The 115,343-nt window shown below is 35.6% G+C and carries 102 protein-coding genes and 1 pseudogene (2 of these 103 running past the window's edge); 53 read left to right on the forward strand and 50 right to left on the reverse strand.

All coding sequences use genetic code 11. From position 1 onward, the window contains the following. The 11 genes from DDD_RS01620 to DDD_RS01670 all read right to left on the reverse strand — a co-directional run. Positions 1-690, reverse strand: partial view of an acetylxylan esterase gene (locus DDD_RS01620; protein ID WP_015360973.1) — the 5' portion only. Its footprint begins 594 nt before the window's first position; the window shows 690 of its 1,284 coding nt (coding positions 1-690); it begins with the start codon at positions 688-690; its stop codon lies beyond the left edge, outside the window. 2 nt (positions 691-692) lie between these two features. After that, entirely contained in the window at positions 693-1,508 is an 816-nt protein-coding gene (locus DDD_RS01625) for a hypothetical protein (RefSeq protein WP_015360974.1), read from the reverse strand. 1 nt (position 1,509) lies between these two features. Beyond that, the gene (locus DDD_RS01630; RefSeq protein ID WP_015360975.1) at positions 1,510-3,054 is read right to left on the reverse strand and encodes a lamin tail domain-containing protein; all 1,545 of its coding nucleotides are present in this window, start codon (positions 3,052-3,054) and stop codon (positions 1,510-1,512) included. A 17-nt stretch (positions 3,055-3,071) separates the two neighbouring features. Further along, a complete protein-coding gene (locus DDD_RS01635) occupies positions 3,072-6,905 on the reverse strand; it encodes a lamin tail domain-containing protein (RefSeq protein WP_083892362.1) in 3,834 nt (1,277 codons plus the stop codon). Between the two features lie 46 nt (positions 6,906-6,951). After that, positions 6,952-8,391, reverse strand: coding sequence for an IPT/TIG domain-containing protein (locus tag DDD_RS01640; RefSeq protein ID WP_146250752.1), 1,440 nt, complete (start codon positions 8,389-8,391; stop codon positions 6,952-6,954). An 18-nt stretch (positions 8,392-8,409) separates the two neighbouring features. After that, the gene (locus DDD_RS01645) at positions 8,410-10,803 is read right to left on the reverse strand and encodes a polysaccharide lyase 6 family protein (protein WP_041566843.1); all 2,394 of its coding nucleotides are present in this window, start codon (positions 10,801-10,803) and stop codon (positions 8,410-8,412) included. Further along, complete coding sequence (locus DDD_RS01650) at positions 10,803-12,290, reverse strand: RagB/SusD family nutrient uptake outer membrane protein (protein ID WP_015360979.1); 1,488 nt, start codon at positions 12,288-12,290, stop codon at positions 10,803-10,805. Before DDD_RS01650 ends, DDD_RS01645 begins: the two co-directional genes overlap by 1 nt. Positions 12,291-12,301: 11 nt before the next feature. Then, positions 12,302-15,448 (reverse strand): SusC/RagA family TonB-linked outer membrane protein, encoded by a 3,147-nt coding sequence (locus DDD_RS01655; protein WP_015360980.1) that lies wholly within the window; start codon positions 15,446-15,448, stop codon positions 12,302-12,304. Positions 15,449-15,618: 170 nt separating this feature from the next. Continuing rightward, positions 15,619-16,263 carry a FadR/GntR family transcriptional regulator gene (locus DDD_RS01660; protein WP_201764101.1) on the reverse strand — a complete coding sequence of 215 codons (645 nt, stop codon included), beginning with the start codon at positions 16,261-16,263 and terminating at the stop codon, positions 15,619-15,621. 221 nt (positions 16,264-16,484) lie between these two features. Continuing rightward, positions 16,485-17,138, reverse strand: coding sequence for a beta/alpha barrel domain-containing protein (locus DDD_RS01665; protein ID WP_015360982.1), 654 nt, complete (start codon positions 17,136-17,138; stop codon positions 16,485-16,487). After that, positions 17,138-18,133, reverse strand: coding sequence for a sugar kinase (locus DDD_RS01670; protein ID WP_015360983.1), 996 nt, complete (start codon positions 18,131-18,133; stop codon positions 17,138-17,140). Before DDD_RS01670 ends, DDD_RS01665 begins: the two co-directional genes overlap by 1 nt. A gap of 491 nt (positions 18,134-18,624) precedes the next feature. On the opposite strand from DDD_RS01670, the gene DDD_RS01675 reads away from it, so the two are divergent. Together DDD_RS01675 and DDD_RS01680 are read left to right on the forward strand one after the other, a co-directional pair. Next, positions 18,625-19,413 carry a hypothetical protein gene (locus tag DDD_RS01675; RefSeq protein WP_146250753.1) on the forward strand — a complete coding sequence of 263 codons (789 nt, stop codon included), beginning with the start codon at positions 18,625-18,627 and terminating at the stop codon, positions 19,411-19,413. A 303-nt stretch (positions 19,414-19,716) separates the two neighbouring features. Further along, positions 19,717-21,219 carry a hypothetical protein gene (locus DDD_RS01680; protein ID WP_015360985.1) on the forward strand — a complete coding sequence of 501 codons (1,503 nt, stop codon included), beginning with the start codon at positions 19,717-19,719 and terminating at the stop codon, positions 21,217-21,219. A gap of 147 nt (positions 21,220-21,366) precedes the next feature. On the opposite strand, the gene DDD_RS01685 is transcribed toward DDD_RS01680, so the two are convergent. Continuing rightward, positions 21,367-22,533, reverse strand: a complete 1,167-nt coding sequence (locus tag DDD_RS01685; protein ID WP_015360986.1) for a cysteine desulfurase family protein — start codon at positions 22,531-22,533, stop codon at positions 21,367-21,369. A gap of 73 nt (positions 22,534-22,606) precedes the next feature. Between DDD_RS01685 and DDD_RS01690 the strand changes: the two genes are divergently transcribed. Further along, complete coding sequence (locus DDD_RS01690; RefSeq protein WP_146250754.1) at positions 22,607-23,599, forward strand: hypothetical protein; 993 nt, start codon at positions 22,607-22,609, stop codon at positions 23,597-23,599. Here the strand turns inward: DDD_RS01690 and DDD_RS01695 are convergent. Beyond that, complete coding sequence (locus DDD_RS01695) at positions 23,559-24,098, reverse strand: Smr/MutS family protein (RefSeq protein WP_015360988.1); 540 nt, start codon at positions 24,096-24,098, stop codon at positions 23,559-23,561. The two genes, DDD_RS01690 and DDD_RS01695, sit on opposite strands and share 41 nt — an antisense overlap. Further along, positions 24,099-24,305 (reverse strand): hypothetical protein, encoded by a 207-nt coding sequence (locus DDD_RS01700; RefSeq protein WP_015360989.1) that lies wholly within the window; start codon positions 24,303-24,305, stop codon positions 24,099-24,101. Positions 24,306-24,410: 105 nt separating this feature from the next. Here DDD_RS01700 and DDD_RS01705 point away from each other — a divergent pair, with 105 nt between their 5' ends. The 4 genes from DDD_RS01705 (at position 24,411) to DDD_RS01720 (ending at position 27,562) form a co-directional block, all read left to right on the forward strand. Continuing rightward, positions 24,411-26,456 (forward strand): T9SS type A sorting domain-containing protein, encoded by a 2,046-nt coding sequence (locus tag DDD_RS01705; protein ID WP_015360990.1) that lies wholly within the window; start codon positions 24,411-24,413, stop codon positions 26,454-26,456. A gap of 43 nt (positions 26,457-26,499) precedes the next feature. After that, complete coding sequence (locus tag DDD_RS01710) at positions 26,500-26,754, forward strand: DUF2752 domain-containing protein (protein WP_158441672.1); 255 nt, start codon at positions 26,500-26,502, stop codon at positions 26,752-26,754. Positions 26,755-26,816: 62 nt separating this feature from the next. Then, positions 26,817-27,176 (forward strand): CCC motif membrane protein, encoded by a 360-nt coding sequence (locus DDD_RS01715; protein WP_015360992.1) that lies wholly within the window; start codon positions 26,817-26,819, stop codon positions 27,174-27,176. Positions 27,177-27,202: 26 nt separating this feature from the next. Beyond that, positions 27,203-27,562, forward strand: a complete 360-nt coding sequence (locus tag DDD_RS01720; protein ID WP_015360993.1) for a CCC motif membrane protein — start codon at positions 27,203-27,205, stop codon at positions 27,560-27,562. A gap of 155 nt (positions 27,563-27,717) precedes the next feature. On the opposite strand, the gene DDD_RS01725 is transcribed toward DDD_RS01720, so the two are convergent. The 3 genes from DDD_RS01725 to rocD form a co-directional block, all read right to left on the reverse strand. Then, positions 27,718-28,095, reverse strand: coding sequence for a DUF2752 domain-containing protein (locus tag DDD_RS01725; RefSeq protein ID WP_015360994.1), 378 nt, complete (start codon positions 28,093-28,095; stop codon positions 27,718-27,720). Beyond that, positions 28,096-28,392 carry a CD225/dispanin family protein gene (locus DDD_RS01730; RefSeq protein ID WP_015360995.1) on the reverse strand — a complete coding sequence of 99 codons (297 nt, stop codon included), beginning with the start codon at positions 28,390-28,392 and terminating at the stop codon, positions 28,096-28,098. Between the two features lie 78 nt (positions 28,393-28,470). Beyond that, positions 28,471-29,766, reverse strand: coding sequence for an ornithine--oxo-acid transaminase (rocD, locus tag DDD_RS01735; RefSeq protein ID WP_015360996.1), 1,296 nt, complete (start codon positions 29,764-29,766; stop codon positions 28,471-28,473). A gap of 137 nt (positions 29,767-29,903) precedes the next feature. Here rocD and rlmD point away from each other — a divergent pair, with 137 nt between their 5' ends. From rlmD to DDD_RS01755, 4 genes are read left to right on the forward strand one after another with little or no spacing between them, the layout of a single operon-like run. Next, complete coding sequence (rlmD, locus tag DDD_RS01740; RefSeq protein WP_015360997.1) at positions 29,904-31,322, forward strand: 23S rRNA (uracil(1939)-C(5))-methyltransferase RlmD; 1,419 nt, start codon at positions 29,904-29,906, stop codon at positions 31,320-31,322. Between the two features lie 2 nt (positions 31,323-31,324). Next, positions 31,325-32,812: a TlpA family protein disulfide reductase gene (locus tag DDD_RS01745; protein WP_015360998.1), complete on the forward strand. Its 1,488-nt coding sequence runs from the start codon at positions 31,325-31,327 to the stop codon at positions 32,810-32,812. Positions 32,813-32,815: 3 nt separating this feature from the next. Beyond that, positions 32,816-33,328: a DUF6452 family protein gene (locus DDD_RS01750; RefSeq protein ID WP_015360999.1), complete on the forward strand. Its 513-nt coding sequence runs from the start codon at positions 32,816-32,818 to the stop codon at positions 33,326-33,328. Then, a complete protein-coding gene (locus DDD_RS01755; protein ID WP_015361000.1) occupies positions 33,309-34,004 on the forward strand; it encodes a DUF6048 family protein in 696 nt (231 codons plus the stop codon). Before DDD_RS01750 ends, DDD_RS01755 begins: the two co-directional genes overlap by 20 nt. A gap of 380 nt (positions 34,005-34,384) precedes the next feature. Here the strand turns inward: DDD_RS01755 and DDD_RS01760 are convergent, their stop codons facing one another. From DDD_RS01760 to ruvX, 5 genes are all read right to left on the reverse strand, one after another. Continuing rightward, positions 34,385-34,783, reverse strand: a complete 399-nt coding sequence (locus DDD_RS01760) for a DUF5606 family protein (RefSeq protein ID WP_041567285.1) — start codon at positions 34,781-34,783, stop codon at positions 34,385-34,387. A 235-nt stretch (positions 34,784-35,018) separates the two neighbouring features. Then, on the reverse strand, positions 35,019-36,572 hold the full coding sequence (locus DDD_RS01765; protein WP_015361002.1) for a T9SS type A sorting domain-containing protein: 1,554 nt from the start codon (positions 36,570-36,572) through the stop codon (positions 35,019-35,021). 190 nt (positions 36,573-36,762) lie between these two features. Further along, positions 36,763-37,356, reverse strand: coding sequence for a peptide deformylase (def, locus tag DDD_RS01770; protein ID WP_015361003.1), 594 nt, complete (start codon positions 37,354-37,356; stop codon positions 36,763-36,765). Between the two features lie 120 nt (positions 37,357-37,476). Beyond that, entirely contained in the window at positions 37,477-37,839 is a 363-nt protein-coding gene (locus DDD_RS01775; RefSeq protein WP_015361004.1) for a four helix bundle protein, read from the reverse strand. 109 nt (positions 37,840-37,948) lie between these two features. Continuing rightward, positions 37,949-38,362 carry a Holliday junction resolvase RuvX gene (gene ruvX / locus DDD_RS01780; RefSeq protein ID WP_015361005.1) on the reverse strand — a complete coding sequence of 138 codons (414 nt, stop codon included), beginning with the start codon at positions 38,360-38,362 and terminating at the stop codon, positions 37,949-37,951. Positions 38,363-38,461: 99 nt separating this feature from the next. Here ruvX and DDD_RS01785 point away from each other — a divergent pair, with 99 nt between their 5' ends. Beyond that, the gene (locus DDD_RS01785) at positions 38,462-39,277 is read left to right on the forward strand and encodes a 2,3,4,5-tetrahydropyridine-2,6-dicarboxylate N-succinyltransferase (protein WP_015361006.1); all 816 of its coding nucleotides are present in this window, start codon (positions 38,462-38,464) and stop codon (positions 39,275-39,277) included. Further along, positions 39,277-40,341: a glycosyltransferase family 9 protein gene (locus DDD_RS01790; RefSeq protein WP_041566845.1), complete on the forward strand. Its 1,065-nt coding sequence runs from the start codon at positions 39,277-39,279 to the stop codon at positions 40,339-40,341. Before DDD_RS01785 ends, DDD_RS01790 begins: the two co-directional genes overlap by 1 nt. Here the strand turns inward: DDD_RS01790 and DDD_RS01795 are convergent. Continuing rightward, complete coding sequence (locus DDD_RS01795; RefSeq protein WP_015361008.1) at positions 40,338-41,174, reverse strand: glycosyltransferase family 2 protein; 837 nt, start codon at positions 41,172-41,174, stop codon at positions 40,338-40,340. The genes DDD_RS01790 and DDD_RS01795 overlap by 4 nt on opposite strands. 287 nt (positions 41,175-41,461) lie before the next feature. Here DDD_RS01795 and DDD_RS01800 point away from each other — a divergent pair, with 287 nt between their 5' ends. After that, positions 41,462-42,226 carry a glycosyltransferase family 2 protein gene (locus tag DDD_RS01800; RefSeq protein ID WP_015361009.1) on the forward strand — a complete coding sequence of 255 codons (765 nt, stop codon included), beginning with the start codon at positions 41,462-41,464 and terminating at the stop codon, positions 42,224-42,226. Here DDD_RS01800 and DDD_RS01805 read toward each other — a convergent pair. Genes DDD_RS01805 through DDD_RS01820 form a run of 4 tightly spaced genes read right to left on the reverse strand, consistent with a single transcriptional unit; the run spans position 42,223 to position 45,867 of the window. Continuing rightward, positions 42,223-43,059 (reverse strand): glycosyl transferase, encoded by an 837-nt coding sequence (locus DDD_RS01805; RefSeq protein WP_041566846.1) that lies wholly within the window; start codon positions 43,057-43,059, stop codon positions 42,223-42,225. The genes DDD_RS01800 and DDD_RS01805 overlap by 4 nt on opposite strands. Then, positions 43,056-43,814, reverse strand: coding sequence for a lipopolysaccharide kinase InaA family protein (locus DDD_RS01810; protein ID WP_015361011.1), 759 nt, complete (start codon positions 43,812-43,814; stop codon positions 43,056-43,058). The genes DDD_RS01805 and DDD_RS01810 overlap by 4 nt, the downstream gene beginning before the upstream one ends. 56 nt (positions 43,815-43,870) lie before the next feature. Next, positions 43,871-44,800, reverse strand: a complete 930-nt coding sequence (locus tag DDD_RS01815; RefSeq protein ID WP_015361012.1) for a glycosyltransferase family 2 protein — start codon at positions 44,798-44,800, stop codon at positions 43,871-43,873. Positions 44,801-44,802: 2 nt separating this feature from the next. Then, positions 44,803-45,867: a glycosyltransferase family 4 protein gene (locus DDD_RS01820; RefSeq protein ID WP_015361013.1), complete on the reverse strand. Its 1,065-nt coding sequence runs from the start codon at positions 45,865-45,867 to the stop codon at positions 44,803-44,805. 87 nt (positions 45,868-45,954) lie between these two features. Between DDD_RS01820 and DDD_RS01825 the strand changes: the two genes are divergently transcribed. The 14 genes from DDD_RS01825 to DDD_RS01890 all read left to right on the forward strand — a co-directional run bounded on the left by DDD_RS01825 (position 45,955) and on the right by DDD_RS01890 (position 65,955). Beyond that, positions 45,955-46,602: an L-threonylcarbamoyladenylate synthase gene (locus DDD_RS01825; RefSeq protein WP_111474623.1), complete on the forward strand. Its 648-nt coding sequence runs from the start codon at positions 45,955-45,957 to the stop codon at positions 46,600-46,602. Positions 46,603-46,604: 2 nt separating this feature from the next. Next, positions 46,605-48,032, forward strand: coding sequence for a CCA tRNA nucleotidyltransferase (locus tag DDD_RS01830; RefSeq protein ID WP_015361015.1), 1,428 nt, complete (start codon positions 46,605-46,607; stop codon positions 48,030-48,032). A 65-nt stretch (positions 48,033-48,097) separates the two neighbouring features. Beyond that, on the forward strand, positions 48,098-48,523 hold the full coding sequence (locus DDD_RS01835; protein WP_015361016.1) for a hypothetical protein: 426 nt from the start codon (positions 48,098-48,100) through the stop codon (positions 48,521-48,523). A 195-nt stretch (positions 48,524-48,718) separates the two neighbouring features. Beyond that, the gene (locus DDD_RS01840) at positions 48,719-51,595 is read left to right on the forward strand and encodes a sensor histidine kinase (RefSeq protein WP_041566847.1); all 2,877 of its coding nucleotides are present in this window, start codon (positions 48,719-48,721) and stop codon (positions 51,593-51,595) included. 1 nt (position 51,596) lies between these two features. Then, positions 51,597-52,349, forward strand: a complete 753-nt coding sequence (locus DDD_RS01845) for a LytR/AlgR family response regulator transcription factor (protein ID WP_015361018.1) — start codon at positions 51,597-51,599, stop codon at positions 52,347-52,349. A gap of 161 nt (positions 52,350-52,510) precedes the next feature. Beyond that, a complete protein-coding gene (locus DDD_RS01850) occupies positions 52,511-55,372 on the forward strand; it encodes a LamG-like jellyroll fold domain-containing protein (protein WP_015361019.1) in 2,862 nt (953 codons plus the stop codon). A gap of 208 nt (positions 55,373-55,580) precedes the next feature. After that, a complete protein-coding gene (locus DDD_RS01855; protein WP_146250755.1) occupies positions 55,581-58,529 on the forward strand; it encodes a sensor histidine kinase in 2,949 nt (982 codons plus the stop codon). Further along, positions 58,510-59,259 (forward strand): LytR/AlgR family response regulator transcription factor, encoded by a 750-nt coding sequence (locus DDD_RS01860; protein ID WP_015361021.1) that lies wholly within the window; start codon positions 58,510-58,512, stop codon positions 59,257-59,259. The genes DDD_RS01855 and DDD_RS01860 overlap by 20 nt, the downstream gene beginning before the upstream one ends. 404 nt (positions 59,260-59,663) lie before the next feature. After that, positions 59,664-61,856: a T9SS type A sorting domain-containing protein gene (locus DDD_RS01865; RefSeq protein ID WP_083892364.1), complete on the forward strand. Its 2,193-nt coding sequence runs from the start codon at positions 59,664-59,666 to the stop codon at positions 61,854-61,856. A gap of 150 nt (positions 61,857-62,006) precedes the next feature. Then, positions 62,007-62,450, forward strand: a complete 444-nt coding sequence (locus DDD_RS01870) for a hypothetical protein (protein ID WP_015361023.1) — start codon at positions 62,007-62,009, stop codon at positions 62,448-62,450. Positions 62,451-62,565: 115 nt separating this feature from the next. After that, positions 62,566-63,798: a peptidase T gene (pepT, locus tag DDD_RS01875; RefSeq protein WP_015361025.1), complete on the forward strand. Its 1,233-nt coding sequence runs from the start codon at positions 62,566-62,568 to the stop codon at positions 63,796-63,798. 2 nt (positions 63,799-63,800) lie between these two features. Then, a complete protein-coding gene (locus DDD_RS01880) occupies positions 63,801-64,766 on the forward strand; it encodes an energy transducer TonB (RefSeq protein ID WP_015361026.1) in 966 nt (321 codons plus the stop codon). 84 nt (positions 64,767-64,850) lie between these two features. After that, entirely contained in the window at positions 64,851-65,462 is a 612-nt protein-coding gene (locus DDD_RS01885; RefSeq protein ID WP_015361027.1) for a YdeI/OmpD-associated family protein, read from the forward strand. A 1-nt stretch (position 65,463) separates the two neighbouring features. Beyond that, entirely contained in the window at positions 65,464-65,955 is a 492-nt protein-coding gene (locus DDD_RS01890; protein WP_015361028.1) for an SRPBCC family protein, read from the forward strand. A gap of 74 nt (positions 65,956-66,029) precedes the next feature. Here DDD_RS01890 and yajC read toward each other — a convergent pair whose 3' ends face one another. From yajC to DDD_RS01910, 4 genes are all read right to left on the reverse strand, one after another. Next, on the reverse strand, positions 66,030-66,332 hold the full coding sequence (gene yajC / locus DDD_RS01895; protein ID WP_015361029.1) for a preprotein translocase subunit YajC: 303 nt from the start codon (positions 66,330-66,332) through the stop codon (positions 66,030-66,032). A gap of 12 nt (positions 66,333-66,344) precedes the next feature. Then, positions 66,345-66,818: a DUF1573 domain-containing protein gene (locus tag DDD_RS01900; RefSeq protein ID WP_015361030.1), complete on the reverse strand. Its 474-nt coding sequence runs from the start codon at positions 66,816-66,818 to the stop codon at positions 66,345-66,347. Between the two features lie 82 nt (positions 66,819-66,900). Next, a complete protein-coding gene (locus DDD_RS01905; RefSeq protein ID WP_015361031.1) occupies positions 66,901-67,836 on the reverse strand; it encodes a transcription antitermination protein NusB in 936 nt (311 codons plus the stop codon). 128 nt (positions 67,837-67,964) lie between these two features. After that, complete coding sequence (locus DDD_RS01910) at positions 67,965-69,071, reverse strand: Glu/Leu/Phe/Val family dehydrogenase (protein WP_015361033.1); 1,107 nt, start codon at positions 69,069-69,071, stop codon at positions 67,965-67,967. Positions 69,072-69,206: 135 nt separating this feature from the next. Here DDD_RS01910 and DDD_RS01915 point away from each other — a divergent pair, with 135 nt between their 5' ends. The 5 genes from DDD_RS01915 (at position 69,207) to DDD_RS01935 (ending at position 75,292) form a co-directional block, all read left to right on the forward strand. Next, positions 69,207-70,958, forward strand: coding sequence for an ABC transporter ATP-binding protein (locus DDD_RS01915; RefSeq protein WP_015361034.1), 1,752 nt, complete (start codon positions 69,207-69,209; stop codon positions 70,956-70,958). 24 nt (positions 70,959-70,982) lie between these two features. After that, entirely contained in the window at positions 70,983-71,627 is a 645-nt protein-coding gene (locus DDD_RS01920) for a Uma2 family endonuclease (protein ID WP_015361035.1), read from the forward strand. Between the two features lie 89 nt (positions 71,628-71,716). Further along, positions 71,717-72,103, forward strand: coding sequence for a PUR family DNA/RNA-binding protein (locus DDD_RS01925; protein ID WP_015361036.1), 387 nt, complete (start codon positions 71,717-71,719; stop codon positions 72,101-72,103). A gap of 77 nt (positions 72,104-72,180) precedes the next feature. Next, positions 72,181-74,688: a M14 family metallopeptidase gene (locus DDD_RS01930; RefSeq protein ID WP_015361037.1), complete on the forward strand. Its 2,508-nt coding sequence runs from the start codon at positions 72,181-72,183 to the stop codon at positions 74,686-74,688. A 103-nt stretch (positions 74,689-74,791) separates the two neighbouring features. After that, a complete protein-coding gene (locus DDD_RS01935) occupies positions 74,792-75,292 on the forward strand; it encodes a hypothetical protein (RefSeq protein ID WP_015361038.1) in 501 nt (166 codons plus the stop codon). A gap of 57 nt (positions 75,293-75,349) precedes the next feature. Here DDD_RS01935 and DDD_RS01940 read toward each other — a convergent pair whose 3' ends face one another. Next, a complete protein-coding gene (locus tag DDD_RS01940) occupies positions 75,350-75,682 on the reverse strand; it encodes a tRNA-binding protein (RefSeq protein ID WP_015361039.1) in 333 nt (110 codons plus the stop codon). Continuing rightward, on the reverse strand, positions 75,682-75,981 hold the full coding sequence (locus DDD_RS01945; RefSeq protein WP_015361040.1) for a hypothetical protein: 300 nt from the start codon (positions 75,979-75,981) through the stop codon (positions 75,682-75,684). The genes DDD_RS01940 and DDD_RS01945 overlap by 1 nt, the downstream gene beginning before the upstream one ends. A gap of 215 nt (positions 75,982-76,196) precedes the next feature. Between DDD_RS01945 and DDD_RS01950 the strand changes: the two genes are divergently transcribed. The 3 genes from DDD_RS01950 (at position 76,197) to DDD_RS01960 (ending at position 78,233) form a co-directional block, all read left to right on the forward strand. Next, positions 76,197-76,751 carry a thioredoxin family protein gene (locus DDD_RS01950; RefSeq protein ID WP_015361041.1) on the forward strand — a complete coding sequence of 185 codons (555 nt, stop codon included), beginning with the start codon at positions 76,197-76,199 and terminating at the stop codon, positions 76,749-76,751. 68 nt (positions 76,752-76,819) lie between these two features. Continuing rightward, a complete protein-coding gene (gene lgt, locus DDD_RS01955; protein WP_015361042.1) occupies positions 76,820-77,767 on the forward strand; it encodes a prolipoprotein diacylglyceryl transferase in 948 nt (315 codons plus the stop codon). Further along, positions 77,760-78,233: a DUF192 domain-containing protein gene (locus DDD_RS01960; RefSeq protein WP_015361043.1), complete on the forward strand. Its 474-nt coding sequence runs from the start codon at positions 77,760-77,762 to the stop codon at positions 78,231-78,233. The genes lgt and DDD_RS01960 overlap by 8 nt, the downstream gene beginning before the upstream one ends. Positions 78,234-78,528: 295 nt before the next feature. On the opposite strand, the gene DDD_RS01965 is transcribed toward DDD_RS01960, so the two are convergent. The 5 genes from DDD_RS01965 to gyrB form a co-directional block, all read right to left on the reverse strand. Next, positions 78,529-81,204: a T9SS type B sorting domain-containing protein gene (locus DDD_RS01965; RefSeq protein WP_015361044.1), complete on the reverse strand. Its 2,676-nt coding sequence runs from the start codon at positions 81,202-81,204 to the stop codon at positions 78,529-78,531. A 207-nt stretch (positions 81,205-81,411) separates the two neighbouring features. Then, positions 81,412-84,480 carry a protein translocase subunit SecDF gene (gene secDF / locus DDD_RS01970; protein ID WP_015361045.1) on the reverse strand — a complete coding sequence of 1,023 codons (3,069 nt, stop codon included), beginning with the start codon at positions 84,478-84,480 and terminating at the stop codon, positions 81,412-81,414. Positions 84,481-84,647: 167 nt separating this feature from the next. Next, positions 84,648-85,250, reverse strand: a complete 603-nt coding sequence (locus tag DDD_RS01975; RefSeq protein WP_015361046.1) for a hypothetical protein — start codon at positions 85,248-85,250, stop codon at positions 84,648-84,650. A 245-nt stretch (positions 85,251-85,495) separates the two neighbouring features. After that, entirely contained in the window at positions 85,496-86,416 is a 921-nt protein-coding gene (gene mdh / locus DDD_RS01980; RefSeq protein ID WP_015361047.1) for a malate dehydrogenase, read from the reverse strand. A 278-nt stretch (positions 86,417-86,694) separates the two neighbouring features. Then, positions 86,695-88,632, reverse strand: coding sequence for a DNA topoisomerase (ATP-hydrolyzing) subunit B (gene gyrB, locus DDD_RS01985; RefSeq protein WP_015361048.1), 1,938 nt, complete (start codon positions 88,630-88,632; stop codon positions 86,695-86,697). A gap of 170 nt (positions 88,633-88,802) precedes the next feature. Here gyrB and DDD_RS01990 point away from each other — a divergent pair, with 170 nt between their 5' ends. Continuing rightward, positions 88,803-89,351 (forward strand): DUF2911 domain-containing protein, encoded by a 549-nt coding sequence (locus tag DDD_RS01990; RefSeq protein ID WP_015361049.1) that lies wholly within the window; start codon positions 88,803-88,805, stop codon positions 89,349-89,351. Between the two features lie 146 nt (positions 89,352-89,497). Here DDD_RS01990 and DDD_RS01995 read toward each other — a convergent pair whose 3' ends face one another. Further along, positions 89,498-90,130 carry a 7-carboxy-7-deazaguanine synthase QueE gene (locus tag DDD_RS01995; RefSeq protein WP_041566850.1) on the reverse strand — a complete coding sequence of 211 codons (633 nt, stop codon included), beginning with the start codon at positions 90,128-90,130 and terminating at the stop codon, positions 89,498-89,500. Between the two features lie 132 nt (positions 90,131-90,262). Here DDD_RS01995 and DDD_RS02000 point away from each other — a divergent pair, with 132 nt between their 5' ends. From DDD_RS02000 to DDD_RS02040, 9 genes are all read left to right on the forward strand, one after another. Next, positions 90,263-91,780, forward strand: a complete 1,518-nt coding sequence (locus tag DDD_RS02000) for a helicase HerA-like domain-containing protein (RefSeq protein WP_015361051.1) — start codon at positions 90,263-90,265, stop codon at positions 91,778-91,780. Between the two features lie 190 nt (positions 91,781-91,970). Then, positions 91,971-92,492, forward strand: coding sequence for a hypothetical protein (locus tag DDD_RS02005; RefSeq protein ID WP_041566851.1), 522 nt, complete (start codon positions 91,971-91,973; stop codon positions 92,490-92,492). Between the two features lie 66 nt (positions 92,493-92,558). After that, a complete protein-coding gene (locus DDD_RS02010) occupies positions 92,559-93,107 on the forward strand; it encodes a hypothetical protein (RefSeq protein ID WP_015361053.1) in 549 nt (182 codons plus the stop codon). 11 nt (positions 93,108-93,118) lie between these two features. Next, positions 93,119-93,961, forward strand: a complete 843-nt coding sequence (locus DDD_RS02015; protein ID WP_041566852.1) for an alpha/beta fold hydrolase — start codon at positions 93,119-93,121, stop codon at positions 93,959-93,961. 56 nt (positions 93,962-94,017) lie between these two features. After that, a complete protein-coding gene (locus DDD_RS02020) occupies positions 94,018-94,257 on the forward strand; it encodes a DUF7218 family protein (protein ID WP_015361055.1) in 240 nt (79 codons plus the stop codon). 3 nt (positions 94,258-94,260) lie between these two features. Next, on the forward strand, positions 94,261-95,283 hold the full coding sequence (locus DDD_RS02025) for an AI-2E family transporter (protein WP_041566853.1): 1,023 nt from the start codon (positions 94,261-94,263) through the stop codon (positions 95,281-95,283). A 61-nt stretch (positions 95,284-95,344) separates the two neighbouring features. Then, positions 95,345-95,887: a ClpP family protease gene (locus tag DDD_RS02030; protein ID WP_015361057.1), complete on the forward strand. Its 543-nt coding sequence runs from the start codon at positions 95,345-95,347 to the stop codon at positions 95,885-95,887. A gap of 73 nt (positions 95,888-95,960) precedes the next feature. Then, positions 95,961-96,179 (forward strand): hypothetical protein, encoded by a 219-nt coding sequence (locus tag DDD_RS02035; RefSeq protein WP_041566854.1) that lies wholly within the window; start codon positions 95,961-95,963, stop codon positions 96,177-96,179. Beyond that, positions 96,176-96,592 carry a VOC family protein gene (locus tag DDD_RS02040; RefSeq protein WP_015361059.1) on the forward strand — a complete coding sequence of 139 codons (417 nt, stop codon included), beginning with the start codon at positions 96,176-96,178 and terminating at the stop codon, positions 96,590-96,592. The genes DDD_RS02035 and DDD_RS02040 overlap by 4 nt, the downstream gene beginning before the upstream one ends. Before the next feature lie 28 nt (positions 96,593-96,620). On the opposite strand, the gene DDD_RS02045 is transcribed toward DDD_RS02040, so the two are convergent. The 3 genes from DDD_RS02045 to DDD_RS02055 are packed head-to-tail and all read right to left on the reverse strand — an operon-like array spanning position 96,621 to position 99,408. Further along, the gene (locus tag DDD_RS02045; protein ID WP_041566855.1) at positions 96,621-97,817 is read right to left on the reverse strand and encodes a T9SS type A sorting domain-containing protein; all 1,197 of its coding nucleotides are present in this window, start codon (positions 97,815-97,817) and stop codon (positions 96,621-96,623) included. Positions 97,818-97,835: 18 nt separating this feature from the next. After that, the gene (locus DDD_RS02050) at positions 97,836-99,056 is read right to left on the reverse strand and encodes a T9SS type A sorting domain-containing protein (RefSeq protein WP_041566856.1); all 1,221 of its coding nucleotides are present in this window, start codon (positions 99,054-99,056) and stop codon (positions 97,836-97,838) included. Then, a complete protein-coding gene (locus DDD_RS02055; RefSeq protein WP_015361062.1) occupies positions 99,046-99,408 on the reverse strand; it encodes a DUF4907 domain-containing protein in 363 nt (120 codons plus the stop codon). The genes DDD_RS02050 and DDD_RS02055 overlap by 11 nt, the downstream gene beginning before the upstream one ends. 59 nt (positions 99,409-99,467) lie before the next feature. Here DDD_RS02055 and DDD_RS02060 point away from each other — a divergent pair. Next, positions 99,468-99,617: pseudogene (locus tag DDD_RS02060) on the forward strand (extradiol ring-cleavage dioxygenase); the annotation flags it as partial. Beyond that, positions 99,614-100,027 carry a YkvA family protein gene (locus tag DDD_RS02065; RefSeq protein ID WP_015361064.1) on the forward strand — a complete coding sequence of 138 codons (414 nt, stop codon included), beginning with the start codon at positions 99,614-99,616 and terminating at the stop codon, positions 100,025-100,027. The pseudogene DDD_RS02060 and the gene DDD_RS02065, both read left to right, overlap by 4 nt. A gap of 36 nt (positions 100,028-100,063) precedes the next feature. Here DDD_RS02065 and DDD_RS02070 read toward each other — a convergent pair whose 3' ends face one another. The 4 genes from DDD_RS02070 to DDD_RS02085 all read right to left on the reverse strand — a co-directional run bounded on the left by DDD_RS02070 (position 100,064) and on the right by DDD_RS02085 (position 107,317). Further along, on the reverse strand, positions 100,064-100,645 hold the full coding sequence (locus DDD_RS02070) for a hypothetical protein (protein WP_015361065.1): 582 nt from the start codon (positions 100,643-100,645) through the stop codon (positions 100,064-100,066). Between the two features lie 49 nt (positions 100,646-100,694). Then, on the reverse strand, positions 100,695-102,335 hold the full coding sequence (locus DDD_RS02075; RefSeq protein ID WP_015361066.1) for an amidohydrolase: 1,641 nt from the start codon (positions 102,333-102,335) through the stop codon (positions 100,695-100,697). A 217-nt stretch (positions 102,336-102,552) separates the two neighbouring features. Further along, entirely contained in the window at positions 102,553-104,289 is a 1,737-nt protein-coding gene (locus DDD_RS02080) for a TonB-dependent receptor (protein ID WP_015361068.1), read from the reverse strand. Positions 104,290-104,296: 7 nt separating this feature from the next. Further along, positions 104,297-107,317 carry a tetratricopeptide repeat protein gene (locus DDD_RS02085; RefSeq protein WP_041566857.1) on the reverse strand — a complete coding sequence of 1,007 codons (3,021 nt, stop codon included), beginning with the start codon at positions 107,315-107,317 and terminating at the stop codon, positions 104,297-104,299. Between the two features lie 124 nt (positions 107,318-107,441). On the opposite strand from DDD_RS02085, the gene DDD_RS02090 reads away from it, so the two are divergent. Genes DDD_RS02090 through DDD_RS02100 form a run of 3 tightly spaced genes read left to right on the forward strand, consistent with a single transcriptional unit; the run spans position 107,442 to position 110,177 of the window. Beyond that, positions 107,442-108,125 carry a cell division ATP-binding protein FtsE gene (locus tag DDD_RS02090; RefSeq protein ID WP_015361070.1) on the forward strand — a complete coding sequence of 228 codons (684 nt, stop codon included), beginning with the start codon at positions 107,442-107,444 and terminating at the stop codon, positions 108,123-108,125. Between the two features lie 8 nt (positions 108,126-108,133). Next, positions 108,134-109,243, forward strand: a complete 1,110-nt coding sequence (locus DDD_RS02095) for a glycosyltransferase (RefSeq protein WP_146250756.1) — start codon at positions 108,134-108,136, stop codon at positions 109,241-109,243. Between the two features lie 13 nt (positions 109,244-109,256). Continuing rightward, on the forward strand, positions 109,257-110,177 hold the full coding sequence (locus tag DDD_RS02100; RefSeq protein WP_262491816.1) for a glycosyltransferase family A protein: 921 nt from the start codon (positions 109,257-109,259) through the stop codon (positions 110,175-110,177). On the opposite strand, the gene DDD_RS02105 is transcribed toward DDD_RS02100, so the two are convergent. Together DDD_RS02105 and DDD_RS17185 are read right to left on the reverse strand one after the other, a co-directional pair. Beyond that, positions 110,154-110,555: a sugar 3,4-ketoisomerase gene (locus tag DDD_RS02105; protein ID WP_015361073.1), complete on the reverse strand. Its 402-nt coding sequence runs from the start codon at positions 110,553-110,555 to the stop codon at positions 110,154-110,156. The two genes, DDD_RS02100 and DDD_RS02105, sit on opposite strands and share 24 nt — an antisense overlap. Before the next feature lie 14 nt (positions 110,556-110,569). Further along, positions 110,570-111,391: a glycosyltransferase family 2 protein gene (locus DDD_RS17185; RefSeq protein ID WP_015361074.1), complete on the reverse strand. Its 822-nt coding sequence runs from the start codon at positions 111,389-111,391 to the stop codon at positions 110,570-110,572. 31 nt (positions 111,392-111,422) lie between these two features. On the opposite strand from DDD_RS17185, the gene DDD_RS02115 reads away from it, so the two are divergent. Both DDD_RS02115 and DDD_RS02120 read left to right on the forward strand, forming a co-directional pair. Next, positions 111,423-112,568, forward strand: a complete 1,146-nt coding sequence (locus DDD_RS02115; RefSeq protein ID WP_015361075.1) for a glycosyltransferase — start codon at positions 111,423-111,425, stop codon at positions 112,566-112,568. Positions 112,569-112,611: 43 nt separating this feature from the next. Next, positions 112,612-113,583 (forward strand): Fic family protein, encoded by a 972-nt coding sequence (locus tag DDD_RS02120; RefSeq protein WP_015361076.1) that lies wholly within the window; start codon positions 112,612-112,614, stop codon positions 113,581-113,583. Positions 113,584-113,701: 118 nt separating this feature from the next. Here the strand turns inward: DDD_RS02120 and DDD_RS02125 are convergent, their stop codons facing one another. Both DDD_RS02125 and DDD_RS02130 read right to left on the reverse strand, forming a co-directional pair. Next, positions 113,702-113,989: a hypothetical protein gene (locus DDD_RS02125; RefSeq protein WP_015361077.1), complete on the reverse strand. Its 288-nt coding sequence runs from the start codon at positions 113,987-113,989 to the stop codon at positions 113,702-113,704. 492 nt (positions 113,990-114,481) lie between these two features. Beyond that, positions 114,482-115,343, reverse strand: partial view of a dihydrolipoamide acetyltransferase family protein gene (locus DDD_RS02130; protein ID WP_015361078.1) — the 3' portion only. 476 nt of this gene lie beyond the right edge of the window; the window shows 862 of its 1,338 coding nt (coding positions 477-1,338); its start codon lies beyond the right edge, outside the window — the gene reads right to left on this strand; the stop codon is at positions 114,482-114,484.

Consider the following 115,343-nt stretch of genomic DNA (forward strand, 5'->3'; position numbering starts at 1 on the left):
TACTGGTATACCATGAATTCCTATTTGTAGAGAGATAACATCGTCACTTTTATCAGTTCCATAATAAGGTCGTACTCCAGCTCCAGGAACATGAAGAACAGCTGGAAAAGTTCCTTCTTTTTTAGGAACCATCAAAATGCCATAAATAAAAGCCTTTTTACCATGATTGAATCTAATGTGATATGCTAGATTTTTATCAGTGTCCTGTTCTGGTAACCGAGTCATTTGCGGATTGAGATCTATTTTACGAGCATCTCTTATCGCTTTGTTCCAAAAAGAGTCAAAGTCTTCAGGCATTTTTGTAAAAGTCTGAATTTGATCTACATCTATTCCTGCAGTTGCAGTATTAGAAAATGTTTTACCATTATCTTCAAAGTCTACAGTCAATCTTACAAAACCTGGTTCATTCAAGGCTATACCTTCAATTATTCCATAACCAGAAATCAATCCTTCAGTTTTACTGATTTCAGGTTCCATCTGTTCTTGAGCGATCGTGTATTTGATTTTGGCATTTTTTACAAGCTTACCGTATTTAAAAATAGACACCTCAAAATCTGCTCGTTCTCCTACTTGATATTGATATGACTCACTAACTGGCGCGACTAGAATACGTATCAATTCATCTCGTTGAGATTGCGATACGGCAGATACAGAGCAAATAAAAATTAGAAAAAACAGGTAACTTTTCATATTTATGGCTTCAATTCAGTAATACTAAAGTCGGCAAATTTCACCGATTCATCTCTCAATTGCTCTTTATGTTTCAAACTTCTATAAAGTCCCCATTTAGGTCGCATGAACTTTGCATTAGTCTTCCACATTCTTAAATCTCCTTTATAGGAAAGTAGATTTTTGTTGTCTCGCTTTCGCGAAAGCGTAACATCTATACTTCCTTCTTCTCCATAAACTATGGTTTCTTGTACTTCAATCCACTCACCTAAAAATGGTTCTAAGTTAGTCGTTGCAACATCTTCTTGAGTTAAAAAAGTGGAATGACGAATAGAAAAAGTCTTTTCATCTCTTTTATCTCTCAAAGTATAGGTTATGGTGGGCATTTTATCCTCTGGTCCACCTACAGCTTTTATTTGATGAATATGTGTGAATCCAGCACTTGCTTTAAAATTCTTGTCTAGTTTAAAAAGCCATTTATAAATATGAGTTTCTCCTTCAACTCCAAGAGTTTCTTCTGGCGACTGACCGTAAGTTTTGATCTCTGTGCGCTGTTTGTCAAATCTTTGACAGCGATCAGAATCCATATCTACATGTCCATGAAAAAGAAATACATCCTTATCTAATTCTTTATCAAACTCTTGAGTAATATGTTTTCCAAAGCTGGGATGACTACAGTCACTAACTTCTATAACGTCATAACCAGGAGCAAGAACGCTGTTTATTAACTCATAGGTATCTTTGGACGCGTCTGCATGTAGGACTATTGTAGTATCAACAGCCCTATCCTGCTTAAATAGCAATGATAGGGCTGCAATACATATAAATATTTGTTTCATATTATTTCATAAGAAACTGTATGGTTTCAGTTCCTTGAGCTGCATTTATTTTAACAAAATAGGTGCCAGTCTTCAATGAAGCTACATTTACTATTTCTGAAAACTGAGAGACGTTCATAACTTTCTGTCCAGTTACATTATAGATAGTAAGACTATCCCACTGACCATTATCCATAGTTATAGAAATTTCTCCTTGCGATGGATTAGGGAAAAGTTTGATTGTTCCTAATGTTTCAGATACAACACTCAAAGTATTTCTAGATCCTGGAGTACCTAATTGACTTGCACTTCCAAAAGTTGCAGTTGCCGCATTCCAAGCAGAAGAAAGATCATTTGCATTAGCGTCAAAAGTATTAGATTCAATACTACCACCACCTGAGAATCCCATCATAGGAAAACCTATAGGCATTGTACCATAGCCATAATCATATTCTACACGATCGATCTCAGTTCCTGTACCACTTACTAAAAAGACACCGTCTATTTCATTATCATTAGGCGTTCCATCATCAAAAGATGATTCATTGTTAAATCTTGGAAACTGACTTCCCATTCCTGGAGTAGGTGTTCCACCAGGAGGAGAATCAAATCCATAAGTATAAGCTACCGAAGGTATTCCACCATTTAATGTTGCATCACCATTAGCCGCAAGCACAGCGTATCCATTTGCTGGCACGATAGTACTTGTAGTGATTTCATGAGCACGCCCGCTAGAAGAAGAATCTCCTATGGTCCATCCCATCATATCGATAGGTGCGCTAGTTGTATTATAAACCTCAACGTATTCTCTCTCGTCTTCTGATCCATTAGGATCGATCATAATTTCAGTAATAACTATATCACCAGGTCCTAAAGCCGCGGTTCCACCTGAATTATTATTAGCCGTTCCTGGTGTACCTACTAACATGTCTGTTCCATACATAGCTGTACTTGGAGACCAGTTTGCGGCAATATCATTAGAAGCGCTGTCTAAAGTAGCTGCATCTAATTGATAAGTTACATCTTGTGCTGCACCCATTGCTGGCCAGTCGTTCAAAGTGCCACCATTACCATCTGAATATCCAAACCCATAAAGTATTTGATCTATAACAGTTCCTGTTCCTGTTTCTAAACGTATTCCATCATCATTTGTAGAACCATTTGCGTAGGTGCTTTCATTGTTCCAAGTAGGGTAATTTGTTCCCATACCTGGTGTTGCAGGTCCACCTATAGGGCTATCATAACCGTATTCATATATGGCATTTGTAATACCACCGTTAAGCGTTGCATCATCATTGGAAACTAGTACTGCATAATCATTTGCAGGAACTAATACTGGTGTGGTAGAAACTATTACATGTGCACGACCACTACTGGACTCGTCGTTGATGACCCAACCATTGATATCAATATCGGCACCAGTTGTATTATAAACTTCAAACCATTCTCTTTCTCTTTCGTTACCGTTAGGGTCAATGAATATTTCTGAGACAATAATATCTCCTGGATTCTGTGCAAAAGCAAATACTCCTAGAAGTAATGCTATGATGGGTAATTTTGTTTTCATAATATTATTTATAAAGGTTAATTAATCATTAATTTCAATGAGGTTGCATCATTTGCACTGCTTATCTTGACAATGTACATTCCAGATTTCCAGCCGCTAGTATCAAAACTATTTAGAGTAGTATTCAATTCTTTAATCATGATACGTTGTCCTAGTGCGTTAAATACCTGAATGGATAATTCTGGCACTGAAGCACTGATTAATACTTCTCCTCCTTTTGAAGGATTAGGAAACATCTTTACCTGATTAGCAAAATTTTCTTCTAGAGATAAAACTGCATTTTCAAATTCTAAGGAAAATCTTCCTTGTAGATCACTACCGTTTCCAGAGCTAACAGAAAATGTTACCTCGTTTATCGAAGATGTAGTTAAAGCAGTTGATGTATTTAAAAAATTATCGACCATATAAACGTTGTACCCAGCAAACCCAGTTACATCAATTTTAAAGGTATAGTTTTGATCTCCATAGTTTCTTATACCTAGTGGTATAATGGTTCCATCTTGTACTTGTGATATAGATTGAACTCCATACTCTCTTGAGTTAGTTCCGATTATAGCCAGTGTTTCATCTAGATTAGTAGGCTTTAAAAAGTCATTATCATCATTTAAATCTGAAAATGTAGGGTCTACTTTTAACATCACTGCATCAGTTGCAGAGCTATTGGCTAAATATGAAGGTGTATCAAAAAGTGTTATCACTACCTGATCTGTAAAATTATTATTCACGCTAAATACAGAGCTGGAACTTAAGTTTGAAGAGGTTCCTTTGTCGCTTTCGCGAAAGCGAATAATCATATCATTACCGGCACCATTTGCACCAGAATTGGCAACTAAAAATGCCGCTTGACCTGGTTGTATAAATTCTGAATTAGGACTAGATGGTAAGGAAGTAGCTGTTCCACCACTTGCAAAACCACTCACTGCGGTATATGCTCCTCTTCCGGACATTCCTCCTAAACTGGGATCCCAGTAATAAATGACATTGTTATTTACATTATCAGAATTTGCAAGTACAGACTCCATATCGACAGCAGCTTGAAATGGATTACCTATAAACACAAAGTCTCCTGACTCTACATCATAATTACTATCTGGCAAACTCCCTTGATTCAAGGTACCTGTTGTTGTCAATGTAGTCGCATTTGCTTGTAAAGCACTTGTCAGTCGAGCAGGATCTCTGTCACCTCTAACAAAAACACGATAAGCATTTAATGGAGATAATACATCTCCTGTTTGATTAGTGCTGGCGATAGCATTCCAAGTTTGACTGGTAGCATTTGAATACGTAAATGCCGAAGTCGCTCCAGATACTGTGCGGTCAAAACCTGTCGCCATATCTACTCCAGGAGCACCTGCGGTTCCTGTTATATGAATACCTTGACCTGCGACATTTGCACCTGAAGCTTGCCAATTGTTATAAATACTTGTAGTTGTTGTCACCGGTGATGATAAAAATCTATAAACTCTTCCATCTACTGATGTTGCTACTGGTATGTAGCGCTCTACGCTGTAATCTCCCGTAACATTTAAAGCGACAGGTAATTCATTTACTACGGCTGTTCCTGAAGACGTATTTTTAAATGTAAAAGTACCTGAGTTATTAAGATTACCATTGCTAAGGTTCAACTCATTAAATAAATTAAAGGTTGCGCTATTATTTACATCACTTGAGTTATCTATATCTAAAGTCCCAACATTTACAACTCCGGTACCAGATATCGTTTGTGCTGCGTTGCCATTTAATAAAAGTGTAGCACCGTTAGCTTCTATATTACCGTTTACAAGCATATTTTTCTTTACTGACATCACAATGCCAGCACTTATCGATAAGCTACCGTTAGATTCTACGGTTACACTTTGGGAAGCTGTAGTAGAGGAAACTGAAGCTACTCCGCTAAGTACAACAAGGTCTGCGGTATCGTTAGTGTTTCCATTTACATCATTAAAAGGTGCTAGCCAGCCGTTATTATAAGTATAAACTCTATTGAAATCATTTGCTGCTGCAGGAGTACCTTCATCATCTCCATAAGTACTTATTCCTGCACTCCATGCTTCAGCATTATCATTTGCCGTAGCATTAAAAAATGAGAAGCCTAATTCTTGACTAGCTCCACCACTAGTTCCTGCGGCAGGAAAACCTATACCGTCTGTTTCATAATCATATTCCACCCTATCGATTTCTAATCCAGCAGCAGTTTGTAATGCAACTCCATCTCTATCTGGCGAACCAAATGAAGACTCATTATTAAATCTAGGGAAACTCGTACCTACACCGTAGGAATATAAAACAGCTGGTAAACCTCCATTATCTGCAGTCACGGAGTTAGTAGCAAGTATGGCATAAGAATTTGCCGGGACAATTGCAGCACTAGCAATAACATGATTACGACCACTAGAAGATACATCTATGATGGTCCAATTTTGCATATTTATCGAAGATCCTGTAGTATTATAAACTTCAAACCATTCTGTATCTGCTTCACTACCGTCAGGATCAATCATTAATTCTGTGATAATTATATCGCCTACTAATACTGCTGTTGCCGAGTTAAAGTTTGCTGTTCCTGGAGTTCCTATCATTCCATCTGTACCATAAGTCGCAGTACTAGGAATCCAATTCATCGCATTATCATTAGAGACACTATCTAATACTGCGGCATCTAATTGATAAGAAACATCTGAAGCTGCACCCATTGCTGGCCATGCGTTCATAGTACCTCCGCTTCCATCAGAATATCCAAAACCATAAAGTATTTGATCGATTACAGTTCCCGAAGGGGTTTCTAAACGTATTCCATCATCATTTGTGGAGCCACCTGCATAAGTACTTTCATTGTTCCAAGTTGGGAAATTAGTACCTACTCCAGGAGTAGGAGTACCACCCACTGGACTATTGTATCCATAATCATAAATTGCATTTGTTATACCACCATTTGCCGCACTATCGCCATTTGAAACTAATACTGCATAACTATTTGCAGGTACTAAAACAGGTGTCATTGAGGAAATAACATGTGCGCGTCCGTTACTTGACTCGTCATTTATGGTCCAACCGTTTATGTCTATGTCAGAGCCCGTTGTATTATATACTTCAAACCATTCTTCATTTGTTTCAGTTCCATTTGGATCTATCATTATTTCTGTAATTACAATATCCCCAGCAGCGACAGCAGGAGTTCCACCACCTGCGATATTTGCTGTGCTAGGTGTGCCGAAATAATCTGATCCATTGAAAGAACCATATATAGAGGTACTAGGAATCCAGTTCGCGGCTACATCATTGGACGCACCATCTAAAGTGTTTGCATCTAACTGGTAACTAGTAGCTGAAGCCGCTCCTTGTGCAGGCCAAGCATTCAATCCAGAATACCCAAATCCATATTCAATCTCATCGATTAAAGTTCCCATTGTATCGAACAATTCTGGGCCGTCCGCAGTTGTGCTATTGGGTGGCATTCCTGAATAAGTACTTTCATTGTTCCATGTTGGAAATCCAGAATTAGAATTTCCAGTTCCCGCTCCATAAGCATATATGGCATTGGTAATTCCAGCATTCTCAGCAGTATCATCATTATAGACAAAAACAGCATATCCATTTGCAGGAACGATTACCGGAGACATTGAAGCGATCACATGGTCTCTAGAACTAGAACTGTTGTCTCCAATAGTCCATCCATTCATATCAATAGGTGAACTAGTAGTATTATAAACCTCAAACCATTCTCTATCCTGCTCACTACTACTGTTAGGATCTATCATAATCTCGGTAATAACAATATCTCCAGGATTTGCAGTTTGCGCTAAGCTTACAAAAGCAACTAGCAATACCATAAATGTTATAATATTTTTCATTCTTCTATTATTTTAATATTATTATTAAACTTATTTTTTATCAGCCTTATATAGGATCAAATTCATCGGTCATATCGATTGCTCCAAACTCGGTAAGCACGCGATCTGTAACTATAATCCAGTCCAAATTAATAATCTCTGGAACTGGAGAACTACTGCTTCCCGGAGTTAACCTTAAATCAAAGGCACCTGCGGTATTTTGTCCATTTGGTATAAAACCATTAAGTCTCACTGCATAGAGGTTCCATTCATTAATATTCAAGCCTGGAGCCGTATAAGTGTCGAGTTGACGGCGATCGCTACTACTACCACCACCTATGTAAATTTTAAACGTAGGATTAGTGCCTTCTGTATGCATCCAGAAGTGCATCACAGGATTATCTCCATAATTCCCACTATTCAACACATCAGCATATGCAGGGTTTGTAGAGGTGTCTGCAAATTTTGCTCTTGCCACAGTTGATCCAGTTGCAGTATTCATTGTCAATGCATAATATTGATTACCTGGAAATGGAGGTTGTACTACATTTCCATTAATGGAAGGCATCGCATTGGGATCTTTTGAATAATCCACTACAAAGACTGAGGCTGGATCTGAATCAAATTCATATAATTGCTCAAACTGTCCATTGATATATGGTGTTCCTGTTTGTGTAATAGTTCCTCCACCTTGAAAGTTTAGATTGATATCGACATAACCAGTCTGCACAGAAGATGGAACGTTAAATCTAATTTCAGTAGGTGACTGAGAATTAATTATAACGGGAAAACCATCTACATCACCATCAGTAATAAGATTCATATCTTGCCCCACGACAATTACTTCATTATCTCTAGTAAGCACTGCGGGAAAACCACCTATGGTAGGTTGTGGAAGAATTATTTCAAAATTTGTGGAAGCGGTCAAAACTGCTGGGCCATTAGAAGTTAGATAAGTTAAAACTACATCTACGATTCCCACATTATTTGGAACTCGAACAACAAGCGCTTGATCTTCTTGAAATTCTATTGTCCCTGCTGTACCGCCAAAAGTTACACCTGTAATACCTACTAAGTCAGTACCTATAATATTAATTAAAGAATTTACATCTCCATTTGCTGGAAGAGCTGTAGTAACAGTAGGTACTGGATAAGTCACCGTAAGAGATTCAGAGCTCACCGCTTCTTTTCCTTCGTCAGTTACCAATTTTATAACACCAGAGACAGCATTATTAGGAACTTGAATTTGTAATCTCTGGCCTGTAATTCTTGAAGTTATTTGAGCCTCTATATTACCTATATACGCCTCAGTTACAAAATTCAAAAATGTACCTTCAATATCTACCAAAGAATTAACCGGAGCTGTTCCTGGTGAAAAGCTAGAAATTGTAGGTTGCTCAGACTTTATCTCTGCTACCGTTTGATCTATTTCTAAGTCAGCTTCACATGCAATTAACACTACGGTTATAAAACCAAGTAGTAAGAGTACTTTATACCAATTTTTCATCATTTTACGATTTAATCCTTAATCTATTAATCCTATATTTTTATTATCTGTTCCAGCTCCTTTTAAATCAGAGCCTTCTTTAATTTTAAATGTGTCCGTGTTCTCCCATCTGGGATTAAAACGTTCTAGATTTATTTCTTGTGCATCACTGCTCAGCTTGACCTTTCCACTATTATAAATGACACTATTTTCTATTTTTTGTGTTGAGCCTTTAAGTTGAACTATACTCGTAGTAGCTCGTGAATTATCTATTACCGTATTCTTTATGTGAACATTCTTTAGACCGTTTACTTTAATGATTCTACCTTTATCAGAATCATCTACTCTATAGAAAACACAGTGATCTATTAGAAGGTTTCCACCTGTAGTGCCAGTCTCTTCTCCACTTCTTGTGTAATTAATTGCAAACTCAGAGATGTCAGCAAATGACGTATTGAAAAGAATTATGTGCTCTGCATTATATTTTCCTATTCCATCTTTCTCATAGGATAAATTGAATCCTCTATAAGAATCTTTAAAAGTTGAGTTCTTAATTGAGATAGTATCTGCTTTTGTACCTGCATAGGCTTTAAAGATAGCGCCACCATCAGTGTTATTGAAGTTGGTAAAAGCAACATTTTCTAAGTGTATATTGTACAATTGATTTGATGAACTGCTAGGTGAGGTTATTCCATATTTGATATCCTCACTTTCTGCTGCACCATCTATATGGACACCACTAACTTTTAATCGCTTAGCGCCATCCATTCTCAAAAAATACTGAGGAGTTTTATCAGACTTCTTACTAACTTTAATAAAAGTTTTATCCTTTCCTGCACCTATGATGGTCAAGTCTTGAGTCACTTTACTGGCTTTGGCTAAAAAGTATTCACCAGCAGACAGCTTGATAATGGTAGGTCCAGATAAACTTCTTATCGCTTTATCTAAATTACCATCTCCAGGAGGCAAATCAATTACAGCAGTCGGTAAGTCAGGAGTCATGCTTCTTAGCTCTTCTATTTTCAAATAGCTAACACCAGCTTGAGAGCTTAAAGCAAGGGCTGGTTTAAAATTACCAGGCACTATTGCACCTGCTCTTAATTTTGATCTTAAAGTACCTGTTGCATCGACTCTAACTTTAGGGCTGGTCTTTACACCTTCAAGAACCTCGTCGCTTTCTTTTGATGGAATATATATACCATTTGCTGCCTCTAACTTAATATTTACTGCATCAACTCCTTCATAGTCTTCAATGAGAGTGGTACTCACTTTATTTCCCGAAAAGCTGATACCACTTGTATCATCCTTTGCAAGTATCGCCAGACCTCTATTAGAATTGTAGATAAGGTTATTATCAAATTTTGTGTTAGCAGGCGTTACGGTAGCTTCTTTTTTAGAACCAACCGCTAGTGCTACTGGACTAGAATTTATGACCGTATTATTTTGAATAACACCATCAATGACTGGATCATACTCATTTAACTTAGCATTTGGGATACCATTCATAACAGATAGCGGTGCTCTCAATCCATCTCCTGCGATTCCTATCATGATATTATTACGAACAATATTTCCTTTGTTAATCATACGAATCCCTCCTGTTTTAGGCATATTGTTTCCTATGATCACATTTCCTTCTACAAGATTGTAATCTCCATGTCTTAAAGTTATAGTTCCCTCACTTTCTAAAATCAGATTGTTACGAACTATGTTATTGGCAGATTTTATTGAAATAATTTCCATTTCACCGCTACACCTTTCAAAGAAATTATTTTCAATAATCGTTCTAGACGATTGCTTAGAATAGGTAGATGTTCCTACTCTTATGGTTTCTCCACCGTTAAACCCCAATGGTAATCGTTCTCCAAAATAATTATGATCTATTCTATGATTATTATCAACACTATTTTTCAAACGAACTGCAATTGCAGGACCCTTATTTAACTTTCCTAAAAAGCTACAATGATCTACCCTATTATTTTGACCATGAAACGCGATATAATAATTTGTGATATCCCTACTATCTGGATTTACATTTATAATGGCACAATTAGTAACTCTAGAATTATTTGCAGGAGTTTCGCTATCTGCTTCAAATCGTATCACATTGTTCTTACCTGCATTCCCGTTTTCAAACCATAGCCCATGAACTTCAAGAAAGTCACCTCCTATTCTCAAGGTAGAAGTACCGGTTAACTTAACTTTTCCAGGTGTTTGTGATCGAAGTACGATAGGTTGCTCTGCGGTTCCTTTAGCTTTGAATTTAATGTTTACGTCGTCCCAATTTTGGTCTGCCATAACAATAGTATCACCTGGTTTGGAGTTTTTTATAGCAGTAAACAACTCTGTTGAGTTTTTAACTGGTATGGATTGCGCTTTCGCGAAAGCGAGACCCAACATGAACCATATTATTATGTAAATATTTTTTTTCATTAATAACCTACGTTTTGTGCTACAGAAGGGTTTAAATCAATTTCAAATTGCGGTATAGGTAATAATGTTTGAAACTGCTGTATAGGTGCCGTATTAAACTCTGGCGAGTTAGGATCGTTGTATTGAAAATCTGAGGTAAAATGGTTATTCATCACAGTGACGGCTCTATTAGTGCGTACTAGATCAAACCAGCGATGATTTTCAAAAGCAAACTCTCTGCGGCGTTCTTCTTCAATGGCAAGTTTAAAATCAAAATAGGTACTGGTTTGTGCTGTTGTTAAAGGCGATTGATTTGCTCTAAGCTTGACCTCATCAATATATCCTATCGCCTCAGCGGTAGGACCACCGTTATTTTCATTTATAGCTTCAGCAAGTAACATGATAACATCTGCATAGCGGCTGATTACCCAATCATTAGGTGCATCATCTACATTTGAGAAATTACTATTATACTTACTTACAAAACGTTCTAAATTTGTGTTACCGCTATTATCTACCCAAGAGGTTTCAAAATTGACTCTAGCTCTCGGATCATTTGTTGAATAAATTAGTTCCATTCCCTCTGTAGGTACATTTAATTCATCTCCACCACCGAAGATTACTGCATTTTCACTCTGTAAAGGGGAGAAAAGGTTTGCAAAAGGTGAACCCAACCCTAATAAGCCCGATTGATAACGTACTGCAAATAGAATTTCATCGTTAAATTCATTATTTGGACTAAAAACTTGTTCATAATCATTAAGTAAACGTTTACCGCTAGTAGTTGCTACATCCCTTAAAACAGTTTCTGCTCTTATTAAATTAGCTGGAGAACCTTCGGTAAGTAAGGCTTTACCTAACTCGGCGCCAGCAGCCCATTTAGTTGCTCTACCTATTTCACTATCGCCGTAACTTTCTGGCAAGTTGTTGTAGGCAAATTCTAAATCTTCAATTATGACCTCGTAAGCTTCTTCTATACTTCTACGTTCTTGATTTCTTGCTTGTTGAGCGTCTATGGTTTCGGTAACGATGAAAACACCTCCATATAGTCTTACCAAATTAAATAATGAGTGTGCTCTCAAATAACGAGCTTCTCCTTCATACTGTGCTGCTAAGGTTGGGTCATCAACCACTACTAGATTTTCTAATACGTGATTACTTAAACCTATGGTTTTATAACTAGCTCTCCAGTAACTTGCTGTGAACTCATTTAAAGGGTTTGACACAAATCGATCTAATTGTCTGTAAGGAACATTTGCGTTGACCGAATTATCAAAACTCATCTGTGTATTATCGCTACGTAGTTCTGTGACTATCCATTCATCAATTTGCTTAAGGTGTAATGAATTATAAATTCCGATAACTGCTAAATTCACTTCATTTGTGTTAGCATAAAATTCATCAGCTCCTATTTCTGATATGGGTTGTAAGTCTATAGGATCATCACAAGATTGAAAGCCTACTATAATTGCTAGTACCGCTGATATTTTAATTATATAATTTTTCATCAATGTCTTATTTAAAAAGTAATATCTATTCCTGCTGCAAATTGTCTCGCAAGAGGATCTGCACCACGCTGGTATCCAGAAATTAATGGAGATGAGTACTGACTAGAGGTACGCAAATCTTCTGGATTATTCCCATAATAATCGTCTGCAAAGAAGAATAATAAATTCTGTGCAGATGCAAATATTCTTACGGAGTCAAGACCTAAAGAACTAGCAGCTTTTTCATTAAAAGTATATCCTAATACAACTTCTCTTAAGGAAATATAACTGGCATCTTGAATTAAATAGTCTGTTGCAGTCCATTCACGGCCTAAGCGACCTGAAGGTAACGATGCAGGAATATCTGGATGAACCCATCTGTTTTCTAAGAAATCGCGTTGCAGTACTCTGTTTTCTAAATAGAATCCGTCACCGTAGTAAACTTCTGCTCCATGGCTACCTTGCCACAAAAAGTAAAGATCAAAACCTTTATACTTGAAAGTATTTGTAATACCCCAATTAAAATCTGGAAAAGGGCTACCTAAGGTAGTTCTATCTGCTGTGGTAATGACTCCATCACCATTAATATCAGCAACTCTTATTCCTCCAGGAGCATCCTCTGCAGAGCTAGGGTTTGCATCAATCTCAGCTTGACTTTGCCAAACACCTATAGATCTGTACCCATAAAATTGAATTGCTTCCTCACCTACTCTAGAGATATATTGATCTTCTCTTTCTCCATTATTGATAAACTGTTCTTCTCCACCTAGAGATATCAATCTATTTTGATTGGTACTGATATTACCTGAAGCAGACCAATTCAATTCTCCAAAATCAAAACTTGTACTCACCACAAATTCAACACCTTGATTTTGAATCTTTCCTACGTTATTAATAAAACTATCATGACCAGTCGCATAAGAAACGTTCTGATTAAGTAATAAATCCTGAGTAATAGCATAATAATAATCTGCTGTAAAGGAAACTCTTTTATCTAAGATAGAAGCGTCTATACCAAAATCATAAGAATTAGTTTGCTCCCAGCTTATCGCTCTATTTGCAAGTACGTTACCGTTTTCAGCAAGTCCAGAAACTATAGATCCAGGACCTGAACCTAAAGAATAATTTGTAGGAAACAGTAAATTTGTAAATGAATAGTTATTAATGTTATTATTTCCTACAACACCATAACTTGCTCTAAGCTTAAATTGGTTTAAGAAAGATATATTCTCATTGAAGAATTTTTCATTGTGTACATTCCATCCTGCACTAGCTGATGGGAAAAAACCATACTTATTTTTAGGCCCGAATAAGGAACTACCATCAACACGCGCCGCAACAGAAAGAAGATATTTATTGTCATACCCATAATTCACTCTTGCAAGACCAGAAAGTAAGCCTATCTCTTCTTTAAGCGTGAATGTATTATCTGCATCGATAATAGTTGCGGCATTAATAGTTGAGATAAAGTCTGTAGGGAAATTAGAACCTAAAATGGAAGCTGTTTTAAGAAATGTATACTCATATGTTCCTCCTATTAATGCATCTACGTCATGTTTACCTTTTGAATAATCATAGGATAAAGTATGCTCTGTAATTACCCTATTACGAGTAGAGTTCACATCTTCTGAAAAAGACTGCCCATCTCTGCGAGCTAAAGAATTTCTAAACTCCTCATCATTTCTAAAACGGATATAAGCTCCTAATCTTCCATTATATTTGAGATTCTTAGCTATTTTCCAATCTAATTTAGCGTCGGCGACAAAACGATATTCGTAACGAACCCTTTTTTCATTCTCAAGACGACCTAATGGGTTGTTATTGTTTGTTCCCCATATACTAGACTGAGTAAAGCTTTGTTGATCTCCATTTTCATCTAGATAAGTAAAATCTAAGTTTCTATAATGCCTAGCATGTGCTAGACTACCTACTGGTTGCCCTGTTAAATCGCTACTCCATTGATTATGGTAAGGCGCAAAGAAATTATAATTACGCGCAAAATCAGAAAACTGTTGAGCACTTCTTCTTTGCCTAGAATACGATGGCCTAAAATTGATTCCTAATTTTACATCGTCACTTAATTTTGTATTGAAACGAGCTTGAAGATTCAATGCTCTATACTCATTATCTTTAACTAGTCCCTCATCCTGAACAAACTGTCCAGAGAAATAGTATTTTGTTAATCTACTTCCACCGCCTACGTCAAATTGATAATTTTGAATGGTAACGTCGTCTCTTTTTGCTTCTTCTAACCAGTCGGTACCATTTCCACTTGCACTTGTATTTTGGGCAACAATACGTCTTGCAAGTTCTAGATTAGAAAAACCGATTGAAGCCGCATCCCTATTTTCATTTATAGCATTAGCATTTTCAGCAAGTTGTCTTTCCATTCTTGTAAAATCAGTAAATTCTGTTGTATTTAAAATATCTGGTAAGCGTAAAACTGACTTTACTCCTGAAAACGCTTTAAAGGTAAATTTAGGTTCGCCATCACCGTCTTTAGTTGTAATCAGTATCACACCATTTGCTCCTCTAGAGCCGTATAATGCGGCAGAACTTGCGTCCTTCAAAACTTCAATAGATTTTATGGAACTTGGATTGATAAATTCAAGAGCATCTTCGATAGGAAAGCCATCCACTACGATTAATGGACTACTACTAGCAGTAATAGAACTTAATCCCCTAATATTAATGGTAGGAGCTTCACCTACTTGACCTGAAGTGTTTGTAATTTGAACACCTGCAAGTTTACCTTTAAGGGCATCAGCCACTCCTGAATAAGTCAGGTCGTCTAAATTTTCATTTTTGAGCTGAGCTACAGAGTTTGTCAAATTACTACGGGAGGACTTACCATAAGCGACAACTACTACTTCGTCTAAGGCCTCCTGATCTTCTTGCATAATTATTTCAAAAAAAACCTTATCGCCTACAATTATATTTTGTGTTTTAAATCCTAAGGAACTTACTACTAAAACATCCTCTGGTTTTGCACGAATTGTAAATTTACCGTCCATGTCGGTCACGGCGGCAATATTTGTATTTAATATTTGAATGGTTGCTCCTAAAATGGATTCTAAATCAGAACCAGAAGTAACTGTTCCTGTTACTTCTTTTGCTTCTTGCGCAATCGATATCGCTGGTAAACAAAATAAACAAATGATAAAAATTATCTTTCTCATATGAACCTTTAAGTAATTTTGAGAAGAAAACTTTAACTAAAACACCGTGACTAGAGTAGGAATCTATTTTCTAGACTCCTACTTAATCAGTAATTTTGTAATTAAAGAGTTCTACTCTTTTAGTTGATTTTTATTTTACCAAAAAAGTACGAGTGGCAGCTCGTGCTTTTTTATTTTTTAATATATTCTCTTAATGCTATAAAATGAGTTTCTAGAGCTTGAGAAGCAATTTTTGAATCTCCGCTTTTAATTCCATTTAAGATATTTAAATGCTCTTCAATCAATTTATTTCCTTGAGTCCTATCGCATATATGTTCTTTATTGAAATGTCCTATAATATCTGGAACAATAATTTTCATTAATCCATATAATACAGTGTTCTCACTTCCTTTTACTATCGCTAGATGAAATTTGAGATCTTCAATTACAGATGGCTCTCCATTAGTGATTTTTTCTTGAAAATCAATATGCGCTTCTTCCAGTTCTAATAAATTCTCATCACTAATTCTAGTGGCAGCTAGAATTATGGCCTGAGTTTCAATAATTACTCTCGTTTCTACTAAGGATCTGAAATCTGGTTTTTCAAGGTCTAAAACATCGATCATCATACTATTGATAGATGGCATACCAATACCAGTTATAATCGATCCACTTTGTGGCATCGTTTTAATAATTCCGTAAAACTCTAATTTTTGGATAGCTGCACGTACTTGATTACGAGTGACACTTAGTTTAGTGGACAGCTTACGTTCTGAAGGTAATCGATCTCCAGCTTCTAATTGATGTTTTTCAATTAGAGCTTTGATTTTATTCATAACTTCGACTTCGCGACCGAAATCGTTATCGTTATCAACTACAGGTTTAATAAGTTTTAGACCGTGCTCTAACATTATTATTTACTTCTTAAAAATTGGTTTACCAATCTGGTTGCCCAAATTAAAGTATATAGTTACAGATATCCAAATAATATCTATTATTTATTTTAAGATTACGTAAAATTTGTATTGTAAAATGCGCTTTTGTTAATAAAACAGCATTATTTAAGAGAATTGATAATTGCAATTGCGTTAGAAATATCTTCTCTTAAACCAAAATAGTCGCCTTCAGCAATTTTTTCCTTATCAAATAGCTGGCTTCCCATACCTACGCAGTTAACTCCTGCATTCAACCACTCACTTAACGAGCTTTCACTAGGCTCAATACCACCAGTAGGCATTATTGCTATCGATGGCATGACTGACTTTACCGCTTTCGCGAAAGCGGAACCTATAACATTTGCTGGAAATATTTTTATCATTTCACACCCCAAATGCTTTGCGGTAATTACCTCTGTTATAGTTGCAACACCAGGAATATAAGCGACTCTATTATCGATACAATACTGACCTAATTCTATTACTAGACCTGGGGAAACTATGAATTGCGCTCCCAATTCAACAAACTCATTTGCTGTGGACGAATCATAAATGGTTCCTACACCAATAATTAAATCGGTTTGAGTAGAAAAGTGATTTGAAATAATTTTAAAAATTTCAAGCCCGTTTACTCCACGGTTTACAAATTCAAAAATTCTAACTCCGCCATCATAGGATGCTTGAATAGTTTTAATGACCACGTCGCTATTTTCATGATAAAAAACAGGAACTATTTTGTGTTCATCTGTAAGCGCTATAAATTGTTTAATATCCATTACCTTAAAAGTCTACCTACGTTATTGCCATTTACTAATTCCTGAACTTCTTCCTTGCTACTTAGGTTGACATCTCCTATCGTACTGTGTTTTAAAACTGATGCTGCAACAGCAAATTCTACAGCGTCCTGATGATTTAAATTAAGTAGCCCATAGATTAATCCTGCCATGAATGCATCGCCACCACCTATGCGATCTACGATGTTTTTCATCTCGTAGGTCTTTGAGGTGAAAAGCTTATTATCTACATATAAAACAGCAGTTAATTCATTTCTCGATGCCGTCATTGCATTGCGTATGGTTTTAGAAAAAGCTTTGATATGTGGATATTTCTTTTTAACCATATCACAATTCACTTCCCAATTTTCATCTTTAATACCTAGACAATTTTCTAAGTCCACTCTTCCTCCTATTACTATATCCGTAAGCTCTACTAAACTGGGCATGATGTCAAGCGGTTGCTTTCCATATTGCCATAAGTTTCTACGGTAATTAATATCTCCACTTGTAGTAATACCTCTTTTACGCGCTTCTTTAAGTGCGTATAGAGTAACATCTGCGGCGCTTTGCGAAATAGCTGGTGTGATACCACTATAGTGAAACCAGTTTGCGTCCTTAAATACAGCATCCCAATTTACATCAGCAACTTTTAGATCTCCAAAAGTTGTATTAAATCGGTCATAAACGATTCTAGAAGGTCTTTGCATTGCTCCGGCCTCAAGAAAGTAAATACCTAGTCTACCATCTTTGCGCACAATCCCTTTACTATTTACTCCGTTAAGCTTTAAGAATCGCGCTACTCGTTCTCCTATCTCGTTAGTAGGAAGCGCAGTGATATGACTGGATTTAAGTCCAAAATGCGCTAGTGAAACGCCTACATTTGCCTCCGAACCACCAAAAGTGACGTCAAAATTCACGGTCTGAAATAAGCGTTTATTATTAGGAACAGTGAGTCTCATTAAAACTTCACCTAGTGTTACAACTTTTTGTGCCATATTATTTTAGTTATTAAACAAACTTAAGGAAGTAAATGATAAATAGGCTTTAAACGAACAATAGTATACCAATCGAGGAATAATAATGTACCTCTGCCATGAAATATAGGCGTTTTCAAATTAGAGCTTGCAATAAAAGATTATCTCAGTGATGAACGTATGAATTTCTAAATACCTTACCCAGAAATAATCAAGTTGACATCTTCTTCTAAAAAGTTCGAACTCTTTTGCTCCGACTCCACTTTAAAAACCCAACCATCAACATTATTTGGTTGGGTTTTTGTATTTTATTTCAACATCATTTAAAAAATTAGAGAACTCTAACATTGAGCCGATTGCGCGCCTACTCACTGGATTTGTAACAAGGACTCAACGTTGGATAAATTCCATGACAACCACAAGGCCGATTCACTATTTAATCCGAGCAAAAATTACAATTATTATTTTCAAATTCTTAGATTATACGATCTTTGCTAGCAAATCGCGACGTGATGAATATCAAAATACAATGTAATTATTTCAGACTGTTTACATTAACTTGTTTATTACTAATGATTTCCAGCTGTGGAGAATCGACAGTAAAAAGTGAAGGAGTAAAAGAAAGCTTAGAAGAACCTATAATTATTGAAGACATTTCTACTGATTCTCAAGATAACAATACAAACACGAGCGAAAACGAAGATACAACCAATGATGTTGTAAATACAATGCCACCTCCAAGGACTGATCAAGATGAAACTTTAGAAAATTATGCCGTAAAGTTAGAAGCAAATAAGAGCCTAAAACAGCACGAACGAGGCGTATTAAAAGTTTGGATAGGAGCTGATACCAACATCAAATTCAAATCTGATCAAAATATAGTTCAGGATACTGCATCTATACCTAATCGAGGTAACTATGCTAGAATCACACCTTTTTCCGCTGGTTTTGATTTTAATCCCGTAAGTAGAGAGTGTGTTCTAATAGACCCTGCCGGATCAGAAGTTCAATTTACACTTATTCCTAAAGGATCAGGTGAACTCTCCGTAAGTGCAGATATCTATTTATTTAAAGAATCAGATTGCAGTGACAACCCTTTCCCAAGGGTTTCAGAAACCTTAAAGGTAATCGTTGAAGTAGATCATAAAAAAAATTTTATGGACAAATTAGGTGATTTATGGGAAGTTTTCTGGGAAAAATTCTTAACCTTTTGGGGTGGTTTGATCACCATAATTTTGAGCGCTATTTTGTTTATTGTGCGATCTAAGATCAATAAAAAAACAGGTTACTCTAAGGATTAATAATGATATTCAATCTCTATTTCGTAAATTGAACAGTGCTTTTTGTTTCATTCAAAACATTGTGATATTTAAAGCCTCTTCTCACCAATAGAAATATGAGCACGTCTTGTCTAGCCCAAAGGAAAGTTATCGACTGCTCTTGAATCTAACTTAAGAATTTCGACTGTTTTCGTACAGTTTTTACAAAAGAAAGTAGAATGTTAAGTTTTGCTCAACAGATAACAATCCAGATAGCTCCTGACAACAAATTACCGAGTGAGTCGTTTAAATACCACATCCTTTTTAACTGTAAACCAAGGACCTATGAAAAACACCTTCTTACTCCTATTTTTAATCATTGGATGCTTTACTAGTGTATGTGCTCAAGAATACCATGTAGAATTATCCATTACGCTTAAAAATTATACCGGTGGTTTTTATAAAAATCAAGAAATTAAATTAACGTCTAAAACAGATGGTAAAATATTCAAGGCATCAACAAATAAAGACGGAGTAGCCTCTTTTAAACTTCCTACTGACGATGTTTATACCGTTTACATTTCTAATTATTCACGTAAACGAGATGTCATCGTTCCTAATATACGAGGTGGCAGCATGAAAAATACGTTTAGTTATGCACCTGATATGGTAGAAATACAAAAGAAGTTTGAAATGTCGGCAAATGAAAAACTAGAGCTTAAAACCTTTATAACGACTTTACCAGATACTCTTAAGCTCAAATCATCTCAAAAGGCTCCTCCTACAGTAAATAAAAAATTCTATGCAAGAACTTCCATTCAACTCAAAGACTTGAAAAATGGCCCTTTAACAGATGAGATAATCACCATCACTGGTGAAAAAAGTAATAAGTCCATTCAAACGATTACGGACTATAAAGGAATGGCACTAGTGTATCTCCCTAAAGGCGATACTTATTCCATAAATTTTATTTATAACAAGAATTATGCAAAATACACGATAGACTATAGTAAAGCCAGTCCAGTTATTAAATTAAGATACAGTTATATAGGAACTGCTCAAATTAAAAAAAGAAAAGAGATTGAAAAATTACGCTTAGCAAGGCTGGAAGAAGAACTAAAAAAAGAGGAAGAAGCATTTAAATCAGAATGTGATCGACTAGGCCTCACATTAGAAGAATGTAGAAAACGCGAAATAGAGGAATTGATGGAATATAATACTGATGAAGAAAATCAGGTCATCACCAAAGTTATGGATCGCAATAACTGGAAAAATAAATTAGTCGTATGTGATCTTACAGGTAGCATGAGTCCTTATTCTGCCGAATTGTTTATATGGTACGCCTTAAATATGTCCAAAGAAAAAGATATACAGTTTACCTTTTTTAACGATGGTGACGACATGGAAGACGAGAATAAAATGATAGGGGAAACCGGTGGTATTTATTATTCCAGCGCGATTGGTACCGATCAACTTCTCAACTTAAGTGCAAAAGTCGCTGCTGCGGGCAGCGGTGGTGATGTTGAGGAAAATGATGTAGAAGCTATAATTAGAGCGTCTAGCGCAGCGCAGCCATTTAAAAATTTAATTCTTATCGCAGACAGCGATTCCCCAGTTCGAGATATGGAGCTCTTAGAAAATGTTAAGCATCCTATACATGTAATTCTATGTGGATTTGATGGAACGGTTTATACCGATTATTTAAACATGGCTTGGAAAACTAAAGGAAGTATCCACACTATTGAAGAAGATATTACTAGAATCGCCAGAATGTCTGAAGGTCAAAGCATTAAAATAGGCGATCATAATTACAGAATTATGGGAGGCAGTTTTATTCTTATTGATTAAATGCCAATAAAAAGTTCTTTAATGATTACCGTGTTGTTATTAGAACATAAGTCGCTCTGTATATTTATATTATGAGAATACCGTGACGTTAATGTGTATTATAGTTCCGCTTTCGCGAAAGTAAGAAAACATTCTTTCACATCACCTTTATGAAACAGGAACGACTACACTTTCCATGTACTCTTTTAACACCTGGACTACGTAATCAAGCTCTTCTTTGGTATTGTAAATAGAGAAACTAAATCGCAAACTAGGTTTCTTTAAATCTTCTTTATTCAACACACTGGTCAATACGTGAGATCCTTTTTGAGAACCACTCTGGCAAGCACTACCTTTAGAACAAGCGATTCCCTTTAAATCCATGGTAAAAAGAAGCATCGCAGCTTTATCTGCTGGGCAAGGTAAACAGACGTTCAAAAGCGTGTAAGTACTATTTTCATGATCACTACAGTTGCCATTAAACTTCACTCCAGGAACATGTTTTTCTAGTTCTTCTTTAAAATAACTTTTAAGATCTACTACAAAAGCTCGATCTTCTTCTAAAGAATCATAGGCCATTTGAAGCGCTAGATCCATTCCTACGATATTATGTACACTTTCTGTTCCAGCTCTTATACCACGTTCTTGAGAACCTCCTAAAATAAGCGGCTTTAAACCAGTTCCTTTTCTTATAAAAGCAAAACCTACTCCTTTAGGTCCATGAAACTTATGAGCAGACACTGCGGTGAAGTCCACAGGCAGTTTTTGTAAATCCATTTCATAATGACCGATGGATTGCACGCAATCGCTGTGAAATAAAGCGCCGTACTTTTTGCATAACTCACATACACGATCGATATCTAGTTTATTACCTATCTCATTATTAATGTGCATTAAAGAAACCAGTGTTTTTTTATCGCTAGAGGAAAGCAATCGTTCTAAATCGATGTAATTAGGAGTTCCACAATCTTTCAATTTTACATGAGCGACTTCTGTACCGTACTTCTCGGCGCAATAATCTACGATATAAAGTACAGCGTGATGTTCTATGGTAGTTGTGATAATGCGCTCTACTCCTAGATCACGCACACAGCTGTGAATGGCAAGATTATCAGCTTCAGTACCACCAGAGGTAAAAATAATTTCGGCAGCAGTGACGTTTAATTGGGCTGCTATATTTTTACGAGCATTTTCAATTAGAGATTTTGCACTACGACCGTAACTGTGAGTAGAACTAGGGTTTCCATGCACTTCTGTCATTACCTCGGTCATTTTTTTGATAACCTCTGGTCTCATTTGTGTCGTTGCTGCGCTGTCTAGATAAACTTGTCTCATAAGTACAAAAGTAAATTATTTGCAATAAAAATTAAGCTTTAACGCTTTAATATGATTGACTACTTTTGTTATTATGAAAAAACTGCTTTACCTTATAATTCCTATAGTTTTAATAGGCTGTGATGATGGAGACATCATTACAAACGACTTTGATTTTGATGACAGCGCAGTAGAAGCTTGTGATCCTACTGATGGCGCTGGAGCTACCTCTAATTATGTGTTTTATCAAAATGAGGATTCTAATTTTGAAAGTCTTGTATTGCAGTTTAATACTGATGATGATATTCTTAATACAGTAGGCCGTTATGGCCCATATTCCATAAGTTCAACTAGTTTTAATTCCTTTGAATACAGAAAATTTGATGCCTCACCAGGTGATGATTACTATTGCAACAGTATTCCACCTAGCTCACCTCGTGTTATCGAGGTATTTACAGCCATAGGTGGTGAAATTAATGTGACTACTTCTATTCGCACATTAGATGATAATGATGGTATACCTGCTGATCAAGAAGGAGCCATTTTTGTAGATGGAGTAATTGATCATAGCGCTATTAATCATCAGGACACTGATGGCGACGGCATTCCTGACTATCTTGATATAGATGACGATGGAGATAATGTTTTAACAACACTAGAAGGTGTTGAGCTAGACAGTGATGGCAATATTAATTTAATGGAGAGTGATGATACTGATGGAGATGGGATTCTAGATTATCTTGATGAAGATGATGACGATGATGGAATTCTAACAAGAAATGAATCAATTGACGGCGATATAGACCCAATAAATGATTTTGCACTTAATGCAATTGTACCAAACTTTAGAAATCCTATGATTGCTAATGAAGCAAATCCATTGATAATGGAGTACATTCCTCATACTATTGAGCGCACCATAGAACTTAGTATTACTCTACAATTGCTCAATTTACAAAATGAGTCACAGGAAATCGTTTTTGATACAGTCTATGATTTTGGAGACTTTATTAAAGATGTAGAACTATTAACGTGCACACCAGCATTTAATCCGCCGCCAGGTTCTGACGGATGCGAATTTCAGTAGCACCACGACCATATTTCTGGTAATCTGCATCATAATATTCAATTTGTGCATATCGCTGAAACAAGAATTGCAGTTCTTCTTTGAGAACACCTTGCCCTATGCCGTGAATGAAAACTAGTTTAGGAATGCGATTTTCAATCGCCCATTCTATTTTATATCGAGCTGTTTCTATTTGTAGATTTAGCTTGTCATAGGCGTCCATTCCACGCTCAGATTTTACCAGTTGGTGAAGGTGCAAATCAATTTCTACGGCTGGTATAAATGCGGCTTTTTTGCGGGAAACAATGCGTTTTTTAGATTTTTTAGCAGCCGGTTCTTTTTTAACGATCACTTGGGAAACAGGAAAAGATTGATCGATAATCAACTGGCTTTTATGGTAGGTAATTTCTATGCCGTCGTCTGTGAGGATGGTTATTTGTTCCGCTTTCGCGAAAGCTACCACACCACCAAAATCATCATCTAAAACCAGTACTCGATCACCTTTCTTAAATCCTGACATCTACTCCTCTTCTTCTGATAGGTGGTCATCTTTATGAGCGGTCCAATGGCTACTCGCACGATAAGCTCCAAACATCATAAATACCAGCCCTACGATTTGAAACCAGAGGTTTGCATCACTATCCATCAAGGAATAAAGCAAGAATGCGGCACCTATCACGATAATTAAACCGTTGAAAAGCTGCTTAGTGTTGTTCTTAATCGGCATTATTTATAGTTCATCTAATTGTTGCTGCAAATCTATAAACTTTTACAAATGATTATAATAAATGGCTCCTTAAAATTATATTTTTGTATGATTAATGAATGAATTATGAAGAATTTTATTTACATAAGCTTATTGTTTCTCACTGCAAATGTGGCAAATGCGCAACTTAATGTGGTAGGAGATAATTTTGTTTTCTCTAAAGGAACTGACATTTTTGTTAAAGAAGAAGTCAATCTAGTAAATCCAGAATCTAGAATTTTCTTAAGAGGAGAAGCTCAACTTATACAAGAAAGCAATGTGCCTAACGAAGGCGAAGGTGTTCTTTCTATCTTTCAAGAAGGTACTTCAAATGAATACACCTATAACTATTGGTCGGCTCCTGTAAGTGATCAAACTACTGGAACAAATGGTAATGTGGGATTCAAAAATATACAATTAACATATCCTACAGTAGACTTGAGCCTTATGACTCCACCTACTACCACAGATTTTACTATTACAAATGGAGACGCTATCATTTTACCATTTAATATGAAAAATGGTATATCTGACGATGCTGATGTAGGTGGAAGTCAATTACAAATAGCAGGAAGATGGTTATATACTTATGATAGTGGTGGTAATCCAGCTACTGGATATGCTGGATGGTCTAATTTTAATAGCCCAACAGCAATAGCAAGATCAGGTTATGGCTTTACTATGAAAGGTACTAGAGAAGTAACTGGTGGATCACTAAACTATGATGGAGGACAGCGATATGACTTTAGAGGAAGACCTAACAATGGAACTATTCAAGTAGGTGTTGGAAATGATAATGGAACTCTTGCAGGTAACCCTTATCCAAGTGCTTTAGATCTTAAAAGATTTATAGAAGAAAACTCATTCGATTCTGGAGCTGGAACGGTATTGATGGATCCATGGGTAGAATTTTGGGAATCCCAAGAAGAAACAGATCACAATCTTGTTTCTTATTTAGGTGGATATGCTCGTTACGTGCCGTTAGGTTTTGCGCCAGGTTCAAATGATGGATATGCAAATGATGGAACTTACTTAGAGCCTGTTTTTAGAAGAACTAATAATGATGGAACTATAAACACCAGTTCAAGCACTACTTCTCTTTCAGGACCGCCAACACCGCCAGCAGATAACACTTCTTTTGTAGATAACGCTCTTATGGATGGTAAAAGAAGATATGCTGCTGTAGGGCAAGGTTTCTTTATCTCTAGAACAAATACCGATGTTCCTTATCGAAATAATGTTGCAGGGTTTCCAGATTCTTACGAACAAGATGCAACTCCAAATATTTCTGCTGGTGTTATTCTTCCAGGAGGACAAACTGGTGAATTAATAACTTTTAACAACTCAATGCGTGTTTTTCAAAGAGAAAATACCACTACTTCTATTTTTAAAGCAGCTCCAGGAGTAAGCGACCCACAAAGCGCCATAGTAGCAAATCAAATTCCTAAAATGATTATTAACGTAATACCTGAAAATCTATACGTGAGACCTTTAAAATTTATTTTTGATGACAGCACGACTCAAGGGTATGATTATTCTTGGGAAGGTACTTTATCTGGTAGAATAGATACAGACGCTTATATTAAAATAGGAACAGAAGGTGAATTTGGTTTGTCATCCCAACCATTTGATGAAAACATGACTATTCCTATAGGTGTAGAAGTTGCCTCTTCAAACACATCGCCTATTGATGTAGAGTTTGAATTAGCATTCTTGATTAATTTTAGTCCTAACGATGTATTCTTACACGATACACAATCTGGAACTTACCACGATTTAAAAGCTGGTAATAAAACTTTATTAATCGCTCCAGGTCACTATACCGACCGATTTGAAATTACTTTTAAGGACACCTCTGGTACCTTAAGTAATGACAGTGTAAATGAAGTGAACTTTGATATTTTCCAAAACAACAATAGAAGAGAACTTACTATCTTAAATCCTAATCAAGAAGATGTAGCAAGTATTGCGTTGTTTGATCTCGCAGGAAGAGAAGTTTTATCTAATAAACCTGCATCTACGCAATCAAGCTATACTTTTGATACGGCATCATTATCTAGCGCGATTTATATTGCAAAGGTTACAACAACAGATAATAAAGAGAAATCTGTTAAAGTGAGTATCTCTAATTAGTATGAACACCTTTCTCATAGATGATAGCTGGATGCTACCTTGTATGAGTAAACAACTAATGGGAATGGACTGTCCTGGATGTGGAATCCAGCGGTCCATTTCTTTTTTACTCCAAGGCAATATCGTAGATTCCTTTTTAATGTATCCTGGATTGTTTCCAGCGGTGTTTCTATTCTTCTTCTTGATAATAGATTGGTTCAAAGATTTCAAATATGGTGAACAAATAAAACTTTGGGCTACCATCATCACCATAGGAACCATTTTAACTAGTTACTTTATAAAAATGGCAATTCATTAAAAATTATTGTAACATTGTAAGGTAGAATATTACTAATTGTACAAATCAAACCCAACCTTATTATGCAAAAATTAAATACAACACTAGTTTACATTTTATCAGTAGTAGGCTTTTTATGTTGCTGTGCTTACGGTATAGGTACTGTTGCAGCTATTATTGCAATTGTAGTTGCAAGTAAAGAGCTTAAAAAGTACGAAGCAAATCCAGATCAATTTGTAAATGGAAAAGCAATGAAAACTGCTAAAACAGTTGCTATTGTTTCTCTAGTTATATCTCTAATAGGATTAGCAATATTTATTGCTTCCGCACTTAATGAATGTGCTTTTAATGAATGGATCTATAATTGGTCATTAGATAATGGCGCATCTGAGGAACAATTAGCCCCTATGCTAGAAGAGATGGAAAAAGCAGGATGTGTATAAACTAACTATTATTTAAAAAAAATATCATGCAAAAATTGAATACAACATTAGTTTACATTTTATCAGTAGTAGGATTATTATGCTGCTGTGTATACGGTTTAGGAACCGTTGCTGCCATTATAGCAATTGTAGTTGCTAGCAAAGAGCTTAAAAAATATGAAGCAAATCCAGATCAATTTGTAAATGGAAAAGCGATGAAATCTGCTAAAACAGTAGCTATTGTTTCTCTTATAATTTCTATAATAGGTTTAGCAATATTTATTTATATAGCTCTAAATCAATGTGAGTTTATGCAGAGTTGGTATGACATGGCTATAGAAAATGGAGCTTCTGAGTCAGACATGGAAGATCTCAGACAAGGTATGGAAGAAGCTGGATGCATTTAATAAGAAGATAAATTAACAATCTTCCTTAAATAGGGAAAGCTAGCGCTTTCCCTATTTTTTTATCCCGACTAATTTAAAACTTCACCATTAGATAGGATTGAGCATTATAATATTTGTCAGATTGCTGTCTATGTAAATTTTCAACAAGCAATAGCTTATAAATTTCTCCAAACAGTAAAAAGAATAACAATACTAAAAACCACCATGATTGTATAAAAGTTAATCAATAGTTTTCTGAAAGAATGATTTCTCAACGAAGGAATCCATTCAAAAACACCTACTAATAAACCATAAGGAACCAGAAAAAATAATAACGGATTATAATTAAACGCTTTACTCACTTCACCGTTAAATAAGGAATGTACTGCACGTTGAGAACCGCAACCTGGACAATCGTAACCAGTAACATACTTACTAGGACATTTAGGAAACAAATTACTCTCAACTGGGTTATACAAAGAATACACATAAAAAAAGCCACTTATTAAAGTGGCTCCTATAAGTATGAGTACAACTCGATTTGTAATTTTCACCTAGTTAAAGTTTTCAATACCTACGATAAGAAAAACAAACAACATATATAGTACTATAAAAACTGCTGCTCCGATAGCACTATAAATACACCATTGTTTAGCTTTTTCAGACGCTCTTTGTGCATCGGCATATAATCCTTGAGCGTGTAAGCGATCTACTTTTGCAGCGTTAACAATAGCTGGAATACCTAATGGCCAGCAGCAAATAATAGTTACAATAATTGATTCTGCTAAATAGGTTTTAGGTGGTGGACCTATAGGTCGTTGACCTTGACCTTGATTAAATTCGTTTTGCATAATTGATTGGATTTAAAAATCAAATATATAATAAAAATAATCGCCTATCTAACACTTGAAACAGCTCGTACTATTTATCTATTCAAACTCCTTTAAAGTTTTAATAATAATAGCTATACAATCATCTAATTGCTCTTTGTTCATAACTAACGGTGGAGCAAATCGTATGATATTACCATGAGTAGGTTTTGCAAGCAAACCGTTGTCGCGCAATCTCAAACATATATTCCAGGCAGTATCACTATCCTCAGTATCGTTAATCACAATAGCATTTAGTAAACCTCTACCTCTAACTAAAGTTACCGTGTCAGTAGTTTCAATATACTTTTGAATTTCAGATCTAAAGTAACTTCCTAATGCACGTGCGTTTTGAATTAAGCTTTCATCTTTAACAACCTCAAGAGCTGCCATTGCAACCGCTGCAGCTACCGGATTACCACCAAATGTAGAACCATGTTGTCCTGGTTTGATCACGTTCATTACTTCATTATCTGCTAGAACGGCGCTTACAGGATAAGCTCCTCCAGAAAGTGCTTTTCCTAAAATCAACATATCAGGTCTTGCATAAGTTTCTGGCTGGCGCTCACAATGAGCTTCACAAGAACAATTACCACAAACGGCAAGTAAACCACCAGTTCTGGCAATTCCAGTTTGAATCTCATCGGCAATGAATAATGCTTTGTGCTTTGTACATAAATCTCTAGAAATTCTCATGTAATCGTCGTTTGGAGTAAAAACTCCTGCTTCACCTTGAATAGGCTCAATTAGGAAACCAGCAACATTTTCCTCTTGCAATGCTTTTTCAAGAGCTTCTGTATCACTGTATGGTATTTTGATAAAACCTGGAGTGTACGGTCCAAAGTTTTTACGAGCACCTTCATCATTTGAAAACGAGATGATGGTAGTCGTACGACCGTGAAAGTTATTTTCAGCTACAATGATCTTTGCCTTATGCTCCTCTACTCCTTTTTTCTCATATGCCCATTTACGTGCAATTTTAATAGCAGTTTCTACAGCTTCTGCACCAGTATTCATAGGCAGTACTTTGTCAAAAGAAAAATACTCTGTCATGTATTTCTCGTATTGTCCTAATTTATCATTGTGAAATGCTCTAGAAGTAAGCGTTAATGTCTGTGCCTGATCATTCATCGCGTTTACGATTGCAGGATGACAGTGCCCTTGATTAACAGCACTATAAGCACTTAAAAAATCAAAATATCTTTTACCATCTACGTCCCAAACATAAACACCTTCACCTTTTTCCAGTACAACTGGTAATGGATGATAGTTATTTGCTCCATGCTTATCTTCTAAATCGATATAATGTTGTGCTTTGCTTTTAGTCTCTATGCTCATTTCTCTACTTTTATTCATTTGCCGCAATTTAATCATTTCGCTTGCAGGATTAAAATTAAAACCTTTAAGAATTTGCGAAAATCTTAATCACCACCTCATACAATAACCCAAGTAAAGTTCTATAAAAACGCGGATTTTAGTTAATTTTGGCACCTATGTCAAAACGAAGAAGAAGAGCTCAAAAATCCTTTGAAAACGTCCCAGTAGTAGACGCTGGAGCAAGAGGTAAAAGTGTTGCAAAAACTGAAGAAGGTGAAGTCATATTCCTCACTGATGCCGTTCCTGGCGATGTTGTAAATATTCAAACTTTTAAAAAGAAACGTTCCTTTTATGAAGGTCGCGTTACTAAATTTATAGAATTAAGTGAGCGACGTGCGGCGCCGGTTTGCAAACATTTCAATACTTGTGGTGGTTGTAAATGGCAGCATATGACTTATGAAAGCCAGCTGTATTTTAAACAGAAAGAAGTGGTCGAGAATTTGACACGTATAGGACATTTGGAACTTCCAGAAATTACTTCTATTGCAGGTTCATCACAACAATACCATTATCGCAACAAGATGGAATTTAGCTTCAGTGCAAACAGATGGTTGACTCTTGAAGAGATTCAAAGTGATGTAGAAATTGAAGATAAAAAAGCCTTGGGCTTTCACATTCCAGGCATGTGGGATAAAATTTTGCACCTAGATGAATGCCATCTTCATCCTCAAATAGGAGAAGATATTAGGTTGAGTGTACACGCTTTCGCGAAAGCGGAAAACATATCTTACTTCAATCCAAGAGAGAAATCTGGAACTTTAAGAACCTTAATGTTACGCATGTCTTCCACCGGTGAAAACATGGTCGTGATTCAATTCTTTCAAGACAACGAAGCGCAAAGAGTTGCCTTATTAGATCATTTAAAAGAATCTTTTCCACAAATAACATCGTTGCAATACATTATAAATGAAAAAGCAAATGACACCATTTATGATCAAGATGTGATTTGTTACCATGGTCGCGATCACATTTTTGAAGAAATGGAAGGTTTGCAATTTAAGATCAATGCCAAGTCTTTCTATCAAACCAATAGCCAGCAGGCTTATGAGCTGTACAAAATCACAAGAGATTTTGCTGGGTTAAGCGGTGAAGAACTGGTTTATGATTTATACACAGGTACTGGAACAATTGCTCAATTTGTAGCAAAAAAAGCCAAGCATGTAGTCGGTATAGAAGCCATTCCTGTAGCTATTGAAGACGCCAAAACAAATGCACAACATAATGGTATTGATAACACTACCTTTTTTGCAGGAGATATGAAAGAGGTATTTACTCAAGAATTTATCGACGAGCACGGCCAGCCTGATGTGGTTATTACAGATCCGCCGCGAGATGGAATGCATAAAGATGTGGTAGCACAACTGCTTCAATTGAGTGCAAAAAAAATCGTTTATGTAAGTTGTAACAGCGCAACACAAGCACGTGATCTTGCGTTATTGAACGAGAAATATGAAATTACTAAAGTGCAACCGGTAGATATGTTTCCACAAACTCATCATGTAGAAAACGTAGTATTACTGGAATTAAGAAAGTAAATATGAAAAACACAATTATTCTTTTAGTACTGGTTTTTGTTCTAGGCAGTTGCTCTGAAAATGAAATCCTAACTGCTAAGGAAACCTATATCAAAGGGAATGTACAGGTAACTGATTCTTTGGAACTAGATAAAATTACTTTATACGGTTATGATATTTTTGAAAAGCAAAGTATTCAAAAAGACATTCCTATTAATGAAAACGGAGACTTTGAAACCGTCATAGATTTAAAATACGCCTGTGAATTCACCTTGTATGGCATCAATAGTTTTTCAATTCTCGCCGTTCCTGGCGATACCATCACCGTAAATTTTATAGAAAGTAAAAAAGCGGCTGACTTTGAAGACAATTTACAGTTTACTGGAAGAACAGCGACCACACAAGAAAACCTACAAGACTATCTCAACAATAATCCTATTGATACCGATGAATTTTTCGTGAATGAAAGTGATAAAGATCATAAAGATCTTGAAGAATACTTGGGTAATCAAAAAGATGCGCTTAAAAAGCATTACAAAAAGTTTCAAGACGACACTACCATCAACAAATTCTTAAGAGATTACATCAATGCAGACGAGAAATATGCGCTTCACAATATTAAAATGGAGTATGCATCCTTTGCTAGATATTATGGTAAGAAAGTACCAGAAATGAATAGCGATTATTATAGTAGTATTGATAAATTACCAAGACTAGAAAAAGAAGATTTAGTAAATTCTAGTACCGTCAATGATTTACTATATCATCATCATACTTTTGCGTCTCAAGAAATAGAAAAGAAATCTCCTGAAGCTACTACCACTGAAATTGATCAAATAATCATTGAGAAAGCTATTGAGAAAGACACCTATTTGAACAGGCATACCATTGCCATGTTAGTTATGGGCGACCTTAAGAATCACTCGCTCCAACTGTATGAAAGCAATTCAGAAAAACTAAACCAATACTTTGAAAATACCACTTTGGGAATTTCTCTGCAAGAACGATATGAAGAAGAGAGAAAGCTTTTAGATAATCCAGATCTTCCTAAAGAAACTGAGCTACTCACTTTTAAAAATGATGATCCATCAAAATATCTTGAAGAGATTATTTCTAATGCAAATGGTAAAGTGATTTATATAGATAATTGGGCGACATGGTGCGGTCCTTGCAAAGCAGAGTTTAAAGAGGCCTCGCCAGCTTTACATGAGAAATTTAAAGAAGATGTCGAGTTTGTATATTTATGTCATGCAAGTGATAAAAAGGCATATCTACCTTCTATTTCTCAATTTCAAATTAAAGGAAAGCACTATTTTCTAGATGAAAAAGAAGGTGCTGTTGTACAAGATCAGATTAATTTAGAAGGTTTTCCTACTTATACGATTATCGACCAGCAAGGAAACCAAGTGCTATCTGACTATATTCACAGACCTAGCTATAAAAAAACTACTGAAATTCTTAACGACTTGATTCAAAACGACGAGATGACCTCAAACAATGAGAACAACTAGATAATGAAAGGATATTTAAAAATAGTTCTTCTCTTAGTTCTTGCACTGTTATCCGGCAGCTGTGAAAAAGATGATTTGTGTACACCAGATCAAGCGGTAACTCCTCGATTAGTTATAGAATTTAAAGATGCGCTTAATCCGCTAGAAGATAAAGCTGTAGATCGTATTCAAGTTCAAGAAATAGGAAGTACTGACTTTGCACCTATAGATAGCGATGACACACTCGTACTTACTAATGCAACCACCATTTCCATACCTTTAAGGACTAACAGTAGCACCACTAGTTACAATTTTATCCTCACTGAGGATAATGAGGTAAACTCAGATAATATTAACTTCAATTACACATTAAGTGAAGAGTATGTCAGTAGATCTTGCGGTTTTAGAATCGTTTACAATAACCTCATTGCGGTTCAAACTCCAGAAGCCGCTGTAACCAGATGGATCGATAGAGTATTGATTCTAGAAGATGATATAACTAATAATACAGACGTTCATGTACAAATACTTCATTAGCATTCTGTTTGTATTGTTTTCTGTTTTTAGTTTCGCTCAAGGCAAAAACGAGATCTCTACAGACAGTATTACCTATAAAAAATCATACGGTCTGAGAGCTGGAATAGATATCGCCAGTCTAATAAGAACAGGTATCGATCCAGAATATACTGGTTTTCAAATTTTGGCCGATTACCGTCTTACCGATAGATTATATATCGCAGGAGAATTAGGAAATGAATCCTTAGACAGAACTAGTGAAAGTGTAGATTATGAAAGTACAGGTCAGTTTTTAAAAGCTGGTGTAGATTATAATTTCTACCAAAATTGGTTAGAAATGGATAACATGATTTATGGTGGCGCGAGATTAGGGTTTGCAAATTTTTCTCAAACCTTGACTCGTTACGATTATAATGTAGATAACAACTACTTCCCTATTTTCACCAATGCTGTAGACAGAGAATTTTCAGGTCTTAACATGGTATGGATAGAAATCCAACTCGGTATAAAAGTAGAAGTATTGAACAACCTCTACGTCATGGCAAATTTCCAATTAAAACGCCGTCTAACCGAAAATGCACCGAGCAATTTTGCAAATCTCTACGCACCAGGCTTTGGTAGAACCTTTGATACCGGTAATATAGGAGTAGGTTATGCTTATGGAATTATGTATCGCATTCCGTTTTTTAAGAAGTAGCTTTTTTTTACCTATTGCATTTTGAAAACTTGACAAAGGGTGTAAGCGCGAGAAATAAAATTAAATAATTACCGTGAGTTCGATGTAAAAAAGTCTGCAATTATATATTAATCAATAAGATAATAAATAAGGAGTTGAGAGGTCAGTTTGAGCGCAGTCGAAAACGAGAAAATATGGTAAGTATGTAAACAGTCTCGACTGCGCTCGACTTGACAATTTTGTTAATGTTTGAGGGTCAGTAATTTATTTATGACCTTAGGTCGAACTCACGTTAACTAGCTTCCACAATTCCGCTTTCGCGAAAGCGATATAACGACCATTACAAAAGAAAAATGCCTCTCTAATGTAAGAAAGGCATTTTAAACAATATATTAAGTGAGTTATTCTTCCTCGTCTATTGCACTTAGGAGTCCATTAGATTCTAACAGATTGTACCACTGAATTACTTTTTTAATATCGCTAGCATAAACTCGCTCTTCATCATAATCTGGTAGTACCTCATTGAAATAAGCTTCTAACTCCTTCTTACCTACTTTATGATTGATTGTAGGACCGTTAGATTCTTTATCTGCTATTTTTTTAAATACCTCTTTTAAAGGCATTTCTTTTGAATAGGTATAGATAGAGATGTCATTTAAAACACTCACGTTGTGATTTATACCTACGATAGATGTTTTCTTATCAAGTAAGGATTCTACCACAAAACCACTTTTGGCTTTATTTTTTAATTGGTACAATCCTGGTTTTCCGGTAATGGATAAAATTTTATCTAAACTCATTTTCTTTTTTTTAGCGGTGGCAAATATATGTAATGAACTCATTTAAACTTTTTCTTTCACTAATAAATTTGACTTTTCGACTTTAATTTTAATCACTGCTAAAAATTATGTTCAAAAATGTATTCAAGTAAAATAACTCCGTACGATTAAAAACCCAAATTCATGAATGAAATAGTAAAATTCATGAGAAAGGTGTATTAGTCATAGTGCATTTGTAAAATGATTAAATTCAAAATCAGATTTTCTCAAATTTGTAGCTCTGATTTTTAACACCTACTATGTAAACCCCAGCATTGAGGCTTGATACGTCAATTGTTGTATCGGCACCATCTATCTGTGAGGTTAACACTAATCTGCCTGTGAGATCGTAGATCTTAAATTGCTCATTAACTTCAATAGGAGCAATCATAGAGATATTGAGAAAATCGCTTGTAGGGTTAGGATAAATCTTAATATTATTTAAAGGTTTAACGTTCTCTATACTTAAGGTTTGAGGAGTATAACGTGTAATGGCAATATCGTCACCTACATAGCCTATCAAAAGTATCTTATCATCTGACTGAATTTGTAAATCTCTAGCAACAGCATTGTCCGAAAAACTGGTTCTTATCAATCCGTTATTGCCGAAATTTGAATCAAATACATCACCTGTATTATCTAATTTTGCTACAAAAAACTCAAAAGATGGATTTACAGCATTATCATTTATTGCACCTCCGATAATCAAATTACCATTGCTATCTCTTCCCATTCCGAAAATATATTCATCAATGCTTTGAGAGATTTCCACGATTGTTTCAGAAAAGTTTGTTCCTCCACTAGAAGTTGAGCGGTGTAAATATCCTCTCCGATCAGTCGCACCAGTCATTGTAATATATCTAGAATATCCTGCAAACTCAAAACTGTCATCTGAATTCATATCCATTGCATAAGTATAATCGTATGCTGTAGTTATCAGGTCAAAATCATAACCGTTGTTTGAAAAAGTGGTATCAAATGTCCCATTTACATTAAGACGACATTCATAATGGCTTGAAGCACTTCCTGTCTGACCAGTATACTCGATCCATCCTACAGCGGTTATTCTTCCGTTTGCTTTAATTGCTAAATCCTCTATAGAGAGCTCTCGCAGTGTTCCACTAACTGGAGAAGGTAGGTTTTCTAACTTACCATCTGTATTAAAATTAGTATCGAGGTTACCACTAGGAAGATATCTAGCAAAAACAGCATTAGATCTAGTGGTAGAGCGATAAGATGTTCCTGCGGCAATGATATTCCCGGTAACTAAATGAACTTTTACTGTATTGTACTGGTCAGACTCTCCAAAGTCAGTAATGGCAAAACCTGAAGTACCAAAAGTGGTGTCTAATGTGCCATCAGAGTTTAAACGGATTACTGCTCCATCTCTATCTGTCCCATCATCGCTAAAGCCAGCAAGAATTACTTTACCGTCTAATTGAAGATCAATACTTAATGCTCTATCATCACTTCCTACCTGTAAATCAAATTGCGCCACACCGTTAGAACCAAAAGTACTGTCTAATGAACCATCTGTATTATATCTTAAACAGATAAAATCATAACCAAAAACTGCATCAAATGTATAACCAGCTACAAGTAATTTTCCATCCGACTGTACTACTCCTCCACGTGCAATATCTTCACCTGGATTAATTGAAGTAATCACTCTACCAGAGTTTCCGTAAGAAGTATCTAGTCCTAATGAGTTTTGACCATGAAGTAAAAAAGTGGAAACTGTAAATAAAGCAAATAAGAATATATCCCTCATTATATAAATTTTAAAAATTAATTAAAACGCTAATCTACAAGTATTTTTTTGTTAAAAAAATAACTAATTATAAATAAGTTTGGCAGCTTATAAATAGCTGACTTAAATGATTATTAACTAATTAGACGTTATAGTTGTCCGTACTAATCATTAATCTATTCTTATCTTGATTAGGGAAAAATAATTTTTTTTACCTTCTTCTGCCTTTTACCTCTGGAAATCTCATACGGTAACTTACATCTGTTTTTCCCTTAGAGATATTTGACAACCTTCCTTTAAGTAATCGTTTTTTAAGGCTCGATATCTTATCCGTAAATAAAGTTCCTTCTATATGATCATACTCATGCTGTATCACTCTTGCGATGATGCCATTATAAGTTTCAGTATGTTCTTTAAAGTCTTCGTCTAGATAACGTATTACAATTTCCTCTTTACGGAAAATGTCTTCTGTCACATTAGGTATACTCAAACATCCTTCGTTAAAAGCCCATTCCTCGCCACTTTCTTCTAGAATTTCGGCATTGATAAAAGCTTTTTTAAATTCACTTAACGTCTTTGCCTCTTCTTCGGTAAAATCTGGATCGTCACCAAAAGGTGATGTATCCACAAGAAACAATCTAATTGATAGACCTACCTGAGGCGCTGCAAGGCCAAGACCATTTGCGTTATACATGGTTTCCCACATATTCTCAAGAGTTTCTTTAAACTGTGGATAATCTGGTGTTATATCCTTAGCCTTCTTTTTTAAAACTGGATCGCCGTAAGCGACTATTGGTAAAATCATATTTTTAAATGATTAATATTTAATGTCTAACTATTTAATGTCTAGTGATAATTGTTTAATGATTAATGGCTAATCTTAAATGCTTATACCTACTTTTTATTGATTGGAAAAAAAGTAAACTCATTCACTATTTTTCATGTTTTTTTGTACAGTCTTGCGACTTGTAATAAAAATCGCTGTTAGCTCTTTGGATTCTTTTATCAATGCTTCAGACATATTCAAATTGATTAAACTTTCATCCACAGCAAATTGCATCCAAAACTCACACTCATCAACTTCTTCTATACTAATACTTAATTTTGCAACAAATGACTTTGTTGAAATCGCAACACATGCCGCTCTATAATTAGCTGCCGTAGATGTAGAACACCTAATCAACTGACCTTTGATATGGTTTCCAAGTGTATGATTGGGTAAAGACAAAGCTAACTTTACACAACGATGTGCAAATACTTTAGTTCTAGCTTTTAATTCTTTACTCATTTTACCTTTTTACTATCATCAACAACTATCACTTATATTGATTTATGTCTGATATTTATTCTTAATCCTTATTTTCAAGATTTAATAAAAATTAATCTTTAGACATTAATCATTTATTGCGCTCCATATAACTTTGTAATATAATAGTTGCGGCAATTTCATCAACTAGCGCTTTATTCTGTCGTTGTTTCTTTTTCATACCACTACTTAACATACTTGCATGTGCCATTTTTGAGGTAAAACGCTCATCTTCTCTTTCTATTTTCACATCAGGAAACAACTCTTTTAATTGCAACATATATTTATTGAGCCACGGCCCTAGCTCACTATCAGTATAATCCATTTGTTTAGGCTCTCCTAAAATAATGGTTTCCACCTCTTCTTTCTTGAGGTAATCGGTTAAAAAAGAGGTAAGATCTCTTGTAGCAACTGTAGTCAGTCCAGAGGCAATAATTTGCATAGGATCTGTAACAGCTATGCCTGTTCTTTTTTTACCATAATCTATTGCAAGAAGTCGCGCCATATTTTGCAAAAATAAATAAATGGTTAAGGATAAGCTAATCTAGCAGCTTCAAAGTGTCGATTACACTTGCAAGCTATTATATTTGTAAAAAACTACCTTATGGACCAGTTACAAAATGTAATAGAAAACGCATGGGATGATCGTTCCCAGCTTGAAAATAGAGTTACTAAAACCGCAATAAGAGAAGTAGTAGATATGTTAGATCGTGGGACCCTACGAGTAGCAGAGCCTACTGAAGATGGCTGGAAAGTAAATGAATGGGTAAAGAAAGCAGTCGTACTGTATTTCCCTATTCAGAAAATGGAAACCATAGAATGTGCTCCTTTTGAATACCATGATAAAATCCCTCTTAAAACTGGTTACCAAAGCAAAGGAATACGAGTTGTTCCTAATGCAGTTGCTAGGCATGGAGCTTATATCTCGAGCGGCGTGATCATGATGCCTTCTTATATCAACATAGGTGCTTATGTTGAAGAAGGCACGATGGTGGACACCTGGGCAACAGTAGGTAGCTGTGCTCAAATAGGTAAAAATGTTCACTTAAGTGGTGGCGTAGGAATAGGAGGCGTTTTAGAACCATTACAAGCCGCTCCAGTGATAATAGAAGACAACGCCTTTATAGGATCGCGTTGTATCGTGGTAGAAGGCGTGCGTGTAGAAAAAGAAGCCGTTTTAGGAGCAAATGTAGTTCTCACAGCCAGCACTAAAATTATAGATGTAACTGGTGATGAACCAGTAGAATATAAAGGTCGCGTGCCAGCTCGATCAGTAGTTATTCCTGGCAGCTATGCAAAAGAATTTCCAGCAGGAACGTACAATGTACCTTGTGCCATTATCATAGGAGAGCGTAAAGAAAGTACCAACAAGAAAACCTCACTCAACGACGCCTTACGTGAGTATAACGTGGCCGTATAGTGCGTATTTTACTCATTCAATATCAAATGCTAGGTGATGTGCTTACGAGCACAATCATCGCAGATCAGCTTAAGACCACCTATCCTGATGCACATCTCGATTACCTCATCGTTTCTCATGCAGAGGCGTTGGTGGCACATCACCCAGCTATAGATGGACTTATAAAAGTGTCCAAATTAGATTTTGAGAAAATGAGTTTTATAATCTCGCTTTCGCGAAAGCTGAAACAAAATAAGTACGACCTTCTCATAGATGCTTATGGGAAAAATAATAGTGCTCTACTCTCTTTTTTATCGGGAGCAAAACAAAGAATAGGTTATAAAAAGTGGTTCTCTACCTTTGCTTATACAACTGCTGTAAAGAACGAACCAGATAAGTCTATTTATAAAACTGGAGTCGCATTAGGCAGTAGAATGCTACTCACTCAACCACTTACTGAACAGGTAAACTGGCACCTTAAACCAAAAATATACCTTACTAAAACCGAAAAAGAGGAAGGTAAAAACTGGATTGAAAATTCTGGAATAGATTTAAACAAACCGCTTACTATGGTAAGTGTTTTGGGAAGTAGTGAGATAAAAACCTTGCCCTATAATACCATGGCAAAAATTCTAGATGAGTTTGTGGCTCAAACAAAGTCGCAGTTACTTTTTAATTATATACCTAATCAAAAAGAAGCAGCGCTCGCTATTTATAACGCCTGTTTACCTTCTACACAAAAATATATTTTTATTGATGCTTTTGCGCCTAGTATTAGAGATTTTCTCAAAGTACTATATCACTGCGACAGCATCATAGGTAATGAAGGCGGCGCCATAAATATGGGCAAAGCGCTGGACATTTCTACCTTCACTATTTTTAGCCCATGGATTAATAAGTCATCTTGGAACGTAGGAGAAGATGGTAAGAAGCACATATCTGTGCATCTTAAAGATTTTAAACCAAATCTTTATAAAGAAAAACCATTAAAAAAATTGAAGCCTAAAGCACTAGAACTATATCAAAAGTTTGAAGCAGAGATGGTTTTTACAGAGTTAGAAAAATTTACTATAGAGAATTATTAATTGTTCTTCTCTTCCTTAACTATCCCATAAGGGGTAAAGTCTTTCTTTTCACCTCTGGTTGCTTTTCTTATCGCTTTATTCTTATCGATAGATTCTTGATTTTTATAACCGCGAGCGTGATCTAGGTGCAAACATATCGCACTATAACGTATTTGTTTAGATTTTAATCCATAATTAAATAATCGCTCTCCTAATTCTCGATCTTGACCACCATATTGCATGCGCTCGTCAAAACCATTTACTGCAATCAAGTCTTTGAGCCAACCGCTAGAATTATGACCGTTCCAGCTGGCATTTGTAGGGGTAAGATTTTCCATAATTTTTGCCGTCACAAAACCAGATGTAAGTTTTTGATTCTTATATGAAGTAGGTAATCCGTTTTCTCTTAACCATTCTACATCAAAACATCGTTGAGTAGCAATATCTTCTTTTGAAATTTGTTCAGAAAGTTCCATAGGTAATTTGTAATAACCTCCAGAAAGAAAGTGTCCATGCTCTCTACGCTCGTAATGAATTTGTAAAAAATCCTCTCTAGCAATACAATCACCATCGGACATTACTACATACTCAGAATTACAAGCCATCAATGCTTTATTGAGAATAGTACTTTTTTGAAAACCATTATCTTCATGCCAAACGTGTATGATCTTCTTTGTACTTTGCTTTTTATAATCCTCTATAAAATCTTTAGTTTCTTGATCTGAGCCGTCATCTGCAATAACGATCTCAAACTGTCTGAAAACCTGATATTCATAACTCCACAGCGTTTTTTCTAGCCATGAAATAGAATTATAAGTACTTATTACGACCGAAATAGATGGATCTTTTATCATAGAAAATTAAGCAATAACAATAATCACAAATTTAATGATATAAACCGACATTGCTTTTTACTACTCCACCTAATATCGATAAGATTCAATAATTTGATTTTCAAATATTTATATAACAGCTATGAAATATAAAGCATAAACTCTCGGAAATCTTAGATTAAGAAATTGAAATGAATCAATAAAAAAACAAAGTTATCTTTAAATTAATTCATTAGATTTTAGGTTATTAGTAGAACAAAGTTATTTTTGCTGCTGGCTAAATTTAAAACTACAACTTAGTACCTAATATGTCAAAATATCCTATCACTGCTATAATTCCTGCTTATAATGAGTCTCACAATATTGTGGAAGTTCTCAAAAGTGTAGAATTTTGCGACGAGGTTATTCTTGTGGATAGTAATAGTACCGATAATACTGTTGAACTAGGACGACCTTATTTTGATAAATTACTTACCAGAGAATATGTACATAGCGCTTCTCAAAAAAACTGGGCGATTCCTCAAGCAACAAACGAGTGGATTCTACTTGTAGATGCAGATGAAAGAGTAACACCTGCCTTGAAAGAAGAAATAATAGAGCTTTATCCACATTTAGATACAAATGGCCATGTAGGTTACTGGATGGGAAGACGTAATTTTTTTATGGGTAAACAAGTACGCTATAGTGGCTGGAAGAATGATAAGGTCATACGGCTATTTCGTAAATCTAAGTGCCAGTACATAGATAAACACGTACATTCTGAAATTGAGGCTGATGGAACTTTAGGCTGGCTCAACCATAAACTACTTCATTATAAGTACGTAAACATGGATCATCACGTTAATAAGTTACAGCGTTATGCCAGTTTACAAGCTCGCGACTTTGATAAAAAAGTAGGTAAAATCACTTTATTCCACGTAGTTATCAAACCATTTTGGGGCTTTTTCAAGCACTATGTAATTCAGCTAGGTTTTCTAGATGGTTTTGTAGGTTTTTCAATCGCTTACTTAAGAAGCTACGGTATCTTTATGAGGTATGTAAAACTATGGCTCTTACGTAGAGGTATTGATTAAGAAAGTAAATGCTCTATCTTATCCTTAGTTAGGTCATAATGATCACATATTTGCTGCCATTGCACACGATTAAAATCTTGACCTTTATTTACCTTTTTTAGCGCAACAAACTGCGTCCCCATAATAGGAATAGGTATATCTGGCTGTGATGTATTTTGAAGAGATTTTGTATTATTTAGAATTGCCATCGCCTTGAACCACAGATCGTCTGCTTTAGGTGCAAGCTTCATGAATAGATCTACATCTTGAACATCGCTGTGCAAACTATGCGCTGGATACAAAACACAAAAAGCTCCTACTGGCATATTATGAGCTCCTTGTTGAGGATTTGCAACAAACGGCCACTTGCTATAGGAGTTTATCTTTCCGTTTTCGTATGTCATTTTACGACACCTGTTCCCTATTATTTCATTTGGGAACTTTAAGTGTTCTTCATAGATGATCTTTAAAGTATCTGACTGATAGATGACGTCATCGTCACAGGTTATGACAGTCTTATCTGGGAAAGCATCTAAACTATGAATTAATTTTCTATGTGAAAATCCGTAAGGAGAAAATCTAATTTCGAAGAGATCTCCTTGTAATTTGGATAACCTCTTAGGTATCTGATCTTTTAGATCGTCTTTGAGCCACAATACAATTTTCTCTGGTACATATTCCTGTTGCATCATGCTGCGTATAGTTATATGTAGGGTTCTTAATCGTGTAGGAATAGAAGTTAAAGAGACGATAACAGGAATCTTCTTTGTATACGCATTCCCTAATTTGGAATGAGGTACGAGCAGCATTTTAACGCTAGTACTTAATGATTTAGGAATTTCTGCTAATTTCATTTTCTTAAAATTCCTTTTAATTTTTTCTTTAAACGCTTCTTTTTATGAAAAGCTTCCTGAAAATCTTGAGTATGTTTCCACATGGTCTCAATCGTGTAGTTTTCATCCTGACCAGAAATTCGAGCATACTCTTTACCCATAATTTCATACATCCATTTTTTGGGCGATAAGCGCTCAAAATTCTTTAACCGGTCCTCGTAAGGAATATCGTAAAATTTCATTCTATTGAGGTCTACTAAAGAGAAATGATAAGTTTCACCTTCTTTTTTGATTAACGTATTACCAGGAGAGTGATCAAGAAAATATACTCCAGCCTCATGCATCTTAAACATGAACTGTGAAAACTGAACTAAAATGTTTTCTTTGTCTTCAAGGTTTTTATCATTGGTAACTTCTCTATATGTAAAATCGTGCTTTGCATACTCACTGACATAGTAACTCTTATATAAACCTACACCGCTAAATTGCTCTAAATATGCCACTGGCGACGGCGTACCAATGTTGTTTTTTTCTAAATATTTAGCGTTATAATAAGACCGAGCAGCTTTGGATTTCCTAAAAAATCGGTAAGCTATTTTGTTTATAAAATTTGGAGTTCTAAACGATTTTACTACTAGTTTTTTTCCTTCGTAGTCGATGACTTTGATCGTGTTGCGATCATCACCTAGCTGCCTAGAAGATTGATCAAATAATAGAAGTATTTCTTGAAACCGCTTTCGCGAAAGCGAATCACTAACAAAATTTTCTCTACTCATCTATCTCCTCTTATTTTAAAACAAAAATACATTAAATGCTTTCATCAAGTCTCATCTTATTTAGGCAATACTACTTGCTGTTGTTTTAACGAAAGGCTTAACGGTGCACCTTTGAGTAGTACAAGCCATAACTTCCAGTTTTTAGATTTTACTAGACTGGAAAAGAAATATTTCAATACATAGAAGACAAGCAACAATCGATGCGCAAGTAAACCATGATGTTTATGAATAAGATATAATAATGATATTTTCTGTTCAATTTTAATTAATATGCTTTTTGCAGTACTTCCACCTTTATAATGTATATAAGACTGCTGCGGATATAAATACGAACTTTGACCAAGCGTTTTTAAAAATCTCATAGACAGATCACTTTCCTCGTAGTACAAAAATAAATTGGTATCAAAACCTCCTACTTTTTCAAAACTAGAAGCTCTAGTAAACATAAAACTACCTTGGACATAATTTGCCTTAATAGGCTCGTTATAAAATTTCTTGCGATCAGGATATTTGCTAGGATTTATTTTTTCTAGAAAGCCACGTTTTAGCAGTTGTCTTGCAGGAGTCGCAAAATGATCGATCGTACCTCTAAAATTTTTATTTTCATCTAGCATTTGAGGACTGCAAATCCCAATACTATCATTGCTCTCCATGAAATTGAACAAGTCTAATAAGGTGTTATCCTGAACAAATAAAATATCATTATTTATAAAAGCATAGTATTTACAAGGCTGCGCTTTTTGAACTCCTAACATATTACCACCACCGAAACCAGTATTGATTCTACTTCTATGAATGTTCACAAAATCGGGCGCTTGATCTACAAAGTCTTTTAAATTGATGTAGTCTTCATATTTAGAAGCATTATCTAATACTACAATTTCATAATTCACGTCATCTTGAGTAAAATCCATGACAGACTGAATAGCTTCTTTAGTCAGTTGAGAAGTGTTGTAGTTAATTATTATACAGCTTACATCAATCATTTCTAATCTTTTAAAATGGCTTTCCAGTTTTTTGCAACCTGATTAATTTCATAATTTGCAGCTTTTTTGATGGCATTATCCATCATCTCTTGTGATGGCTTTTGATCTAAAAAACGAGAAAGGTTTTTTATAAAATTCTCTTCTTGAAACAAAAACCCATCATTTTGATCGCTTATTATTTCGTTGGGCCCTATATGAGCGGTTGCAATAGGAATACATCCAGCAGCCATGGCTTCTATAATTACCATTCCAAAAAGCTCTTGCCATTTTGCTGTCCTCTTAGAATTTAATACTAAATAATCAGAGGTATTAAAAAGGCTGTTCAACACCGATCTATCGTGAGTAGTAGGTAAATAATTTATATGATCATATTTATTCACAAAACTTTTCACTTCATTCTCTAACTTGCCATTACCTATAATTGTGAAAGTCACTTCATTCTTCCTTTTAAAAAACTCTAGTAATTCCATAACTCCTTTTTGCTCCACTAACCTACCTACGTAACAAAAACTTATAGCATCTGAAGGATTAGAGTTTCTAGCTTTGAAAAAGTTAGTATTATAAAAAGCATGTCCTACCACAGCCGGTTCTTGTTTTAAGTTATAATTAGACTCTAGATTTTCTTTGGCTGTCTTAGTTACCGTAAATACTAGTTTTACTCGTTCTTCTAAGAATGTTTTCCATTCCTTTTTAACTTTATGGTTGACACCTTTTTTCTTAGGAAAGTAAGAGCCGTCCCAAATAGGCCACGAAGTGTGATAATATATTTGATGACCGCTCAATACGTTAAGTAGTCTAAGCAAGGTTTTATCATAAGGAGCAATACCTAAGACAACTTTAGCATTAGTTGCAAATAGTAATTGCAACAAAGTAAATAGATTTTTCCACTGCTTTATAAATAGACGAGAGTCTAATTTTACAATCGATTTAAACATTCTGCTAAGAACAGAAAACTCTCTATAAGTAATCTTATAACCTACTTTACCTGCTAGTAATTCCAAAGCTTTATAGTGGGAATTTGCGCCAGACTTATGAAGGACTATAATGTTGTTTTTAAGCTTTGCCATGGAAGATGCAAAGCTATTATATTCTTATCACTTTATTATATTAGGATTATGTGTCAGTTATCGTAATAAAAAGTAATTTTGCAAACCATGGGAAGAAGTGAAAGAAGTAGAAATAGAAGAGATCAAGTAAGAGGCCGCAAACCTAGTAAAGACAAGCAAGTAACCGTAGAATTACCACGTGAGGCTATCAATCTAGCGGTAACCGCTTTGAAAAAAGGAGACACGATCCTTTATCCTACTGATACTGTATATGGTCTAGGATGCGATGCTTCAAATTATGAAGCTGTTCAAAAAATATATGACATTAAAGGTGCCGATAAATCAAAGTCTTTGATCGTTCTTGTCGATAGCTTCCAGATGCTAGAATATATTGTAGAAGATGTTCCAGAAATGGCTTGGGAAGTTCTTAAAGTGAATAAAAAACCACTCACCATCATCTATGATAGACCTAAAAACGTCGCAGAAAACGTCATTGCTAAAGACAATTCTATTGCCGTAAGAGTCACTAATGATCCACTTTGTAGATCAATCATTAAAAAACTACGCAAGCCTATAGTCTCTACCAGCGCAAACTTTCACGGAAAGGAAACACCAATTCATTTTGCTGACATAAGCGAGGAATTAAAATCAAAAGTTGACCATATCATGGATCTTCCCTTAGTTCACAAAAACATCAAACCTTCTTCCATAATGAAGATTTCCAGTAATGGAATTATAAAAATTATACGAGAGTAAACATGGATCAAAAAACACATTATCCTGAAGCGATTCAAGAAAACGTTTTTAGAACCTTGAGTCAGGCTGCAGAAGAGTTAGAATTGCCAGCTTATGTAATAGGCGGCTATGTGAGAGACTTTTTTTTAAAAAGAGGTCAGAAAAAAGACATTGATGTTGTTGCGGTAGGAAGCGGTATATCGCTTGCGCGAAAAGTAGAAGAGCTACTACCTCATAGTACAAAAGTATCTGTATTCAAGAACTTTGGAACTGCAATGGTAAAAACAGACGATCTAGAACTAGAGTTTGTAGGTGCAAGAAAAGAAAGCTACGATCGCGGAAGTAGGAAACCTGTTGTAGAAGATGGTACTCTAGAAGACGATCAAAACAGAAGAGATTTTACGATTAACGCAATGGCCTTTTCTCTTAACAAAAATAGTTTTGGAGCGCTACTTGACCCATTCAATGGTATGGAAGACCTGCGTAACAAAATCATACGCACACCTCTTGATCCTGATGTCACTTTTAGCGATGATCCGTTGAGAATGCTAAGAGCCATAAGGTTTGCAGCACAGCTCAATTTTAGAATAGAATCAGAATCATTTCAAAGTATAAAACGTAATGCGCACCGTTTAAAAATTATTTCTAATGAACGTATTGTAACTGAACTTCATAAAATCATGCTTTGCGACGAGCCGTCATTTGGTTTTTTATTACTTGAAAAAACCGGTTTATTGAAATTAATCCTACCAGAGCTTATTGCATTAAAAGGAATAGAAGAAGTAGAAGGTCAAAAGCACAAAGATAATTTTTACCACACGCTTGAAGTAGTGGATAACATATCGCGCAATACAGAGGATTTATGGCTGCGATGGGCAGCACTTCTCCATGACATAGGAAAAGCACCTACAAAACGTTTCAGTAAAAAAGTAGGTTGGACATTTCATGGCCATGAGTTCAAAGGAGCAAAAATGGTTTACCATTTGTTCAAAAGACTCAAAATGCCTTTGAATGATAAGATGAAGTTCGTTCAATTGATGGTGCGCATGTCTTCAAGACCTATTGCAGTAATAGATGAAAGCGCAACAGATAGTGCAGTAAGAAGACTTGTACATGATGCTGGAGAACATATAGAGGACTTGATGACGCTATGCGAGGCAGACATTACTACTAAAAACCCACGTAGGTTCAAGCAATATCATAATAATTTTCAGAAAGTTAGAGATAAAATAGTCGAGGTAGAAGAACGTGATCATGTGCGCAATTTTCAGCCGCCAGTTACTGGAGAAGAGATTATGGAAGCTTTTGATTTGAAGCCATGTCGTGAAATAGGACAAATAAAAACAGCTATTAAAGATTCTATTCTAGACGGTGTAATTCCTAATGAACATGACGCCGCTTATAAATTCATGATTGAAAAGGGAAAAAGTCTAGGACTTACACTCAAATAATTTTTAGGCTTTTAACATTTCTAAGATGTTAAAATCCATATCTTTAGATAGATAAATTTAAGGTTATGAATTCTAAAAAAATATACGCACTAGTTTTTATTGCTTTTGTAGGCATAAGAGGCATAAGTCAAAATAATGCAACCACTCTACCTTTTATAGAGGAGTCGACATGTAAAATCAATTTTGAGCCTACAACAACAGTCGCAGACTTAGAGTTGTTTGCTAAATGTTTCGTGTATCAATCTCCAGAAGTAGCAGCACAATCTACCATAAAAAATGACCAGATCAACTTCAGAAAGTTGCCTCTATTAATAACAAATGGAGAATTTCCTACAGTTCAAAACTCCTTTAGACAGCCGTTAATTTTATTTGGTGAATACGAGCCAGAGTTTGTTAATACCAGAACAAATAATCTTGCATTTTTTGAAGCAAATCGCAATTCAGTTTTGAGTGCAGGATATAGCGTTTTCTTACCAGAACCTATCTTTTAAGTTAAATAGCTGGATTAAAATTCCGCTTTCGCGAAAGCGGAACCACTTCAAATTAAGTTGATAATACCAACCTAAAAATCACCATTCAGCAACGCAAACTGAGGTTGAGCAAGATTATACTGCTTAAAGCATATAAATTGTATTTTTATTTTTTAAATCAAAAAATTGATACAGCATCTCTTTTTATATCTTTTTTTGCTATCCAGTTTCAATGCTATAGCTCAAGAACCAGTTCGCATAAAAGTAACTGAGCAAAATGGGTTGCCTAGCAATGAGGTGTATTCTATAGAAGAAGATTCTAAAGGCTTTGTATGGATAGCTAGTAACAAAGGATTAGTGCGTTATGATGGAACAACTTCTAAAACCTATGACCATCCAGAGAAAGTAGGTCTTTCTGTCTTTGAACTATTTGTGGATGAAAAAGACCGTGTGTGGTGCATGAACCTTACCGGACAGATCTTTTATGCGCAAGGTGATGATTTAACGCTTTTTACAGATGTGAGCGAAGAATTTAAAGGTTCACTAGGCTCTATGGTTGTCGTAGGCGACACGATGATTGTTTCTATGTACCGTGTGCGATTGTCCATAGATATAAAGACAAAAGAAAAGACGGTTTACCCCATAAAAGAATTCTCTGTAGGAAGCGGTCTTAATTCAGTATACAAAAACCGTCCAACCTTTACAGAAAACGGTAAGGTCTTCCAAGTAATAGATGGAACACTTTCTACAATGGATGATTTACCAGACTTAATCAAAGCAGAAAATAGACGGCTGCCCGTGCGCTTGATTAATAAAAATGATAATGAGTTTTATCTCATACAGCAAAAATTAGGCGAGAACACGGTGATGTATCTTAGAAAAGATGATTACTGGATAAAGCTGGAAACGCCAGAACTATGTTCTGTAAGTAGAATTGACTCCGCACACGTTATAAATGATGCACTCTACCTGACTACTAAGAACGGACTTCTTGTGCTTAAAGAGGAAAAAAATCGCATGGTGCTACACCAGCATTTTCTCAAGGAATTTTATACCACAGATCTTTTTCAAGATGCAGACCTCAACATATGGGTGAGCACCTTGCGCAATGGCCTTATTATTATTCCTAATATCCATGTACGAAAGATCATGCTGCCAGAACCCTTACCTAAAAGGCTTGAAAAAACAGTGAACAACGAGCTCATGGTAGGTTATGAGAGTGGAAACATAAATATAATAAAAGCTGATGAACTCGTATTCAAGCAGATTGAGTTTCCTACAGCGAGTGCAATTTCGACACTTAAGCACGATGAAAAATCAAACACTACGTTGATTTTTCAAAAACTTAAGAACTATTTATACGATCATGATAGTGCTTCTTATGTAGTGATAGGTAAACCATTGGCTAGTGTTAAAGAAGTAGATTTTACTAATAAAGGTTTCATAATCGCTGCACTCTCCGGTACGACTATAGTTACAAAGATACATGAGCAAAAATTTCTTGCTAAGTCTGAGCTTTATTATGACCACAAGAAACGCGGTTATACCGTACTACATGATAAAAATTCAGGCCTCAATTATATCGCAGATGTTGATGGTTTGCGCACACTCAATAGCGGTTTACAAGAAAAACCTATCACTTATAAAGATCGTCCAGTGCTCACACGCAATCTATCTCAGGATAAGTATGGCAACATATGGGCTGGTAGTTTTAAAAATGGATTATTTAAGATTAAAGGAAATGAAGTCATAGAGCACATAGACGCCAGTAATGGTTTAGCTTCTCTTATAGTGAACTCGATCACTATAGATGATGAATATTTATGGATTTGTACTGACGTAGCATTGCAACGCTATCACATCCCTACGGGCGACATAAAAACACTCAAAGCACGCGATGGAATACCATCATTTTCTATCATAGACATGTGCGTGATAGGTGAAGATTTATTCATGAATACGCCGCAAGCGGTCTATCGCATTGATAAACATAAAGTATTTAAACCGCTTTTTATTCCCGATTACTATTTTACCACGGTACGCGTGGACGGTAAAGATCAACCCAGCGCCACATCTTATACTATTCCTGACCAGCGCACGCCTGCGAGTATAGGATTTAATGCAAACGGTTTACGTGGACTTGCCAGCGGTAAGTTTGAGTACCGTATAAAAAATAAAACAGACTGGATACCACAACCACAGGGAAATAACACCATTCAATTTGCGACGCTGCCCGTAGGTGAACTTATTTTTGAATTGCGTCAGGCAGGTAGCGACACCGTAAAAAGTTTGAAACTCGTTGTGGAACAACCTTTTTATACAACCTGGTGGTTCTGGACACTGCTGGCTATCAACACTATACTTGCTATTATCTTTTATTATAGAAGGAAATTACGCTTTCGCGAAAGCGAGAAAAACAAACAGTTACGTACCCTAGCACTAGATAATGAACTCATCACCTTGCGACTAGAAAACCTGCGCTCGCAAATGAACCCACATTTTATTTTTAACGCACTGAATTCTATCCAAGAATATATAGTAAGCAATGAGCGCAATCTCGCCAGTTCCTATCTAGTAAAGTTTTCACGCCTTATACGCATGTACCTGGATCAATCAAGGGAAAACCAGATTACTCTTAAAGAAGAATTACATGCGATGGAGCTCTATCTAGAACTGGAAAAGGTACGTTTTGAAGAGAAACTGATCTATCAGTTACAAATAGATCCAGCGCTAGAGCAAGAGCAGGTTTTCCTGCCGCCATTATTTGTACAGCCTTATGTAGAGAATGCGCTCAAACATGGCTTGCTACATAAAAAGGATAATCGTGAACTCAAGGTTGCTTTTGAATGGGATCCAGCTGATCAATCACTTCAAATATGCGTCGTGGATAACGGTATAGGTCGTGATGCCTCGCAAGTAATTAAGAAATCTCAAGAGCATTATCACAAGAGCTTTGCCACCTATGCAAATCAGGAACGAGTGAATTTACTGAACAGTAAACGTAACCGTAAAATCACGGTAGAAATAATCGATTTAAAAACAAGTACAGATCAAGCCTGTGGTACTCAGGTCTGTATTTCCATACCTCAATAACATGAAAGCAATACTTATAGACGATGAGCCCAAAGCACGCAAATTACTGCAATCCATCATTACAGAACACTGTCCAGATATTACGGCTTTGCACCAGGCAGAAGATCTTGGAAAAGGCACAGCACTCATAAAGCAAGAACAACCTGACCTAGTATTTCTAGACATAGAGATGCCGCAGTACTCTGGCTTACAGATCTTAGAATTCTTTGACACAGAAGAAGTAAATTTTCAGATCATTTTCATAACGGCCTATAATCAGTATGCTGTAGATGCCTTTAAACTAAGCGCCGTAGATTATTTACTCAAGCCAGTAGATGTAGAAGAATTAAAAGCAGCGGTAAAAAAGGCGATTGAGCTCAAAGCTGCTAACAATCTGACCGTGAACCTCGCAGAGCTCAAACGCAGCTTCCAGAAGCTATCACATAATAAAATTGCACTAGATGTTCCTCGTGGTATCATATTCATCAATCATCAAGATGTTATGTACCTAGAGGCAGATGGTATGTACACGACGTTTTATCTAAAAAATGGTGATAAGGAACTGATTTGTAAACCGCTGCGGCATTTTGTAGAACAAATGCATGCCAGTGGTTTATTTTATAAGCCACATCGCTCCTACTATATCAACTTGAATGCTATCAAGGAATTTAATAAAAAGGAAGGTGGACACCTTATTATGGAAAATGATAAGCTGGTTCCTATATCAAGAGATAAGCGTACAGAGTTTTTTGAGATGGTGAAGGAGATTTTTTAGATCTAGAAACCTGATTGCATGCAAATTTAAGCCATTGTAATAAGAGTGGCTTTTTCGTTGGCCGCATTTCAGCAAGCGGTAGTGCATTTCAGAAAGTAAAAAAGCAAACAGCCTGATAGAGAGGCACATTTGCACTTGTAAACCAATAATCAATTTTTATCATGAAAAAATCATTACTCTTACTCATATTGTTCCTTCCTGCTATTTTACTAGCACAAGGACCTACTGATTATGTAAAGTACTACAGTTTTGACAATGGCTCTATAATTAACGAAGCTAGCCCTGGAACAGGAGATTTAATTGCGAGTAATACTACTTACACATTTACCACAGGAGCAGAAGGTGCTGCTGGAAGTGCGTTAAAAACAAATACCGCTGTGCTAGATGCAGGAAACTTTCCTAGCATATCTCAAGAATACACCTACAGTTTTTGGGCAAAAAGACAAGCTGGAGGTAGTAGCATTCAAACAATGGTCACTCGATTTGACAACAATAATGGTACTGCATCAACCGTAGGTGGTGGAGTGGAGTTTTGGCAATTTTCTAGCGGTGTTGCCGGTCAGGTGAGACAAGGCACATGCCCTACTTGCACTGACGCTTTCACCACTGCGAGTAATACTACGACACCATTAAATACATGGCAACATCTTGCTTATGTCATTTCAGAAAGTACGGATAGCAATGGGTTTATCAGGTATACAATTGACATGTATGTGGATGGAAACTTAGAAGATTCAGATATAACTCAAGGATTGGGAGCTTCACAAAATCCTGGAACAACTAATATCAACACCAGTGTAATTTTAAATAATTCAGCTAATTTTTTAGGTGAAATTGATGAACTTAAAATTTACCAAAGAGCTCTTACAGCACTAGAGGTAAATGATCTAGCTACTATCTCTTCTTTACCTAGCGACGCGGTACGCAGTTACAGTTTTACTAACGGTAGTTTGATAAACATAGGAAACATGGCAGGTGGTGATCTTACTAGCTCTGGCACATCTTTTACGAGTGTTGCAGACTTTGACGGTAATGCAAACAATGCACTAGACATGAACGGCGATGTCTTTGACGGCGGTATTACACCTATAACTAGTCAGAATAGTAGTTATAGCTTTTGGCTCAAAGTAGAGCCAGCAACAAACGCAGCACGCATATTAAATCATTTCGGTAGTAACGGTGGTAATGTTGATATTTATGTTCAAGGAACAAACCTCATCGGAAGATTAGAGGATTCTGGAGGAAATTCACGAGCTCTTTTTATCAACAATATAAATGACGGTTTATGGCATCACATAACTTTGACAATAGAACAAGTAACCGTTAATAATGTAAACGGATATGAAGGTAAGTTTTATTTGGATGGCACCTTAATTGACACTGATATAACAAACGGTCCAAATAATTCTGTAAATCCCAATTGGATAACCTTTTACTCAAATCCTAGTTTCGGTTTAAATGATGGAATTTCAAATGCCCAATTCTATCAAGATGCGATTGATGAAGTTAAGGTCTTTGATCGTGTACTAACCACAGCAGAAATCACAGCTCTTGCAACAAACAATTCTAATCCACCACTGACACAAGTATTTGTGGATGCAGATGCAACAGGAAATAATGATGGTACTAGCTGGAATGATGCATTTACATCATTACAAACAGCTTTACAACTCAATCCAGGTGCAGAATTTTGGGTAGCAGATGGAACTTATAAACCTGGAACACAGCGTTCAGACACATTTGATCTCAACACAGATAATACAATTATCTACGGTGGCTTTGATGGCACCGAAACCATGTTATCTCAAAGAGATCCAGAAACTAATATAACAATTCTGTCAGGAGATATAGATAGTGACGATGCTTCAGTGTCCTATAACGATATAACCAGAAATGATAATAGTTTTCAAGTAGTAACTGTTAATGCAACGGATTGTATAATCGATGGTGTAACCATTACAAGTGGACACGCTGATGGTAGTTCAAACGACCTAAAAGAAGGTGCAGCAATTTCTGTAAATGATGGGAACTTTACATTAACACATTCTCGAGTAGAAAAATGTGTAACTACGCGCGGTGGTTCAATAAGAGCTATAGACCAGCAAGGTACTATGAATATCGAGAATACCATCTTTTCAGAAAACTTAGGGAACATCGGTCCTATTCTTTATGCACGCGCAGGCAATGCTAACTTTTTTATTAATATGACCAATTGTGTGTTTGAAAACAATACAAAAGAAAGCATAGGAACGGCAAATGGTATAGGCTTGGTCTGGATAAGACAAGATGGCGGCGGCGTTATAAGTTATAGTCTTATTAACTCTACTGTCGTAAATAATGAGGTAGATAATTCAAACACGAACACGCCTTTACTCACCATCTCACAGATTACTAGTGGTAATAGAGCTGCAAATGCTTATGTACACAATAGCATTTTCCATAACAACAGGAATATAACGAGCGGTGGTAGTGCTATGATGTTAGCTCTAGGTAACGGAACTAGCCAAAATGACGCCTCTTTACTAGTCGCTCAATACTCCATATCAGAAATGGGATTTGTAAATATATTCAATGATGGAATTACTGGCGTAAACACCAATAACTCAACAGCAGACCCTTTATTTACAAGCAGCACAGACTATACCTTACAAACTAGTTCACCAGCTAGAGACAATGGAAATAACTCGCTATTCACTTCTAGCTTAACTACAGATGTTGCAGGCAATACACGCATCGTTAATAATACCATAGATAGAGGTGCTTATGAATTTGGAGCAACAGCAGGAATTGAAGAAAGCAACAAACTAGAATTTGTACTCTACCCTAACCCAGCTAGTAATGTGCTACATGTAAGTGGCGATCTCGATTTCGCGAAAGCAGAAATCTACAACCTACAAGGGCAACAAGTAGCTATTTCAAAAGAACCAACTATTCAAGTAGCTGATTTGAGAGCAGGAATGTACCTCATCAAAGTAACTGATGAAGATGGTGCAATAGCCACACAACAATTTATAAAGAAATAAGTAGGTGAACTTAACTGTAGTTTATGGGAATTTTCTACGGTTATATAAAGAGAGAGTCTTGATGACTAATCAAGCAATTTAGCAAACGAGTCGTTTTTAGGGAAACGGCTCGTTTTTTTTGGTCTTTAAAAGGTGGGAAGCAAGTTTTAGCAATTACAGTAAATCAACGCTTTTTAAAATAGTAGCTTTACCATAAACTAACCGCCGTTTGAGAATATTCCTTTATATACTACTTTTTATTTGCTACGGCAGCATGGCTCAACAACCTGTTTCTGTTCCTATTACAGAAAAAGACGGGCTGCCCGATAAGGAGTTTTATAGCATTGCCGAAGATAGTAAAGGTTTTATCTGGCTGGCTGGAAACAGTGGGCTTACTCGATACGATGGTAAGAACTACACCACATTTAATCACCCAGAAAAAAGAGGCCTTTCTGTTTTTGAATTACAGGTAGATGCGCAAGATCGCGTGTGGTGTATCAACATTTCTGGGCAAGTGTATTATTTTGAAGATGGCAAACTTCATCTTTTTAAAGATTTACAAAACGATCTTAATGGCTCTTTACCTTCTATGAAGATTAGAGATAAACATTTAGTCATTTCTTCACATAGCAACACTTATATCTATAATGCCGACAGTACAGCAACACTCATTAAAACTTATAAAAATGATCAGGCATTTATAGATCCATTTGTATACAAAGAACAACTGCTATTTCCTATTAAAGGTGAATTCCTTGAAGCCAGCAAGCAACATAAGGCTGCAGTTCAAAGTCTTCCAGATTTCTTTAGCACAACCGTAATTCATCAAAAAGGAGAATCGCGATCTGTAAGCTGGCAGGATAGGATTGTACTCCTTACTCAAAATCAAGAATCGTTTAAAAGTCTTTATGTATCTACATCCCAAGGATGGCAGCGTATTAATATTCCCGAAGAACTCGATAACAAGCGATTTATTAAAATCAAAACTATCGATAATCAATTGTGGCTCGTCACCTCTGAAGGTGTTTATGTCTGCACTATTATTGACAATGAATTGATCATCAAAAATCGTTTTTTTGAAGGCACTTTTATTACCGATGTTATTAAAGATAGAGACGATAATTTCTGGTTTACCACATTGCAAAACGGAATACAGATTATTCCAAATCTCCACATTCATAAAATCGATTTACCAAATGATCTAGGTACGGTTACAAGAACTATTGCCACATCTTCCCATCAATTAATCATAGGATTTAATACAGGAAAACTATTAGAATACGATAAACAGAGTAATAAAACGCGCAACATGATTAGTCAGAGCAATCGAGCAGTAACTGTAATTGTCGAGGACACATTTAGAAATGAATACCTTGTGGTTCATAAACTTAAATCATCACGATACAAAGCAAAAAATCTTGAATTAGCAGATAAAGAGTTGATACTAACAGCCTCTAAAACAATAGAATTTGTAGATAGAGATTCCGTTCTATCCGTAAGTTCTAATACCGCTGGACTATTTCACTATCCTAATTATAAAAAAAACACAGCAGATGTTTCTTCTATTTTCATTGAAAAACGTGGTTACACTTGTCTTTTTGACCCAATAAAAGATATACGCTATTTAGGTATGGTAGATGAGCTGGTCGCCTATCGCTCAAATTCAGATAAAACGATACTCAAATTTAACGGCGAGAACATTTTAACAAGAACCATGTCTTTAGCAAATGATGGTGGCATTTGGGTAGCAACGTTTTCAGGTGGTTTGCTCCATATCAAAAATGATAAAGTCGTTCAGCACATCAGCACAAATGAAGGACTAATTTCTAATGTGGTGCAACAAGTCGCTGTGGATGGCGAGTTATTATGGGTGGCCACAAAAAAAGGCATCCAGAAAATACATCCTAAAAAACTCGTGTTTCAAAACCTAAGTAAGCGAGATGGTGTATTGAGCTATGATATCCATGATATTATAGTAGAAGAAAATGAAATCATATTCTCTAGTAATGAAGGAATTTTTACGGCAGATAAGCAAAAGGTGTTCAAAAAATTCAGACCGCTAGACGTTTATTTTACCGGTATAAAAATCAACAAACAGGACCGTGATATTGCAGATTCTTACACCATGGATGTGGAGGAAAGTACGATGTCGATCAGTTTTAATTCTGCTGGATATCGTGGCAAGTCCAGTGGTAATTATGAATACCGCATGTTAGGTATGGACAGTGACTGGATTAATGTTCCAGCTGGCAACGACCTTATTCAATATGGGAATTTACCAGAAGGAAATTATACGTTTCAATTACGAGCTACTGATGCCGCAGTTGGTTCTAATCCCTTAAAGGAAATTGATTTTGAGGTTACTAAGGCTTTTTATAAAAACCCATGGTTCTGGATGCTGCTTACTGCTGTTCTCGTACTGCTTATTGTGTTTTATTATAAGAGAAAATTACGCTTTCGCGAAAGCGAGAAAAACAAACAACTATCTCAACTGCAACAGGATAAGGAAATGATTAACTTGAAACTAGAGAACTTGCGCTCGCAGATGAACCCACATTTTGTTTTTAATGCGCTCAACTCCATTCAGGATTATATCGTGCGCAATCACAAAACATTGGCAAGTGATTATCTAGGAAAATTTGCAGACTTGATACGCACCTATTTGGAGCATAGTGTTAAATCTAGAATTACATTAGCCGAAGAAATGGAAACGCTAGAAATGTATCTGGAGCTGGAAAAATTACGCTTTGAAGATAAATTGACTTATCAAGTCATTTTTGATAATACAGCCATTGCAGACCATATCTCGATTCCTACCATGCTCGTACAGCCTTATGTAGAAAATTCTTTAAAACATGGATTGTTGCACAAAAAAAATGACCGTCAACTGCACATTATTTTTGAGTACTGTAAAAAAGAAGAGCTGCTCACTTGCAGCATTACAGATAATGGCGTAGGTAGAAAAAAGGCTTTGCAGATTAAAGAGAGTAATCCATTTAAGAAAGATTCCTTTGCAGTAAAGGCTACAGAAGACCGCCTTAAACTGCTCAACTTTGGTAAAAGTAAAAATATAGGAGTAAAAATTATTGATCTTATAGAAAACGGTAGTGCATCAGGCACTAAAGTTATAGTAACCATTCCTCATAAAATCACAAGCCATGAAAGCAATAATAATTGATGACGAGCCCAAAGCAAGACAGGTGCTACAGATACTACTAGAAGAAAACTGTCCAGAGATAGAATTACTTTCTACAGCAGAAGATTTGTTGAGCGGTATAGATCTCATTAAATCCCAGCAGCCAGATGTAGTATTTCTAGACATAGAAATGCCAGAACATTCTGGTCTTAAGATTATGGAATTGATGGACGGTTATCCTATCGATTTCCAAATAATATTTACCACCGCATACTCTGAATATGCGATTCAGGCTTTTGAGCTTAGTGCAATTGATTATTTATTAAAACCCTTGCGACCAGAAAAACTAAAACTTGCCGTTCAAAAAGCTATAGACTCACATGGCAACAACCAGATTAATGAACGACTAACAGAGCTTAGAAAAAGTCTAAAAGATTCCAACTTTAAAAAGATAGGACTGCCATATGCAAATGGGATAAAGTTTGTAGATTTTAGTGATATCATCACACTTAAAGCCAGCGGTATGTACACAGAAATCGAGACAGAGAATGACGGCAAAGTAGTGGTTTCAAAACCGCTCAAACACTTTGTAGAATTGCTGGAAAAGTTTCATACTTTTTATAGATCCCATCGATCCTATGTGGTTAATTTAAGCCATCTCAAGGAATACGTAAAAAAGAGCGGCGGCTTCATTATCATGGATAACGGTGCAGAAATCCCCATAGCAAATGATAAAAAAGAAGAGTTTCTAACTATCGTACAGAATATCTAGTGGTGATTAGGTGATTAGGTGATTAGGTGAAAATTAGTGAAGCAATAGACTAGTTACTAAGAAGAAATGTCAGTTCGAGCTCAGTCAAGAATGGTTTGTTTTTGTTTTTCATTTTAATTTTCACTTTAAAAAAGCCCTCAAAAGTCTGGAGTCATAAGTCATAACTATTTACACATAAGTAAGTTATCTGAATTTTTGTCTTTTTCATCTTAGAGCACAGCGATCTTTCTCTTGAACTCGTTCGTTTTTCTTGTCTCTTGTTTCTTGTTTCTTGTTTCTTGGCTCTTGCTTATTATTTTCAAAAAGCTTCAGAAATTAGAAACCTTGCTTTAGAAGTTTTACTCAAAAGCTAGATGTTTAAGTAAGCATTTTTGTAATCGTTAAACCAATTTAATTTTTACAAAATGAAAACAACGTTACAATTAATTCTCTTTCTTTTTACGATGAGTGTCTTCGCACAAGTTCCTAGTGGTGCAAAATTTGAATTCCTTTTTGCAAACGGCAGTCTTAATAATACAGCTGGTGGCGCAACAGCGGCGACTAACCTAACTGAATCAACAAGTGGAGCACTATCTATTCCTGATCGATCAGTCAATGCAGATAATGCATATCAAATGAACTCTGGTGTATTTATCAACACAAGAGCAGGTGAAAATACCGCAAGAAGAGAAATAGGCGTTAGTTTCTGGATCAAGACGACCGCGTCCCAACTGGCATCATCTGGCAATACACAAGTTATGCTTATAGACGGCCCAGAAGGTTTTTTGAATCCGCGATTTAATAACACCACTGCAAACGGTTTAAGATTTGGTTTTGGCGCTCAAGGTAGTGACTCTAATGGACAGCGCAGAACTGTAGGAGGTTTAACCGGAACTCCTAATATTGCTGACAATCAATGGCACAATGTGGTTATAACATCTTTCATTAACAACAATACGATCGAATTTAGAATGTATATCGATGGAGTGCAAGCAGGTATAGGAACGCCTACCATCACAAATGTAATATCAAGTGCGCCTCCTACTTTTTTGAGAGATCCTAGAGTCATCGTTTCACCTCAATCACAGTTTTCAGGAGAAATAGATGACATTAGATACTATCAACGTTCACTTTCTGCTACAGACGCAGCAAATCTAGCTGCGGAAAACCCACCAGCGCCTACAAGAACAATAGTATATGTAGACGCAAGCGCAACAGGTCTAAATGATGGTACTACATGGGCAGATGCATTTACCACGTTGCAGACAGCTTTATCTAGTACCTCATCAACAGATGATGTCTGGGTAGCCGCTGGTAATTATTCTCCAGGGACAGCAACGACGGACAGTTTTTTAATAAACAGCTCAAACATTAGAATCTACGGTGGTTTTAATGGTACAGAAACCGCTCTTGAACAACGTGACTTTTCAACTAATGTTACAACACTCAATGGTGATGTCTTAAATGACGATACAGGAGTTGCTTATTCTGGAGCTAATCGTGACGATAATAATACTAATGTTGTTACTATAAGCGGTAATAACGTTACTATAGATGGTTTTGTCATTGCAAACGGGCAAGCTGACGACACTACAAGCGGCGAAACTCAAGAAGGAAGCGCTATATCCATACAAGCCGGCAACATTACAATAAGCAACTGTATTATTGAAAACAATGTGGTTACAAGAGGTGGTGCAGTCCGAATGATTGATCGAGCAGGTTCACTAGATATAGAAAATTCAATTTTCAGAAATAACCTAGGTGTCTTTGGAGTTTGCCTATACACAAGAGCTTCAAATACAAATACTCTTGATGTCAATATTAGCAACAGCCTTTTTGAAAATAATACCTTGCAAACCCTTTCAGGAGGAACTGGAAATGCCGGAATTATCTGGTTTAGAAATGACTTTGGGACCCAAAATGTAGTTCTTACCAATAATACTTTTGCAAACAATAGGAACTTAAGAAAAGGAGTAGGTGCTACTTTAATCAACGCAAACCGAATTAACGGTACAGTCAACATTTCTGTACTCAATTCTATTATACATGGTAATAGAAACGCCGATGGACTCACTATGATTTCAGTAGGAAATGATGCAGGAAGTCAAAATCCAAATAGTATAATCGTAAGTAATTCAATAGGAGAAGATGCTGCATTTTCCAACATTATCGATAACGGCGGTAATCGCAGGAATATTAGCAACTCCAGTGCAGACCCATTATTTACCAGCATTAGTGATTTTACCCTTCAATCTGCATCGCCTGCAATAAATGCTGGTAATGATACCTTTGCGGTTGGAAATAGAGACCTTATTGGCAACCAGCGCATAAATGGCAGTGCTGTGGATATGGGCGCTTATGAATTCGGAGCAACAGCAGGAATTGAAGAAAACAGCAAACTCGAATTTGTCCTCTACCCTAATCCAGCAAGTAATGTGTTAAATGTTGTTAGTGATCTCGCTTTCGCGAAAGCAGAAATCTACAACCTACAAGGACAACGAGTGATTACATCAAATGAAGCAGCTATTCAAGTAGCTGATTTGAAAACTGGAATGTATATCATCAAAATAGTAACTGAAGATGGTGCAACGGCTACACAACAGTTCATTAAAAAATAATATTAAAGATAAAACTATAGTTTACAGGAATTTTCTATAGTTTGTTTTAGGGGAATCTAAATTAAAATTTAGATTTTAAATAGAAATCGAGTTGCCTTTAGGTAGCTCGATTTTTTGTTTTATTCACAAACAAATACTACCTTTAAAGCTATGAAAAAATGGGGCTTTATTCTTATTTCTATTTTGTGCTTACAAAGTTATGGTCAAGAGCTTGTAAGTGATGAACTTCAAGGTTTTAATCTTTTCCTAATGCCTGCTCCTCAAATTGAAGTTACTTTAAGTCTTGACAGCAATAATATCGTTAATCCTAATACCGGTTTTTCAGTAACGCCAGGTGTGAGCACTGTAGATATGGTTGCCGTTTATAATGAGTCACAACTTTTAAAGCCCAAACCTTTTATCCCTAATTCTAATACAGATTACGGCAGATTGAGATTTAAAAACGATCGTGGCACTACTGGGGTGAGATTCAATAACCGTAATAATTTTGCAAGACAATTCAGAGAGACAAACCCTGCTTTTTTTGAAGCCAATAGAAATACAGCATTTCAAAGATCCTACAATCCACTTTCTTGTTATAATAACGTGTGGTAACCTCATCTACTAGTCCTTTGAACCATCCTTTACTCCATTCATTTTTTGTTATTATTAAATTTCCGCTTTCGCGAAAGCGAGATCACCACTATCTTTACAGAACAAATTATTTTTCATGAATAAACAAGAAATTCTCGATAGGTTTATAAGTTATATCACCATAGACACAGAGTCTGATCCTAATAGCAACACGACTCCAAGTAGTGAAAAGCAATGGGATCTTGCACGCAAATTACATCAGGAATTAATAGATATGGGAATGAGCGACGTGAGCATTGACGATAATGCTTATATAATGGCTACTTTACCTTCTAACGTAGAACACGATGTTCCTACAATAGGTTTTATTTCTCACTTTGACAGCACGCCAGATTTTACTGGTAAAGACATCAAACCTCAAATAATTGAGGATTATGATGGAGGCAATATTCCATTAAAAGGAAGTGATTTAGTGCTTTCGCCAGATTATTTTGAGGATTTAAAACAATACAAAGGGCAAACTATTGTTACTACCAACGGTACTACCCTACTCGCTGCAGATGATAAAGCTGGAATCACAGAAATTATGACTGCGTTGAAGCACATGATTGAAAATCCGCAGATCAAACATGGAACGGTTAAAGTAGGTTTTACTCCAGATGAAGAAATAGGTCGTGGCGCACATAAATTTGATGTAGAGAAATTTGGTGCAGATTGGGCATACACCATGGATGGCAGTCAAATCGGCGAGCTGGAATATGAAAACTTTAATGCTGCAGGTGCAGTGGTTACTTTTCACGGTAAAATCGTGCATCCTGGTTATGCCAAAGGAAAGATGATCAACTCGATGTATGTTGCTCAGGAATTTATCGATTCCCTTCCTAGATTAGAAACTCCAGAGCATACTGAAGATTACCAAGGTTTCTTTCATTTACACAACATGAAAGGAGCTGTAGAAAAAACAGAGCTTCATTACATCATTCGTGATCACGATAAAGAACATTTTGAAGCACGTAAAGAAGTAATGCACAAGCTTGTTCAATCACTTAATGAGCAATACGATCGTGAAGCGGTAAGTATTGAAATCAACGACCAGTATTACAATATGCGTGAGAAAGTGGAACCAGTCATGCATATCGTAGATGTTGCAGAACAAGCGATGAAAGATTTAGGAATAGAACCGCTTATAAAACCTATACGTGGTGGAACTGATGGTTCTCAACTAAGTTATATGGGTTTACCTTGCCCTAACATTTTTGCTGGCGGTCATAACTTTCATGGTCCTTATGAATACGTCCCTGTAGAAAGCATGATAAAAGCGACTGAGGTGATCGTGCGCATCGCCGAATTAGTAGCTGCAAAAAAGTAATTATGCTTAAACAATTTTTGACTTTAGTATTGATCTTCTGTTTTACGATAATGAGCACTGCTCAAAATAAAGAATTTTTAGATAAAAAATTTGAAATGTCTAATTCTCAAATGGCATCGTACTACAGAATAAAGACAGAAAACCCTTCTATTGGACTTATTAAATACGAGACCTATTATGTAGAAAACGATTCTTTACAATCAAAAGGTTATGTGAATTCTAAGAATCCAGATCGTAAATCTGGAACATGGCAATGGTATTACCCTAATGGAAGTAAAAGAAGTACTAAATCATATTCTAGTGGTCGTATAGTAGGTAATCAGTTGTTTTATTTTGAAGATGGTAGTATTCAAGAATCTTACAGTTATAACAAAAACGTAAAAAGAGAAATGCCATACCAATACAATTATTTCAAATCAAATGACGGTAGAGTTTTGATTGAAAATGGTAATGGAACTTATAATGGTGTTTACCGAGGAAGATTAAGAAATGAAATCGATAGCATAAGCGGACTTGTCCAAAACAAGCTTGCAGAAGGCAAATGGAAATCTTTTAAAAATGGTGAATTAATTTTAGAAGAAAAATTTAAGCAAGGTGTCTTTATGTCTGGTATCCGGTATAAATCTGGAAAGAAATTAATTTATGATGATTTTTATACCAAGGCTGTTCCAGAAATGTCAATGGAGAAATTTAGACGCAAACTTAAAGCAAACATGAAGTATTATCATGAGAGAATTGATATTGATGAGCAAGATTATGTAGAGAAATTGATTTTATTGATTGATGTAAATACTGATGGGACTATCACAAACATAAGGGTACAAGACGGTATGGGAAAAGGCCCTGATGAAGTAGCGATAAGGGCGGTAAGGAGAATTAAAGGAAAATGGAAACCTGCCACATTACGCACGTTTCCAGTAAAAAGTACTTTTGCTTTTCCTTATACATTTGAAAGTAGAGGATTTTAGTCGATAATATTAAACGTCAATAACGTCTAAAATACGAGCTTTGGCTCGTATTTTTTTTACATTTATACCAGTAAATCGCTCCCATTGAAAAACAACAAAATTACAAACGCACAGGAATACATAGATAAATTTCCCAAATGGGAAGAACAGTTACGTACTGCTCGAGAAATTTTAAACAGTTTTCCTCTCGTGGAAACTATAAAATGGGGAGCACCTTGCTACACGTATAATGGCACCAATCTTATTGGACTAGCTGGTTTTAAAAACCATTGCGCCATATGGTTTCATAAAGGTTCTCTACTTCAAGATAAACAAGAGGTCTTTGAAAATGCCCAACCAGATAAAACAAAATTTTTACGACAGTTACGCTTTCGCGAAAGCGAGAACATCAATACTTCTTTACTAAAAGAATACATTGCCGAAGCTCTACAAATTGAAGAAACGGCAGTACCTCCTAATACAAAATCAAAATCAAAAACTAAAAAGGAATTTGAGTTAGCACCAGAGTTGAAAGATGTTTGTGAGACAGATGAGAAGCTGTTTCAAGCTTTTCAGAAATTATCTAATTACAACCAGCGTGAATATTCTGATTATATAAAAGAGGCCAAAAGAGAAAGTACTAAAGAGCGACGCATTATTAAAATCAAATCACTAATCATGGAAGGTAAAAGCTTGCACGATAAATATAAAAAGTAATATGCCGCAAATAAATCTTGAAACAATTATAAATGCGCCCATAGAGGTCGTATTTGATCTCGCACGTAGTATAGACCTGCATATTTTATCTCTCGAGCATACTAATGAACGAGCTGTAGCTGGTAGAACTTCAGGATTAGTTAAAAAAGGAGAAACAGTTACCTGGCGAGCAAAACATCTAGGAGTTACCCAAGAACTTACCAGTTTAATAACTGATGTGGAGCCTTATCATTATTTTGCTGATGAGTTAGTAAAAGGAGCTTTTAAGCACTTTAAACACGAGCATTTCTTTGAGACACAAAGGGATGGTTCTACACTTATGAAAGACATTTTTGATTATACCTCACCTTTAGGTATTTTAGGAAAACTAGCTGATGTGCTATTCTTAGAAAAATACATGACCAGATTACTAGAACAAAGAAATCATACTTTAAAACAAGTCGCAGAAGATGGTAGATGGAAGGAGCTACCTGAAATGCAACCATCTCGATAGTGATTCTCACCTCCATATTTTTCACAAAAAAACCCTTGATTTCTCAAGGGTTTTATAAATGAACATTGCTGTTCTTAATTTTCTTTAGTAATTACTTTCTCGTTTAATTTCTTAGAAAGCTCTGCAGAAATAGCACTTCTTTCAAAGGTCATTTTACCAGCTCCTGTTTCAATCATTACAGTACCTTTATCGGCATTGATTTGATTTACTTTACCGTGAATTCCACTTGTGGTAATTACTTTAGAACCGACTTTAAGTGAGTCTGCAAATTCTTTTTCTTCCTTACGCTTTTTGGCTTGTGGTCTCATTATTAAAAAATAAAAAACCGCAATGATTAAAAGGTAAGGAGCAAAATTTATAATTGTGTTAGTATCCATTAAGACTATACCTTATGCGTTAGGCGCAGAAGCCTTAGCTTTAGGAGTAACAATACCTTTGATACGGATAGACTCAGTACCAGACTCTGTATTTGCCTTAATTGTAACTGTTTTAGTTTGTGCGTTAGGCTTACCGTTAGTATTAAATTTTACTAACATAGTACCTTCACCACCTGGAGCGATAGGTTCTTTAGACCATGTAGGAACCGTACATCCACAAGATCCTTTTGCATTTACCACGATCAACGGAGCACTTCCTGTGTTCGTAAATTTATATTCGTGCTCTACAACTGTACCTTCATCTACAGTTCCAAAGTCAAATTCAGTTTCTTGAAAAGTCATTTCTGGAAAATTGCCAGCAACTTCTTTATTTGCAGCCGCAGCTGTTAAGTTTGCTTGATCAATCGTTGCAGATTCAGCTTTTTCATTACAGCTAGTAAGCGCCATTGTAGCTACTGCAGCTACCATTAAAACTAATTTTTTCATCTTTTTTTATTTTAAAATTACTTAAAAATTTGCGGCAAATATAATTAAAAACATTGTTAGAAACAACGCTATTAACAGCAGTCTACAGCAATCCTCTTCCTATTTTATTTAATTGGTCGTTATTTTCAAATTCTTTAAGTAAGTTATCTAGAATACCGTTAATGAAGTTAGCACTCTTGGGCGTGCTGTAATCCTTAGAAATCTCTAGGTATTCATTGAGTGTCACTTTCACTGGAATTTGAGGGAAATACAGAAATTCTGCTTGTGCCATCATTATAAGTACCAGATCTATTTGAGCAATACGATCTTTATCCCAATTAGGCGTTTTATGCTCGATTCTACCAGCTAGTTCGTCTATATTAAGAATAGTCTTCCTAAAAAGGCTTAAAGTAAATTTACCATCGTCATCATCCTTAAATAACGGTGGTAATGTAACGTCTTTACTAGGTTTTACTTTTCTTAAAAACTGAATAACCGTTGTATTGATCAATGGATAATCATCAGTCCAGGTGATATTGACGTCTTCTAGATAATCTAGTAATTCATCGCTAGGCGCAATTATATCTTCATAGATATAAGTAAGAAACTTTAAATCCTTTTTTAATGAAGGTTCTTCGTCCATGGCATAAACGACAAAGGTTTTACTTTCTTGAATCTTATGATACAAATTCTCTACATACTTAGAATCTAAGTGCCATGGGTTGAGATTGCGCTGTTGTAATGCATCTTTAAGCGCTTGACTTTCTCTTAATTTTAAAAGAATCCTATTATCTATTAAATGTCTCGATGGATTATGCTCTACGCTACTAGAAATGCGCTGTTGTTTTTTGGTATGCTTATCAACAGCTACTTCATGAATTTTGACAAGTAATTGAACCATGTATAAAAACAAGGTATATGATTGCGTCATACTTGAATTGACAAACTTCTCTAGATCTTTAAGATCATCAGGGCGTTGTCGTTGAAAAGAAAAGACTGCCTGCATTACTTTGATGCGCAATTGTCTTCTGTTAAGCATAAGAACGATATTTTTTTACTTCAGCGATGCTTTTTTGTGATGTTAGCTTTCGCGAAAGCGGAATTATAATAACTTTAAACCTATTTTCTATTTCTAAAAAACAGGGCAAAAATACTCTTTAATACGGATTACTGACCTAAACTTTCATGTTTTCTGGCCATAATACGAGCTTGTGCAATTTCCAAAGCTGCTTGATGGGTTGTTACTCCAGACTCTTGAGCTCGATTTAAGATTTCTATAGTAGTAGTATAGATATTCTCTGTCTTTCTCATGATTTCTGTACGATCATAGCCTTCTAACTCTGCATAAACATTGATAATACCACCTGCGTTGATTAAAAAATCTGGTGCATAAACGATGTCCTTATTTTGCAAAATAGCCCCATGCTTGATCTCGTCTGCAAGCTGGTTGTTTGCAGCTCCAGCGATAATGGACGCCTGAATCTTATGTATCGTTTGATCATTAATGGTTGCTCCTAAAGCACAAGGTGCATAAATATCCATTCTTTCAGAATACAGATCGTTACCACCATAAATAGTGGCACCGTATTTATCTCTTACCTCTTCAAGTCTGTCTTGATTAATGTCGGCAATAATAACATCTGCTCCTTCTTGAGTAAGATATTCTACAAGAGTTTCTCCTACGTGACCTATTCCTTCAACATAAATTCTTTTATCTTCAAGTACATCGCTCCCATATTTAAATTGAGCTGCAGCTTTCATTCCCATAAAAACTCCGTAAGCAGTTATAGGTGATGGGTTTCCTGCTCCACCTTTATCGGTAGAAATTCCAGTAACGTAAGGAGTAACCTCTCTTACCGTATCCATGTCTTCTGTATCCATCCCTACATCTTCGGCAGTGATGTAACGGCCGCTTAAGGAATGCACAAATTCACCGAATTTACGCATTAACTCAGGTGTTTTTTGAGTTTTTGCATCTCCGATGATTACAGCTTTCCCTCCTCCTAAATTAAGACCGGTGATAGCACTTTTAAAAGTCATACCGCGAGACAAACGCAGTACATCGTTAAGTGCCGCCCATTCATTTTCATATTGCCACATTCTGGTACCGCCTAATGCCGGTCCTAATACCGTATTGTGAATTCCTATAATGGCTTTCAATCCTGTATCTTTGTCGTTGCAAAAAACAATTTGTTCATGATTATCAAAGGAAACCTGTCCAAATACTGGATCTTGATTGATAAGCTGTTCTAAGGAGTCAAATTCTTGAGACATAAAAAGAAAATTATGAGCTTTTGTTAGTTATTAAAAAGCGTGCAAAAATAACTTCATTTTAGGGATTTAACAATTTACCATGCTTAATTTCCCGCTTTGTTATTAAAATAATTTTTACTTGCAGTAAGATCATAAATGAAAGAACTAAAAAAGCTCAATAAACTCTTTGCCAAATACAAATGGCAACTTATAGGAGGCGTTATAGTTACCATTATTTCTAGAGTTCTATCTCTTGTTTTGCCTAAGTATGTAGGTGAGATTATAAATTTATTAAGTGATTATACTGATGCCAGTGAAGCACAGAAAGAAGTTATAGGAGATCAACTTACTATATACATACTTTATATTCTAGGTGCTACGTTATTAGCTGCTGGACTTACCTTTATCATGAGACAACTTATAATTGTTGTTTCTAGACATCTAGAATACGATCTCAAAAACATCGTTTATCAACAATACCAAAGACTTTCTCTAGGTTTTTATAAACAGAATCGTACTGGAGATTTAATGAATCGTATTAGTGAAGATGTTTCCAAAGTACGTATGTACATGGGACCAGCAATTATGTATAGTATAAACATGCTGACACTTTTTGCCGTAGTAATTCCTGCAATGATCAACACCGCTCCTACTCTTGCAGTTTATACTATTATCCCATTACCTATTTTATCTGTTGCCATATACGTAATAAGTCGTGAGATAAATAAAAGATCTACTTTAGTTCAAGAATACTTATCTAACTTAAATACGATATCGCAAGAATCTTTCAGCGGTATTTCTGTAATTAAAGCTTATAATCTTGCACCTCAAATGACGGAGCAATTTACAGATGTTGCTAACGATAGTAAAGATAAGAACATCGATCTAGCCCGTATTCAGGCATTATTTTTCCCATTAATGGTATTGCTTATAGGTTTAAGCAATATCATGGTTATTTATATAGGAGGAAAACAAGTCATTGACGGAGTTATAGACGTAGGTACGATTCCAGAATTTCTTATTTACGTCAATATGCTTACCTGGCCAGTAGCTATTGTAGGATGGGTTACTAACATGATTCAGCAAGCAGAGGCTTCCCAAAAAAGAATTAATGAGTTTCTAGATATTGAACCAGCAATTCAAAACTTAAATGAAGCATCAACAAAAGTTAAAGGTTCTATCGCATTTGATAAAGTGAACTTCATTTATGAAGACACTAACATACATGCTTTAAAAGATATCTCTTTTGAGATTGAGGCTGGGAAAACTCTTGCCATACTAGGTAAAACTGGTAGTGGAAAATCGACCATTCTTGAACTTATAGGCCGACTCTACGATATTGAAAATGGATCACTTACCATTGATAATAAAGAAATCAGATCTCTCAACCTTGATGATTTGAGAAGTTCTATAGGATATGTCCCTCAAGATGCTTTCTTATTTTCTGATACCATAGGAAACAATATCGCTTTTGGTAAAAAAGATGCTTCTCAAGAAGAGATAGAAACAGCCGCCAAAAACGCAGTCGTACATAAAAATATAACCAACTTCACAAAAGGTTATGAGACAGTATTAGGAGAACGAGGTATTACCTTAAGTGGTGGACAAAAACAGCGTGTTTCCATCGCAAGAGCCATAATTAAAAAACCGCAAATACTCTTATTTGACGATTGTTTAAGTGCCGTAGATACAGAAACAGAAGAAAAAATTCTTAATAATCTTAAAAAGGTAACACAAGATACGACTACCATAATCGTAAGCCATCGTGTGAGCAGTGCAAAAAATGCAGATCAAATTATTGTTCTAGACGATGGTAAAATAATAGAAAGAGGTAACCATGATTCTCTATTAAATGAAAACGGTTACTATGCAGAACTCTTTGCAAACCAGATGCTAGAGGAAGAATAGCTTTGATTTTTATTATATTTGAAGATGCCCAAATATGTTGACGACATAAACGATCTCGATTTAAGCAAAACCTACAGTTATGCAGATTATCTTTTGTGGCGATTTAAGGAAAGAGTAGAGCTTTTTAAAGGTAAAATATTTAAAATGAGTCCAGCGCCTAGCGCGTCGCACCAAAGAACAGTACTCTCATTTACAAGGTTTTTAGATAATTATTTTCAAAATGAGGAGTGTGAACTTTTTGTAGCTCCTTTTGACGTTTTTCTCCTTCCCAAGGAGAAGTCTAGCGTAGTACAACCAGATTTATGTGTCATTTGTGATGCAACAAAACTCGACGAGCGTGGCTGCCATGGCGCACCAGATTTAGTTATAGAAGTTCTATCCAAAGGAAACTCAAAAAAAGAAATCCAAAACAAATATGATCTTTATGAAGAAGCTGGCGTTAGAGAGTACTGGATTGTAGATTATATGAGACGTACCGTTCTTATCCATGTCTTGAATGAAAAAGGAACTTTTGTTCCACAAAGGCTGCGTACAGAAGGTGATCATATCACATCAACTATTTTTCCGAAATTATCAAGCCCAGTTGACGAACTATTTATAGGAGTAACTGATAGTTTAAATGAGCCCGAAGCAGAATATACTACTCAAAACAGAGTCAACAGACTATAAAACAACACCTTACCATTTAAAGCGATAATACACTCTTGTTTTTAGCTTTTTTTTCTATTTTTGATCGCAACTTAACTTTAAAGAAGAACATGGGCGATAGAGATTACCAAGAACAAGAAGAGATATTTTCAAAAGTAGTACGTGCAGGAAGACGCACCTATTTCTTTGATGTAAGAGCTACAAAAGCAGACGATTATTACCTAACTATTACAGAAAGTAAAAAATTTACTAATGACGACGGTAGCTTTCACTTTAAGAAGCACAAGATCTATTTATACAAAGAGGACTTTCAGGAATTTGGCGATACCTTAAAAGAGATCACTGATTTCATAATTAAAGAAAAAGGTGGCGAGGTCATTTCAGACCGTCATCAGTCTAACTACAAAAGAGAAGATCAAGCAACTCCAGCTGATAGTGATGCGGCAGAGCCTAATCATCCAGCAAGTTTTACCAATATTAATTTTGAAGACATATAAACGTCCAACACAAAATTTTCTTAAAGTCTTTCTAACCGAAAGGCTTTTTTTATTTTTAGAATTCAAGATAACAATCCATGAAAAAATCAATACTTCTATTAATTATTCTCGCTTTCGCGAAAGCGGTAACAGCACAAACTATCACACCACCTACATTAGGCTACTATTTACCAGATAACGTTACTTACAATCCTGAAATTTCTACACCTCAAGAAGTACTAGGATACGTTCCAGGAGAATGGCACGTAACTCATGACAAGCTAATCGAATACATGCGCACGCTGGCAAGAGAATCTGATAGAATAAGTATTGAAAATCGAGGATCCACTTACGAAGGAAGACCTCTCGTTTTGCTGACTATTACATCAGTAAAAAACCAAGAAAATCTAGATCAAATTCAAGCTGATCATGTTGCTTTAACTGAAGGTAGTACTGCTTCTACTGCAAATATGCCTATAGTCGTTTATCAAGGCTTTTCAATTCATGGAAATGAGCCTAGCGGCTCTAATGCTGCCTTGCTTCTTGCCTATCATCTAGCTGCTGGACAAGGACCAGAAGTAGAGCAATTACTTGACAACACGATTATATTATTTGACCCAAGTTTCAATCCAGATGGATTGCAACGATTTGCTGGTTGGGTGAATCAACATAAGAGTAAAAATGTAAATCCAGACTCCTACGATCGTGAGTACGATGAAGCATGGCCAGGTGGAAGAACAAATCATTATTGGTTTGATATGAATCGTGACTGGCTACCGGTTCAATTACCAGAATCCCAAGCTCGTATTGAGACTTTTCATAATTGGATGCCTAATATATTAACTGACCATCATGAAATGGGAACTAATGCTACGTTCTTTTTCCAGCCTGGGATACCATCAAGAACGCATCCTTTAACTCCTAAAATGAATCAGCAATTAACGAGAGAGATAGGTAATTATCACGCTGCAGAACTCGATAAAATAGGGTCCCTTTATTATACAGAAGAAAGCTATGACGACTTTTATTACGGGAAAGGATCTACTTTTCCTGATATCAATGGTTCTATAGGAATCTTATTTGAACAAGCAAGCTCTCGTGGTCATGCACAAAATTCTGACAATGGTGTGTTGACTTTTCCATTTACCATACGCAATCAGTTTACAGCAGGAATCAGCACGCTCAAAGCAGCTGCAGGAATGCGACAAGAGATTCTTGATTACCAAAGACAATTTTATAAAGACGCTAAAAAAGAAGCTACAAGTGGCGCAATTATCTTCGGCGATCATACCGATGCTGGAAGAACAGACGCGCTGGCTGACATTCTCTTAAGACATAAAATTGAAGTGCGTTCCCTGAAAAACGATGTTACTAAAAACGGTAAGACTTATAAAAAAGACTATGCCTACATCGTTCCAAAAAATCAAAAAAACTCGCGATTAATAAACGCTATGTTTGAAAAGCGCACCACTTTTCAAGACAGCTTATTTTATGATATAAGCGCATGGACATTCCCACTAGCTTTTGACATGGATTATGATGAAGATGCTAGCTTGAGTGATGCATCAGATAAAATTTCTGAAAAAACTGGAATTGGTAAAATCACAGTTTCTGACTATGCGTATTTAATGCCATGGAACGAGTACAAAACACCAATGATTTTAAACATCCTTCTAGAAGAAGGTGTCAGAGCCAAAGTTGCCATGGAACGATTTACAATTGAAGGAAAGAGTTACGACTATGGAACTATTTTAATTCCAGTGCAAAATCAAAAATGGGATGCTGGAGAATTTGCCGATCGGCTCGGAGATATTTCTATACACGAAGGTATCGATTTTCACGGCGTTCAATCTGGCCTCACCACAGGAATTGATCTTGGTTCTAGACAGTTTAGAGCTTTGAAACAACCTAAAATCGCCTTACTTATAGGTGATGGAATCAATCCTTATGACGCTGGTGAGATCTGGCACTTACTCGATCAGCGTTATGATATAACGGTTACTAAAATTGACTTAAGTGATATTAATCGTAAAGATTTATCTCGTTATAATACTATTATAGTACCTAACACTTACGGCAGTCCAGAAAACGAAGTTGTAGACCAATTAAAAGAATGGACCAGATCTGGTGGTACGTTAATAGGATATAGAAGTGCATTGAGATGGATGAGCAGTTCAAAATTACTGCCACTACAATTCAAAAAAACAGAAAATCCTGCAAAGGATATTTCTTTTGAGCAGCGTTCTGATTTTTATGGAGCTCAAAATATAGGTGGAGCCATTTTTGAGACAAAACTAGATCGCTCCCATCCTATCGCTTTTGGTTTTAAAGATGACCAATTGCCTATGTTTAGAAACACAAGATTATTTATTGAGCCTCATAAAGACTCTTTTAGAAACCCTATTACTTATACAAATGCGCCTTTAATGAGTGGTTACATTTCAGATATTAATCTAGAAGCATTGAAAAATACAGTTCCTTTTCAACATAACAATTATGGACGTGGCGATGTGATCGGTTTTACAGATAACACGCAGTTTAGAGCCTTTTGGTATGGAACCAATAAGTTATTAATGAATGCCATTTTCTTTGCTGAGGAAATGTAAGAATTAGGTGATTAGGTGATTAGGTGATTAGGTGATTAGGTGATTAGGTGATTAGGTGAAAATTAAAAAAAGATAGAAGTAAATACAGTTTTGAGTTTAAAATATGGAAGTCTTTTTTAAAATATTGATCGTTGTAGCAAATCTGGCTTTCGTCTTCTATTTGCTCTATGTTATAAGAGGTTTGATTAAAAATGGTAAAAACGTATTTGAACATCGTAATAAAACGGCAAGCATCATCATTCTTATTCTCACTTTAGTCCATTTGGGCAAAAAAGAAAGTGAAGCGGCAAATTCATTTGAAATTGTTTATACAAAAGATAATTCAGCATTTTTTGACACTAATTTATACGAAATAGAAAATATTGTTTTTGATCATGTCAATTTATTCGTGAAATCTAAAGAAATTGACGAAAATAGTGATCTTGTCGAAGTTGTTTTATCACAATCTGGATTAGTAATGGGAACAGAATTCAAATTGATTAAATCTGAAATGCAATGTCTAGAGAACAATTGTTTTTTGAGAACAAATTACTTGAAAACATGGAATATTTATGGCATACAACTGTACTCACAATTAAAAACTAAAAAAACTCCTTTAAACTAATTTTAAAGGAATTTTAAAGGAATTTTAATTTATTAAGAATTCTGACTCTATAGGTTGTTAACCTACGCGATCACCATTTTTCGCATTGGCGCCTGGTTGAAGTAATATTACATCGCTATCATCACCTACAATGCCTAGCACTAGACATTCACTCATCAAATTTGCTATTTGCTTTTTAGGAAAGTTGACAACAGCTATTACTTGTTTGCCTACTAATTGCTTTTTTTCATAACGCTTTGTGATTTGAGCACTGGATTTTTTAACTCCTAAAGGTCCAAAATCAATTTGCAATTGATAAGAAGGATTTCTAGCTGCAGGAAAATCGCCAACTGTCAAAATTGTACCGACACGCATTTCTACCTTCTCAAAATCACTCCATGATAACTCCATTAATGCATTCTAAGTTTTTCTATCATTTCTCTAGAAATTGCAACATCTGCACCATACGCGTCAAGCAATAGTCCTTTACTACCATCTTTACATTCTAACGCATAAAGAATCATGTTATCTCCAGGATTTGTCATTCCTTCAAATCGGTAAAACTCCACAACGTCTATCTCTCCTGCTTTCCATTCTTTTTTTAAATCTTTAGAATGAACACCATCTTCTACAAGGTCAAAATCGATCGTGTAACCTTTCTTCTGAAGGTCTTGAGTTGCTTCTGTTACTGTCTCGTATGCTGTTTTCATAATTTTTATTTTAAACTTATAAAACTTAAACCAATTTAAAGAAGGTTTAAAAAAAGTTTAGCAACTCTATCTTGATAAATGTTTACTGCTGCAATTAAAACAACTCAAGGTACTAAGTAAAAAGATGGTGTTGATCTCGCTTTCGCGAAAGCGGAATTATCCACAAAAACCGTAACTAAAACCCTATTTTTACTACCTATAAATAAAAATATATTATGTCATTGACTCCATCAACTATGCTACCGTTAGGTACAAAAGCTCCAGACTTTACTTTGTTAGATACGGTAAGCGGTAATATGATGCAGCTGGAGGAACTTAAAGGTCCTAAAGGAACTGTGGTGATGTTTATTTGTAATCACTGTCCATTTGTGCTTCATGTAAATGAAGAACTTGTGCGAGTTGCTAATGATTATCGAGTTACTGGTTTTCATTTTATTGCCATTTCTAGTAATGACGTCGTAAAATATCCACAAGATAGTCCCGAGAAAATGAAACAGCATGCAGACGAGCAAGACTATCCTTTTCCATACTTATATGACAAAACTCAAGAAGTAGCAAAGGCATATGATGCTGCTTGTACTCCAGATCTTTACCTTTTTGACACGTCACTGAAACTTGTGTATCGAGGGCAGCTAGATGACTCGCGACCTGGTAACGGCATTCCTTTAACAGGAAGGTCTTTAAGAGAAGCGATGGATGCTATTCTAGGAAATAAACAAGTTCCTGCTATACAGAAACCAAGTATAGGTTGTAATATCAAGTGGAAGTAATTGATGCTACTAGAACCTTTTTTTCTAAAGTAGAAATAGTAATTTAGCAACTTAATAAAAACGAGTATATGTTTTCACTTAAAGTGATCTGGAATCCGCTAGAAGGTCTTGATCTAGGTTTTTTTACCTTACATTTTTACAGTTTATCCTATGTAATTGCCTTTGTACTGGGCTGGTATATCATTAAACCTATTTTTAAGAGAGATAACGTAAGTGTGGAGAAAATAGATCCGCTTTTTATGTATACCGTTATAGGCTGTCTAGTAGGTGCTCGCATAGGACACTATCTTTTTTATGAAACTGCCATTCTTTTTAATGATCCTCTTCATGTACTACTACCATTTAAAACCGATCCATTTGAATGGACTGGTTTTGCTGGTATGGCAAGTCACGGAGCCGCAATAGGCATTATTATAGCGATGTTCTTTTACAGTCGTAAGCACTTACAAAAAAACATGTTATGGATCCTAGACCGTATCGTAATTCCTACTGCTATAGGAGGAACTTTTGTACGCTTAGGAAATTTAATGAATAGTGAGATCAACGGGAAAGCAACTGACTTTTTTGCTGGTTTTAAATTTGTAAGAGACTTGAGTGATGATGATGTTGCAGCCGCATTGAGTAAAGTAAAAGTTCAAGGAACTGATAATAAAATTGATGCTCTAGTGAACGATCCTCAATATGCAGATTTACTTGCTTCCATCCCATATAAACATCCTGCACAGTTGTATGAGGCAATTTGTTACGTAGGTCTTTTTATAATATTATATTTAACTTATTGGAAAACAGATAAGCGTAATAAACTAGGATACTTATTAGGTATGTTCTTTGTGCTATTATTTACAGTGCGTCTATTTATTGAAATTATTAAAGAACCGCAAACTGATACGGATGCATTTCAATTTGCAAGTATGCACTTCAACACGGGACAATTACTAAGTGTTCCCTTTATTCTCCTAGGTCTATTCCTAATGTTTAGACCAGAAGGAATGTTTGAAAAGAAAACCAATGCGTAATTTGATTACAGGTCTTTTTGTAGCCACTATAATTGCGAGCAGTTGTAAGCCTAATTTCGAAGAAGAAATGAAGTCTAAGGATTTCAGCTTTCAAAATGAGGCTACAGGTTATTTTATTACTAAAGAAAAAGACACTTTAAAAAAGTTACAGCTAGAATTAGCAGATACGGATTACAAAGTCCAGCTAGGCATGACTTACAAAGAAGAACTTACCGAAGATCAGGGATTGCTATTCGTTTTTGATAGGTCTGATCCTCGTCAGTTTTATATGAAAAATACAAATGTACCCCTGGACATTATTTTTGTGGACGAAAACTACATTATAGATAGTTTTGTTTCTAATGCACAACCCAATGACACTACCATTTCAAAGAGTAAAAAGCCAGTACAATATGTACTTGATTTAAAAGCTGGAATGGCTACTAAATTGGGGCTTCAAGAAGGCGACACTTTTATATGGGAATGAGTTTTGTAAATTAGAATAATTCTTCCATAAAGAATTATATAACTCCCTTGAAAATACGCTTAACTTATTGAAGAAAGGATATGTTACTTCGCGTTACTTGCCGTTGTATCTGCTACTAAATGTAAAGTTCAGCGTTATTAATTACTGTAAACGACCATTGTACCTGCGACTAGCATCTCATTGTACTCTTTCTTACCTATAAATCTAATAAAAGAAAATGCCACTATTTTTAAAGTGGCATTTATCTAAGTATATTTTAAAGTTATCGCTTTCGCGAAAGCGAGACTTACATCATTTAATAATTGATATACAACCAGCTAGCGATATCTTCTGTATCTGCATCATTGAACTTAATAACGTAGAAATAAGTTCCTACTGGTAAAAGTCCGTCTCCAGAATTTAATCCTGCGTTAGGAACTCCAGCAAACTCTACATAATTATTTGCTGTAGTTTCATAAACTACTGAACCTAACCTATTGAATACTTTCAATTCAAAATTTGCAAATTGATCTATTCCAGGTATAGAGAAAGTATCATTGATCATATCTCCGTTAGGAGAGAATCCTTCTGGTACTTCTACCTCACAAGTTTCTACTATGAAATTGAATGTAGATGTATTATAACAACCTGTAGTATTATCTACTAATCTCGCATAAATAGTACCACCTGAAACAATGGAAGTAGCTGAAAGCGCATTACTGCCACTGTCTGCATCTGATTGAGAAGTATGGTATGAAACAGAGTATCCAGCTGCTGGTAAACCATTCAAAATAACAGAGTCATTAACACTAAAGTCAAATGCTGTGGCCCCATCAATCGGTGATTCGTCACATTCAGTAACGTCTTGAGCAGTTCCTATTGCAGGTGGAGCATTAACTATCAAATCGAACGTACCAACGGTAAAACAATCAGGATCTTGAATATTTGATACTCTAACGAAGATTGTTTCTCCAGAGGAAGCATAAACATCTGGATTAAGTATGGCATTCATGTCGGTATCAGCATCTGCTTGAGAAGTAAAATAATCAACCCTAAACTCTGCAGAAGATTGAGAACCTAGAATAATTGCATCTTGAACAGTTAAATCAAAAACTGGAACAATTGTAGCATCGCTTGGATCTTCACATAATTCTAGATCTGGTGCAAAATTGTACTCTGCTGTGGAATACGTAATATTTAATTGTACCACGTTAAAACATCCTGTTGCGTTTTCCTCTACTCGTATAAAGACCGTTTCATCGGCGCTTACATCATAAGCTGCTGGAGTTGTTATTGCATTTGTTCCAGCATCTGCATTTGCAGCATCGTTGTAGGCTGTCACGTTATATTGAGTTGGATCCAGTCCATTTAATATCAAAGTGTTTTGAGATGTTAAATCTATCGTTGCAGCGCCAGAGGCTTGACAAATGATAAGATCATCTGGTGTTGCTGTTGCAACTTCAGGTGCTACATCAATACAAACTTGTTCTATATAAGTACATCCAAAACTATCTGTAAATTCAAAGTCATAACAATTTTGACCTGCTGTTGTAGGAGTCACTGTAATAACGTTCCCGTTTGTAGCAGTAATATCAGCGTTAGCTGCCCAGGCTTCTACTACTTCTCCAGGTTCATAACTTCCTGCTGTAGGAATAATTGCTGGGTTGAAGTTGATTCCCCATTCAAAAATATAACCGTTATCAATATTTAAGTTATCTACAATATCAAGACACCACAAACCATTTAACGGCGTACCTATAAAACTAGAAAAAGGATCTTCTGGAAGGTAATCACCTGCTGGCATTGGAGTACCAAAGTTCACAGCAGCTGTTGAATTATCTAGAGTTGCCGTTGCCGATCCACCTTCGGTAAAATTATACACAAAACCAACTCCTGGCGTAGTTGTTCCATCATCAAGAGCTTGGCCTAAAAACCTTCCACCACCAGAGTTTGGAAAAGTTAGAAATCTTACTTGCGTTCCATCTGGAGCTGTGAGTACAATGTCAAGATCTCCCATATAAGAGTGTTCCATATCGATAAAAACACTTACCAAATCTGAAGCGCTTTGGAATGTAGTTCCTACATTAAAACCAGAAACATCGATACACGTCTGATATGCTACACCACTTCCATCAGGAAGGAATGTTTGTCCTGTGATAGGTGGAGCTACATCGGCAAAAAACTCAACCGTTTCTACCATTCCTGTGATATCCGTAGATTCTCCAAAACATATAGAAGTATCTGCTGCCTGAGTTCCCGTAAAATCTGGAGTCGTAGACACTTGTATAAGAACATCACTCGATTCTCCGATTGATCGGTCTCGGCAACCTGTTGGATCCATTGCAATATAATCTACTCGATATATACCAGGTCCTGCATAAGTTTCTGAAGCGGTAGTTCCTGGAACGACTGTACCATCTGATAATAAAAACTCAAAAGTTGCGCCAGTAGCGTCATTACTAAAATTTGCACTACCAGTAAAGTTTACTGTTTCACCTTGACATATTCTGATTATTCCATCTACATCAGGTGCAGGTACAGAGACTACAGAGCTAGTAATAGTCTGACAGTTATCAATACAGGCAACCGTAGCTTCCCATCCAGTGCTCACGTTTGTAGAATCAGATCTGAATCTAAAAGTTAAACATCCAGAGGTGTTTCCAGCACTTGCAAGAATAATCCCTGGTGAATTAGAGCCTAAAAACACACCTGTTAAAGGGGCTGTTGTATCATCACCATCATAAACAAATAACAAATCTCCAGAAGCAAGATTGAAGGAGTTAAAAGAAATTTGCATATCATCTGTTGCAAATGGAGAACAAAATGTTATAACAGAATCTTCGCTATTAGTATAGTCGCCAGTCAAACCACCAGAATCTGTAAAACTTCCTGCACAGGTTGTTAATCGCCCATCTGCCATGGCAAATTCTTGGGCAGAGACAAATGCTGTAAAGAATAGTATGCTTAAACAGCTTAGTATTAGATTTTTCATAAGAGAATAATATTGCTTTTTGGATATAATTATTTGCAAAATAATGAATTCTATTAACTCATAATTAACTTTTCAAGTTTTCTATGAACGTTTTGTTCAACAAAGTCATTTTATCAGTTGAAATACATATTTACACGGTTAGTTGAAAATAAAAAAACCGCTTGACATAGCCAAGCGGTTTAATTTCTATTTGAGCTTTTAAAGCATTTATGCTTCTTTTTCCTCTTTTGGCTCTTTAGGTGTTAATTTTCCTTTTGATTTATTCATAGTGTCATACATTACTGGAGTAGCTATAAATACGGAAGAATATGTTCCTACAATTACACCTATAATTAAAGCAAGCATGAAACCTTTAATAGATTCTCCTCCAAAAATAAAGATAGCTAGTAATACGATTAAAGTAGTCAACGATGTATTTAAGGTACGAGAGATCGTACTACTTATTGCGCCGTTAACCGTTCTTGGGAAATCCCAGTTCGTTCTTTCATTAATAAATTCACGTATTCTATCAAATACTACCACGGTATCGTTAAGAGAGTAACCGATTACGGTTAATATAGCAGCAATAAACGCTTGGTCTATTTCCATATTAAATGGTAAGAATTTATATAATAATGAGAATGCTCCTAAAACAATTATAACATCATGGAAAACAGCAGCAACTGCACCAAGTGAGAATTGCCATTTACGGAAACGGACTAATATATATAAGAAGACAACGATCAATGAACCTAAAATAGCGTAAAGCGATCCAGTTAAAATATCATCTGCAATTGTTGCTCCTACTTGGAATGTTCGTCTAAGACCAAACTTCTTATTTTCATCGCTCACATCTATAAATTGAGTCTGAGTCATGTCAGCTGGTAAATAAGGCTTTAAAACTTTGTATAGTTTGTCTTCTATTTCTTGACTTACTTCACTATCATCTCTATTAATACCATATTTGGTACTGATTTTTAATTGATTGTCAGTACCATAAGTTTTAGCTTCAGCACTACCAAAGATATCATCAGCACTCAATTGCTTAGTAATCTCGGTTGCATTTACATCTTGAGCAAATCCTACTATTACAGTGCGTCCACCAGTAAAATCAATACCTAAGTTCAGTTTATTGATTGCAAGAGAGGCTAAACTACCAACAATCAAAACTGCTGATATCACATAAGCCATCTTTCTTTTACTCAAGAAATCGATATTCACATTTCTAAACCAATTTTTAGTTATCGCAGTAGAAAAAGCAATTGTCTTCCCATTACTTACATATCCATCTACAAACAACCTTGTGATAAAAATTGCTGTAAATAAAGAGGTAAGAATACCTATCATTAAAGTTGTTGCAAAACCTTGAATAGGTCCTGTTCCAAAAACGTAAAGTATAACTGCAGTTAAGAATGTGGTAACGTTTGCATCTATAATTGAGCTCAATGCATTATTGAAACCATCTTTAATACTATCAGCTTGTGATTTACCTTTTGCAATTTCTTCACGTATTCTTTCAAAAATAAGAACGTTTGCATCTACCGATATACCGATTGTTAAAACGATACCTGCAATACCAGGTAAGGTAAGAACCGCTTTTAAGGAAGCTAAGGCTCCAAAAATAAATAATATGTTAACTAGTAGGGCAACATCTGCATATAAACCAGCACGTCCATAATAAAAAATCATCCAGATTAAAACCAATAACAATGCAATACCAAATGACCATAATCCACTATCAATTGCTTCTTGTCCTAATGATGGTCCGATAACGTCGCTTTGAATGATCTCTGCTTTAGCAGGTAATTTACCAGCTCTTAATACAGTTGCAAGATCTTTTGCTTCATCGATAGTAAAGCTTCCTGAAATTTGTGTCTGTCCGCCAGAAATAGGTCCATTAGTTACTGTAGGTGCACTGTAAACCGTATTATCTAATACAACAGAAACTTGATTTTGGTTTTGATATGCTTCAGTAGTCATGTCTTCCCAGATCTTAGCGCCTTCACCATTCATAGACATGCTTACAACAGGAGCACCAGAATTACCGAACTGTTGACTTGCATCAGTAATTACTCCACCTGAAAGTGGTGCTTCATTTTGGGCATTTCCTTTTAAAGCATAAAGTTCAACAACTTCATATCCTAAAGTCTCTGCTAACACAGGTAAACCCCATGCAAACTTTACATTACGTAATTCTCCAGTTAACATTCCTCTTGTTTGAGGATCATTTAAATAAGAATCTATTAAATCTTTGTCACTTTCTTTAAAAGCCATGATACCACCTTGACCTTGAAAAGCTTGCACTCTGCCAAAAATTGGGTTATCATCAAAGTTTTCAACCGCATCTACATCTGTTGTTGCATCAGCTGTATCATCTTGATTCAATAAATCACCTAAGTCTGCTTCAGTAGAATCTTGTGCAACTTCAGCAAGTTCAGATACCTCATCACTTACAGTTTCTTCAGTCTCTTCAGCTGTATTTTCGGCAGCCAATTTATTTGCCCAATAAGTATTTGCTTGAGATAAATATGGAGAAACTTCCTGAGACTTATACACTTGCCAGAATTCTAACTGGGCCGCTTTTGTCAAGATATCCCTAATACGCTTCACATCAGTTTCTCCAGGTAATTCAATTAAAATACGTCCAGAAGTACCCAACTGTTGTAGGTTAGGTTGCGTAGTACCAAATTTATCAATACGCTTTCTCAGTACATCAAAAGCACTCGTCATATAATCTTTAAGCTCTTCTCTTAGAATTGCTTCCGTTTGCTCATTAGACATTTCAAATTCAATTCCTTTAGTTTGCATTTCTTGATTTGCAAAAATGTCTGGAGAAGCAAGCTCTGCACCTTCAATTTTATTGAATTCTTCAATAAAGTAGTTGAAATAGTCATCCTGTCCATCTTTGATACGCTCATCAGCAGCATCAAGCGCCGCGTTAAAAGCAGGATCATTAGAACCGTCTGCCATTCCAGTTAATAAGTCTCTTACAGAAACTTGAAGTATCACGTTGATACCACCTTTAAGGTCAAGTCCTTTTTTAAGTTCTTGACTTTTAGCGTCAGAATAGTTGGTAAAACCACCCCAAACATCTTGAGAGGCGATAGAGTCTAGGTAACGTTTTTCTGCAGCGCTTCTTAATGAAGCAGCGTTTTCTGCATCTTCATTTACCACGTTGCTTGCATAAGCACTTGCGTCGTCTTCTACTTTATTCGTTATGAATGTGTAGGTAAGCTGGTATATACTAGCTATTGCAAAAATGATCGCGAAAAAACGGATCAGTCCTTTATTTTGCATGATTTTGTTGTTTTTAAGTTAAATTTTAAAAGTCGGCAAATATGAGATTTACCATTGATATGGACAATCCATTTGTCCATAAATAATTAAGAATGTATTCTATTGTAGAACAGAACATAAGTTATCCACTTTAAAAAGAGCAGATAAAATATTTTTGAAGAATAAATTTAAGAAATGGGCCCAGCACGCACTTCTGGAATTTGAAAAGAAATTGCATTTAAACTAAGGTGAACCTCACTACTTACCCTACAAGTAGTTGCAAATAAGTAATCATGTTTATGTAAGGATGAAACCTGCAGAAATGAGAAATGAACTTGAGAACCTCGGCTAAAATCTTGTTTGATTTCAAAGTAAGATTTTCCGTCATCATCCATTCCAGAAGATAACTGCTCGTTTATCTCATAAATATCAATTTGATAATCTACCGCGTTCTCATCTGAAGGAATAGATTGATCTGATTCTTTGATTCTCAAATCATTGACTAGTTCTTCATCATCTGCAATGGTAAAAAGAGAGCTTTTTATATCATAAACAGGAAGTTCACTGTAATAGGTGATAATGAGTTGTTCATTCTCATTAATTACCACTACAATGTTCTCTGCTCCTAATTGCGTGAGCTGAGAAGTAATAAACGATTTGGTTTCTTGACTTTGGTGATCACTTAAAGAATCAAAAGAAACAACAATCTCTTGATTAGGTGCTTCTTTACTGTGCTGTTCAACAACAAATAAAGAAACTAATGCGATAAACGCACTTATGTACCATTTCATTTTCACGTGTCAAATATAAAGAATTAACCTTCTTTTATTCCTAACTGCTATGATTAATTACAGCAGGCTAATACACGATTTAAACAATTGGTTTTTAATCTTTTAATTTAAAATTGCTTTGATTCCGCTTTCGCGAAAGCGGAACATGTACAAACATCTCACATCGCAACTAGCTTATAAATGAAAAATAAAACATAAAAAAACCGCTCCAAAAAGAGCGGTCCTTACTATTATGAAAATTGATTTTAAATCAATTCATTAGTTTTCTTAACACCTTCAGCACTTTCTTTAAGAGCATCTTTCTCTGCATCACTGAGGTTAATTTCTACGATTTTCTCAATACCATTTCTACCCAAAACTACCGGTACACCTATGCAAAGATCAGAAAGTCCATACTCACCATCTAATAAAACACTACATGGGAAAATTTTCTTTTGGTCACAAGCTATCGCCTGCACTAAACCTGATACAGCAGCACCTGGCGCATACCATGCACTAGTTCCTAAAAGACCTGTAAGTGTTGCTCCACCTACTTTAGTATCTTGAAGTACTTGATCTAATCTTTCTTCAGATAAAAATTCACTTGCTGGTACAGAATTGCGAGTTGCAAGACGAGTTAATGGCACCATTCCTTTATCAGAATGTCCACCTATTACCATTCCATCAACGTCAGAAATAGGCGCTTCAAGAGCTTCAGCTAGACGGTATTTAAAACGAGCACTATCTAAAGCACCACCCATTCCTATAATACGATTTTTAGGAAGTCCGGTTACTTTATGAGCAAGGTAAGTCATCGTATCCATAGGATTTGAAACTACGATCAAAATCACATCTGGAGAGTGTTTTACAAGACTTTCTGAAACAGACTTTACGATACCTGCATTGATACCTATTAATTCTTCACGAGTCATTCCTGGCTTACGCGGTATTCCCGATGTAATAACAGCGATATCGCTACCAGCAGTTTTTGAGTAATCATTTGTTGCTCCAGTGATTTTAGTATCAAAACCATTTAATGATGCAGTTTGCATTAAATCCATTGCTTTACCTTCGGCAAAACCTTCTTTGATATCTAGCAATACGACTTCACTTGCAAAATCTTTAATTGCAATGTACTCTGCACAACTAGCGCCTACTGCGCCTGCTCCTACTACGGTAACTTTCATGTTATTATCTTTTTAAATTGAGTGTTAATTAGAGTCTTTTAAGACATCCCCAAAAATAAAGCAAAAGAGCTATTATTTAACATAAATTATACTTAAAACTAAGACGATGCTACTTAAAAATAAATTTATGTAATCAACGCTTTGTATCAATTAAACTAAGAGTGTTGAGCTTGTTACTTAAGGTAATTAATAATTAACCAGTTTATTATATCGAATCAATCACTACTAAAAAAGCCCTTGATTTCTCAAGGGCTTTTCTATGGAATATAACTTATTAATTATGCATCAATATTTGCATAAATAGCATTCTTCTCAATAAACTCTCTACGTGGCGGCACTTCATCACCCATTAACATAGAGAATACACGGTCTGCCTCAGCTGGGCTTTCTATACTAATTTGTCTCAAAGTCCTAAACTCTGGATTCATAGTAGTGTCCCATAATTGGTCTGCATTCATTTCACCAAGTCCTTTATATCGTTGTATAGCTGCTCCACCACCAAAGTTATCGGCAATCTCATCACGTTCTTTGTCAGACCAAGCGTAACGTTTTTTAGCACCTTTCTTTACTAGGTAAAGCGGCGGTGTGGCGATATAAATGTACCCAGCTTCTACAAGCTCCTTCATGTATCTAAAGAAGAAAGTAAGAATCAACGTAGCAATGTGCGAACCATCAATATCTGCATCACACATAATAACGATTTTATGGTAACGTAGTTTATCTAGGTTCAATGCTTTAGAATCTTCTTCTGTACCTATAGTTACACCTAGTGCCGTATAAATATTACGTATTTCTTCATTTTCAAAAACCTTGTGCTGCATAGCTTTTTCCACATTAAGAATTTTACCTCTTAATGGGAGAATAGCTTGAAACTCACGATCACGACCTTGCTTTGCCGTTCCACCTGCTGAATCTCCCTCAACTAGGAATACTTCGCACAATGTTGGGTCAGTTTCAGAACAGTCTGAGAGTTTCCCTGGTAATCCACCTCCGCTCATCACTGTCTTACGTTGTACCATTTCACGAGCTTTGCGAGCAGCGTGACGTGCTGTAGCAGCAAGTATTACTTTTTGAACTATCGTCTTAGCATCATTAGGATGCTCTTCAAGATAATCTTCTAGCATTTGAGAAACAGCTTGAGAAACAGCACTAGTTACCTCACGGTTTCCTAGTTTAGTTTTAGTCTGTCCTTCAAATTGTGGCTCTTGAACTTTTACAGAGATAATCGCAGTTAATCCTTCACGGAAATCATCTCCAGAAACATCGAATTTTAATTTATCTAATAATCCTGAACCGTCGGCATACTTCTTCAAAGTAGAAGTTAATCCACGACGGAAACCAGCCAGATGCGTTCCTCCTTCATGTGTATTAATGTTATTCACATAAGAATGTAGGTTTTCTGAATAACTGTCGTTATAAATCATCGCTACCTCAACTGGAATACCATTTTTCTCTCCTTCCATTGCGATAACATCCTCAATAATTGGGCTACGAGTATCGTCTAAAAAGCGTATAAATTCTTTTAAACCTTCTTCAGATTGAAATACTTCTGTAATATTATTTCCTTCTTCGTCTTGATGTCTAGCATCAGTTAAGATGATTTTAATTCCTTTGTTCAAGAAAGAAAGCTCACGCAATCTATTTGCTAGTGTCTCGTAATTGTATTCTATGGTTTGCTTAAAAATAGAACGGTCAGGAGTAAAAGTTACATCTGTACCTCTTTTATCAGTATCGCCTATGGCTCTTACTGGGTACATTGCCTTACCTCGTTCATATTCTTGCTCCCATATTTTGCCATCACGATAAACGGTTGCTTTTAAATGGTCTGATAGTGCATTTACACAACTTACACCTACACCATGAAGACCACCAGAAACTTTATAAGAATCCTTATCAAACTTTCCACCAGCACCGATCTTGGTCATTACTACTTGTAAAGCAGACACTCCTTCTTTCTTATGGATATCTACAGGAATACCACGACCATCGTCAGTTACCGTTATACTATTATCTTTATTAATAATAACAGTGATATTATCACAATGTCCTGCAAGGGCTTCGTCTATGGAATTATCTACAACCTCATATACTAAGTGGTGTAAACCTCTTATTCCTACATCACCGATATACATGGATGGACGCATGCGCACGTGCTCCATTCCTTCCAGCGCTTGTATTTGATCTGCGCCGTAATTTCCTTTATTTTCTTCGCTCATAAATGTGTATGATTTGTACTCTACTATAGGTAATACACAAAGATAAGAAACCACTAATGTTTATAGGCGTTTAGCTTAAAAATACGCCTTGAAGTTATTAACAAATTATTAATAGGCAGCTGGCATTAATATTGCTTATTTTAACTCTTAATCTCAAACATCACAATACCATGAAAAACATACTTTTAATTTTCCTTACATTTTTCTCATTTACTGCCGTTTTTGCCCAAGATGAAGACGCGCTTTCCTTTTCAGAATTAGATAAAAGCCCGCTAGATGTAGTCATGTATCGTGATGCAAATCAAACTGCTGTAGCTCGTGTTATTTACAGCCGCCCTTCTAAAAGAGATCGAGAAATCTTTGGCAAATTAGTACCCTACGATGAATTATGGAGAACTGGTGCTAATGAAGCTACTGAAATTGCATTTTACCGAGATGTTATTATTAACGATCAACTCATAAAAGCTGGCAGCTATTCCATTTATACTATTCCTGGTAGAGATCAGTGGAGTTTTATACTCAATACTGCGACTACTCAATCAGGTACTGAGCATGATCCTAAAAAAGATATCCTAACCTGTCCTATGGAAACTATTCCTTCACCACAAGAGATAGAATCTTTTTCTATCAGTTTCTTAGAGCAAAATAACGGTGCTATACTTTTTCTAGGTTGGGATGAAACTATCGCTAGCCTAGAATTTAAAATCGCAGGTTCTTAAGAATAGAATTTGTAAAGTAGTCTTTTCACTTTCGCGAAAGCGAGAATACAAAAATCATTGAGATATCATTTCAGCGATTACGCTTTTCAATAGAATTACCTATCGAATTTCATATACCAAAAACTCATTGCGCATGCGATGAACAGTTATGGAATATTTAAATATTTATGCGTTTGTAAAGACACCTGCCATTCTGGATTTTGCATTACAAACTCTGTGATTAGTGGAATCATCTTTTCTCTCACCGACCATTCTGGTTGTAAAAACAGCTTGCATTGTGAAGATACTTTTTCAGATTCCGCTTTCGCGAAAGCGAGATCATGACGATTATAAACGATTACTTTTAACTCGTGTGCTGCTTCATAAACCTCTTGCAGTGGCATTTTTGCCTTCTTAGGAGATAAACAAATCCAGTCCCACTGGCCAGTTAATGGATAGGCACCGCTGGTCTCAATATGCACGTCTAAGCCTGCATCTTTAAGTCCAGAAGTTAACGGCTCCATATTCCAAGTAAGCGGCTCGCCACCAGTAACCACTATCGTCTTGCTATATTTTGCAGCGTTAGAGACAATGTGATCTACACTTGTAGGTGGATGCTTTTCTGGCGCCCAGCTTTCCTTTACATCACACCAGTGGCAACCTACATCACAACCACCTACTCTAATAAAGTAAGCAGCACGACCTGTGTGAAAACCTTCACCTTGAATCGTGTAAAACTCTTCCATTAATGGTAACATCGTACCTTTTTCTACTTGTTGCTGTATCTTTTTCTCTAGCATGCCGCAAAGATACGTTTTAGCAATTGTTTTCATTATTCTAGAGTGTTTTAAATTGTTGAGGAGCCTTAAAACGATGTAGTTTTTCAAATACGTTTTCAATCACGTATTTTTGTCTCTAACAAAATCCCTACAATGTCTCAACAAGAAGATTTTTTCAAATACATTACAGAAGGTTACAACCCTAAAGGCGACTCCATAATCATGGGTGCTGCCATGCTTGATGGAGAAACATTAACAAACGCTCATGTAAAGATTCCTTTGAAAACTATGAATCGTCATGGCTTAATCGCTGGAGCAACTGGTACAGGGAAAACCAAAACGCTACAAATCATCGCAGAGCAACTTTCACAACAAGGTGTCCCAACTTTATTAATGGACATTAAAGGTGATCTATCTGGAATTGCAGCAGAAAGCCCTGGACATGAAAAAATAGATGAGCGTCATGAGAAGATAGGCCTAGAATTCAAGAAGAGAAAATCACCAGTAGAGATCATGACCATCTCTGAGCAAGATGGTATTAAAATGAGAGCTACTGTTAGCGAATTTGGACCAGTACTTCTTTCACGTATTCTAGATGTGACAGAAACTCAAGCTGGAATCATCTCTGTAGTATTTAAATATTGTGACGACAATAAATTACCTCTTTTGGATCTTGAAGATCTTAAAAAGGTATTGCATTATGCAACCGGAGTAGGAAAAGAAGAATTTCAAGCAGAATATGGTCGTATTTCCACCTCTTCTACTGGAGCGATTCTTAGAAAGTTGATCGAACTAGAACAACAAGGAGCGCAGCGCTTTTTTGGTGAGCGTAGTTTTGAGGTGCAAGATTTAGTACGCAAAGATAAAAATGGTCACGGTTACGTAAATGTGATACGTCTTACCGACATTCAAGATAGACCAAAATTATTTTCAACGTTTATGCTAAGCCTGCTTGCAGAGATCTATTCTACATTTCCTGAACAAGGTGATAGCGACAAGCCAGAACTAATTTTATTTATAGATGAAGCGCATTTAATATTTGATAATGCGAGTAAAGCATTATTAGATCAAATTGAAAGCATCGTAAAGTTGATACGCTCAAAAGGAATAGGATTGTATTTTGTCACTCAAAACCCTACCGATATACCAGATGGCGTGTTAAGCCAGCTAGGTTTAAAAGTACAACACGCATTAAGAGCTTTTACTGCTAAAGATAGAAAAGCGATTAAACTTACCGCTCAAAATTATCCTGAAACCGATTACTACAATACTGCCGAAGTACTGACTTCACTAGGAATAGGTGAAGCTTTAATAAGCGCGCTAGATGAAAAAGGAAGACCAAGCCCGCTAGCAGCAACATTATTAAGAGCTCCAGAAAGTAGAATGGATATTCTTACCGATCGAGAATTGAGTGACCTTATTGCTGACTCAGAACTGACTGATAAATACAATGAGGAAATCAATAGAGAAAGTGCAGAGGAAATGCTGCAAGAAAAAATTGAAAAAGCAAATGAAGAAGAAATAAAGGAAAAAGCCGCAAAAGAAAAGGCTAAAACAACACGATCTTCTAATTCAAGAACAAGTACGAGACAAAATCCAATCATAAAGGTTCTCACGAGCGCTTCTTTCATTAGAGGAGTTATGGGTATTTTAGGTAAGGCGTTTAAATAAACCTTTATTGAGACAAAAGATCGCTATCGCTCAAAGACAAAAGATGAAAGACTATTTCAACAATGTGCTCGTAAAGTTCCTATTAATGATATGTCTATCAATTTTAGTGAATTCTTGTGTCTCAAATTCTATTGTTGTTGGGTTGTACGGTAAATGTCCAGATGGATATTTCGCTTGCAATCAGATTGAATTGAAAAAAGATCAAACCTTTGAATACTATCAATTCATGGATGTTGGTGGTGCGTCTGTTATTAAGGGAACTTGGAAGAAATCTTCTGAAAATTTGGTCATTTTAAATTCTTATGATCAACCTGTTAATTCAAAAACTACATTAATTGGCAGACACAATCCAAATTTTAAGGAAAAGGAAATTCAAATTCAGATAAATGATAAAAGCGAACCTTTCAGTTTTGCATTTGTTTCTTTAAACAACGGAGAATACTATGGAAATGCTGATCAAGATGGAATAATTAACTTTGAAATTAAGGAAAGATTGCGCTCCATAACATTTCAGTTCTTAACCTACAAAGAAACCATTAATATTGAAAATTTAGATTTCAATGAATTTGTTATCAATCTAAAAGATGTGCCTGAGAGTAGTCGTAGAAATTATTTTATAAATGAAAAGGTGATAATCAAATCAAGAAAATTAACGATAGATTCACTTTATACATTGAAAAAAACAAAAGCGAAGAATAAACGCAGGGATTAAAATTATTTCCCAAAAACTAGTAATAGTTAGTAGAGCAATTGTAATTTTACACATTTAAACAAGAACATGAAAAAAGTAATCGCAGTAGTTGCATTAATAGTAGTTTTAGCAAGTTGTACCAAACAACAAGATCCGTTTGAATGGAATAAAGATCGTGTGGGCTACTTGACAAAAGGAATGCAAGTTCATCAGCTGGACAGTATTTATGCAAACGACAGTATTGTAAGATCAGTAAAAGGTGATGAATTCAGTAATGGAGCAAACCTAATCCAGATTTATGAAAAAGGTGGTGCTCACTTGTTAACTCTTACTCCTAGTGAAGCTTTAGATAGCACTGCCACTATAGAAAACATCATCATACGCGATGAGAGATATACTACTCTTGAAGGAATTACCAAGAACAGTACCTATAAAGAAATAAGCACGGCTTATAAAGTGAGTAGCGTAGATAACATGATTGATGATGCTGTGATCTGGGTTAATGATCAAAATTTTTATTTCTCTATTTCAAAGGACAATTTACCAACTGATGTAAAATTTGACATCAGTGCAAAAATCGAGAAAACCATGATTCCTGGAGATACAAAACCACAATATATGTTTGTATCCTGGTAAGAACCTATTACATGAAAAAATTATTACAAAAAGCCATACCTAAGATGTATGGCTTTTACTTTAACATACTTCACCTATTCTCAAAGGAGAAATCTGCAGATCTAGCTCTTAGGGTTTTTAGTGTTCCTAGAAAGGGCAACATCCTACCACATCAAAAGAGCTTTTTATCAACGGCTAGAACCCAAAAAATTGCCTTTGAAGATGGCCTATTCATGTTGTATCACTGGAAAGGGAATGGCCCAACAGTTTTACTTAATCATGGATGGGAATCAAACAGCTTCAGGTGGAAATATTTAATAGAGCCTTTACAAGAATTAGATTATAATATCATCAGCATAGACGCACCTGCGCATGGCGGTAGCGATGGTACTTTATTTACTGCAGTGAAGTATTCTAGAATTATTAAGGACACTATAGAATTATATCAACCTAAAATAGTCATCGCGCATAGCGTAGGTGCTATGGCAACTATATTTCAAGAATCTCAAAAACCGCATCCATTCATAGAGAAATTTGTTTTTCTGGGAAGTCCTAATCGGTTAGAGGTTATTATGCGAGGCTATCAAGAATTGACAAGTTTCAATAATTCTGTATACGAGAGCCTAAACAAATCTCTGAAAGCCAAATTCGGTTATCATATTGAAGAATTTAATGCAGCAAATTTTGCTAAGAAGATAAAAGTTCCTGCACTAATTGTTCATAATCCAGATGACTTAATTGTTCCATTTCAAGCCATGGAAGAAATAGCAGCAGCCATGCCATTTGCAACTACATACACCTCACAAACTGGAGGTCATAGCCTTTACACGCAAGAAGTCATTGATCGAGTAATTGAATTCCTTAAAGAAGCTTAATTATATTTTTCTTAACCCTAGACTACTAGTCACTTCCTTATATTTAAAATAAAAAGATGGGAAGACCTAGTATAAAAAACGAAGATCAATATGAAGCATTAGTCGATCAAGGATACAGTAAAGAAAAAGCAGCTCGTATTGCAAACACTGAAAATGCTGGTAAAAAAGGTGGCCGAGCCAATGATTATGAAGACAGAACCAAAGAAGAACTTTACGATCAAGCAAAAGAGCTCGATATAGAAGGACGCTCTAAAATGAACAAAGAAGAATTGATTCAAGCCCTACGCAATAACTAAAATATGTCCAACCAAATTCCAACTACCAAAATACGTCAGCTATTTATCCTGATCGTGATAATAGCAATTTTAGTTCTTATAGGAACTAACTTACTACCTTATTTAGGCGGTGTTCTAGGTGCTATTACACTTTATGTTTTATTAGAACCTATTCAAAGCTGGCTAGAAAAGAAAAAATGGAGACCATCACTTGCAGCCTCATGTTTGATAACTCTTTCGTTTATCATTATTCTGCTGCCTATTTCAGGAATTGGTTTGATGATGAGCTCTAAAGTAAAGAGCGCCATAGATAACAGCAAAGAAATTACAGAAACCGTAAAAGCTGAGATCAGCAAGGCAGAAGAACTAGTAGGTATGAATATTTCAGAGCGCATCAATACCGAAGATGTGAGCAGCTGGGCGTCAGAAAACTTGCAAAGCTTTGCTAGCTCAAGTCTTACTGTTTTTATCGCAGTAGGAATCATGTTTTTCTTACTTTATTTTATGCTGGTAGAACGTGAAAAGTGGCTCAAAGCTTCATTAGATTACATGCCGCTTAAAGAGAAAAATATAAAAACCATAGGAAAAGAGAGTATCGATTTAGTTAAATCAAACGCTATAGGAATTCCACTAGTCGCTTTACTTCAAGGAATAGTCGCACTTATAGGATACTTCATTTTTGGAGTTGAAAATCCGTTTTTCTGGTTTGTAATTACTGTTATAGGTAGTATGATCCCTTTTGTAGGAACTGCTTTAGGAATTTTGCCCGTATGTATTTTGCTTTTTGCTCAAGGAGATACTGGAGCAGCAATAGGTATTTTAATTTATGGAGCAGTGGTAGTAGGAGCTACAGATAATCTATTTAGGCTGGTAGTTCAAAAACGATTAGCAGATGTTCATCCGTTAGTAACACTTATAGGAGTAGTTGTAGGTGTACCTATTTTTGGATTTATCGGTCTTATATTTGGACCTTTATTAGTGAGCTTATTTTTATTACTAGTAAAAATATACAAGAATGAATACGGAAATCAAGGTGAGGCAATATAGTATTGTTAAATCAGCTATTTATTTTTTATAGATTCCTTATTTTTAACCCAAAATAAAATTGATGAGTAAAGTATTTAAACTTCAAGATAAAATAGATGAAAACTATATAGAACAGCGTAAGCTTTTCATTTGGGGAATGGTAGACGATAAAACAGCAAGACACTGTGTAGATCGTTTATTATACCTAGATTCACTAAGTAATGAAGAAATTACTTTTGTGATCAATAGTCCTGGTGGTTATGTAACTGCTGGTTTTTCTATTTACGATACCATGAGAGAAATTAAAAGTCCGGTAAGTACCGTTTGTAGTGGTCTTGCAGCATCTATGGGATCTATTTTATTATCTGGTGGAGAAAAAGGACGTCGTATGATCCAAAAACACGGTCGTGTAATGATTCACCAACCTAGTGGCGGCGCTAGAGGTACCAGTGCCGATATAGAAATTACCGCTAACGAAATTCTTAAAACTAAAGAATTAAGTGCACAAATCCTTGCAGACAATTGTGGTCAAAGCTTTGAAAAAGTGATGAAAGATTTTAATCGTGATTACTGGCTAGGTGCAGAAGAAGCAGTAGAATATGGAATCGTAGATGGTATTTTATAATTAAGATAACAGTAAAACTCATAAAGCCAGCTTATATTTAAGCTGGCTTTGTGTTTTAATTTAAGTTCAGATGATGAAAAGAAATTTACGTGGTTTTGTAAACGCATATTTTAGAACCTTGTCTATAATTTTCTTTTTACTATTCGTTATTTACAGCATTTTAAGCATAGGCTCTGAAGATTATTTGAGATCATTAACCTCTTTAATATCTTATAGTATTTTACCAGTTGTTTTAGGAAACACCATAGTCGCCATCATATATTTTTATATCAAACAAAAGTCCATTAAATGAAACTAACTCCATTTCACCTTGCCATTCCAGTTAAAGAAATTACTACAACTCGTGATTTTTATCGCGATGTATTAGGCTGCAAGGAAGGCCGCAGTTCTGACCATTGGGTCGACTTTGATTTCTTCGGTCATCAACTCGTTATTCATGTGACTGAAGAGGCACAAAAGGCAGCTATAAATGCTGTAGATGGTAAGGCTGTTCCTGTTCCACATTTTGGGGTTGTGTTAGAGTGGGATGTTTTTCACGCTTTCGCGAAAGCGGTAAAAGAAAAAGGCGTGGTATTTATTATAGAACCGTATATACGATTTGAAGGATTACCTGGCGAGCAAGCGACCATGTTTTTTCAGGATCCTAGCGGAAATTCCTTAGAATTCAAGTCTTTTAAAGATTTTAACCAAATATTTGCCTATTAATTGAATGGACTTTATTCTTTATTTATAATTATCGTTTGATAATTTTCTTTACTATTAACGGAAGATTTTCCCGCTCAACCTTCAGTATATAAACTCCTAAATTGAGATGTGAAAGGTCGATAGTTTCAGATTGAAATAAACCTAATAATTTTCCAGAAAGATTGTAAACAGCAGCGTTTTTAAAGCTAGATGTCTCGATAATCAATTCGTTATCAAAAGGGTTAGGGTATATTGAGATATTATTCGTAGCATTGATAGACTGCTCGCTCAAAGTTTGATCTTGAAATTGATAAAAATCAGTAAATTCAATTAATTGTGTAGTGACCGTATAACCTAGACCTACAAAACCTTTATCAGTCGTACTAAAACTTACTCCAGCAATACGACCAGAACCGATGAATTGATCTACTTGTGTCCAAGAATCATTTAAAGGATCAAATCTCCAGAATTCAGTAGTGTACATAAACCTTCCCATTCCTACGTAACCATAATTACCGATAGAGAAACCAGCGCAGTCAGAACGTCCTGATCCTGGGTAATTAGCTTTTTGAGTCCAAGTATCAAGTATAGCATCATATTCCCACACTTCATTAGTTGATTGCGAGCTTGAGGTGCTGGAATCAAAGCCATAACCACATGCGATATAACCCTTATCAAAAATTTCAAAACCTACTGCTCTATTTCTACCAGTGGATGGTATCGATGTTTTTTGTGACCAAGTATTTCCAGATGGGTTAAATTCCCAAAGATTATTTGATTCGGTACCAATATTAGTTGCGGTTCCTCCAGCAACTACATATGCCTTATTTTGAACTACAAATGTGGCCGATTTATCCACGTTGCTACCAGGAAAAAAAGAGTTGAAAGACCATGTATTTAAAATTGGATCGTATTCCCATAAGTCATAATATAATTGTGTGCTATTCCGGCCTAATCCCATATACCCTTTCCCATTTATTGAAAATCCAGCAGCACCGCCTCTTAATGGACCACCTACATTTGCTTTTTGAGTCCAGATTCCTGTTACGGTATCATATTCCCAAAGATCATTATTATAGATAAAGCTTTGACCACCAGTTCCTACATAGGCTTTTTCACCTATTGTGAAACTAGCCGGCCATGATCTAGCAACACTTGGAAAATTTGAAATAGGCTGCCAGCTATTTTGTGCATTACTCACACATAACAAACCAACAATCATAATATACAAAGGAATATTTTTCATATTACAAAGGGAATAAATTTACTTTTTAACGATTACATTTTGATAATCATGACTTCGGGAAAAACATTTTAAAATAAAAACACCTGAACTAAGTGATTTGAGATCAATTGTTGCATTATACAGTTTTCCCTTTCTAACTATCTGTCCTTTTATATCGTAAATAATAAAATCAAGTTTTACGTCTGTCTCGATAAAAGTTGGCAACTCGATAAATATTTTATCAGTAAATGGATTAGGGTAGGTATTTATTTGATAATTCTTGTCAATAGATTCATTTGATAAGGTAGCGTCTTGAAAACGCCAAAAATCATTGAAATTAACTGTACCGGTATTATTAGTAGTATACCCTAAACCCATGTATCCAGTATTCCCAACTGTTGCACTTACGGAAGCTATTCTTCCAGCTCCCCAAAATGAAGGCATAATAGTCCAAGCATCCATTGTCGGATCATATCTCCATAAATCAGTATTTGCTAAGTATCCTAAACCTAAATAAGCGTGACCATTCATTGAAAAGGCTATACAGTCTGTACTGCCTAATCCAGGATAATCAGCCCTTTGAATCCAAACATCGGTAATAGGATTGTATTCCCATAAATCCTTCAAATTTGCGTTTGCCTGACCATCATAATGAAAACCTACCGCTATGTAACCTTTCGAATTTAATGTAAAAGAGCTGGCTCGATTACGAGGTAAACCTGGAAGCGACGTTTTTTGTATTAAACTATTAGTCGCAGGCGTATATTCCCACAACTCACTAGAATCGTTTCCTACACCTGCAAAAGATCCATTAGTTAATAAATAAGCTTTATTGTCAATAGTAAATGCACTAACGTTAGCAACTCCAGTTGCTGGGAAATTGTTCACCACACTAGTCCATTGATTATTTTGTGGATTATAAGACTTTATATCCTGACATTGTTGTTGAAATCCACAAGTACCTAGACCTAAATATCCTATACCATTTACAGAAAAACCTACTGCACCAGTTCTATCTAAACCGGTAAAATTTGCTTTTTGAGACCATGTATTTGTTATCGTATTATATTCCCACAAATCATCTTCGAAGCTCAAATTCACACCTCCTGTACCTATATAAATTCTATCGCCAATTGTAAAAGTGGCAGCCCATGCACGTGGACTGCCTGGAAAGTTTGTCACAGGAAGCCATTCTTGCTGACTCATAGCTAAGCTATTGAAGAGGAAAAAGCTAATTATAGCTAGTAAACTAGTTTTCATATTTAATATTTAAACTGTCCAACTCATGGACAGTGACAGAAGGAGGGAAAATTTTATTATTTAATTTATAGATCATCAGTTCTGCTACCATAGTCGCATCTTCCTCTGATTTGAAAGCTGAAGCTCCATTAATTGCAGGTATGTGCTTCTGCTCTATTACTACGCTATTGTTGAAAATTATTTGAAATCCAAATGAGTTTTCACCTCCAATTATATTGTATTGATATACACTTATCTTTTCTTCGTCTTTTTTTATTACATCCTTTCGAACATCGTTATTCCTACATCCAGATATAAATAATAACATACAAACGATAAGCGGTTTATAAATAAATTTGTTTTTACTTAACATAAGAGTAAAAATAAACAATTATCTTATAGAAATTGATAAGAGTTTTCGCGAAAGCGGTAAAAGAAAAAGGCGTGGAATTTATTATTGAGCCGTATATACGATTTGAAGGATTACCAGGCGAGCAAGCGACCATGTTCTTTCAGGATCCTAGCGGAAATTCCCTAGAATTCAAGTCTTTTAAAGATTTTAACCAAATATTTGCCTCATGAGATTATTCAGAAAAAAAATAAATTTACCAGACGAGCAATATACTTTAGATGCGGTGGAAGAAGCAACCGTTGAGGATGTAGATGCGGCTATTGAAAAAGAGGAAAGCATCTCTGCCACCATTGCAAATGCTGGCTTTCTTAAAAAATATGCTAAGCTAGGTAAGATCATGTTCATGATGATCAAAGATTACCGCAAAGGCATTTATACCGAGATTCCATGGTTTACCATTGCAGCGATAACCACAGGTCTATTATATGTTTTCAGCCCTCTGGATTTAATTCCAGATTTTATTCCGGTCTTGGGTTTTGTTGATGACTTAACTGTTTTGTCTTTTGTAACAGGCTGGATAGAAACAGATCTTCATAAATACTTAGACTGGAAGTTGAAAGAGAAAGCTTACTTAGATTAAGAGTCAAATTTTCTAGTCTTTTGTGCTTAACAAAAATTAGTTCTTGTTATTAAAACTCATTTTTAAGTATACCGGAATGTCACAGTCTAAACAAACAGCTTCATTTTCTTCTATCTTAAAAAGCTTGCCGAAGTAACTTGTTTTATTACTATCATATTCGAGAAGTAATTGATCGTTTATTATTTGATAAGTACCAACCTTTTCTATGCCACAACCAGATTCAAAATAATCAACATAAAATCGCTTATTTTCATATAATTCAAGCTCTATGTAGGCTTGTTCATTTTCTTCTAATTTTATAATTACATCATCAAAAACGACCAAAAAGTATAGTGGTCGAAATATAAAAATTGACACGATTAAAGATATTGTAAAACCAATAGAAATTAATCTATAAGCTCTCCATTTCCCTTTACGGTATTGAGCAATAGAATTAATTAGAATCCCAATACTACATATGGTGAAAACTAAAAATAATGGATAAATTATTAAGCCGTCTTTATCGCAAATCATAAAATTCCCAGGAGAAATAATATAAATAAAGAAACTAGCTATCAGAGTTAGTACAACTAAAACTAAAAGTTGGCCTATCAGTGGTATAGTGTCTTTTGCATTCATTTAAAACCAGTAAAAGAATCTTCAAAAATTTAATTATAAAATCACTCTGCTAGTTCTTTTCATAAACCATTTCCCCATTAGAATAAGTAGCTGTAACCTTCATCTCAGGAACTTGATCTATTGCCACTTCCATTAAGTCTTGATCTAGCATAATAAAGTCTGCAGCTTTGCCTATTTCTAGACTTCCCTTTTCATTTTCTTCAAAGTTTGAATACGCTGCCCAAATGGTCATACCTCTTAAGGCTTCTTCGCGAGAAAGCGCTTGCTCTGGTCTGAAACCTTCTTCTGGATAACCGCTAGTATCTTTTCTAGCTACAGCAGCATAAAAAGTCAAAAACGGATTTACTTGCTCTACGGGATAATCAGTTCCTAAAGCTAGCATTTTTGATTCTCCTAATAACTTTTTATAAGCATAAGCTCCTTTAATTCTTTCCTCTCCTACTCGATCTTCAGCCCAATACATATCACTTGTTGCATGCGTAGGTTGGACTGATGGAAGAATGTTTTCTTCGTCAAATAAATCAAAGTCATTTGGATCTACAATTTGTGCATGTTCGACACGCCATCTTCTATCTTTTTTACCGTCTAGCAATTCCTTATAAGCTTGAAGTACTACATAATTTGCACTATCACCTATCGCATGTGTGTTCATTTGATAATTAGTTGCTGCAATACGATTTGCAATTCCTTGAAAATCCTCTACACTGCTCAATAGTGCGCCAAAATGATTGTTTTTATCGGTATATTCTTCTTTCATCGCAGCACCACGACTACCCAAAGCACCATCTGCATAAAACTTAACCGATCTCACATTTAAACGATCTGTTTTTACAATTCCCTTTGTTAAGTAATAATCTAAGTTTTCTGGAGTATTAGAAATCATCGCATAAATCTTCATTTTCAAAGCTCCATCTTGTTGTAAACTGTCGATGGTTTCAATAGTTGATCGCATCAATCCAGCATCGTCTACCGTAGTGATACCATAACTAAAATTGATATCTTGAGCGTCCATTAAAGACTTAATGGTTTCTTGGGTTGATTCTTTTGGAAAAACGGCTTCTACTAATTCCATAGGATTATCTACAAGTATACCAGTAAGTTTTCCATCCTTTTGTTCAATCGCTCCACCGAATGGATCTGTATCTGTATCGATTCCAGCCAATTTTAACGCCGCATCGTTTGCAATCATCGCATGGCCATCAATACGAGTTAAAGCCACAGGAGTATCAGGAAAAAGTTCATTGAGCTCTTGATTAGTTGGAAACTCTTTTAGATCCCAATCATTTTGATCCCATCCACGTCCTATGATAAATGATTTATTTTTCTCGTTTTGGAAATCTGTTACTTTTTGAATCACCTCATCATAACTTTTTGTTCCTACCAGATCTACTCGTTGTAATTGCTGACCTAATCCGTAAAAATGACAGTGTGCATCTATTAATCCTGGATAAATAAATTTACCAGTTGCATCAATAGTTTCTGAAGCATTGAAGTTCTCAGCTATTAATTCGTCCTGAGTTCCTGTAAAAATGATTTTACCATCTTTTACCGCAAGTGCTGTTGCTGTTGAAAACTGATCGTCAACTGTATAAATTGTAGCATTCTCTATGATAAGGTCGGCCGCTTTTTGAGTTTCTTGATCACAAGAAATAAATATAATAAGTGCTAGAAGTAGGAGTGTTTTTTTCATGTCGTGAAAATAAGGAATGACAGTTAGTAAAGCAATTATGTATAGAGTTTATGATGTAGAGAATTTAACAAACATTGTGTCAACCACTCCTGATTTGCAGCAAGCTGCGAAATCTGTCCTCGCCTTTTCTAAGGCGAGGAGTTTTTTACTTTCTAATTACGGAAAGTGTTTGTAGAGATCTCGCTTTCGCGAAAGCGGAATTATTATCTAACTATTTCTACAAGTCAAATTTATACACGGCACCACCCATTATTTGTAAATCCTGAACTGGATAATCCAGATAATACTCATAGTTGCCTCCAGTTAGATTCTGACCTTTTAAAAAAGCAGTTAATTTAGGATTGATTTTGTAATTCACATCTATATTGAGATCTACAACAGCATCAAGCGTCTCTGTACCTGAACCTGATCTAAATGCCTTACGCTGATCTATGAAATAGAAACTTGCACCAACATTCCACTGATCATTTATCTCATAGTCACCTATTAAATCTATGGTGAATTTAGGAAGATGTGACGGAATATTATTGAATGAGTCAGCTTCACCATTATAAACGTCGTAATTAAATCCAGTTGCATTAAGAGTAAGATTAAAAGCTGTATTCACATCAAAACTTAAGCTACCACCATAATTCCATGTATTTAAGTCGGCATATTGCGTGTAAAACACATTTCCTGAGTGGTATGGTTGTACATCTCCTACGGTAAAGGATGCTCCTGTATCTTTAATGAAGAAGGATCTATTTTCCTCAATTTTATAACCACCAAATAATCGATAACCCAAACTTTCAGAAAGTTTTCCTTTAAACCCTAATTGAGCATCTACAATTCTATTAGTCGGGATTACATTTACCGCTGGTGCAAGAAAAACATTATCACTAGCAAACTGTTGAAGCGAATTCATATCCAGTCCACCGCCTATAGTTGCATAAGGAATAAGAGTTTCTTCTACGAGTATGTAACTTGCCACTATATCTGGATAAACAAATACATCACTTTCTGATGCTTCACTGTTATTAAGGTAGTTCACTTGAGCTCCTAGCTTTACTTTAAAATTATCTCCATAAAGATTTATCGCTGGACTCAAACCTGCTTTTAAGTATGTATATTCTTCTTGAGCAGGAAGTAATCCTTGCGTATCAAAACTACCGCTCAGATAATCTACCTCAGCACCTAAAGCTACTTCAGTTCCCATAATGTCAAAACCTAATTGCGGCAAGGCGTTAAAACGTATCTCGCTAGCGTCGTTACTAGATGTAGTTCCTGTAAAGTTGAGTTCTACATTTTTAAATACTCCATCAAAAAATGTTGCCTTACCACCTAAAGCATAAGAAAGATAATTGAAGGACACATCACTATCCTCAGTTAACGGATTAGGAGTGTTTTCAAAAGCACCATACCAGTTTGCCGCTTGATGTCTAGCTCCAGCTGTAATTCCCCAATTGAAGTCACTGGATCGTTTACCAAAAGAAATATCTAAAGAAGTATCAGAAAATGCATCGTCTGCAACCACGTCATTAATTCCGCCTTGTGAAGAGTTATGATTAAAAAATACACCTACATCACTATCTCGATCCACTTCAAAATTCATTGCTAGTTCACCCAAAACATTGATGTAATTTCCTAAACCTAGTCGTGCATAATTTTTATAATACTTAGCTCTTTGCGTAGGTTTTAATCTAGATAGACCAGCTTTAGTAGGTGTAAAAGTACTTGCTACAGGAACAGAAAATATACTGTAGGTTACTGGTTTCTTTTTCACCTTTGTTGTATCGCTGAAGGTCGGATTGCTTTTTACTTTAAAAGCATCACTTATAGAAGGATCATAAGGTTTAACTACTGTAATAGTACCACCATTCAATCGTTCTTCCTCTTCTTCTGGAGTTTGTCCTAATGCAACTGTTGCGCTTAAAGCGATAGCCGCAATAACTATGTTTTTTATATAGAAATTCATGATAAACTTAGTTTTGATTTGCCGGTACGACAGATGAGTTTGTTTTTGCTACCTCAGTTTTAATTTTTGCAAGTTCATTTTTTGCGTTAGTAACCACTTCTGGATATTGTGTGAAGTTTGCGATTACCGCATCTAGAATCGTAGTAGCATTGAGAGTTTGATCCAAGGCGTAGTAACTTTTTGCCATAACTACAAGACCTTTTGCACTCCATAATTTATAACCACCGTAATTTTTACTTAATCCATTTACTGTAGTAATCACAGCATCGTGATCACCTTGTTTGTTCTCAAAATAAGCTTTGTAGTAAGTGGCCTCAGCAGCAAGGCTACCTGTTGCTGTCTCACGTACTTTTTCATAACCAGTTTTAGCTGCTGCTTCGTTACCTTGTTTCCATGAGGAACGAGCAATAATGATTTCTGCATCAGATTTTACGTTGTTCTCGATACTGGTATCGGCTAGAACTTTGTTAGCATACTTTACAGCTTCTGCATACTTCTCTGTTTCATAGTAAGCTTTCATTAAGTTAGACTGTGCATAAATAACATTTTGAGGAAAGTCTGCCAATTGCTCCAATTGTTTTAAAACTGGAATTGCTTTGTCATAATCCTTTGTAGCTAAATGAATCTCGCTCAATCGGGCCAAAGCTTGCTCTGTAAACTCGCTTCTTTCTTTACTAACTACGTATTCATAATGTGGTACACTTTCTGCTTTTTTATTTTCAGAAAACTGAGCCTGCGCCAGATAGAAATGTGCTTTGAGAGCATGTTTACCATTTGGAAATTGATCCAAATACTTTTTCATTTCTCGAGCAGTACCGCTCATGTCTCCTTTGATAAAAGGTTGCTCTGCACTTTCATACGCCGTATCATCTAACTCGTTATCGGTCACCTCTACTCCATCGAGACTTCTTACCCAAACTGCATAATCATTAGTATTTCCTTTATCAATGTAAACTTGTCTAGCGCTGCTTATAGCTTGAACCGCTTGAGGAGTTCCTGCATACTTTTCGGCAACTTGTTTGAAAACAATTAAGGATTGATCAAGATTTCCATCGTTGTATAATTGCAAACCTTTACGCATCATGGCTTGCGAAGTATAAATGCTATTAGGATATCCAGAAATTAATTTATCGTAAGTTCTAATTCCGTCAGACACTTGGTTCGTATTGATATAGGTATTTCCTAACTCATAAATCACGTCATCGATATATTTTGAGGTCTTAAACCTTTGAATAAATGCTTCTAAGTCTTCAATTTTGCGATCGTTCCTTTGAACAAATCCATAGGAAATGGCTTTTTGAAAAGCTGCATAGTCAGAGTTAAATCCATTTAATTCTATCGCTTTATTATAAGCTTCCATTCCTGGCCAGTATTGCTTAGTAACAAAATTTGCATCTCCTATTCTTAGATAGGCATCGTTAAGTCTTACTCGATCATTATTTGCTCCAGATTGCTTAGTAAAAGCGGTAAATGATTTTATGGCTTCGTCATATTTCTTGAGTTTGAACTGTGCATAACCCATGTCGTAGTTATAAAGATCATCTTCTTCAATTGCAGTAGAAATTGCCTTTGCCTTTTTGAAATTTTCATAGGCTCCAGTAAAATTGTTAAGCTGGTACATCGTTTCTGCTTTCCAGAAGATTGTTTTTTTCTTTAATTCTGGATCAACAACATATTTAACCGCTTTATCGAGATTTTCTAAAGCATCTTGATATTCACCAGATGTAAATAAATTCAATCCATGGTATAAGGCTACTTTTCCATAGACTGCTTCATTTCCTTTTATTCTTCCATCTTCAAGTAATCGAAGCGCTTCTTTATAATTCTTTGAAGAAAAATAAGAATCGATTAGAAATTCGTTCATTTCGCTTTTCTTATCTGAATCAGGATACTTTTCTAAGTAAGCTAGAATTACCGCTGGAACACTGTCATAAGGGTTTCCATTCTCATAACTTAATTTTGCATAGTTATAAGACGCATCTTCAGAAATTTGAGCGTCAAGATCCATCTCACTAGCCTTTTTAAATGCATTGAGTGCATCTTCATTACGATCTAGTTTGATATAGCTTTGGCCCAAGTGGTAATAAGCATTCTGTGCTGTTGCATTTGCGCCGTCAATTATTTTATTAAAAGTCTCTATAGCTTTTTCAAAATTACCTTGCTTATAATATGCATAACCTAGCTGGTAGTAATCATTATTATTCCACTTGCCTCGAGTTCCTTCATATTCTTGCAAATATGGAAGCGCTTCATCGTATTTCTCTTGATTGAAAAGTGACTGGCCTATGATGCGGTTTAATTGAGATTTTTCTCTTCTATTGGATTTAGGAAGTTGTTCTTTAGCTAGCTTAATCGCTTCATCAAATTTTCCAGATTTATAATTCAAGTCTGCTTTATAGTAGGAAAGTTTTTCATCATCTTCTGGAGATTCACCTACTTGATTAAATAATTCTGTGGCTGTTTCTACTTCGTCATTTTCATAAGCGATGTAACCTAGATAGTATTTAGCTTTACTTCCGTATTCTTTGTCATCACTTACGCGGTTAAGGAAAGGTTTTGCCTCATCAAACTTTTTGGCTTGCACAAGAGTGTAACCAGTGTTAAAATAATAGCGGTTGATTTGCTTTCGCGAAAGCGTACTTTTATCAACTCTTTGATACCATGTTGCTGCTTTTCTATAATTACCATTATCAAAATAATAGTCTGCCACATCAATTATAGCTGAATTCTTTTTTATAGAAGTAGGATATTCTTCAACAAATTTTTCAATTAACTGGTCAGAGTTGCGTTGATTGAGACGTACCGCACAATTTGCGATATAATAGGAGGCATTACCTCTTATCACCTCATCATCTACCGTTTCTAGTACCTTTTCAAATAATCTTTGAGAAGCAAGGTATTGATCTTCTTGATATAAATCTACTGCCTGATTATAGGTAGCAAGATCATCGGTCGCAATTTTAGATTGCTGCGCGTAGGTAGTAGTAACCATCGTAATGAATAGCAGCAACAGGGCTAGTTTTCGCATAATTAAAAGGATTCTATTTGAGTAGTAAAATTATGATTTCCGTAGGTAGAACGCTTTAAAAGCTTATTAATTATTCATAATCTTATCCACATCTTAGTTAACTTTACAAGAAATTATAGTTTTTATGTCTGATAACGTTTTATCATTAAGTAAAGTAGATGTCTTCCAGAAAGATAACTTAATCTTGAAGAATGTCAATCTTGAGATAGGCAAAGGAGAATTTGTCTATTTAATTGGAAAAACCGGTAGCGGTAAGAGCTCCTTGATGAAGACTTTATATGGCGATATACCATTAAAAAAAGGTGATGGAACTATAGTTGATTTTGATTTAGCTCGCTTGCGCGAAAAAGAAATTCCTTACCTAAGACGTAAGCTAGGCGTCGTTTTTCAGGATTTTAAATTATTGACTGACCGTACAATCAATGATAATTTAAAATTTGTTCTCAAAGCAACTGGATGGAAAGGTAAAAAGGAGATGATGACACGCATAGAAGAAGTTCTTGATAAAGTAGGAATGAAAACTAAAGGGTTTAAGTTCCCTCATGAACTTTCTGGTGGCGAGCAACAACGTGTCGCTATTGCTAGAGCATTACTCAATGAGCCTGAATTAATTATTGCCGATGAGCCTACTGGTAACCTTGATCCACAAACTAGCGTTGAAATCATGGAAGTCTTGCAGCAAATAAACAAAAACGGTAATACCATTTTAATGGCTACTCATGATTATGCCTTGATTCTTAAATACCCATCTAAAACATTAAAGTGCGATGATGGTGAAATATTTGAAGTAGTTCAAAAAGCCGTTTGAACCGAGAATTGCACATAGTATCCTTTGATATTCCTTATCCGGTAAATTACGGTGGTGTCATCGATGTTTTTCATAAAATCAAATCATTATATGAAAAAGGCATTCAAATTACGCTTCACTGCTGGCAATATGGAGACAGAAAGCCAGAAGAAAAACTGGAACAATATTGTAAACAAGTATTTTATTATCAGCGTAAGATAGGTTTCTATGGGTTATCTACCACTTTACCTTATATCGTTTACTCTAGGAGAGATAAACTGTTGCTAGAGCGATTGCAACAAGATACCGCACCTATTTTATTTGAAGGCTTGCACACGTGCTATTATCTCAATCATGAATCGTTAAAAAATCGTCATAAAATGGTACGTTGTCATAATATAGAACATGAATATTATGAAAAGCTAGCGCAGCACAGCTCTAGAGTGAAAAAGATATATTTCAATAAAGAGAGTGATTTATTGAGAAAATACGAGCCTATACTCAAAAATGCACAAACGCTTTTTACCATATCAGACGATGATCAATTTTACTTTGAAAATAATTTTAGAGATGTAGAAGTAATTAAAATCAACGCCTTCCACACAGATGACAAAGTTTCAAGCCAGAAAGGTGAAGGAAATTATTGTTTATTTCACGGCAGCTTAAACGTTAGTGAAAACGATCACAGCGCAAGATACCTAGTAGAGCATATATTTTCTGAAATAGATCAGCCGTTAATTATCGCTGGTAAAGATCCATCTTTTGAACTTCAAAAGATATGTTCTAAAAAGAAACACGTCACTCTCATAAGCAATCCTAGTTGGGAAGAGCTCAATGACTTAATTCTCAATGCTCAAATTCATCTTATGCATGCCTCTCAAAAAAGCGGTTTAAAATTAAAACTGCTCAAAGCCTTGTTTTCTGGTAGACACGTTATAGCAAATAAAAAAATGGCTACTGAAACAAGAATAGCACAACACGTTACCATTGCTACGTCCCAAGAAGAATGGATAAAAGCTATCAAGACATTAATGAAACAATCTTTTACTGAACAAATGCTTCAGGAGAGAATACAAGTTTGTAATGATTACTCAAATGAGAAAAGTGCTGATTTACTAATAAAATCAATCAATTATTAAGGTTTTAGTCCACATACCACTGTATAACAAAGCTTCTACTATTGAACGCGCGATTAATAGTGTGTTTCATCAAGATATCAATAACTATGATCTTTTGATTATTAATGATGGTTCCACAGATAATAGTCTTGATGTTATTAAAGGTTTTCAAAATGAACAAGTAATCATATTATCTCAAGAAAATCAAGGAGTAAGCGCAACACGTAATCGAGCAATGAATTATGCCCAAGAAAAGAAATATGATGCCATTGCATTTCTAGATGCAGATGATTATTGGGACACTAACCATCTTAATGTATTAATTTCTTTGTTTCATAAATTTCCAGAAGCTGAAGTGGCTGGAACAAATTATAGGTTAAAACGATCACGCAAAACTCTACAGACTAAATTCAGTAATTTTAAAGATCAAAACAATCAACTTTTAAAGCATTTTTTTGAGCACAACTACTTGAACAGTGTGCTGAATTGCTCTAATTTAATGATTAAAATTAGTGCGATTGAAAAAGTCGGTTACTTTTCTGAGACAGTAACTCATTTTGAAGATATAGATTGGTTCATAAGAATAGGAATAAATGCCTCCACGGCTTTTAGCTTTAAAACTACCACTACTATTGATGAAGCTGCAGGAAATAGATCTGATCAAATTAAAATGAAAGATAGAAGGCTACCAGATTTTTCTATCTACCAAGCAAAAACTAAAAACCATAAAGGCCTTGAAAAATATCTGGATTTAAATAGACTCTCTATTGCCCTCGCATATAGAATGGTTAGCGATATTAAAAATGCAACAAAATACCAGCAACTAATTAACCTAAAAAACCTAAGTTCTAAACAACAAAGACTTTTAAAAATGAGTCGACTACAACTGAAATCTTTGAAAAGAACTCAAAAAATATTAGGCAACTTGGGTTTAAATTTCAGAGCTGGTAATTAAATCAAACTCCTCTTTATCTCTTATATAGTCAGCTTCGTCAAATTCATGCGACGCTAGTACTAGACACATCGCACCGCTAGAGAAATCTGATAGCTCTCTCCATATCATGGTAGGAATTAATAAGCCTTTATTTGGTTTACTTAAGGTCACTTTTTCTTTATGACTACCATTATCTAATTCTACTGTAAAACTACCAGAAACGGCAATCAATAACTCGAGGCATTCTTTATGCGCATGACCACCGCGATATGAGTCACTAGGTACATCATATAAATAATAGACACGTTCTATTTTATAAGGAATAGTGTCTTTTTCCAGCACCGCTAGATTCCCTCGAGGATCTGTAATTTTAGGAATGTCTATTATTTTATAATTCATCTAGTTGATCAAATTTAAATTTCTGAGCTCTTTTTGAAATCAGTTGCTCCTTTTTTGAACAACTTAACCTTTTTGAATGACTCTTTAGGATTTAAAATCATTCCCTTCTTTAATAGAAAAAAAGCATATTTCCATTTTCTAAAGGTAATATTATGATTTAAATATGCGGCAAGTGCACCTCGAGCATAAATTATCCTATCATTAAAAAAGTCTTGACTAGAGTTAATTTGATCATGCTTGACCAGTGAAATATTATGAAAATGAGGCATTAGATCATGAAAAAATGCATCGTTTAAGAATATAAAATTTTCACTATCTTCAAATTGAGCCCCAAGACCAAATCGCTCATCAAACTTCAAATCGTCAATAATTTGTTTATTTCTCTTAAAAGTTATTTCTGGAGATAGAACATTAATTATAGACTCCTTAGTATGCGGTTGTGAGCTTTCAAAATAATTGTAATACAATTCGTTTGTTTCCTTTACCAATGCTTGAAATGTGATAATTGCATTTGGAATTTTACCATGCGTATCAATTACGTGATCTACAGCTTCTGGCAGTACAATACAATCATCGTCAAGAATCCAGCATAGTTCTTTATTGCTATGCTTAATAGCAAGGTTCCTACTCTTACTTAAACCAAACTCTTTACTATTAATGACTCGTATATTTTCATAATCAGAATGCAGCACATTCTCTAAAGACTGGTTAACAATAAGGACAGACTCTTTAATCTGATTTACTTTTTTTTGAAACATCTCTTCTAGGAAAGACAAATCATTGCGGTTCATAGTCGCAATTAGAATTTCTAAATCGGTATTTCTGTAAGTACTCAACTCCTTATCTTTACCTCAAAGATACTTCTATATGCGCATATTGCTAGTAGGTGAATACAGTGGTTTTCATAATTCCTTAAAACATGGCCTTGTACAGCTCGGTCATGAGGTTACTATCGTAGGCGATGGAGATGGATTCAAGCGTTTTCCAGTCGATATAGAAGTAGGCAGCTCTTTCTTTGAGCGCAGTTGGTTCCTGCATAAAGTAAAAGTAGCTTGGTGGAAACTCACAGGTAAGAATCTAGAAGATCGATTGAAGTTGGCACGCTTTCGCGAAAGCGAGAACAAATTAAAAAACTACGACATCGTTCAATTTATTAATTCTAATGCCTTTAATTGTGAACCTCCAGTAGAACGCAAGATGATTGGTTTTCTATTACAGCACAATGAAAAATCTATTCTTATAGCTTGTGGTGACGATTACGAATATTCTAAATACCTGACAGAAGAACACGATGGATATAGTATTCTAGATGCTACAACAATGGGTGAATTTCAGAAAAAACAATTGTTTCACACGTACAAATATCTAGGTAAAGGTTATAAGAATAATTATTTACACCTAGTCGATGAGTCATTGTGTGTCATACCTAGCAATGTAGATTATTCAATGGCTTTATGGAACCAACCCAAAGCTACCCAGATTATACCAGCTGCGATTAATTGTTCCAAATTTGAACTTAGTTTAAATGAGGATTTAAACACAATAGAGATTTTCTTAGGCATCAATCGAGGTAATTACTGGAAAAAAGGCATCTATTATTTTGAGAAAGCACTTGAAATCATCAAGGATAAATACGGTAAAAGAGTAGGCATCACTATCGCAGAAAGTTTGCCTTATCAAGAATATATTTTATCTTATAAAAAAGCACATATTTTATTAGATCAAGTTTTATGTTATGATCAAGGATACAATGCTCTAGAAGCTATGGCGCAAGGTAAGGTTGTATTTTCTGGAGGAAGTGCCGTCTATCTAAAAGCACATAAATTAAGTGCCGTTCCTGTAATTGATGCACAGCCAGACGTTGATTATTTGGTAAAGAAATTATCTTATTTAATAGAACATCCAGAAGTTATAATTTCTACAGGCAAAGCAGCGCGAGCACACATCTTGAATTATCATGATAGTGTAGAAATCGCAAAAAAATATGAAAAACACTACCTTAATATCGGATAAATTTAATTTTAAATTATCCGATATTAAAAAGAAATGATTACATTTGAAGGTGGAAAACTGGAAAAATATAAGAGTTACTTATGAGATGATGGATTTACTCGTTAAGATAGACGAGAAAAAACTACGTCTTGATCAGCATCGTCCTTTCCCTAGTCCTGTAGTTCATAATATTCAAGAAAGTCTAGCCTTAGAATGGACTTATAATTCTAACAGTATTGAGGGAAATACCTTAACATTACAAGAAACTAGAATGGTTCTGGAAGACGGCTTGACCGTAAGCGGTAAGTCTTTACAAGAATATTTTGAGGCAGTAAATCATCATGAAGCTATAGATTATGTAGAGCAATTAGTCCAGCCAGATTACATATTACGAGAAAGAGATATTCTCAATGTTCATGAACTGGTTATGGATCGTATTGACAAAGAATTTGCTGGTCGCATACGTAATGCAGGTGTAAGAATAAGCGGTGCAAACTTTGTACCGCCTAACGCTAGAAAAGTACCTGATTTATTAGAAGAGTTAATCACTTGGGTAAATGAAGAAGAGCTAGAAATGCATCCTATTATTAAGGCAGCTGTTTTTCATCATCGCTTTGTATGGATTCATCCTTTTTTTGATGGAAACGGTCGCACGGCAAGACTGTCATTTAATTTGCTATTTTTAAAAGAAGGATTTCCTCCCGCAATTATTTTGAAAGTAAATCGTAAAAAATACTATACAGCTCTTAACGATGCTAATCAAGGTAACTATGAAAAGCTGTTTTTTCTAGTAGGAAGAGCCGTAATGCGTTCTTTGGAGATATATTTAAGTAATCTAGATGATACTGCTGGTGATTATGCACCTATTTCAAGCCTTGTTAAAGAACCTGGTATTTCTTACGGTCAAGAATATGTAAGCCTTCTAGCAAGGCAAGGTAAAATAGATGCCTATAAAGAAGGTCGTGTCTGGTTTACTACTGAGAAAGCGGTTAAAAATTATGTTGCAGGACGGAAGAGAAAAAGGAAACTGGAGTAGTTAGTAGTTAGTAGTTAGTAGTTAGTAAAATTAGAAATCCACAATTCAAACAAGTTGAATTGTGGATTTTTTATTTTCTCCTTTTGAAAAATTAAAGTTCGAGTTCAAATTCGAGTTTTTATTTATTCTTCCATTGAATGTCTAATCCTGGAAAATCCTCAGCCGTTTTCTCTTTGGCTTGTTTAGGGATAAGAAATTCATATTCTAAAGTTACTTCAAGACCATCATCTAGATAAAAAAGCATGGTCTCTTCACCTTCATAATCACATATCACAATAGCATGAATCTCATGAACATCAAAGTACTCTTCATCTTTGATTTCTATAGGTTCTACAAATTCAAAATAATGAAGCACTCTTGCGCCTTTAAAATAATCGATTTGATCTAAGTAGAGGTCTTTTTCCATATGGCAAAGGTAGTGTTTTGGTATGAGGGATTTAGAATGAGCAAATGGCTTTTATATGGATTATTGATATCTCATTTTAATTCTTCAGGTTCTATTAGATCATAAAAAATGCTTTCTAAGTCTAGATATGTAAATTTATAATGATTATTATTCAATTAAAACGGTTATCAATGTAATTGTGATAAGAAATAGTGAACAACAACAAAAGGCATAAACAATAAAAATATAATGGGAAATAGAATACTTTTAAAACGCTGCCAGTTGACAATAAGTAGAATTATTCCAAAGACACCAATTGTCCAACTTAGTAAAAAATAGGCTGTAAGTAAATACTCAAGAACATTAGCTATCTCAGAACTTAAATACAGTAACAAGAATAAAAAAGGGAGCCAAATTAAAGCTGAAACCTTAAAAAAATTATTCATACTAACTAAACTCAAAAAAAGCCAGCTCTCACAAGCTGGCTTTAGTTTATTGCTTTAATCAATTTATTTAAACCGTGCGATTTACATCAAATGCTTCCAGTAGTTGCGCAACACGTTGAACAAACTGTCCACCTAGCGCTCCGTTTACAACTCTGTGATCGTAGCTATGTGATAAGAACATTTTCATTCTGATGCCGATAAAGTCACCTTCTGGTGTTTCTACTACAGCAGGAACTTTTCTTATTGCTCCAAGAGCCAAAATACCCACTTGCGGCTGATTTATAATAGGTGTTCCAAGGACAGAGCCAAAGGTACCAACGTTAGTTACCGTATAAGTACCACCTTGTGTATCGTCTGGTTTTAATTTTCCGTTTCTAGCTCTATTTGCAAGATCATTTACTGATTTTGCCATTCCTACAAGATTCAATTGATCTGCGTTTTTAATTACGGGAACAATTAAGTTACCATCAGGAAGAGCAGCTGCCATTCCTAGGTTAATGTTTTTACGTTTAATGATTCTATCGCCATCAAGAGCGATATTCATCATAGGAAATTCTTTCAAGGCTTGAGCTACCGCTTCCATGAATATAGGTGTGAACGTGAGGTTCTCTCCTTCTCTTTGCTTGAAGCTGTCTTTATGCTTTTTTCTCCAGTTCCAAATGTTAGTTACATCACACTCGATAAAACTTTGCACGTGTGCACTCGTCTGTACTGACGCTACCATGTGGTGAGCAATCAGCTTGCCCATACGAGTCATTTCTATAATTTCATCTTCTCCATTTACAGATACTGGTGCTGCTACAGGAGCTTGCTTAGGCGCTGCAGAATGAGACGCTGGTGCTGCTGGTGTTGATGGTTCTTTTGAAACTGTTGCAACTTTTCCAGACTTCTTGTCTGCAACATATTTTAAAATGTCGTCTTTTGTAACA

It is taken from the genome of Nonlabens dokdonensis DSW-6, assembly GCF_000332115.1.
Taxonomy (GTDB): Bacteria; Bacteroidota; Bacteroidia; order Flavobacteriales; family Flavobacteriaceae; genus Nonlabens; species Nonlabens dokdonensis.

Coding starts and splice junctions, on each gene's coding strand:
- DDD_RS01695 (WP_015360988.1), bottom strand. CDS start 24,098: ATGTCAGGATTTAAGAAAGGTGATCGAGTACTGGTTTTAGATGATGAT.
- DDD_RS01965 (WP_015361044.1), bottom strand. CDS start 81,204: ATGAAAAATCTAATACTAAGCTGTTTAAGCATACTATTCTTTACAGCA.
- DDD_RS01765 (WP_015361002.1), bottom strand. CDS start 36,572: ATGAGGGATATATTCTTATTTGCTTTATTTACAGTTTCCACTTTTTTA.
- yajC (WP_015361029.1), bottom strand. CDS start 66,332: ATGGATACTAACACAATTATAAATTTTGCTCCTTACCTTTTAATCATT.
- DDD_RS02035 (WP_041566854.1), top strand. CDS start 95,961: ATGAAAAGAAATTTACGTGGTTTTGTAAACGCATATTTTAGAACCTTG.
- DDD_RS02045 (WP_041566855.1), bottom strand. CDS start 97,817: ATGAAAAATATTCCTTTGTATATTATGATTGTTGGTTTGTTATGTGTG.
- DDD_RS01645 (WP_041566843.1), bottom strand. CDS start 10,803: ATGAAAAAAAATATTTACATAATAATATGGTTCATGTTGGGTCTCGCT.
- DDD_RS01975 (WP_015361046.1), bottom strand. CDS start 85,250: ATGAAATGGTACATAAGTGCGTTTATCGCATTAGTTTCTTTATTTGTT.
- DDD_RS02050 (WP_041566856.1), bottom strand. CDS start 99,056: ATGAAAACTAGTTTACTAGCTATAATTAGCTTTTTCCTCTTCAATAGC.
- DDD_RS01830 (WP_015361015.1), top strand. CDS start 46,605: ATGGATCAAAAAACACATTATCCTGAAGCGATTCAAGAAAACGTTTTT.
- ruvX (WP_015361005.1), bottom strand. CDS start 38,362: ATGGCGCGACTTCTTGCAATAGATTATGGTAAAAAAAGAACAGGCATA.
- DDD_RS01845 (WP_015361018.1), top strand. CDS start 51,597: ATGAAAGCAATACTTATAGACGATGAGCCCAAAGCACGCAAATTACTG.
- DDD_RS01910 (WP_015361033.1), bottom strand. CDS start 69,071: ATGTCTCAAGAATTTGACTCCTTAGAACAGCTTATCAATCAAGATCCA.
- DDD_RS01810 (WP_015361011.1), bottom strand. CDS start 43,814: ATGAGTAGAGAAAATTTTGTTAGTGATTCGCTTTCGCGAAAGCGGTTT.
- DDD_RS01850 (WP_015361019.1), top strand. CDS start 52,511: ATGAAAAAATCATTACTCTTACTCATATTGTTCCTTCCTGCTATTTTA.
- DDD_RS01700 (WP_015360989.1), bottom strand. CDS start 24,305: ATGCCGATTAAGAACAACACTAAGCAGCTTTTCAACGGTTTAATTATC.
- DDD_RS01795 (WP_015361008.1), bottom strand. CDS start 41,174: ATGATAAAAGATCCATCTATTTCGGTCGTAATAAGTACTTATAATTCT.
- DDD_RS01745 (WP_015360998.1), top strand. CDS start 31,325: ATGAAAAACACAATTATTCTTTTAGTACTGGTTTTTGTTCTAGGCAGT.
- DDD_RS01945 (WP_015361040.1), bottom strand. CDS start 75,981: ATGAAAACAGCATACGAGACAGTAACAGAAGCAACTCAAGACCTTCAG.
- DDD_RS01760 (WP_041567285.1), bottom strand. CDS start 34,783: ATGAGTTTAGATAAAATTTTATCCATTACCGGAAAACCAGGATTGTAC.
- def (WP_015361003.1), bottom strand. CDS start 37,356: ATGATTTTACCAATAGTCGCTTACGGCGATCCAGTTTTAAAAAAGAAG.
- DDD_RS01820 (WP_015361013.1), bottom strand. CDS start 45,867: ATGGCAAAGCTTAAAAACAACATTATAGTCCTTCATAAGTCTGGCGCA.
- DDD_RS01660 (WP_201764101.1), bottom strand. CDS start 16,263: ATGAATAAAATCAAAGCTCTAATTGAAAAACATCAATTAGAAGCTGGA.
- DDD_RS01815 (WP_015361012.1), bottom strand. CDS start 44,800: ATGATTGATGTAAGCTGTATAATAATTAACTACAACACTTCTCAACTG.
- DDD_RS01625 (WP_015360974.1), bottom strand. CDS start 1,508: ATGAAACAAATATTTATATGTATTGCAGCCCTATCATTGCTATTTAAG.
- DDD_RS01995 (WP_041566850.1), bottom strand. CDS start 90,130: ATGCTAGAGAAAAAGATACAGCAACAAGTAGAAAAAGGTACGATGTTA.
- DDD_RS02090 (WP_015361070.1), top strand. CDS start 107,442: ATGTCTGATAACGTTTTATCATTAAGTAAAGTAGATGTCTTCCAGAAA.
- rlmD (WP_015360997.1), top strand. CDS start 29,904: ATGTCAAAACGAAGAAGAAGAGCTCAAAAATCCTTTGAAAACGTCCCA.
- DDD_RS02075 (WP_015361066.1), bottom strand. CDS start 102,335: ATGAAAAAAACACTCCTACTTCTAGCACTTATTATATTTATTTCTTGT.
- DDD_RS01925 (WP_015361036.1), top strand. CDS start 71,717: ATGGGCGATAGAGATTACCAAGAACAAGAAGAGATATTTTCAAAAGTA.
- DDD_RS01730 (WP_015360995.1), bottom strand. CDS start 28,392: ATGCAAAACGAATTTAATCAAGGTCAAGGTCAACGACCTATAGGTCCA.
- DDD_RS02000 (WP_015361051.1), top strand. CDS start 90,263: ATGTCTCAACAAGAAGATTTTTTCAAATACATTACAGAAGGTTACAAC.
- DDD_RS02115 (WP_015361075.1), top strand. CDS start 111,423: ATGCGCATATTGCTAGTAGGTGAATACAGTGGTTTTCATAATTCCTTA.
- DDD_RS02020 (WP_015361055.1), top strand. CDS start 94,018: ATGGGAAGACCTAGTATAAAAAACGAAGATCAATATGAAGCATTAGTC.
- DDD_RS01755 (WP_015361000.1), top strand. CDS start 33,309: ATGTACAAATACTTCATTAGCATTCTGTTTGTATTGTTTTCTGTTTTT.
- DDD_RS01680 (WP_015360985.1), top strand. CDS start 19,717: ATGAAAAACACCTTCTTACTCCTATTTTTAATCATTGGATGCTTTACT.
- secDF (WP_015361045.1), bottom strand. CDS start 84,480: ATGCAAAATAAAGGACTGATCCGTTTTTTCGCGATCATTTTTGCAATA.
- DDD_RS01905 (WP_015361031.1), bottom strand. CDS start 67,836: ATGCTTAACAGAAGACAATTGCGCATCAAAGTAATGCAGGCAGTCTTT.
- DDD_RS01690 (WP_146250754.1), top strand. CDS start 22,607: ATGAAAAAACTGCTTTACCTTATAATTCCTATAGTTTTAATAGGCTGT.
- DDD_RS01670 (WP_015360983.1), bottom strand. CDS start 18,133: ATGGCACAAAAAGTTGTAACACTAGGTGAAGTTTTAATGAGACTCACT.
- DDD_RS01640 (WP_146250752.1), bottom strand. CDS start 8,391: ATGAAAAATTGGTATAAAGTACTCTTACTACTTGGTTTTATAACCGTA.
- DDD_RS01750 (WP_015360999.1), top strand. CDS start 32,816: ATGAAAGGATATTTAAAAATAGTTCTTCTCTTAGTTCTTGCACTGTTA.
- DDD_RS02040 (WP_015361059.1), top strand. CDS start 96,176: ATGAAACTAACTCCATTTCACCTTGCCATTCCAGTTAAAGAAATTACT.
- DDD_RS01940 (WP_015361039.1), bottom strand. CDS start 75,682: ATGGAGTTATCATGGAGTGATTTTGAGAAGGTAGAAATGCGTGTCGGT.
- rocD (WP_015360996.1), bottom strand. CDS start 29,766: ATGAATAAAAGTAGAGAAATGAGCATAGAGACTAAAAGCAAAGCACAA.
- DDD_RS02010 (WP_015361053.1), top strand. CDS start 92,559: ATGAAAAAAGTAATCGCAGTAGTTGCATTAATAGTAGTTTTAGCAAGT.
- DDD_RS01650 (WP_015360979.1), bottom strand. CDS start 12,290: ATGAAAAATTATATAATTAAAATATCAGCGGTACTAGCAATTATAGTA.
- DDD_RS01880 (WP_015361026.1), top strand. CDS start 63,801: ATGCTTAAACAATTTTTGACTTTAGTATTGATCTTCTGTTTTACGATA.
- DDD_RS01900 (WP_015361030.1), bottom strand. CDS start 66,818: ATGAAAAAATTAGTTTTAATGGTAGCTGCAGTAGCTACAATGGCGCTT.
- DDD_RS02055 (WP_015361062.1), bottom strand. CDS start 99,408: ATGTTAAGTAAAAACAAATTTATTTATAAACCGCTTATCGTTTGTATG.
- DDD_RS01705 (WP_015360990.1), top strand. CDS start 24,411: ATGAAGAATTTTATTTACATAAGCTTATTGTTTCTCACTGCAAATGTG.
- DDD_RS01825 (WP_111474623.1), top strand. CDS start 45,955: ATGGGAAGAAGTGAAAGAAGTAGAAATAGAAGAGATCAAGTAAGAGGC.
- DDD_RS01720 (WP_015360993.1), top strand. CDS start 27,203: ATGCAAAAATTGAATACAACATTAGTTTACATTTTATCAGTAGTAGGA.
- DDD_RS01775 (WP_015361004.1), bottom strand. CDS start 37,839: ATGAGTAAAGAATTAAAAGCTAGAACTAAAGTATTTGCACATCGTTGT.
- DDD_RS01835 (WP_015361016.1), top strand. CDS start 48,098: ATGAATTCTAAAAAAATATACGCACTAGTTTTTATTGCTTTTGTAGGC.
- DDD_RS01960 (WP_015361043.1), top strand. CDS start 77,760: ATGCGTAATTTGATTACAGGTCTTTTTGTAGCCACTATAATTGCGAGC.
- gyrB (WP_015361048.1), bottom strand. CDS start 88,632: ATGAGCGAAGAAAATAAAGGAAATTACGGCGCAGATCAAATACAAGCG.
- DDD_RS01715 (WP_015360992.1), top strand. CDS start 26,817: ATGCAAAAATTAAATACAACACTAGTTTACATTTTATCAGTAGTAGGC.
- lgt (WP_015361042.1), top strand. CDS start 76,820: ATGTTTTCACTTAAAGTGATCTGGAATCCGCTAGAAGGTCTTGATCTA.
- DDD_RS01930 (WP_015361037.1), top strand. CDS start 72,181: ATGAAAAAATCAATACTTCTATTAATTATTCTCGCTTTCGCGAAAGCG.
- DDD_RS01630 (WP_015360975.1), bottom strand. CDS start 3,054: ATGAAAACAAAATTACCCATCATAGCATTACTTCTAGGAGTATTTGCT.
- DDD_RS02070 (WP_015361065.1), bottom strand. CDS start 100,645: ATGAATGCAAAAGACACTATACCACTGATAGGCCAACTTTTAGTTTTA.
- DDD_RS02065 (WP_015361064.1), top strand. CDS start 99,614: ATGAGATTATTCAGAAAAAAAATAAATTTACCAGACGAGCAATATACT.
- DDD_RS02085 (WP_041566857.1), bottom strand. CDS start 107,317: ATGCGAAAACTAGCCCTGTTGCTGCTATTCATTACGATGGTTACTACT.
- DDD_RS02105 (WP_015361073.1), bottom strand. CDS start 110,555: ATGAATTATAAAATAATAGACATTCCTAAAATTACAGATCCTCGAGGG.
- DDD_RS02125 (WP_015361077.1), bottom strand. CDS start 113,989: ATGGAAAAAGACCTCTACTTAGATCAAATCGATTATTTTAAAGGCGCA.
- DDD_RS01675 (WP_146250753.1), top strand. CDS start 18,625: ATGAATATCAAAATACAATGTAATTATTTCAGACTGTTTACATTAACT.
- DDD_RS01920 (WP_015361035.1), top strand. CDS start 70,983: ATGCCCAAATATGTTGACGACATAAACGATCTCGATTTAAGCAAAACC.
- DDD_RS01865 (WP_083892364.1), top strand. CDS start 59,664: ATGAAAACAACGTTACAATTAATTCTCTTTCTTTTTACGATGAGTGTC.
- DDD_RS01870 (WP_015361023.1), top strand. CDS start 62,007: ATGAAAAAATGGGGCTTTATTCTTATTTCTATTTTGTGCTTACAAAGT.
- DDD_RS01915 (WP_015361034.1), top strand. CDS start 69,207: ATGAAAGAACTAAAAAAGCTCAATAAACTCTTTGCCAAATACAAATGG.
- DDD_RS01665 (WP_015360982.1), bottom strand. CDS start 17,138: ATGGATATTAAACAATTTATAGCGCTTACAGATGAACACAAAATAGTT.
- pepT (WP_015361025.1), top strand. CDS start 62,566: ATGAATAAACAAGAAATTCTCGATAGGTTTATAAGTTATATCACCATA.
- DDD_RS01800 (WP_015361009.1), top strand. CDS start 41,462: ATGTCAAAATATCCTATCACTGCTATAATTCCTGCTTATAATGAGTCT.
- DDD_RS02015 (WP_041566852.1), top strand. CDS start 93,119: ATGAAAAAATTATTACAAAAAGCCATACCTAAGATGTATGGCTTTTAC.
- DDD_RS01785 (WP_015361006.1), top strand. CDS start 38,462: ATGGACCAGTTACAAAATGTAATAGAAAACGCATGGGATGATCGTTCC.
- DDD_RS02080 (WP_015361068.1), bottom strand. CDS start 104,289: ATGAATTTCTATATAAAAAACATAGTTATTGCGGCTATCGCTTTAAGC.
- DDD_RS01710 (WP_158441672.1), top strand. CDS start 26,500: ATGAGTAAACAACTAATGGGAATGGACTGTCCTGGATGTGGAATCCAG.
- DDD_RS01890 (WP_015361028.1), top strand. CDS start 65,464: ATGCCGCAAATAAATCTTGAAACAATTATAAATGCGCCCATAGAGGTC.
- DDD_RS01935 (WP_015361038.1), top strand. CDS start 74,792: ATGGAAGTCTTTTTTAAAATATTGATCGTTGTAGCAAATCTGGCTTTC.
- mdh (WP_015361047.1), bottom strand. CDS start 86,416: ATGAAAGTTACCGTAGTAGGAGCAGGCGCAGTAGGCGCTAGTTGTGCA.
- DDD_RS01950 (WP_015361041.1), top strand. CDS start 76,197: ATGTCATTGACTCCATCAACTATGCTACCGTTAGGTACAAAAGCTCCA.
- DDD_RS01655 (WP_015360980.1), bottom strand. CDS start 15,448: ATGAGAAAGATAATTTTTATCATTTGTTTATTTTGTTTACCAGCGATA.
- DDD_RS01685 (WP_015360986.1), bottom strand. CDS start 22,533: ATGAGACAAGTTTATCTAGACAGCGCAGCAACGACACAAATGAGACCA.
- DDD_RS02025 (WP_041566853.1), top strand. CDS start 94,261: ATGTCCAACCAAATTCCAACTACCAAAATACGTCAGCTATTTATCCTG.
- DDD_RS02030 (WP_015361057.1), top strand. CDS start 95,345: ATGAGTAAAGTATTTAAACTTCAAGATAAAATAGATGAAAACTATATA.
- DDD_RS01860 (WP_015361021.1), top strand. CDS start 58,510: ATGAAAGCAATAATAATTGATGACGAGCCCAAAGCAAGACAGGTGCTA.
- DDD_RS01805 (WP_041566846.1), bottom strand. CDS start 43,059: ATGAAATTAGCAGAAATTCCTAAATCATTAAGTACTAGCGTTAAAATG.
- DDD_RS01990 (WP_015361049.1), top strand. CDS start 88,803: ATGAAAAACATACTTTTAATTTTCCTTACATTTTTCTCATTTACTGCC.
- DDD_RS01635 (WP_083892362.1), bottom strand. CDS start 6,905: ATGAAAAATATTATAACATTTATGGTATTGCTAGTTGCTTTTGTAAGC.